101 protein-coding genes, 1 tRNA gene and 4 pseudogenes (1 of these 106 only partly in view) are annotated in these 115,343 nt (G+C 38.8%); 55 read left to right on the forward strand and 51 right to left on the reverse strand.

Annotation, left to right across the window (positions count from 1 at the left end; all coding sequences use genetic code 11):
• The 3 genes from QE422_RS04350 to tsf all read right to left on the reverse strand — a co-directional run.
• On the reverse strand, positions 1-591 hold the start of the coding sequence (locus tag QE422_RS04350; protein ID WP_307455354.1) for a gliding motility-associated C-terminal domain-containing protein. It extends 2,508 nt beyond the left edge of the window; the window shows 591 of its 3,099 coding nt (coding positions 1-591); the start codon lies at positions 589-591; its stop codon lies beyond the left edge, outside the window.
• A 77-nt stretch (positions 592-668) separates the two neighbouring features.
• Complete coding sequence (locus QE422_RS04355) at positions 669-4,775, reverse strand: T9SS type B sorting domain-containing protein (protein ID WP_307455357.1); 4,107 nt, start codon at positions 4,773-4,775, stop codon at positions 669-671.
• A 195-nt stretch (positions 4,776-4,970) separates the two neighbouring features.
• On the reverse strand, positions 4,971-5,795 hold the full coding sequence (gene tsf, locus QE422_RS04360; RefSeq protein WP_294302556.1) for a translation elongation factor Ts: 825 nt from the start codon (positions 5,793-5,795) through the stop codon (positions 4,971-4,973).
• A gap of 145 nt (positions 5,796-5,940) precedes the next feature.
• On the opposite strand from tsf, the gene QE422_RS04365 reads away from it, so the two are divergent.
• Positions 5,941-6,630 (forward strand): DUF6759 domain-containing protein, encoded by a 690-nt coding sequence (locus QE422_RS04365; RefSeq protein ID WP_307455365.1) that lies wholly within the window; start codon positions 5,941-5,943, stop codon positions 6,628-6,630.
• A 58-nt stretch (positions 6,631-6,688) separates the two neighbouring features.
• On the opposite strand, the gene QE422_RS04370 is transcribed toward QE422_RS04365, so the two are convergent.
• From QE422_RS04370 to QE422_RS04380, 3 genes are read right to left on the reverse strand one after another with little or no spacing between them, the layout of a single operon-like run.
• Positions 6,689-7,645 carry an acetyl-CoA carboxylase carboxyltransferase subunit alpha gene (locus tag QE422_RS04370; protein ID WP_307455367.1) on the reverse strand — a complete coding sequence of 319 codons (957 nt, stop codon included), beginning with the start codon at positions 7,643-7,645 and terminating at the stop codon, positions 6,689-6,691.
• 47 nt (positions 7,646-7,692) lie between these two features.
• Complete coding sequence (gltX, locus tag QE422_RS04375) at positions 7,693-9,198, reverse strand: glutamate--tRNA ligase (protein WP_307455370.1); 1,506 nt, start codon at positions 9,196-9,198, stop codon at positions 7,693-7,695.
• A 53-nt stretch (positions 9,199-9,251) separates the two neighbouring features.
• The gene (locus tag QE422_RS04380; protein WP_307455372.1) at positions 9,252-10,166 is read right to left on the reverse strand and encodes a hypothetical protein; all 915 of its coding nucleotides are present in this window, start codon (positions 10,164-10,166) and stop codon (positions 9,252-9,254) included.
• 282 nt (positions 10,167-10,448) lie between these two features.
• On the opposite strand from QE422_RS04380, the gene QE422_RS04385 reads away from it, so the two are divergent.
• From QE422_RS04385 to QE422_RS04425, 9 genes are all read left to right on the forward strand, one after another.
• Positions 10,449-11,873, forward strand: a complete 1,425-nt coding sequence (locus QE422_RS04385) for an MAC/perforin domain-containing protein (RefSeq protein ID WP_307455374.1) — start codon at positions 10,449-10,451, stop codon at positions 11,871-11,873.
• A 154-nt stretch (positions 11,874-12,027) separates the two neighbouring features.
• Positions 12,028-12,372, forward strand: coding sequence for a phosphomannose isomerase type II C-terminal cupin domain (locus QE422_RS04390; RefSeq protein WP_307455377.1), 345 nt, complete (start codon positions 12,028-12,030; stop codon positions 12,370-12,372).
• A 17-nt stretch (positions 12,373-12,389) separates the two neighbouring features.
• Positions 12,390-13,634 carry a hypothetical protein gene (locus QE422_RS04395; protein WP_307455380.1) on the forward strand — a complete coding sequence of 415 codons (1,245 nt, stop codon included), beginning with the start codon at positions 12,390-12,392 and terminating at the stop codon, positions 13,632-13,634.
• A 4-nt stretch (positions 13,635-13,638) separates the two neighbouring features.
• Positions 13,639-14,673, forward strand: a complete 1,035-nt coding sequence (locus tag QE422_RS04400) for a glycosyltransferase family A protein (RefSeq protein ID WP_307455383.1) — start codon at positions 13,639-13,641, stop codon at positions 14,671-14,673.
• Complete coding sequence (locus tag QE422_RS04405; protein ID WP_307455386.1) at positions 14,673-15,914, forward strand: glycosyltransferase; 1,242 nt, start codon at positions 14,673-14,675, stop codon at positions 15,912-15,914. The genes QE422_RS04400 and QE422_RS04405 overlap by 1 nt, the downstream gene beginning before the upstream one ends.
• A gap of 396 nt (positions 15,915-16,310) precedes the next feature.
• A complete protein-coding gene (locus tag QE422_RS04410; RefSeq protein WP_307455389.1) occupies positions 16,311-16,655 on the forward strand; it encodes a phosphomannose isomerase type II C-terminal cupin domain in 345 nt (114 codons plus the stop codon).
• An 11-nt stretch (positions 16,656-16,666) separates the two neighbouring features.
• Positions 16,667-17,845 carry a glycosyltransferase family 2 protein gene (locus QE422_RS04415; RefSeq protein ID WP_307455392.1) on the forward strand — a complete coding sequence of 393 codons (1,179 nt, stop codon included), beginning with the start codon at positions 16,667-16,669 and terminating at the stop codon, positions 17,843-17,845.
• Positions 17,845-18,498 (forward strand): glycosyltransferase, encoded by a 654-nt coding sequence (locus tag QE422_RS04420; protein ID WP_307455395.1) that lies wholly within the window; start codon positions 17,845-17,847, stop codon positions 18,496-18,498. The genes QE422_RS04415 and QE422_RS04420 overlap by 1 nt, the downstream gene beginning before the upstream one ends.
• 7 nt (positions 18,499-18,505) lie before the next feature.
• Complete coding sequence (locus QE422_RS04425) at positions 18,506-19,732, forward strand: glycosyltransferase family 1 protein (RefSeq protein ID WP_307455397.1); 1,227 nt, start codon at positions 18,506-18,508, stop codon at positions 19,730-19,732.
• A gap of 15 nt (positions 19,733-19,747) precedes the next feature.
• On the opposite strand, the gene QE422_RS04430 is transcribed toward QE422_RS04425, so the two are convergent.
• From QE422_RS04430 to pdxA, 12 genes are all read right to left on the reverse strand, one after another.
• Entirely contained in the window at positions 19,748-20,908 is a 1,161-nt protein-coding gene (locus QE422_RS04430) for a glycosyltransferase family 4 protein (protein WP_307455400.1), read from the reverse strand.
• Complete coding sequence (locus QE422_RS04435) at positions 20,909-22,156, reverse strand: glycosyltransferase family 4 protein (RefSeq protein ID WP_307455402.1); 1,248 nt, start codon at positions 22,154-22,156, stop codon at positions 20,909-20,911. It abuts the gene before it with no gap.
• A gap of 24 nt (positions 22,157-22,180) precedes the next feature.
• Positions 22,181-23,458 carry a glycosyltransferase family 4 protein gene (locus QE422_RS04440; protein ID WP_307455405.1) on the reverse strand — a complete coding sequence of 426 codons (1,278 nt, stop codon included), beginning with the start codon at positions 23,456-23,458 and terminating at the stop codon, positions 22,181-22,183.
• A gap of 1 nt (position 23,459) precedes the next feature.
• Positions 23,460-24,452: a hypothetical protein gene (locus tag QE422_RS04445; protein ID WP_307455407.1), complete on the reverse strand. Its 993-nt coding sequence runs from the start codon at positions 24,450-24,452 to the stop codon at positions 23,460-23,462.
• Positions 24,453-24,535: 83 nt separating this feature from the next.
• Positions 24,536-25,492, reverse strand: coding sequence for a hypothetical protein (locus QE422_RS04450; RefSeq protein WP_307455410.1), 957 nt, complete (start codon positions 25,490-25,492; stop codon positions 24,536-24,538).
• A gap of 25 nt (positions 25,493-25,517) precedes the next feature.
• The gene (locus QE422_RS04455) at positions 25,518-26,522 is read right to left on the reverse strand and encodes a glycosyltransferase family 9 protein (protein ID WP_307455412.1); all 1,005 of its coding nucleotides are present in this window, start codon (positions 26,520-26,522) and stop codon (positions 25,518-25,520) included.
• Positions 26,522-27,772, reverse strand: a complete 1,251-nt coding sequence (gene rocD, locus QE422_RS04460; protein ID WP_307455416.1) for an ornithine--oxo-acid transaminase — start codon at positions 27,770-27,772, stop codon at positions 26,522-26,524. Before rocD ends, QE422_RS04455 begins: the two co-directional genes overlap by 1 nt.
• A 217-nt stretch (positions 27,773-27,989) precedes the next feature.
• Positions 27,990-29,345: an acetyl-CoA carboxylase biotin carboxylase subunit gene (accC, locus tag QE422_RS04465; RefSeq protein ID WP_307455417.1), complete on the reverse strand. Its 1,356-nt coding sequence runs from the start codon at positions 29,343-29,345 to the stop codon at positions 27,990-27,992.
• An 83-nt stretch (positions 29,346-29,428) separates the two neighbouring features.
• Positions 29,429-29,914 carry an acetyl-CoA carboxylase biotin carboxyl carrier protein gene (gene accB, locus QE422_RS04470; protein WP_307455420.1) on the reverse strand — a complete coding sequence of 162 codons (486 nt, stop codon included), beginning with the start codon at positions 29,912-29,914 and terminating at the stop codon, positions 29,429-29,431.
• Between the two features lie 127 nt (positions 29,915-30,041).
• The gene (gene rpmF / locus QE422_RS04475; protein ID WP_007843326.1) at positions 30,042-30,245 is read right to left on the reverse strand and encodes a 50S ribosomal protein L32; all 204 of its coding nucleotides are present in this window, start codon (positions 30,243-30,245) and stop codon (positions 30,042-30,044) included.
• Between the two features lie 39 nt (positions 30,246-30,284).
• A complete protein-coding gene (locus QE422_RS04480) occupies positions 30,285-30,830 on the reverse strand; it encodes a DUF177 domain-containing protein (protein WP_307455423.1) in 546 nt (181 codons plus the stop codon).
• A gap of 85 nt (positions 30,831-30,915) precedes the next feature.
• Entirely contained in the window at positions 30,916-32,007 is a 1,092-nt protein-coding gene (gene pdxA / locus QE422_RS04485) for a 4-hydroxythreonine-4-phosphate dehydrogenase PdxA (protein ID WP_307455426.1), read from the reverse strand.
• 49 nt (positions 32,008-32,056) lie between these two features.
• Here pdxA and QE422_RS04490 point away from each other — a divergent pair, with 49 nt between their 5' ends.
• Genes QE422_RS04490 through QE422_RS04500 form a run of 3 tightly spaced genes read left to right on the forward strand, consistent with a single transcriptional unit; the run spans position 32,057 to position 34,794 of the window.
• Positions 32,057-32,641, forward strand: coding sequence for a riboflavin synthase (locus QE422_RS04490; RefSeq protein WP_307455428.1), 585 nt, complete (start codon positions 32,057-32,059; stop codon positions 32,639-32,641).
• Positions 32,642-32,644: 3 nt separating this feature from the next.
• Positions 32,645-34,099: a HAMP domain-containing sensor histidine kinase gene (locus QE422_RS04495; RefSeq protein ID WP_307455430.1), complete on the forward strand. Its 1,455-nt coding sequence runs from the start codon at positions 32,645-32,647 to the stop codon at positions 34,097-34,099.
• On the forward strand, positions 34,099-34,794 hold the full coding sequence (locus tag QE422_RS04500; protein ID WP_307455433.1) for a tRNA1(Val) (adenine(37)-N6)-methyltransferase: 696 nt from the start codon (positions 34,099-34,101) through the stop codon (positions 34,792-34,794). Before QE422_RS04495 ends, QE422_RS04500 begins: the two co-directional genes overlap by 1 nt.
• A gap of 94 nt (positions 34,795-34,888) precedes the next feature.
• On the opposite strand, the gene QE422_RS04505 is transcribed toward QE422_RS04500, so the two are convergent.
• Together QE422_RS04505 and rpmH are read right to left on the reverse strand one after the other, a co-directional pair.
• On the reverse strand, positions 34,889-35,599 hold the full coding sequence (locus QE422_RS04505) for a cell division ATP-binding protein FtsE (RefSeq protein WP_307455435.1): 711 nt from the start codon (positions 35,597-35,599) through the stop codon (positions 34,889-34,891).
• A gap of 154 nt (positions 35,600-35,753) precedes the next feature.
• Positions 35,754-35,912 carry a 50S ribosomal protein L34 gene (rpmH, locus tag QE422_RS04510; RefSeq protein WP_007843334.1) on the reverse strand — a complete coding sequence of 53 codons (159 nt, stop codon included), beginning with the start codon at positions 35,910-35,912 and terminating at the stop codon, positions 35,754-35,756.
• Between the two features lie 235 nt (positions 35,913-36,147).
• Between rpmH and QE422_RS04515 the strand changes: the two are divergent.
• Positions 36,148-37,156 (forward strand): annotated as a pseudogene (locus QE422_RS04515) (bifunctional oligoribonuclease/PAP phosphatase NrnA).
• A gap of 108 nt (positions 37,157-37,264) precedes the next feature.
• Here the strand turns inward: QE422_RS04515 and QE422_RS04520 are convergent.
• The 6 genes from QE422_RS04520 to tilS all read right to left on the reverse strand — a co-directional run bounded on the left by QE422_RS04520 (position 37,265) and on the right by tilS (position 43,574).
• The gene (locus tag QE422_RS04520) at positions 37,265-38,059 is read right to left on the reverse strand and encodes a patatin-like phospholipase family protein (RefSeq protein ID WP_307455437.1); all 795 of its coding nucleotides are present in this window, start codon (positions 38,057-38,059) and stop codon (positions 37,265-37,267) included.
• Position 38,060: 1 nt separating this feature from the next.
• Positions 38,061-38,843: an alpha/beta fold hydrolase gene (locus QE422_RS04525; RefSeq protein ID WP_307455440.1), complete on the reverse strand. Its 783-nt coding sequence runs from the start codon at positions 38,841-38,843 to the stop codon at positions 38,061-38,063.
• Between the two features lie 10 nt (positions 38,844-38,853).
• Positions 38,854-39,351: a hypothetical protein gene (locus QE422_RS04530; protein ID WP_307455443.1), complete on the reverse strand. Its 498-nt coding sequence runs from the start codon at positions 39,349-39,351 to the stop codon at positions 38,854-38,856.
• Positions 39,352-39,411: 60 nt separating this feature from the next.
• Positions 39,412-39,936, reverse strand: a complete 525-nt coding sequence (locus QE422_RS04535; RefSeq protein ID WP_307455445.1) for a biopolymer transporter ExbD — start codon at positions 39,934-39,936, stop codon at positions 39,412-39,414.
• 241 nt (positions 39,937-40,177) lie between these two features.
• The gene (locus QE422_RS04540; protein ID WP_307455447.1) at positions 40,178-42,253 is read right to left on the reverse strand and encodes a cytochrome c biogenesis protein CcdA; all 2,076 of its coding nucleotides are present in this window, start codon (positions 42,251-42,253) and stop codon (positions 40,178-40,180) included.
• Between the two features lies 1 nt (position 42,254).
• Positions 42,255-43,574: a tRNA lysidine(34) synthetase TilS gene (tilS, locus tag QE422_RS04545; RefSeq protein WP_307455448.1), complete on the reverse strand. Its 1,320-nt coding sequence runs from the start codon at positions 43,572-43,574 to the stop codon at positions 42,255-42,257.
• Between the two features lie 85 nt (positions 43,575-43,659).
• On the opposite strand from tilS, the gene QE422_RS04550 reads away from it, so the two are divergent.
• The 5 genes from QE422_RS04550 (at position 43,660) to QE422_RS04570 (ending at position 48,152) form a co-directional block, all read left to right on the forward strand.
• Positions 43,660-44,493, forward strand: coding sequence for an OmpA family protein (locus QE422_RS04550; protein ID WP_307455450.1), 834 nt, complete (start codon positions 43,660-43,662; stop codon positions 44,491-44,493).
• 392 nt (positions 44,494-44,885) lie between these two features.
• Positions 44,886-45,533, forward strand: a complete 648-nt coding sequence (locus QE422_RS04555; RefSeq protein WP_307455452.1) for an O-methyltransferase — start codon at positions 44,886-44,888, stop codon at positions 45,531-45,533.
• Between the two features lie 77 nt (positions 45,534-45,610).
• Positions 45,611-46,327 carry a C40 family peptidase gene (locus tag QE422_RS04560; RefSeq protein ID WP_307455455.1) on the forward strand — a complete coding sequence of 239 codons (717 nt, stop codon included), beginning with the start codon at positions 45,611-45,613 and terminating at the stop codon, positions 46,325-46,327.
• Positions 46,328-46,345: 18 nt separating this feature from the next.
• A complete protein-coding gene (locus tag QE422_RS04565) occupies positions 46,346-46,813 on the forward strand; it encodes a DUF1648 domain-containing protein (RefSeq protein ID WP_307455457.1) in 468 nt (155 codons plus the stop codon).
• A 109-nt stretch (positions 46,814-46,922) separates the two neighbouring features.
• Positions 46,923-48,152, forward strand: coding sequence for a 3-deoxy-D-manno-octulosonic acid transferase (locus tag QE422_RS04570; RefSeq protein WP_307462283.1), 1,230 nt, complete (start codon positions 46,923-46,925; stop codon positions 48,150-48,152).
• Here QE422_RS04570 and QE422_RS04575 read toward each other — a convergent pair.
• Genes QE422_RS04575 through QE422_RS04585 form a run of 3 tightly spaced genes read right to left on the reverse strand, consistent with a single transcriptional unit; the run spans position 48,144 to position 50,521 of the window.
• Entirely contained in the window at positions 48,144-48,770 is a 627-nt protein-coding gene (locus tag QE422_RS04575; protein ID WP_307455459.1) for a deoxyuridine 5'-triphosphate nucleotidohydrolase, read from the reverse strand. The genes QE422_RS04570 and QE422_RS04575 overlap by 9 nt on opposite strands.
• An 8-nt stretch (positions 48,771-48,778) precedes the next feature.
• Entirely contained in the window at positions 48,779-49,537 is a 759-nt protein-coding gene (locus tag QE422_RS04580; RefSeq protein ID WP_307455462.1) for a glycosyltransferase family 2 protein, read from the reverse strand.
• A 6-nt stretch (positions 49,538-49,543) separates the two neighbouring features.
• Positions 49,544-50,521: an acyltransferase gene (locus QE422_RS04585; RefSeq protein WP_307455464.1), complete on the reverse strand. Its 978-nt coding sequence runs from the start codon at positions 50,519-50,521 to the stop codon at positions 49,544-49,546.
• Between the two features lie 200 nt (positions 50,522-50,721).
• Here QE422_RS04585 and QE422_RS04590 point away from each other — a divergent pair, with 200 nt between their 5' ends.
• The 11 genes and pseudogenes from QE422_RS04590 (at position 50,722) to QE422_RS04640 (ending at position 61,218) form a co-directional block, all read left to right on the forward strand.
• Entirely contained in the window at positions 50,722-51,195 is a 474-nt protein-coding gene (locus tag QE422_RS04590) for a lipocalin family protein (protein ID WP_307455466.1), read from the forward strand.
• Between the two features lie 182 nt (positions 51,196-51,377).
• The gene (gene leuS / locus QE422_RS04595) at positions 51,378-54,191 is read left to right on the forward strand and encodes a leucine--tRNA ligase (RefSeq protein WP_307455468.1); all 2,814 of its coding nucleotides are present in this window, start codon (positions 51,378-51,380) and stop codon (positions 54,189-54,191) included.
• A 240-nt stretch (positions 54,192-54,431) separates the two neighbouring features.
• Positions 54,432-55,295 carry a MotA/TolQ/ExbB proton channel family protein gene (locus tag QE422_RS04600; RefSeq protein WP_294284941.1) on the forward strand — a complete coding sequence of 288 codons (864 nt, stop codon included), beginning with the start codon at positions 54,432-54,434 and terminating at the stop codon, positions 55,293-55,295.
• A gap of 58 nt (positions 55,296-55,353) precedes the next feature.
• On the forward strand, positions 55,354-55,962 hold the full coding sequence (locus QE422_RS04605; RefSeq protein ID WP_294284943.1) for a biopolymer transporter ExbD: 609 nt from the start codon (positions 55,354-55,356) through the stop codon (positions 55,960-55,962).
• A gap of 12 nt (positions 55,963-55,974) precedes the next feature.
• Positions 55,975-56,550, forward strand: coding sequence for a biopolymer transporter ExbD (locus QE422_RS04610; RefSeq protein ID WP_294303248.1), 576 nt, complete (start codon positions 55,975-55,977; stop codon positions 56,548-56,550).
• 25 nt (positions 56,551-56,575) lie between these two features.
• Positions 56,576-57,418: an energy transducer TonB gene (locus QE422_RS04615; RefSeq protein WP_307455470.1), complete on the forward strand. Its 843-nt coding sequence runs from the start codon at positions 56,576-56,578 to the stop codon at positions 57,416-57,418.
• An 81-nt stretch (positions 57,419-57,499) separates the two neighbouring features.
• Positions 57,500-57,697 (forward strand): C4-dicarboxylate ABC transporter, encoded by a 198-nt coding sequence (locus QE422_RS04620; protein ID WP_307455472.1) that lies wholly within the window; start codon positions 57,500-57,502, stop codon positions 57,695-57,697.
• Entirely contained in the window at positions 57,687-58,559 is an 873-nt protein-coding gene (locus QE422_RS04625; RefSeq protein WP_307455474.1) for a PstS family phosphate ABC transporter substrate-binding protein, read from the forward strand. The genes QE422_RS04620 and QE422_RS04625 overlap by 11 nt, the downstream gene beginning before the upstream one ends.
• Positions 58,560-58,653: 94 nt before the next feature.
• Positions 58,654-60,303, forward strand: a complete 1,650-nt coding sequence (locus QE422_RS04630; RefSeq protein ID WP_307455476.1) for a tetratricopeptide repeat protein — start codon at positions 58,654-58,656, stop codon at positions 60,301-60,303.
• Between the two features lie 82 nt (positions 60,304-60,385).
• Positions 60,386-61,107: pseudogene (gene bshB1 / locus QE422_RS04635) on the forward strand (bacillithiol biosynthesis deacetylase BshB1).
• Between the two features lie 35 nt (positions 61,108-61,142).
• Positions 61,143-61,218, forward strand: a tRNA-His gene (locus tag QE422_RS04640).
• Between the two features lie 217 nt (positions 61,219-61,435).
• Here the strand turns inward: QE422_RS04640 and QE422_RS04645 are convergent.
• Positions 61,436-61,771, reverse strand: a complete 336-nt coding sequence (locus QE422_RS04645) for a DUF3276 family protein (protein ID WP_002976288.1) — start codon at positions 61,769-61,771, stop codon at positions 61,436-61,438.
• Positions 61,772-61,870: 99 nt separating this feature from the next.
• Entirely contained in the window at positions 61,871-63,532 is a 1,662-nt protein-coding gene (locus QE422_RS04650; RefSeq protein WP_307455479.1) for an ABC transporter ATP-binding protein, read from the reverse strand.
• 91 nt (positions 63,533-63,623) lie between these two features.
• On the opposite strand from QE422_RS04650, the gene QE422_RS04655 reads away from it, so the two are divergent.
• The 4 genes from QE422_RS04655 (at position 63,624) to QE422_RS04670 (ending at position 66,347) form a co-directional block, all read left to right on the forward strand.
• The gene (locus QE422_RS04655; RefSeq protein ID WP_307455482.1) at positions 63,624-64,529 is read left to right on the forward strand and encodes a transcription antitermination protein NusB; all 906 of its coding nucleotides are present in this window, start codon (positions 63,624-63,626) and stop codon (positions 64,527-64,529) included.
• A 12-nt stretch (positions 64,530-64,541) separates the two neighbouring features.
• Positions 64,542-65,063, forward strand: coding sequence for a DUF1573 domain-containing protein (locus tag QE422_RS04660; protein WP_307455484.1), 522 nt, complete (start codon positions 64,542-64,544; stop codon positions 65,061-65,063).
• A 4-nt stretch (positions 65,064-65,067) separates the two neighbouring features.
• Entirely contained in the window at positions 65,068-65,448 is a 381-nt protein-coding gene (gene yajC, locus QE422_RS04665; protein ID WP_294301981.1) for a preprotein translocase subunit YajC, read from the forward strand.
• 167 nt (positions 65,449-65,615) lie between these two features.
• Positions 65,616-66,347, forward strand: coding sequence for an SDR family NAD(P)-dependent oxidoreductase (locus tag QE422_RS04670; RefSeq protein WP_307455487.1), 732 nt, complete (start codon positions 65,616-65,618; stop codon positions 66,345-66,347).
• Here the strand turns inward: QE422_RS04670 and QE422_RS04675 are convergent, their stop codons facing one another.
• From QE422_RS04675 to QE422_RS04710, 8 genes are all read right to left on the reverse strand, one after another.
• Entirely contained in the window at positions 66,348-66,881 is a 534-nt protein-coding gene (locus QE422_RS04675; RefSeq protein ID WP_307455488.1) for a hypothetical protein, read from the reverse strand. It abuts the gene before it with no gap.
• Between the two features lie 28 nt (positions 66,882-66,909).
• Complete coding sequence (gene ligD, locus QE422_RS04680) at positions 66,910-69,471, reverse strand: DNA ligase D (RefSeq protein ID WP_307455490.1); 2,562 nt, start codon at positions 69,469-69,471, stop codon at positions 66,910-66,912.
• Entirely contained in the window at positions 69,471-70,256 is a 786-nt protein-coding gene (locus QE422_RS04685) for a Ku protein (RefSeq protein ID WP_307455493.1), read from the reverse strand. The genes ligD and QE422_RS04685 overlap by 1 nt, the downstream gene beginning before the upstream one ends.
• Before the next feature lie 70 nt (positions 70,257-70,326).
• On the reverse strand, positions 70,327-70,872 hold the full coding sequence (locus QE422_RS04690; protein WP_307455495.1) for a hypothetical protein: 546 nt from the start codon (positions 70,870-70,872) through the stop codon (positions 70,327-70,329).
• A gap of 44 nt (positions 70,873-70,916) precedes the next feature.
• Positions 70,917-72,671 carry an aspartate--tRNA ligase gene (gene aspS / locus QE422_RS04695; RefSeq protein ID WP_307455498.1) on the reverse strand — a complete coding sequence of 585 codons (1,755 nt, stop codon included), beginning with the start codon at positions 72,669-72,671 and terminating at the stop codon, positions 70,917-70,919.
• Positions 72,672-72,809: 138 nt separating this feature from the next.
• The gene (locus tag QE422_RS04700) at positions 72,810-73,241 is read right to left on the reverse strand and encodes an ankyrin repeat domain-containing protein (protein ID WP_307455500.1); all 432 of its coding nucleotides are present in this window, start codon (positions 73,239-73,241) and stop codon (positions 72,810-72,812) included.
• A 384-nt stretch (positions 73,242-73,625) separates the two neighbouring features.
• Positions 73,626-73,832: a helix-turn-helix transcriptional regulator gene (locus tag QE422_RS04705; protein WP_294202265.1), complete on the reverse strand. Its 207-nt coding sequence runs from the start codon at positions 73,830-73,832 to the stop codon at positions 73,626-73,628.
• Between the two features lie 3 nt (positions 73,833-73,835).
• Positions 73,836-74,378: a hypothetical protein gene (locus QE422_RS04710; RefSeq protein WP_307455503.1), complete on the reverse strand. Its 543-nt coding sequence runs from the start codon at positions 74,376-74,378 to the stop codon at positions 73,836-73,838.
• Positions 74,379-74,553: 175 nt separating this feature from the next.
• On the opposite strand from QE422_RS04710, the pseudogene QE422_RS04715 reads away from it, so the two are divergent.
• Both QE422_RS04715 and QE422_RS04720 read left to right on the forward strand, forming a co-directional pair.
• Positions 74,554-75,947 (forward strand): annotated as a pseudogene (locus tag QE422_RS04715) (MATE family efflux transporter).
• 180 nt (positions 75,948-76,127) lie between these two features.
• Entirely contained in the window at positions 76,128-76,247 is a 120-nt protein-coding gene (locus QE422_RS04720) for a 30S ribosomal protein THX (RefSeq protein WP_307455505.1), read from the forward strand.
• Positions 76,248-76,305: 58 nt separating this feature from the next.
• Here the strand turns inward: QE422_RS04720 and QE422_RS04725 are convergent, their stop codons facing one another.
• Both QE422_RS04725 and QE422_RS04730 read right to left on the reverse strand, forming a co-directional pair.
• Positions 76,306-76,962: a DUF937 domain-containing protein gene (locus tag QE422_RS04725; RefSeq protein ID WP_307455506.1), complete on the reverse strand. Its 657-nt coding sequence runs from the start codon at positions 76,960-76,962 to the stop codon at positions 76,306-76,308.
• 121 nt (positions 76,963-77,083) lie between these two features.
• Positions 77,084-77,593 (reverse strand): DUF2480 family protein, encoded by a 510-nt coding sequence (locus QE422_RS04730; protein ID WP_307455508.1) that lies wholly within the window; start codon positions 77,591-77,593, stop codon positions 77,084-77,086.
• Positions 77,594-77,735: 142 nt separating this feature from the next.
• On the opposite strand from QE422_RS04730, the gene lpxB reads away from it, so the two are divergent.
• From lpxB to QE422_RS04785, 11 genes are all read left to right on the forward strand, one after another.
• The gene (gene lpxB, locus QE422_RS04735; RefSeq protein ID WP_307455510.1) at positions 77,736-78,839 is read left to right on the forward strand and encodes a lipid-A-disaccharide synthase; all 1,104 of its coding nucleotides are present in this window, start codon (positions 77,736-77,738) and stop codon (positions 78,837-78,839) included.
• 163 nt (positions 78,840-79,002) lie between these two features.
• Positions 79,003-79,803 carry a hypothetical protein gene (locus QE422_RS04740; protein ID WP_307455512.1) on the forward strand — a complete coding sequence of 267 codons (801 nt, stop codon included), beginning with the start codon at positions 79,003-79,005 and terminating at the stop codon, positions 79,801-79,803.
• 14 nt (positions 79,804-79,817) lie between these two features.
• Positions 79,818-80,000 (forward strand): hypothetical protein, encoded by a 183-nt coding sequence (locus QE422_RS04745; RefSeq protein ID WP_307455515.1) that lies wholly within the window; start codon positions 79,818-79,820, stop codon positions 79,998-80,000.
• A gap of 282 nt (positions 80,001-80,282) precedes the next feature.
• Positions 80,283-82,058 carry a ComEC/Rec2 family competence protein gene (locus QE422_RS04750; RefSeq protein WP_307455518.1) on the forward strand — a complete coding sequence of 592 codons (1,776 nt, stop codon included), beginning with the start codon at positions 80,283-80,285 and terminating at the stop codon, positions 82,056-82,058.
• A gap of 144 nt (positions 82,059-82,202) precedes the next feature.
• Positions 82,203-82,865 carry a succinate dehydrogenase cytochrome b subunit gene (locus QE422_RS04755; protein WP_307455519.1) on the forward strand — a complete coding sequence of 221 codons (663 nt, stop codon included), beginning with the start codon at positions 82,203-82,205 and terminating at the stop codon, positions 82,863-82,865.
• A gap of 17 nt (positions 82,866-82,882) precedes the next feature.
• Positions 82,883-84,895, forward strand: coding sequence for a fumarate reductase/succinate dehydrogenase flavoprotein subunit (locus QE422_RS04760; RefSeq protein WP_307455524.1), 2,013 nt, complete (start codon positions 82,883-82,885; stop codon positions 84,893-84,895).
• Between the two features lie 24 nt (positions 84,896-84,919).
• Positions 84,920-85,687 (forward strand): succinate dehydrogenase/fumarate reductase iron-sulfur subunit, encoded by a 768-nt coding sequence (locus QE422_RS04765; protein ID WP_307455526.1) that lies wholly within the window; start codon positions 84,920-84,922, stop codon positions 85,685-85,687.
• A gap of 133 nt (positions 85,688-85,820) precedes the next feature.
• Positions 85,821-87,368, forward strand: coding sequence for a TlpA disulfide reductase family protein (locus tag QE422_RS04770; protein WP_307455527.1), 1,548 nt, complete (start codon positions 85,821-85,823; stop codon positions 87,366-87,368).
• A gap of 106 nt (positions 87,369-87,474) precedes the next feature.
• On the forward strand, positions 87,475-88,887 hold the full coding sequence (gene rlmD, locus QE422_RS04775) for a 23S rRNA (uracil(1939)-C(5))-methyltransferase RlmD (protein WP_307455529.1): 1,413 nt from the start codon (positions 87,475-87,477) through the stop codon (positions 88,885-88,887).
• Between the two features lie 34 nt (positions 88,888-88,921).
• Entirely contained in the window at positions 88,922-89,407 is a 486-nt protein-coding gene (locus QE422_RS04780) for a DUF6452 family protein (RefSeq protein ID WP_307455531.1), read from the forward strand.
• Positions 89,373-90,038: a DUF6048 family protein gene (locus tag QE422_RS04785; RefSeq protein WP_307455533.1), complete on the forward strand. Its 666-nt coding sequence runs from the start codon at positions 89,373-89,375 to the stop codon at positions 90,036-90,038. Before QE422_RS04780 ends, QE422_RS04785 begins: the two co-directional genes overlap by 35 nt.
• An 11-nt stretch (positions 90,039-90,049) precedes the next feature.
• Here the strand turns inward: QE422_RS04785 and QE422_RS04790 are convergent, their stop codons facing one another.
• Positions 90,050-90,520 carry a hypothetical protein gene (locus tag QE422_RS04790; RefSeq protein ID WP_307455534.1) on the reverse strand — a complete coding sequence of 157 codons (471 nt, stop codon included), beginning with the start codon at positions 90,518-90,520 and terminating at the stop codon, positions 90,050-90,052.
• A gap of 98 nt (positions 90,521-90,618) precedes the next feature.
• Between QE422_RS04790 and QE422_RS04795 the strand changes: the two genes are divergently transcribed.
• The 3 genes from QE422_RS04795 (at position 90,619) to QE422_RS04805 (ending at position 102,627) form a co-directional block, all read left to right on the forward strand.
• Entirely contained in the window at positions 90,619-92,679 is a 2,061-nt protein-coding gene (locus tag QE422_RS04795; protein ID WP_307455536.1) for a M43 family zinc metalloprotease, read from the forward strand.
• 172 nt (positions 92,680-92,851) lie between these two features.
• The gene (locus tag QE422_RS04800; protein ID WP_307455538.1) at positions 92,852-95,899 is read left to right on the forward strand and encodes a reprolysin-like metallopeptidase; all 3,048 of its coding nucleotides are present in this window, start codon (positions 92,852-92,854) and stop codon (positions 95,897-95,899) included.
• Positions 95,900-96,186: 287 nt separating this feature from the next.
• On the forward strand, positions 96,187-102,627 hold the full coding sequence (locus tag QE422_RS04805; protein ID WP_307455539.1) for a GEVED domain-containing protein: 6,441 nt from the start codon (positions 96,187-96,189) through the stop codon (positions 102,625-102,627).
• A 293-nt stretch (positions 102,628-102,920) separates the two neighbouring features.
• Here QE422_RS04805 and coaE read toward each other — a convergent pair whose 3' ends face one another.
• Genes coaE through ruvB form a run of 4 tightly spaced genes read right to left on the reverse strand, consistent with a single transcriptional unit; the run spans position 102,921 to position 106,096 of the window.
• On the reverse strand, positions 102,921-103,556 hold the full coding sequence (gene coaE / locus QE422_RS04810) for a dephospho-CoA kinase (protein ID WP_307455541.1): 636 nt from the start codon (positions 103,554-103,556) through the stop codon (positions 102,921-102,923).
• Positions 103,557-103,565: 9 nt separating this feature from the next.
• Positions 103,566-104,432, reverse strand: coding sequence for an MBL fold metallo-hydrolase (locus QE422_RS04815; protein ID WP_307455543.1), 867 nt, complete (start codon positions 104,430-104,432; stop codon positions 103,566-103,568).
• 24 nt (positions 104,433-104,456) lie between these two features.
• A complete protein-coding gene (locus QE422_RS04820; RefSeq protein ID WP_307455544.1) occupies positions 104,457-105,068 on the reverse strand; it encodes an FMN-binding negative transcriptional regulator in 612 nt (203 codons plus the stop codon).
• Between the two features lie 5 nt (positions 105,069-105,073).
• A complete protein-coding gene (gene ruvB / locus QE422_RS04825) occupies positions 105,074-106,096 on the reverse strand; it encodes a Holliday junction branch migration DNA helicase RuvB (protein ID WP_294288887.1) in 1,023 nt (340 codons plus the stop codon).
• Positions 106,097-106,384: 288 nt separating this feature from the next.
• Between ruvB and hutI the strand changes: the two genes are divergently transcribed.
• The 4 genes and pseudogenes from hutI to QE422_RS04845 all read left to right on the forward strand — a co-directional run bounded on the left by hutI (position 106,385) and on the right by QE422_RS04845 (position 110,210).
• Positions 106,385-107,608 (forward strand): imidazolonepropionase, encoded by a 1,224-nt coding sequence (gene hutI / locus QE422_RS04830; RefSeq protein WP_307455548.1) that lies wholly within the window; start codon positions 106,385-106,387, stop codon positions 107,606-107,608.
• Positions 107,608-107,829 (forward strand): hypothetical protein, encoded by a 222-nt coding sequence (locus QE422_RS04835; RefSeq protein WP_307455549.1) that lies wholly within the window; start codon positions 107,608-107,610, stop codon positions 107,827-107,829. Before hutI ends, QE422_RS04835 begins: the two co-directional genes overlap by 1 nt.
• Positions 107,830-107,855: 26 nt before the next feature.
• Positions 107,856-108,776, forward strand: a complete 921-nt coding sequence (gene hutG / locus QE422_RS04840) for a formimidoylglutamase (protein ID WP_307455550.1) — start codon at positions 107,856-107,858, stop codon at positions 108,774-108,776.
• Positions 108,777-108,916: 140 nt separating this feature from the next.
• Positions 108,917-110,210, forward strand: a pseudogene (locus QE422_RS04845) (NAD-dependent succinate-semialdehyde dehydrogenase).
• A 71-nt stretch (positions 110,211-110,281) separates the two neighbouring features.
• Here the strand turns inward: QE422_RS04845 and pyk are convergent.
• The 5 genes from pyk to QE422_RS04870 are packed head-to-tail and all read right to left on the reverse strand — an operon-like array spanning position 110,282 to position 114,457.
• Positions 110,282-111,727 (reverse strand): pyruvate kinase, encoded by a 1,446-nt coding sequence (pyk, locus tag QE422_RS04850; protein WP_307455552.1) that lies wholly within the window; start codon positions 111,725-111,727, stop codon positions 110,282-110,284.
• On the reverse strand, positions 111,720-112,193 hold the full coding sequence (locus tag QE422_RS04855; protein ID WP_307455553.1) for an IPExxxVDY family protein: 474 nt from the start codon (positions 112,191-112,193) through the stop codon (positions 111,720-111,722). The genes pyk and QE422_RS04855 overlap by 8 nt, the downstream gene beginning before the upstream one ends.
• Positions 112,171-112,929, reverse strand: a complete 759-nt coding sequence (gene rnc / locus QE422_RS04860) for a ribonuclease III (RefSeq protein WP_307455555.1) — start codon at positions 112,927-112,929, stop codon at positions 112,171-112,173. The genes QE422_RS04855 and rnc overlap by 23 nt, the downstream gene beginning before the upstream one ends.
• 9 nt (positions 112,930-112,938) lie before the next feature.
• Positions 112,939-114,183 (reverse strand): beta-ketoacyl-ACP synthase II, encoded by a 1,245-nt coding sequence (gene fabF / locus QE422_RS04865; protein WP_307455557.1) that lies wholly within the window; start codon positions 114,181-114,183, stop codon positions 112,939-112,941.
• Positions 114,184-114,217: 34 nt separating this feature from the next.
• Positions 114,218-114,457, reverse strand: a complete 240-nt coding sequence (locus QE422_RS04870) for an acyl carrier protein (protein ID WP_002976354.1) — start codon at positions 114,455-114,457, stop codon at positions 114,218-114,220.
• Positions 114,458-114,782: 325 nt separating this feature from the next.
• On the opposite strand from QE422_RS04870, the gene QE422_RS04875 reads away from it, so the two are divergent.
• Complete coding sequence (locus tag QE422_RS04875; RefSeq protein ID WP_307455558.1) at positions 114,783-115,259, forward strand: thermonuclease family protein; 477 nt, start codon at positions 114,783-114,785, stop codon at positions 115,257-115,259.
• Positions 115,260-115,343 lie beyond the last annotated feature (84 nt).

Consider the following 115,343-nt stretch of genomic DNA (forward strand, 5'->3'; position numbering starts at 1 on the left):
GATATACGACTGCCCTTTGTTCAAGGTGAAAGACTGGGAGTTCCCAGCCGTAGTTCCTCCGATAAAGGACAGTCCAGTAGTTGTCCAGGTTACAGTCACCAAAGTATTATCTTCGGTGGCTAAAACACCTGCGGTAAAATTATTTGACGAACCTGTACCGGCATTGGTATTGGGCGCATTAGCCACATAAAATAATTTTCCGATTCCGGCTTTCCCTTTAGAGGTGATGATTTCACCATGAGAGACTTGTGCAGATCTCAAGGTACAGTAGAACGGTTTATCTCCTTTAAGATAAAGCCCTTTTGTGATCACCTGAAGCGCATCGGATGTAGCGGTTGCGGAAACCAGATTGGCCGCCACCGTATACGATTGTGGATTTCCTTTGCTGATGGTAACCGTCTGGATCAGGATGTTATTGTTATAAATTTTTACATCAAAAGGGGTCATAGAATCTGTTGAAAGATACACAGCATTGGTATATCCACTCGTGGACGCATAATAAGGTGCGATCCAGTGATCCGTATCCCTTTGGGCAAAAAGCGTATTGATGCTAAGCAGCATTAATACAAAAGACAGTAGAAATCTGTTCATATGGAATGATTTAGGATTTCTACAAATTTAGATAATATATTATATATTGTTAATAATTTGTAAATAAAAATTAAATTTTATTCACGATTTTTAATTAAAATCCATCCGGAGTAGGATACTGGCAATTTTGTATCCGGCTCGATCCATCGTAATACATACCAGTAAGTTCCTGTCGGTAGGGGTGCCCCGTTTATTTTTCCGTCCCAAGTATAGCTTTTATCGGAGGATTTATGAACGATCGCTCCGTAACGGTCTGCAATTTCAATAGAAACATTCTGCTTGATTCTGAGGTCGGAATAATTCAGGACATCATTATGGCCGTCACCGTTCGGCGTAATGGCATTAATCAGGTTCAACACCAAAAATTCTGCAGTTACCGGAGAACATCCGTCCACACTGGTTACATAGACCGTATGAATCCCTCTGGAAAGCCCGGTAAAAATGTTGGAAGACTGATAATCAATGCCGTTCAAAGAATATTTATAAGGTGGTGTTCCACCCGAAACGGAAATCGTAGCGTTATAGCCTGAAACTTCAATTTTAGTAATTTTTGGCGCAGGTGCTGTTGTTACATTAACGAACTGACGGTATACACAGCCATTGAAACCAAGATCTACATAGTAGCTTCCTTCTCCAACAATTATAGATTGTGTAGTGGCTCCCGTACTCCATAAATAGGAAATAAATCCGGAACCTGCATCCAATGTAGTGGTGTCATTTGGACAGACCACTTTATCAGTCAATATCGTTGATTTTTTCGGTGCTTTTAAAATGATCGTTAAGACTCCAGTATTCGGACAGGCCGTAGCACTGGTGAATCTTATATAGAAAGTTTGGGTACCCGTGATGGTCTGAACGGAAGGAATTGCATTTGTTCCTGTCTGTGCGTTGGCCAGCGTCGAATAAAAAGCCATACTCACTCCCGGATCAGCCGTGAAAAGGTTTTTATAATTATTCAGGTTAGCACTTTCCGAACCGTTGACATCGCTGTCGCAGATTTCAGCATTGCCATTGCCTGAAGCAAGTGTAATTCTGTTGCCGATCTTGAAGTTAATCTGCCCGAAAGCGGGAGGACAAGTTCCCGTAAGCGCATCTACCCGTACATATACGGTGGTATTTGCGGTATAACTCCAGTTTGCCGGTAAGGTATTGTTGTTCCCTGCATTGGCATCCGTTTGAAGCAGGTAATATCTCACATTAAAGTTAGCAGAACCAGTTACGATCTGAGGCGTAACGCCGGGAAAATTCACATTCACAACACCATCGAAATTATCATCACAAAGGGTGGCGTTATAATTGGCGGTATTGATATTAGGAAGTGGGGTAATCGTTAAGGTGATCTGGGCAACCTTTGAACATCCTGCCGATGAGGTTACATTGGCATAAATAGTCCCGGCCGGTCCGTTATAAACTGCTGGATTGGCAATAGGTGTTCCCGTCATGGCCGAATTGGTAAAATACTGAACCGTTGTTCCGGAATCAGGAGTTACATTGACGGAAGTAAGATTGAAGGTTCCGTTTCCGGTTGCATCTGCACAGGAATTTAAAGAACCGTTGTTCACATTAGGTAGCGGATTTACCGTTAAATTAATCTGGGCAACCTTTGAACATCCTGCCGATGAAGTTACATTAGCATAAACAATTCCCGAAGGTCCGGAGTAGGTTGTCGGATTGGTAATCTGCCCGGTTAAGTTTGAATTGGTAAAATAAGTTACCGTTACTCCCGGATCAGCGGAAAGATTTACTGAAGTAAGGTTAAATGTTCCGTTTCCGTTCGTTCCGGCACAAACCGTTAGGGAACCATTGGTTACATTCGGCAGCGGATTTACTGTTAAAGTGATCTGAGCAATTCTTGAGCAGCCTGTCGATGAGGTTACATTGGCATAGATAATTCCTGAAGGCCCGGAATAAGTTGTTGGATTCGTGATCTGTCCCGTTAAATTTGGATTGGTAAAATAAGTAACTGTAATCCCGGGATCGGAAGAAATATTCGCTGAGGCAAGATTAAAGGTTCCGTTCCCGTTTGTTCCTGCGCAGGCCGTTAATGAACTGTTATTAACTGTTGGTGAAGGGATAACCGATAATACGATCTGAGCCGTTTTCGAACATCCATACTGCGAAATTACATTGGCATAAATAGTTCCTGCCGGCCCGTTGTAAGAGGCCGGATTGGCAATCGGTGTGCCTGTAAGAGCCGCAGTGGTAAAATACTGAACCGTAGTTCCCGAATCGGGGGTAACACTTACGGAAGTAAGGTTATAAGTACCGTTTCCATTGGTGTCTGCACATGAGCTTAATGAACCGTTTGTTGTTTGAAGGACATCGGTATTAATCACAATCTTAAAATACTCAAAATCAGCAGGGCTTCCATTCCCTTGAACATAATAGATAAAGGTATCCGTAGTATCTGCTGTAAGACCCGCGTTCGGCGTATAGGTAATCTGGCCTGTTACAGGATTCACCGTGGCCGTTCCTGAAGTTGGGGCCAGAATAATGCTGGTGTTGGAAGGAACAATGGTCTGGGTAGAATTGGTAAATACCGGTGAAACCACTTTCGTATTACAGGATCCTATATTATAGGTTGTCGTTGTAATAGGAGGACAAAGGGTATATGAATAAGCATTTGTTGCAGCGTATCCGCAATTGTTTTTTGTCACTACGCAGGTGTAATTGCCTGCTCCGTATGTTTCAGGATTGATCGAATAGGAAGTGGCTCCCGGAATCAAGGTTCCGTTAAGGTACCACTGGTAAGTGTCGTACGAGTTATCTACCTGTAATAAAATTCCGGTATAGCAGTCGCCGGTTTTGGAAATTACGGGAACTGATGAAAAGCCTGCAAAATAACCTCCGTAACCCACAGCACCGCTACCTGCAGCTATACCCGCCGTTACGGATTTTGTAGAATTTACTGTGACCGTACCGCTTACATTAGGAACAGTATAGGTAACCCAGTTCGGATTTCCGTTTACCGGAAAGGGACCGTTTGCTGTTGCGATAGGCGTTCCGTTCAAAGTAACGGTTGCTCCGGTTTGGGTAATGATATTTAACCGGGTATTAAATGTCTGGCTTCCGATTTTATTAATAAATCCAATTTCGTCTACTTTATTGGGCATATAACAGCTTAATGGCGGGATGAAGTTCATTCCTCCGGTCGCATATTCGTTTCCGCTTGTGCTGGAAACCCCTGCCAGTAACTGATAAACGTAGATGTTATTATTTGACGAGATCCCCATGTTGTAATTATCTCCGGTTCCGTGCTGAATGTAATTAATGCTGGGAACCATGTAATACTGCCCTGCATTCAGGGTAATTCCGGAAGGGATGCCGTTAAGGGTAATATTCGTACCATTCTGGGTAGCGACAATAAGTGCTGTTTCCATCTGGGAATTTACAGTTCCGTTTCCTTTTACCACCACAAATTCTTTTCCCAACCGATCAGTAGGGACGGCCTGATCCATCAGGATATCATTGTTGGTAAAATTTAAACTGGTGTAAATTCCATTGAAATTTCCGTTTGTAACGGAAATCGGTTTTGTCGACTGGATCTTTGCGCCGATCAGTCCATCCAGGTTGTTTACGGAATCGGTGCTTAAAGCGTCCAGGATATAAGACTGTCCTTTATTTAAGGTAAAAGTTTTGGTCGGACTCGAAGTTCCGTCTGAGAATACGACATTGGGGTTATAGCCGGAGATCACAACGGAAGTATTGTCTTCTGTTGCCGTAACGCCTATCGTAGAGTTTACATAATTTGCCGTACCGGTGATCGGGGCCATTCCGACATAAAAAGTTGTCCCCAGACCTGCCAGTCCTTTGGAAGTAATGATTTCCGCATGATTGGGAACTGAAAACCTGTAATTGGCAAAAAACTTCTTGCTCCCTTTCAGATATACTCCCATGGAATTTGGGGTGAAAAGATCGGAAGGATTATCCGTTATTAAGAAATTGTTGGGAATGCTTACCTGCACCGGATTCCCTTTACTTACCTGTACTGTCGTAAAAAGGGAATTGCTGTTATAAATCTGTACAGAAAAAGGAGTTACCACATCTGTAGACAGATATAGATAACCCTGTAAGTTCGCTGTTCCTGCTTTGGAAGCCATTGGCGCAAACCAATGATCCGTGTCAAGCTGGGCATTGCATAATAAACAAAGAAATGTACAAATGGTTAGTAGAAGTTTTTTCATATTTCTCAATAAGGGATGCAAATGTAAATATTAAAAATCAATTTTTTACATAAAATTTAATTACTAATTTCTATAATATGAAATATTGTTGAATTTTTAATATTTTTTTAATATCACAGTGTATTCCATAAACAGAGAAATAAAATGAGACTGTCCTTTTGGGACAGTCTCATCATTATTTTTAATCTGAAAAGATTATAAGCTTACTCTTACAAATCCGGTTACTTTAAGGTCTCCGTTTACAGATTTTACATAGTCAGCTACAGACATGCTGCTGTCTTTGATGAAATCCTGGTGTACCAAAGTGTTGTCTTTGTAGAATCTCTGCATTTTACCTTTAAGGATGTTATCGATAATGTTTGCAGGCTTACCTTCTTCTGTAAGTTTATGTCTTTCGATTTCCAATTCTTTGTCGATCGTTGCCTGAGAAACTGCGTTCTCATCAAGAGCGATCGGGTTCATAGCAGCTACCTGCATAGAAACCGCTTTAGCCGCTTCGCTAGCTCCTTCTACGTTAGCAGAAAGTGCAGTGATAGAAGCGATTTTGTTTCCTGCGTGGATGTAAGCTCCCAAGAAAGGCCCTTCGATTCTTTCGAATGCACCGATCTCGATTTTCTCACCGATAACTCCGGTTTGCTCGATTAATTTTTCAGCAACCGTAAGCCCGTGGAAATCAGTAGCCAATAATTCTTCTTTTGTAGCTGCGAAAATTGCCATTTCAGCCAATTCGTAAGCCAACTCGATGAACGCTTCGTTCTTAGCAACGAAATCGGTTTCACAGTTCAAAGAGATTACAACACCTAACGTGTTGTCTTCGTTTACTCTTGCGATTACTGCACCTTCAGTAGACTCTCTGTCCGCTCTGTTAGCCGCAACTTTCTGTCCTTTTTTTCTAAGGATATCTACTGCTTTTTCGAAATCTCCTTCAGCTTCTACTAAAGCTTTCTTGCAGTCCATCATACCTGCACCTGTTTGGTTTCTCAATTTTGCTACGTCTGCAGCAGCTGGTGTATAAGACATAATATCTATTATTTTTTTATTTAAGGTTTAGTATTAATTTTTAGCTTAATTTTAAAGCGATGCAAAGATAATGATTTTAATGATAAACTAAAAAATGACTTTTTGCGTTATTTGTATATTTAATAAATTTTTAAATGTTTACTTAATGAAAAAAATATTCTTCCTCATATTTTTATGTATTTTCACCCTCGGTTTTTCTCAAAAAAAGAAAAAAACGAAATCCAAAGCCATCGTAGAAAAGGAAACAGCGATCATTTATACGGAAAGTGATGCAGAGGCAACGGCCGAGGCTAGGGTAGTGGCCGGCTTTCTGAAACAGAATCCGGGACACGCCAAAACCGATTATTTCAAGAAGAAGCTTATCCAGATGATTATGGCCAATAATTCTCCTGAGGCCAAACCGACAATTAAAGCAGTCAGCGAAGATAAAATCCGGCAGATGGTTCTGGATAACAATAAACTGAACAATGCCAAGACCATAGCCGCTGCCAGTACGGGTTCCGCAAAAACAGAAAACGCATTAGGCGGAAGCAAAAAATCTTCCGGGGCCAGCGAGCAGAATAAAAGGACAGCCGCGATGCTTACTCACTTGTTCAACAACGATCCAACGGATAAAGAAGCTTATATCAATATTAAGAACCGGTCTAAATGCAGGCTCATCGTAAAGATCAACGGGAAAAAATATTACAACCTGGATGTTCCCGCCAACGGGCAAAATTTCCTGCTGGTGGAAAAAGGAGAGTACGTCCTGACTACCATGGTCTGCGATGCTAAGTATTCTTCCCTGAAAAAGATCAATAAGGATATTGAGATTGAACTGAATTTAAGTGAATAAGATTGTATTATAAAAATAAAAATCCCGGTTAAGAAAATTCTTAACCGGGATTTTTATTTTATCCTTTAAATTGCCCCATCGCAATAAATTTGTCTTGTCTCTGGGTTTCCAATTCTTTTCCTGTGAATTTTGAAAAGGCTTTGATGTTTTGCAATATCGAGTTTTTCAGATTCAGATAAGTGGTTTCCGGATCGTAATGTGCTCCGCCCAGCGGTTCTTCTACGATGCCGTCGATGAATTTCTCTCTCAGGGCATCTTTCGGGGTAAGATTCAGGGCATTGGCGGCATCTTCCTTGTGGTCCCAGTTTCTCCAAAGGATGGAAGAGCAGCTTTCCGGTGCAATTACCGTATACCATGTGTTTTCAAGCATGTATACTTTATTTCCTACACCGATTCCTAAAGCACCGCCACTAGCTCCTTCACCGATAATATAAGTGAAGATAGGCGTTTTAAGCATGGTCATTTCGAAAATATTTCTCGCAATGGCTTCTCCCTGTCCTCTTTCTTCCGCTTCAAGTCCCGGATAGGCTCCCGGAGTGTCAACCAAGGTTACTACCGGAATTCGAAACTTTTCAGCCAGCTTCATCAGTCGTAACGCTTTTCTATATCCTTCAGGATTCGGCATCCCGAATCTTCTGTGCTGTCTTTCTTTGGTAGTTCTTCCTTTCTGGGTACCGATGATCATTACTTTCTGGCCATCAAGCGTGGCCAAGCCGCCAATCATGGCAGGATCATCTGCAAAATTCCGGTCTCCGTGAAGTTCCAGAAAGCTTCCTTTATCCACCATTCCGTTGATATAGTCCAGGGTATAAGGACGGTCCGGATGACGGGAAAGCTGTACCCGCTGCCAGGGTGTAAGATTTCCATAGATTTCTTTTTTCTTTTCTATGATTTTATCCTCGATCTGGCTGCATGCTAATTTTACATCAACACCACTTTCTTCTCCTACTAAAGAACACGTTTGGTATTGATCCATTAATTCTTTTATAGGAAGTTCGAAACTTAAATATTCCATTCTTGAAGTAAATTAAATCTTTCAAATTTATGAAAAATTATCAAAAACTATTTAAAATTATTAATTGCATTGTTTATTCGGGTGATAGTCTCTTCTTTTCCAAGAAGTTCCATGATGTCCGGAACATCCGGGCCTTTCAGTTCGCCTACTAAGGACAATCGTAGCGGCATCATCACTTTACCCATTCCCAACCCTTTGTTTTCCGCAAAATCATGCACGGCCTGCTTCACATTTTCAGCACTGAATTCCACGGCTTCCAATTGGTAAGCAAGTTCCTGCAAAATTCCGGAAGTTTCATCATTCCATGCTTTTTTCGATGCCTTTTCATCATAAGCAACTGGCGCTTCGAAGAAGAATTTTCCATTTTCGTAGATATCTTTAGGGAAAGTTGCTCTCTCTTTCATGAGATGAATGACCTTTATTAATTTATCATCAGAAAGCGTCAGATTTAAGTCTGAATCTTTTAAAATCTGAAGCAAGTCTTCGTTGGATTTCTGCTGAATATACTGATGGTTGAACCATTCTGCTTTCTCTTTACTAAACCTTGCTCCGGCTTTATGAACTTTATTTAAATCAAATTCTTTGGTCATTTCATCCAGCGACAAGATTTCCTTGTCATCTGCAGGAGACCAGCCCAATAGAGCAACCATATTGATAAATGCCTCAGGGAGATAGCCACTTTCCCGGTATCCTTTGGAAACATTTCCGGTTGCAGGATCCGTAAAGTTTAGCGGAAATACAGGGAATCCGAATTTATCACCGTCTCTTTTGCTTAACTTTCCTTTTCCTTCCGGCTTTAAAATTAGAGAAAGATGCGCAAACTGAGGAGCTTTCCAACCCATTGCCTCATATAATAATGTATGTAAACCTAAAGATGGCAGCCACTCTTCACCGCGAATCACGTGTGAAATTTCCATTTCATGATCGTCGATGATGTTGGCGAAATGGTAAGTCGGCATCCCGTCGTTTTTTACCAGCACTTTATCATCTAAAGTATTGGTATTTACCGAGAATTTTCCACGGATGATATCTTCCAGGTTCAACGTTCTGTCAACCGGCATTCTGAATCTCACCACATAGGGTGTTTTGTCATCCAATAACTGCTGTAACTCTTCTTCAGAAAGGGTTAAACTGTTTTTTAGCTGATTTCTTGTTTTATTGTCATAAGAAAAGACATCGCCTCTTGCTTCATATTCAGCACGGATGGCATCGAGCTCTTCAGCAGTATCAAAAGCGATGTAGGCATACTCTGTTTTTAAGATCTGCGCGGTATACCGGTCGTAGATATCTCTTCTTTCGGATTGTCTGTACGGAGCAAACTTCCCTCCTTTTTTAGGACTTTCGTCGGCAATGATTCCACACCATTCAAGGGCTTCCTCAATGTATTCTTCTGCTCCTTCCACATATCTTGCCGTGTCAGTATCTTCAATTCTCAATACAAATTCACCGCCCTGGTTTTTAGCAAAAAGATAATCATATAATGCCGTTCTTACGCCTCCCAAATGTAATGGTCCCGTAGGACTTGGAGCAAAACGTACTCTTACTTTGTCCATTTCAATTTTATTTTGGTGCAAAGGTAAGAGACTTTACTTTAAAAAAAGGAATTCTATTTTGGATTTTTAAGAAGGATATAATTTTTATATTCCCCGAAACGGATTTTTAGTAAGTCTTCGATAGGCTGCAGGTATTTATCCTTTTTTTTCCAGACCGCCTGGGATTTGTCATGGTTGAAAACAAAGGTATAAGCGGCAATCGCTTCTGCCATAACCTGAGGGTGCGTCCCTTTAAATTGGGTTACCCGGTCTACGGTATTATAATTGAACTCGTTCTTCGGTGCTTCTTCCAGCTTTTTATCCGTATGGCCGTAATAGTATACGAAGTTATTGGCTTTTAAAGACATGGTTCGTTTGGATTTTACGGAACTGTAATGATAAACGGGAGCATTTAAGGTTAGCACTTTCAGCTTTTCTCCTCTTTCGGATCCGTTCTCATAATTTTCGATGGAATTGAATTTCCTGAAACCCTGAGAATCAATATAGGCCCTGATTTTAGGATTGTATTTAAAAATTCTGATTTCATTTCTATGAACCCTGCGGCTGTTCCGGATATGGTTGTAATCGCCCCAGAAATGAATGAAAGGCTGAAGCAGCCCTTCCACTTCTTTATACCGATCAGCTTCCTGCATCTTTGCCAAAATTAAAGGATAATCCTTTTCATGTAAAACCTCATCGGCCTGAATGTGGATTACCCAATCTGCGGACGGAGATACATGGGTAAATGCAATATTGCATTGCTGAGCAAATATTTTGCCTCCCCGTGTCATGGAATCGTCCCAAACCGTATCAATGATTTTTATCTTTGGATCGTCGAGACCCAAAATAGCTTCTCGGGTTCCGTCGGTAGAGTCTCCGACTGCAATTACCAATTCGCTACACAAAGGAAGCACGGATTTTATCGATTCTATAAAGGGAACCCCGTAGGTAAAGCCATTTCTGACATAGCTGAATGCACTGATTTTCATTTAGAAATATTAGCAAAAAGCAAAAGTCTGATTTTTTTCTTAAAGCCGCAATTATTTTGGAAAATTAATTTGATTATGGTGAGCTTACTCAATTACAATAGATTGTTAAAAGTAATTTAAGTACATGTAAAGTGCATTTAAGGTAAGATTGAAAATTTGAATTATAGTAAATTTTTGTCGATTATTAGATTTAAATTATATTCATTGTATAGTGATATATATCATTTCTACAAATTTATTTCACATATTGTAGAGTATTATCTTTGCTGAAAATTGTTAACTATGAAAAAACAAATTCTTTTTTGCTTTAGTAGTCTACTAATGCTCTTAATGGCTTCATGTTCTTCTGAAGAACTAAATAATGAGGTTGCAGAAAATTTGAAGAACTCTGGAAGATCTCTTACTGGAAAATCAGCCGGAGATGGAATCTATGATGTTTTAGGACATGGATATAATGCAGCAGGTGAATATGCCAATTCCAATTCTGCAGGATTTCAGGTAATAGATATTAATAGGTTTCAATTAGAACAGCCAGGAAGATTGATTACTGAAAATACTTTTTCTCAAGAGTATATAGAGGAATATGCAGAAAATGCAGAGGCTTATTCTAAAATGGTTTCCACAAAAGTAGACGTAACGGCAGGATTCAAATTATTTGGTCAGTCGATAAAAGCAGGATTTAATTCTGCGGTAACGAATACTAATAAATTTGATGCTAAATATATTTATGGAAGTTATAATCTTGTAATTAAGCAGCGAAGACTTCGATTTAATGCGTTACCTGGTATGTTGGGTGATTATCTTACTCCTGAGTTTACCCAGGATTTACAAACAAAAACACCACAACAAATTGTACAGGACTATGGAACACATGTAACTTTGGATATTTATACAGGAGCAAAAATGGACATAATGTTTCAGTCTGAGACAACTAACCAAGATCGTGAGCGGGCTGCTAGAATCGGTGTAAAAGTGGGAGTCGGGAGTATTTTTGATATTAATGTTACTAATGATGTGAATACTACGGAATCTAATAAAAACTATTCTCGAAAGTTGTCTTATAGAACAAGAGGCGGAGATCCGTCCAAAGGACTTGTTGGTGAGATAAATTTAGAACAGACGAATCCTAAAATTAATATTTCAAACTGGCAAAATAGTTCCACTCCTAGTAATTCTGTTTTAGTTGATTTTGGAAATAAGGGTTTAATTCTTATTTATGATTTAGTAAAAGATCCAACAAAGAAGGCTCAATTAAAAGCTTATGTAGATCAATATTTGATTGATAATAAAGTTAATTTAGATTATATAACTAATATTTACTCATATTGGAATGGTATAGCAAAAGATCATTATTATACTCCTAAATATGCTAATAATATTGGAGATTGGAATTATGAACATGTTGCCTTTAAAGCGCCTTCAAAACAAATTGATGACGCAGTAGCCATTTATTCATATTGGAATGATACCGATTATGATCATTACTATTCAACAGTTAATGCTTCTACAGTAGGAGGTGGAAAATGGAAAAGTGATGGAATTTTATTCTATGCTTATTCATATCAGAAAGGAGGTACTGTCCCAATTTACCAATACTGGAATGCAACCGATAAAGATCATTATTATAGTGTAGATAATTTACCAACCGCCGGAGGAGGTAAATGGATTAATGAAGGAATTGCTTTTTATGCTTATCCAGCCAATTGATTTGTAAAATATATCTAATTAAAATGAAGTTTTCTAAGAAAACTTCATTTTTGTTTGTAAAGTTGTTATTTTAATTTTCAATATCTAAAATAGTTTTTTTGTTCACCTGTTATTTTGGAAATTAATTTACTTTTGTAATCCTAAACCTTAGAATATGTTAGAAATTGGAGAAAGACCATGGGGGAAATATTATGTTCTAGCTGATGAGCCTCATTATAAATTAAAGAGAATTGAGGTAAATCCCGGACAGAAACTTTCTTACCAATATCATCACAAAAGACAGGAGCAATGGACCATCATCGAGGGTGATGCTACTGTAGTTCTTGATGGTAAAGAAATTAATCTTGCTTACGGAGAGAGCATCTTTATCCCTCTCGGAGCAAATCACAGAATGATGAATCTTTCTAATAAGCCTGTTGTTTTCATTGAAGTGCAGACTGGGACTTATTTTGGGGAAGATGATATTGTGAGATTGGAAGATGAATATGACCGGCAATAAATAATAACACACTAAGGATGTCCGCTCATGTAAGAAAACAGAATATATTGATTATTCTGCTTCTGATTTTTTCGTTTTCCTGCTCAAGAGAGGAAGAGAGTTTGTATGCTGAAAATGTAGAGCCTGTTTCAAATAACAACAGTTATACAGGTCCTGTAGATTACCTTACCGATATAGGTACCATTAATATTAATGTTATAGCAAACGGAAATCACCCAGGAAAGAATGATCCTTCTTTTCTTAAAAATATTAATTCGCCTAATGTTGGCTATTGTCATCCGGATGTTCAGTATTTTCCCAATGGATTCAACGGATATAAATACTGGATGGTTTTTACTCCCTACTTCGGTACAGTAGGAACGGCACAGGATGCAAAGAGGTATGAGAATCCTACTATTGTTGTTTCTAATGACGGTTTAAACTGGAGCCCTGCAACTTCTGCCCAGGGACCGCTTCAAAGAGCCCCGGCTGTTAATGAGAGTTTCTCAGAGAAAAAAGAGGAACCCAAACAAGGTTTCTGGTCCGATGTAGACTGGACCTTTGAAAATAATAAATTTTCTTTGTATTACAGAGGTAGCTTTATCAAGGCAACTGCCTTTAAAAGCAGAGGAGCAAAAAATCAGAACAATGTCCGTAAAGCAGATAAAAATGCTCAGCGAACGATTGTAAGACAAACTTCCGCCGATGGTATTCATTGGGGCCGTCTCGAAATAGCATACACCAGCAATTTGCCTTATTCTCCTAAAAATAATCATATTATATCACCAAGTTTCGTATATAATGGGACGGGGTATGTAAGTTATGAAGTAGAGAATAATATTAGCCCTAATTTTCCAGGAAATGATCCTTCATATGTTATCAGAAGAACGTCCGCTAATGGACTGGATTTTTCAAATTTCAAACAAAGCAAAGTCGTTAATTTTATTAACAAGCCATGGGCACAGGTAAATCCGATGTTTGCTCCTTGGCATATCCAGGCAACTTATGTAGATGGCTATTACTTTTTATGCATTGCCGCCGGTGATGTTAAAAAATGTACTGCAGATACTCTCTATCTGGCATTCTCCAAAGACGGAATGAATTTTAAAGTACTGCCTATACCTTTAGTAGAACACAATACTTATAGATCATGTGTTTTCCCGATGACAACTACAAGCGATGTTATCAATTTTGGTGCTGTGATTGCTTATAAAACCGGAGTTTTTAAATATAGAGAGTTTCAATTAAATAAACAGAAAATAGACGAATGTCTTTCTAAATAACGTCATGGCTCCTGAGAAGAATCAAGTGGTTGTATCTGTTGTTATACCTGTATATAATGTTGAGAAATTTCTTTCTGAAACCATTGAAAGTGTTCTTAATCAAACTTTAACGGATTTTGAGCTTATTTTAATAAATGACGGAAGTATTGATCGTTCTCCTGAAATATGTGAGGAATATAAAAAAAGAGATAGCAGAATTAAATATTTCTCTCAGAAAAATGCAGGGGTTTCTGTGGCCAGAAACTTGGGGCTTTCCCATGCAAAAGGAGAGTATGTGTTTTTTATGGACTCTGATGATACGATCGATCAGCTATTTATTGAAACATCGTATGAATGTGCAAAAGAGCAGAATAGTGATTTTATTATAGTGGGAAACCATTATTGTCGGATGTTGCCAAATGTCTCAGCGTTGCCTACCTGTGCCCAGTTTGTACGCATAGAATTTTTAAGAAAATATCAAGATATCCGTTTTCCTGAAAATATTCAACCCTGTGAAGATGGATTGTTTTCACACCGTTTGATAGCTCTTACAGATAGAATTGGGATGAACCGTCATGGACTTTACTACTACAGGTCGCACGAAAATCAGAATAATCTGAAAATTAATGAAAACACAGAAAAAATTATTCAGCAAATTCCGATTTGGCTTGAAATTTTAAAAAGCTTTTATGCCAAGTACGATTTATACAAAACTCATGCTTCTCATTTGGCATTATTTGTAGAGCATGAACCTTTTGGACTCAGATATCTTAATACACCTTTTACTGAAGAGCAGAAACAAAGATTATTTAACATTATCAGAAATTTTGTTGATGAATATGTTATTCCTCATCTGAGAAAAGAGGATTATGCTAAATTAAGTTTGCCATTCATGCACTTCATCCATACCAGTAGTTCTTTTGAATTTAACGAGAAATATAAGAAATACTTGAAAAATAAAGTATTGAACAGGAAAATAAGATTACTGTTTGCAAGACTTATCCCTCTTAGTAAAATCCGCCGTGAGCTACGGAAAGAAATAAATATAAAGTATTCCTAATGAAAATTCTTTTAATTCAGCATCTTAATTTTCTGAATGGATCTGGCGGAACAGAGAAAATCTGTACTTTTTTAGCCAATGGTTTTTATAATGTTGGACATGAGGTAGAAATAGCAACGTGTCAAAATATTGACGGCAAACCTGTTTTCCCTCTAAATACCGGAGTAAAAATAACCAATATTTTTTCTGATAAAATTCATCAAACAGAACTGAAGCCTCTTTTCAATTATAAAGGTTATAGCCCTATAAAATGGATTAAATATAAAATCAAAAAAAAAATAGCTAAAAAGGCCAATAAAGAGATTCTGAAAAGAATGGGTGGGGCTGAAGGACTGTTTAAAGATAATCTCAGAAATCGGGCACAGGCATGGAAAAGTTATATAGAATTACAACAGCCGGATATTATTATTACCATGTCTGTTAGCTCAGTATTGGAAATTACTTTTGAAAATAAATACCGCATTCCTATTGTTAATTCAGTAAATGGAAGGCCGGATTACGATTATTCGGATATTCTTGGATACCGCAGTCCTTTTGAAATGGATTTGTTAAGAAATGCATATAAAAGTCTTGCCGGAATTCAGATTTTATTTGAAAGCTACCGGGATTTCCTTCCACAGACCTTCCAGGGAAAAATGAGTGTGATCCCAAATCCGGTTCCCCAATTCGGTAATGATGAGATTGTAGAACACAAGGGCTCAAAACATAAATATAAGATTATTAATGTTGCCTCTTTGGCCAACCACTGTAAGCAACAGCTGCTTGCCATTGAGGCTTTTGCGGCTGTTTCAAAAAAGTATCCTGAGTGGGAACTGCATTTTTGGGGAGAGGGTGACGATTTTAATTTTTTAAATGATAGAATAAAGACGCTCGACCTTGATGATAAGATATTTTTAAACGGCTTTACAGATGATCCTGTCTCAAAGCTGAAAGATTCCGATATCTTTATTTTCCCAAGTAAATATGAAGGTTTTCCTTTAGCTCTTACAGAAGCAATGTCGTCAGGTTTACCAGTATTAGGGCTTTCTAATTGTTCAGGTGTTAATGAGCTGATAGATCATAGCCTGAATGGCTTTCTCGCAATAGATAATGACGAATTGGCTGTTTATCTCGAAAGGCTAATCCAGAATTCTGAGCTTCGTTCAATAATGGGTAAAAATGGCCATACAAAAATGAAAAAATTTACTCCTGAGTCCGTAATTGCTTGTTGGGCATTTTTTTTAGGACAAATGACCAATTGATAGTTAAATTTTCAATTCTGATTATAAATCTTTTCAAACTTCGCTAATGTGGTAATAATGGTTGAAGACCGTTAAAAAAATCCTTAGGCTTCTCAAAGGTGCTAATTATATAATTAATATTTATTTATACTGGAATAGCTGTTAAAAGATCATTTCTATAATGCAGATCATTACCAACTTCTGAAGAAGATAAGTGGATCAATGAGAGGATTGTTTTTTAATACATATCCGGCCAATTAACTCCGCAAAATACATTTAATAAAAAATGATGCATCCTCGTGAAACTTCATTTCTGTTTTATAAGGTCATTGTTTTCACTTTCAATATTTAAAATACCTTTTTATTCACCTTTTATCGTGGAAATTAATTTACTTTTGTAATTCTAAACCTTAGAAAATGTTAGAAATTGGAGAAAGACCATGGGGCAAGTATTTTGTTTTGGCAGATGAGCCGAATTACAAATTAAAAAGAATTGAAGTAAATCCGGGACAGAAATTATCTTACCAATATCACCACAAAAGACAGGAGCAGTGGACTATTATTGAGGGGGATGCTACTGTAGTTCTAGATGGTAAAGAAATTAAATTAGCTTATGGCGAAAGTATTTTCATTCCACTTGGGGCAAAACATAGAATGATGAATCTTTCTGATAAACCTGTTGTTTTCATTGAAGTGCAGACCGGAACTTATTTTGGAGAGGAAGATATTGTAAGAATTGATGATGAGTATGATAGAGCGTAGAGTGATGTTATATGCAAAATGATATTTCTTTTTTAATAGGATTAAAAAATAACTTAGAATATACTCGATTCTTTTATCGCCATGTGAGAAGTATATATCCTGAGGTAGAAATTGTTTTTGTAAGCTATGGTAGTACAGACGGTACTCATCAATGGCTGGATCAGCTGGATGATTCTTTTCTGAAATATTTTTATTCTGAAGAATCCAAAACATTATCTGATACATATAATAAAGCAGCAGAGATTGCTACTAAAAAAAATATATGTTTCCTTCATAATGATATGGTCTTAGGAAATTTTTTTTTAGAAAATTTATCCAGAGATATGGTTGAAAATGAACTTAATTTTTACAAGGTTATTGAACCTCCAATCTTTACAGGCGACTTCCGCGACTGGAAAGAAACCCATGGTTTTGGAGATGATATTCATTCGTTTGATTTTCAGCAATTTTTCGATTTTGAAAAAACATATATTTCTGAAAGAGAAGAAGCTGTGAGTGAAACGGCTCATACTTCATTTTTTTTATGTGTCCGAAGAAAGGTGCTGCTTGAAATCGGAGGCTTGGATAATCTTTTTAATCCCATGTTTTGTGAAGATGATGATTTAATTATTCGTCTGAGATTATTGGGGTTGAAAACAATGCAGCTGCATCGTGCACTTGTATATCATTTTGTGAGTAAAACATCAAGATTTTCCGAAGAGTATGAAAATAAAACAAAAACCATTGAGCTAAAATCCCAAAGAAATTTTATAAGAAAATGGGGCGTAAGTAATGGTCCAGTACTGCCTGTAAAATATGATATCGGGATAATAGTAAAAAACGGAAATTTAGATACCTTATACAGACTAGAGCATTTCGCAAATACAATTTATGTCGATTTTCCGTTTGATGATTATATTGTAAAAGAGCAGGTAAATACCAAATATGATTTGCGGGAACGGATAAAACCAATTTCTCAACTTCAGAAGCACGATGTCATCATACATCTTAATGGTAAGGCAGCTAATCAGAAAACAATGAATATGATAGAGAACATATCTCATATTATTTTTGAAAACAAAAGTAAATATATTAATCCCTCTGTTTTTCAAAAGTTATTCTTAAAAGTATTCAAGCCTTATAGACCGCTAATCTTCTTTAAAGAAGCTCCGAGAAAGGAAAAGTTACTTATCTATAAAGAACTGTTTTAATGAAAATATTAAGAGATTTATTACCTTTGCCTACGATTTCATACGGTATTACTGTTAATAATGAAGCCGAAGAAATCACTAAACTACTGGAGGTTTTATTACCATTAGTTAGTAAAAAAGATGAAGTTATCGTACTGCAGGACACGACTAATAAAGACGAAAGGGTATCCAAGATTCTCGATACATATAGAGATAAAATTATACGGGTAGAAGCAAAGCTCAACGGTGATTTTGCCACTTTTAAAAATAATTTGATAAAAACCGCATCCAAAGACTATCTTTTTCAGATCGATGCGGACGAAATACCCAAAGCATCATTAATAAATAAAATAAAATTTTTTCTGTTCAAAAAGAATAAATATGATGTTTTTATGGTTCCAAGGATTAATATTGTGAACGGAATAACCAACGAACATATAAAAAAATGGAATTGGAGTCTTAATAAAGACGGATACATTAATTTCCCTGATGCGCAGGATCGTATATTTAAGTTAAATCAAGGGATAAAATGGGAAAATAAAGTGCATGAGAAACTTTGCAATTATCAACAAAAAATAGCGTTGCCTATTTCTGATTTTTCTATGTGTCTTCTGCATATAAAAGAAATACAAAGACAAGAGCAGCAAAATTCATTTTACGACACCATTCAATAATGAGCTTATGAATAACAAAGTCATTCTAGATGCAGATGTAATTGCTGATTTCTATAAAGATAACCGAACCGGTATTTTCAGAGTAACCTTCGAACTATTTAAAAAATTGAGCGAGAATAAAGATATTAAAACGTTTTATTCCCACTTAGCTTTTTTTAATGGAGAAACATCTGTTCAGGAATTAGATGATTTTTTTATTAATAATCATGTAGAGATTCAAGCGGTAAACAATAGAAAGAGAAGAACATTTCTTCCCTTCCGCAAAGAAAAGCTTTTCAAATATTTATATAAACAGATAGGAATTTATAATTATAGAAATATTCATTATAAGATGTTATTTGAAGAAGCTGGAATATTTCATTCTTTTTATTATCCCATCCACAATGATGTAAAGAAATATTCACATTTAAAAAAGGTAATTACTATTCATGATCTCATCCCCATCTTATTCCCTGATCTGCATTTTACGGCAGAACTCATAAAGGAAATTGTTAAAAGTATTGGTACAGATGGTTTTGCTGTCTGTGTATCTGAAAGTACCAAAAAAGATTTGTTGGCGTATGCCCCTTATCTTAATCCGGATCATGTTTTTGTAAATCATTTAGCCGCCTCAAAAGAACTTTTTTATGTTTGCCGGAATAAAAAAAAACTTACTAATATCACGAATAAATATAATCTTCCTGATAAGTATTTTTTAAGTCTGGGTACTTTGGAGCCAAGAAAAAATATTGATCATGTCATAAGAACCTTTTTAAAACTGATTAGAGAAAATGAAATTTCAGATATGAGCCTGGTATTGGTAGGAGCAAAGGGATGGAATTTTGATAAAATTTTTAATGAGTATGAAAGTGCGGAAGAACTGAAGGACAAGATTGTTTTTATTGGGAAAATTCCTGATGAGGATTTGGCTAGTCTATACAGTAATGCACATTCTTTCTATTATATGTCACTATATGAAGGATTTGGATTACCACCGCTGGAAGCTATGCAGTGTGGTGTCCCTACGGTTACATCCAATACTTCTTCATTGCCGGAAGTTGTGGAGAATGGAGGGATTATGCTGGATCCTCATGATGAAAAGGCTTTGTATGAGACAATGCTGCGTTTATATCAGGATGAGAGTTTTAGAATGTATTATTCTGAAAAGGGGTTAGAGCAGTCCGAAAAATTTTCATGGCAACTGAGTGCAGAAAGACAGGTTGAAATCTATAAAAAAATCCTGGAAATCAGATAATAACTGGGAATATTGTTAACTTACTGTCTGGGTTATTGATGAGATTATGATGTTTCTCCATTTTTCAATAGCCTTTTCTTCTGAAAAATGATCAATAAAATATTCTTTTACTTCATGGCTCATTTTCACATAATATTCTTCGTTTTGCAATAACGATAATATATTATCTCTGAATACTTCAGGCGAATTGCCTATCAGACATCCATTTTTCGTTTTCGAAGAAAAACCGTCAATAGCTCTTTCTGTTCCCACAACAGGAAGTCCATAAGAAAGGGCTTCAATGACTTTTATTTTGATGCCCGTCCCCTCAAGCATTGGGCAAATGGCAATTTTGGATTGATGATAGTATTGTTCTAAACTTTCTGCAAACTCTATTAATGTAACATTCTTCCTTTTTTCAAGATGTTTACATATTCTTCCAATAATGATTATATTAATATTTTCGGGTAAAAGATGATATACGTTTTTGAAAAACCATTGCATAGATTGGATATTGAAATAATTTTCAGAGCCAACAAAAATTAAATCATACTTTTTATCCAAATGATGGTTAAAATGAGAAATAAAAGAAGGTGGAATGTTGATGACTTTATTTTCTAAAAATCTTTTAAATACAGTGTTTTCGTCTTCAGAAATTGTAATAATTTTGTCAAACTTCGAAAGATTGTTGATTTCTTCATTGAAACGCTTTCCTATATCCAGTTTTTTATTTTTATAAAATTCGTTCAATGTAATCCAGTCGTGGGTATCTATAATCTTTAGCGTATTTTTCATAGCTGCATGCTCAATTAGACCCGTCCAGAATTCGTAATTAATAACAACAGCATCATACTTTTTGGCAAGAAATAAATTAACAAACTCTTTTTTTGCAAAAGCGGTCAGTGCAACATTATATTCATTAGGCTTTTGATACATTTTGGAAAACTTATGTTGCCAATAATCGAAAGATGTTTTATTCTTAGGTGGTCTCTGACGGATTAAAAATAAATTATCGACAATATTGGTATCAACGGCAGTAGAGTCTTTTTGTTCACGATAAATGTCTTCTACCCCCACCAGATCAATACGATGTCCCAGCTTTTTTAAAATGGTAAGTGTGGTTTTTGCCCGCGTTACATTTCCTGCTCTGTTGGAGAATGGATTTTCGGGAAAAAAAAATAAAATTTTTTTTGACATTTATAACGTTTTTATAGCTGAATTGAATGTATTGAGAACGGAATCCCAAGAGTAGTTTTCCAGAACATAGTTTTTTGCTCTGGTTCTTTCAGCTGCAGATTCATCCGGGGATTGAGTGAGATAAGAAATAAGGGATTGCGAAAATTCATTACTGTTCGCAAAGCTTTTTCCGGTTTTGCTTTTTTCTACATGCGAGTATAGGACATTACAGTTCTTATTTACAATCACAGGAACTTTCAGCAGCATTGCTTCTAATGTGATTAAAGAGAGGCTTTCATAGAAGGAGGGCATGATAAGTGCGGCTGCATTACTTAGCAGTGCATTTTTCAGATGATGATCCACAAATCCTGCAAGAATAATATCCTCTCCTTGGGTTATTTCTGGGTCTAAAGCGTTTTTACCGGCCAGCACCAGTTTGATATCCTGGTGTTCGGGATAATTTTTTTTAAAGTTTCTAAAATACTCAATCATCATCACACAACCTTTGTCCTCTACAATTCTTCCGATGTAAACAAAGTATTTTCCGGTAGAAAGATATTCCGGCAATTTGCCTGTAGAAGTATCGTAATCGTCAAAACCGATCCCTGCAATTTCCGAATTTATGTTTTTTGTCTGTGGATAGACTTTCTCAACAAGATCTTTTTCGGTTTGGGTATTATAGATGATGAATTTAGGTAGAGAGAACAACGTTTTATAACCATCAAGGTAAAATTGGGGTTCATCATGTGCTGTTGGAATCAGGATACTTTTCTTAGCTACTTCTTTAATACCTACATTAGTAGGATGATATAAATAGGTAAAAAAAATAAAAGCTTTATAATTCTCTTTTTCCTCTTTGATAAAATTAATTAAATTTCTAGAAAAAGGTCCTTGTACTTCCAGCCATTCGTTGAAATTAAAAAACTTCTTATTATACTTTCTTCTTTTGTATAACAAATAAGCAAAGTTTAGAAGGCTGAATTTCCGATTAGTGTACTTATGAATATTTCTGACTATTTTGCTAAGTTTATTAAACCTTCGCAGATCCTTTTTCAGGGTTTCAAAACGCCTTACTTTAATCCCGTTAATATTTTCTGTTCCTTCTGAATAATGATTATTCCAGAATTCATATTCTATTGCACACGTTGTAAGGACTTCCACTTCATGATATAAGGAAAGTTTCTCGGCCAGCAGTTTTGCATGCAGTTCCGCTCCTCCGTTGATCTCCAAACCATATCTTTGGACAACTATGGCAATCTTATCTTTCATATATTAAATGTTGATGAAGCCTGTTTATCTGCCTTTTATTTTCTTTAGAATTTCGTTTACCTTTTTTCTGGCTTTATTATAAAGTCCTTTTTCCAGATATTTTACCCGCTTTTCTAAAATCTTATTTTCACTTATAATTTTCAGCAGGTTATTTTGTGCTTCAAAATCATCTCTCTCCGTCAGGATTTTATTTTTAATGATATCAAGCCGGGTCTTCATCCGGTTGCCTATAGCTTCTAATGAAAAGTACGTCTGAATATCCGCCTTTGCCTTTTGCCCGATCTCTGCAGCATACTCCTGATTTTCGAATACGAATTTCATGAGTTCGGCAGCGTGATCCGTATCAGGATCAGACCAGTAATTATTTTTTGGCAAAACACTTAAATCCACTTCATGCTTAAGCATTTTATATTTAACTAAAAAGGAATTATTGATATGTGTAAAATCCAGATTCCCGGAATACCCTGTGGTAATCACAGGCTTTCCAAGAGCCATTGCCTCTGCTATTGTAAGGCCGAAACCTTCTGAACGGTGAAGAGAAATATAGCAATCTGCTTTGTTCATCAACGCCAATAATTCAGGTCTGCGAAGCATCTCTTCTTTATAGATAATGCTTTTGTTGCTTCCAATTCTTTCTATTACCTTTTTCTTCGCTTTTCCGTGCTGATTGGATAGGGAAGTTTTCAGGATGAGTTTTACCTTTTCATTGTGAAGTCCAAAAGCCTTTTCATAAGCGTCAATTAAACCTATTGGATTCTTTCTTTCAATTAAACTGTTATAATCGAAAACAAATAAAAAATTAAAACAGTCATCGGACAGTCCCGTTTCAAAATCAGCATCTATATCCTCCTGTTTAATATCAATCGGATGAGGAATATTCACCACAGGAATGGGCGCTTTTAACGACATCGAATCAAGACAGTACCTCGAGCAAGTCCATATTTCATCATAGAATTTAAAATATTCTGCATACACATCCGGAAACTCTTCCATTTCCCATGCCCAATAGCCAATATTGTATTTCCCCTGAAAATAATCTGTTGATTTTTCCTGAACGAAACTTAGGATAGCATCGATATTTAAATGAACAATATTTACAGGATAATTATTGATATTATCCTCAAAACTTACCGATGTATCATTGAGACGGTTTCTAACATTTTGGTTAAAATTAATTGGTTTTGCAGGAACCCCTACTTTTTTAAGCGCATTCAGATTATTGCGGATCGCTTCCCCAAATCCGATTTCTGCATTAAAAAAGCCAGACATATTTACTCCAAATATCTCTTTATTGTCACTCATATCAATTAATTTTAAAAATTTCTTTTAATTTTCTTTCAAATAGCGCTTCTTCCCCTAATACCATCTCTTTATAAACTTTAAAATGGGGAATATGTTGTGGGTAGTTTTCCAGAACGGTTTTTATTTTGCTGATAATTTCAGGAATCCGATCTTCGCTGAAATCAAATTTATATTCATCAGGAATCATCAGGTCTTCATAGTAAGCGGAAGAGCCATTTCTCCCGGAAATAATACAGCAGTCTTGGGATACGGATTCTCTCAGCATTTTGTCTCTCCCAGGATTCTCACCAAAATCTACATACAACAGAGATTTTGCCATCAGATCCTTTATCTGGACAGCATTCATATTTTGAATAGGGACCCATTGCAGTTCAGGAGAAGCCTGAATAAGTGCTGAAATTTCTTTTTTCCCTTTTTTCGGGTTATATAATATCGTTTTATTGCTCAGATCTTTTACAATAGGTTGTTTGCTTTCCACAAACAAAGGGTTGATGTAATCACACACAAAATCGATCTGGCTTTCAGGAATGCCATGATCCTTTAAATAAAGACTAGACCGGAAAGACTGTGCCCATTGGAAGACATTGGGAAGTGGCTCAAAATAGTATTCCCTATCTTTTTGTTGATAGAATAATTTTGTGAAAAAGCTTTGTTTCCTTATTCTGTAATCCATTAAAATATTATAAAAATCCACACTCAGCCACCAAATGACTTTTTGACTTTTAGGATATTTTTTAATAAGGAAGGTCATGGATTCCGGAATAATCAGGATATTTTCCGGGCTATCTTCAAATGAGTTTATTTCATGGGTTTTGTAAACACCGTAATTTTTTGCTTTGGCATTGCTTCTTTGGGGAACGTAATGCATAAATACATTTTCGTAATTCAGCTCATAAAGCTTATTAGAAAGCTGATGTAATGCTTCCGGACCACCTGTAACTTTTCTCGGAGGACAGAATATGATGATAGAGGAAGTATTTTTATAGGAGATCATAAGAGGCTTTAAATAATTGAATTTGAAAATTTTTGTCAGTTAGTAATGCTATAATACCATTTAATTTTCAAAATTACAATTTATTAATCAATCAATTCATCAACCCAGTTATCAATCAGGTATTTATCGAAAATATTTTTCGGAACCTCCACGTAGGGGGTATTAAAAAAGGATTCGGGGATGTGAATATTGTTGAGGTCTGTTATGACAAAAATGTTTTCAGGATTATAAAAATCATAGGTTACAATGTTTGTATTCGTTGTTATTAATTTCTTTTTTAATCCCATGCTTTCAAAAACCCGGAAACTTAACCCCTGCTGTCCGGTTCTGCTAACATCAAGCATAATTTCGGATTCTTCCATATAAGTATTGATTTCCGAAATGGACAGGGGTGAGTTTGTAAACTCCAAATAAGGTTCGCTGTTTCTTTTAGGTTTAAAAACAATGATTTTGCTGTTAATTTTCATTCGGTAAAGCGCCTTCGCAATCTTCTCTAAAACAGGGAATCGTTTGTCGTATGAGCTGATATTGAATACTTTATATTTGTATGTCGAAGGCACGCGATCGATAGCTTTATAAATGAAGTTCGTTTTGAAATTCAGATGGTATTTTTCGCAGTCTTTCTTCTCAAAAGAAAAAACCTTATCAAAAAGGGAAAGGATTTTTTTAGTTTTTGGATACCGGTTAATAGAATCGCTGATGATGAAAACCGATTTACGCGATTTTTTGTTAATGGCCTGTATGGTGGCTGGCGATAAAAAGTCGGCTTTTATATAGATAGCTGTGTCGATAGATTGGATATCTTTGAGTTCATTGAGGATAATCTCATTATAATGGATATGCTTAAGATTAGAAATTCCTAAATTCTTAGTAAAAAAATTAAGGGCCTTATGACGGAAACTCGGATATTTATATCTGAAACTGTGGAAATTAATATGTTTTACCTCGTATGATTTTTTCTCAAGTGCATCGGCGATATATTGATTATAACCCCAGTTATCGTAAGTAATAAGAAGAATAAGTTTTTTGTTTTCTGTCATTTCTGTTTTGAGTTTTTTACCGTGATTACACCAATGTTTTTTCTAAAAATTTTTCGAGCTTATCTTTTAAAAAAAAAGGTTTAAAATCAGGATAGCCCTTTGCACCTTCTACAAAATCTGCAACATGCAGGAAGCGGTCTACGTCCGGCCGGCTGCTCCAGGCCCAGTCAGACAACTGGATATGTGGGGAGAAAATGGTGAAAGTAGGGATGCCCAATGCTTTGCTTACATTGGTCGCCCCGCCTTCATTTCCTATAAGGCATTTACATAAACGGGTAACGGCTGCAAATTGGCGTAAATCTTTAGTGTCAAAATCCTGTACCACCAATTTCTTTGTTTCTGCGGATATAAGAGTCAGCAGTTCTTCAAAAAGGTGTTTCTGCGAAGGAAGATAATTGCACAGGATCTTTGAAGCAGGCTTATAAGAAGCAATATAATTCAGCAGTTCCGCCATATATGCTAGGGGATAGGTTTTCTCCTCCGAACTTCCGAAAGTGCTGATCATGATTAACGGATCATTTTCAGATAAGCCTGATTTTGCTAAAACTTCATGGGCATTCCGTATTTCCTCATCCGTCAGATAAACTTTTGGAAAAGCCTCCTGAAATGGGATGCCTAAAGGTTCTAATAGCAATAGCCGGTGTTCGATACCTAATGTCGTATTCTTAGATTTTACCTGGTTAGTTCTTTTTACAGGATAATTGTAAAAAAACTGAGTATACTTTTTAAAGAATCCGATCCGCTTATTCGCACCAGAAAAATAAGTGATCAGCGCCGTCTCAAGTTTTGAATAAAGGTCAATAACCAGATCAAATTTTTCAGACCTGATTTCAGATAAAGTACCCTTCAGGCTATCCTTAAAAAAGATAACCTGATGGATATAAGGGTTCCCAATTAAAATTTGGGCATATTTTTCTTCGAGCAGAAAACTTATTTCCGCATCCAGATATTTTTCTTTTAGCAGAGGCAGGATCGTACTTGTGACAAGTACGTCTCCCATGAATTTTTTCTGTATAATTAAAATCTTCATTAATTTTTGTATTCCAGCACTGTCTTCTCAATAATCCCCACACAATCCATTAGCTGTTCTTCGGTAATGACCAATGGCGGAGCCAGGCGGATGATATTTCCATGCGTAGGCTTGGCCAGCAATCCGTTTTCTTTCAGTTGCAGGCAAATGTTCCAGGCGGTAGAACTGTCAGGGGTATCGTTAATGAGAATGGCATTCAGTAATCCTTTTCCTCTTACTTTAGTGATGAGATCTGTTTTTTCAATCAGTTTTTCGATTTCGGATCGGAATAATTTCCCTAATTCTTCTGCTCTTTCAGAAAGCTTCTCGTCCTCCACAACATCCAGTGCGGCTACGGCTACGGCGCAGGCAATCGGATTTCCTCCGAATGTGGAACCATGCTGTCCAGGTTTAATAACGTTCATGATTTCATTATCGGCCAAGACTGCCGAAACAGGATACATTCCTCCGGAAAGTGCTTTTCCTAAAATTAAGATATTGGGCTGTACGTCTTCATGATGACAAGCAATCAGCCTTCCTGTTCTGGCAATTCCGGTTTGCACTTCATCAGCAATAAAAAGAACATTATACTTTTTACAGAGTTTGGAAGCGTTTTTCAGAAAACCGTCATTCGGAACATAAACGCCTGCTTCTCCCTGAATCGGTTCTACGAGAAATGCAGCAATATTTTCTGATTCTCTGCTTAAAACTTCTTCCAAGGCAGTCAGATCATTATAAGGAATTTTTATAAATCCCGGTGTGAAAGGTCCGTAGTTCTGATTGGCGTCCGGATCATTGGAGAAAGAAACAATGGTGGTGGTTCTTCCATGGAAATTATTCTCACATACGACAATTTTTGCAGCATTTTCTGCAATTCCTTTTACTTCATAGCTCCATTTTCTGGCCAATTTTACAGCAGTCTCCACAGCTTCAGCTCCTGAATTCATCGGTAAAACTTTATCAAAACCGAACAGGGTAGTGATCTTCTGCTCGTACTCGCCCAGCTTTGAATTATAAAACGCTCTTGAGGTCAGCGCTAGTTTCTGAGCCTGTGTTATCAGTGCTTCTACAATTTTCGGATGAGAATGGCCTTGGTTTACAGCAGAATAAGCCGAAAGGAAATCATAATATTTTTTGCCTTCCACATCCCACACAAAAACGCCTTCTCCGCGGTCCAGAACTACAGGAAGCGGGTGATAGTTATGGGCACCGTGCTTATCTTCAAGGTCAATAAAATAGGATGAATCTTTTACTGTTTCTGCTGTTGACATAAATTTAGGTTTTCCGCAAATTTAAACAATATAAATGACATGAATAAAAACGGAAATCCACTGGAAATTTATTTGAATAAAGTACTTTTTGAAAGTATTATAGGAAGGATCAGAAAATATTACTGAAACAGATTGCAAGTTGAAGGTGTAATATCTTTTTTAAATGAAAAAAACTGCTCTTACAAAAGAGCAGTTTAATTATATTGGAAAAATAATCTTAATGATTATCGTATTTTCTTTCCATTACAAAATCTTCCATGAATTTCGTCGTGTAGTTTCCTGCAAGATAATCTTCATGGTCCATCAGTTGTCTGTGGAAAGGAATCGTTGTTTTCACTCCTTCAATATAGAATTCCTCCAGAGCTCTTCTCATTTTGGCAATTGCTTCCTCACGCGTTTGAGCGGTAGTGATCAGCTTAGCGATCATAGAGTCGTAATTGGAAGGGATCGTATATCCTGAATAAACGTGCGTATCTACTCTTACCCCGTGTCCGCCAGGAATATTTAATCCTGTGATTTTTCCCGGAGACGGTCTGAAATCCATGTACGGATCTTCTGCGTTGATCCTGCACTCGATTGAGTGAAGCTTAGGGTAGTGGTTGATTCCGGAAATCGGCGTTCCCGCAGCCAATAAGATCTGTTCTCTGATCAGGTCATAATCGATTACCTGCTCGGTAATCGGGTGCTCTACCTGGATTCGGGTATTCATCTCCATGAAATAGAAATTTCTGTGCTTGTCTACCAGGAATTCAATGGTTCCCACCCCTTCATATCCGATGAATTCTGCTGCTTTCACTGCGGCATCACCCATTTTCTCACGAAGTTCGTCCGTCATGAACGGAGAAGGGGTTTCTTCCGTCAACTTCTGGTTTCTTCTCTGTACAGAGCAGTCTCTTTCAGAAAGGTGACAGGCTTTACCGAATTGGTCTCCGGCAACCTGGATCTCGATATGTCTTGGCTCTTCAATCAGTTTTTCCATGTACATTCCACCATTTCCGAAAGCGGCTACCGCTTCCTGAATGGCAGATTCCCAATGGTCTTTCAGGTCTTCTGCCTTCCATACCGCTCTCATTCCTTTTCCGCCTCCTCCGGCAGTGGCTTTGATCATTACCGGATAACCGATCTCCTCAGCTGTTTTAGCCGCGATCTCATAAGATTCGATCAAACCGTCAGATCCTGGAACACAAGGCACGCCTGCCGCTTTCATCGTTGCTTTAGCATTGGCTTTGTCTCCCATTTTTTCGATCTGCTCAGGAGTAGCACCGATAAATTTAATACCGTTCTTCTGGCATATTCTGGAGAAATTGGAATTTTCAGAAAGGAATCCGTAACCCGGGTGGATCGCATCTGCATTGGTAATTTCAGCAGCAGCAATAATGTTAGGGATTTTCAGATAAGAATCTTTACTCATTGCAGGACCGATACAAACGGCTTCGTCAGCAAACCTTACATGAAGGCTGTCCTTGTCCGCAGTTGAGTAAACCGCAACGGTTTTGATCCCCATTTCTTTACAAGTACGTAAAATACGCATTGCAATTTCGCCACGATTGGCAATTAATATTTTTTTGAACATCTTAATATACTTTGAAATTTGAAAATTTGAGAATTTGAAACTGACCGCTCGATCAATTGTCAATTATCATTCATCAATCATCATTAAGATGGATCTACTAAGAATAATGGTTGGTCGTATTCTACCGGAGTTGCATCATCCACCAAAATCTTAACGATTTTTCCGCTTACTTCAGATTCAATCTGGTTGAATAGCTTCATGGCTTCGATAACACAAACTACTTTTCCGTTGGAAACTTCATCACCTACATTTACAAAAACATCTTTATCCGGAGATGGTTTTCTGTAGAACGTACCGATCATTGGAGATTTAATCGTTACATATTTGCTGTCGTCAGATGCCGCTTCCGTATTTTGTGCAGGAGCCGCTGCCGGGGTTGCAGCAGGTGCAGGAGCCGCCGCCATCTGCTGAGGTGCCGTGTGGTAAACCGCAGGCTGTGCATAAGCAACTTCGCTTCCCGCTAATGGAGTTTTAATAGTGATTTCGAAATCTTTAGTCTTGTATTTTACCTCAGAAACTTCTGCCTTGGATACAAACTTGATAAGATTTTGTATGTCTTTAATGTCCATAAAATTGATATTTGATTTTGCACCAAAGATACCAAAAAAACATAAAAAACAACAAAAAACCGCCAAATTTTATCAAAATCGGGCGGTTTTTGTATTAAAATGAGTGTTTTCGGGCGAAAACGGACTCTTAGTTTTCTTCGGTAGTCGCTACTTCTTTTTCCAATACTACTTTTCCTCTGTAGTATAGTTTTCCTTCATGCCAGTGAGCTCTGTGGTAAAGGTGAAGCTCTCCTGTTGTTGCATCTTTAGCCAATTGAGGAACTACTGCTTTGTAGTGTGTTCTTCTCTTATCTCTTCTTGTAGACGACTGTCTTCTCTTTGGATGTGCCATTGTGTAATAACTTTTTTAATTGATGAGCGATGAGATTCATCATCTCATCATTAAACTATTTAATTTTTTATTCTTTAAATTTTTTAAGGCGTCCCATCTCGGGTCGCTTTCGTGTTCTTCCTCTTCGTCATCTTCCTTTGGACTGAACTTTTCGAGGATTGCCAGATCTTCGTCACTTACGTTGGGCGATATCTTTTTCATCGGAATGGAAAGAGCCACATTTTCGTAAATCAGCTGGGCGATGTTGAAGGCGTGGTCTGCCGTTGGAATTGTAATAACATCTTCTTCGCTGTCATCATATTCCTCACCGAATTTTACCAGTACCTTAATCTCGTTTTCAACCGGATGATCGAAATTTTCGTTTGAAATATCACAAACCAATTCTACCGTCCCGTTTACTTTGATCTCAAATTCTAAAAATGTAGTGTGTTTATCCAGTAAAACATCCACTGCAATGTTAGGATTTGTAAATTCCTGTTCAGTGTCAAATAATTGAAAGAACTCTTTATCTATCTCATACCTGAACTCGTGCTTGCCGGTTTTGAGTCCGGAAAAGCTTACGTCGTAGTTTCTTAACTTGTCCATAAAATGAGTGTGCAAAAATATGCAATTTTTTTATAATAACAAATAAAATTTCTAACAAATTAATTTTAAAATCTCCATTAAAGATTTAGCCCTCAGTTTCCTCTGGCAGATCTTCATCAATTCCATTGTCTACCGCCATTTTTCTAGGCTGCAGTCGGTTGGTCATCAAATCGTTGTATTCGCTTCTATTCTTATAAATTTTGATGGCTGCAAAAATAGCTTCGGTAAAACTTTGAGGATCCGCAATGTTTTTTCCTGCAATATCATACGCGGTCCCATGGTCCGGCGAAGTCCTGATGAACGGCAGTCCTGCCGTGTAATTAACTCCCTCTTCGTAAGCCAGTGTTTTGAAAGGAGCCAGCCCCTGATCGTGATACATGGCTAAAACAGCATCGAAGCTTTTATATTTTCCCGGCTGGAAAAAGCTGTCGGCAGGGAAAGGTCCGAAAGCCAGGATCCCGTTGTCTGAAAGTTCTTTAATGGCAGGGGAAATAATTTCAAGCTCCTCATTGCCGATGACGCCTCCGTCGCCGGCATGCGGATTCAGTCCCAGAACAGCAATCTTCGGCTTTGTAATACTGAAATCTTCAATCAGTGTCTGATTCAGCATCCGGATCTGTTTCTTTATTTTTTCTTTGGAAATATTCTCTGCAACCTGGGCAATAGGGATGTGGTGGGTGGAAACCGCTACCTTAAGATCATCGGTTACCAGAAACATCAGTCCTTTTTTATTGAACTTTTCTTCAAAGTATCCTGTATGCCCGGCATGCTTGAAGCCCATTTTCACCATTTCATCTTTATTGATCGGTGCCGTAACCAGAACATCGATTTCACCTTTGAGCAATGCTTCTGTTGCCGCTTCCAGGGAATCTATAGCCATCTTGGTGGATTCCTCTGTCGGAGTTCCTAATTCTACCGTAGAATTTTCTTTTACCAGATTCACCATATTCAGTTTTCCCGCGTGTGCCTGTGAAGCATCGTTGATGTAATTGAAATTCAGGTTGAGTTTAAAAATATTTTTCTGATAGGTAAATAATTTTCCCGAACCAAAAATTACCGGCGTAAAAAAATCCGTGATGGTTTTGTCCGCCAGGGATTTCATAATGATTTCGGGACCGATGCCGTTGAAATCTCCTATTGAAATTCCTACTCTTACTTTATGGTTTTTTGGGCTCATTTTGATTATCTTTGAAGATTAATAAACTACAAATTTAGCAAAAAATAATATGTTCACAGGAATTATTGAAGCAGTGGGGATAATTGAGAAGATAGAAAAAAGCGGAAGCAATATCGATTTTACTTTAACCTGTCCTTTTACCGATGAATTGAAAATAGATCAGAGCCTGGCTCATAACGGCTGTTGTTTAACGGTTGTAAAAACCGAAGGCGATCAATATGTGGTAACGGCGATCAATGAAACACTGGAAAAAACCAACCTGGGGAAATGGGAAACGGGAACCGTTGTAAACCTTGAACGGTGCATGAAAATGGATGGCAGACTGGACGGGCATATTGTACAGGGACACGTTGATAAAACAGGAGAAGTTCTCAGCATAGAAAATAAAGGCGGCAGCTATTTTATTACCATACAGTATGAAGATGATGGCAGCTTCGTAACAGTTCCGCAGGGCTCCATTACCGTAAACGGGATCAGCCTTACTGTTGCAAAAAGCGAAGATTCCCAATTTTCCGTAGCCATTATTCCTTACACCTGGGAATTCACCAACATGAAACATTTAAAAATCGGGGATAAAGTTAATTTAGAATTTGATATAGTTGGTAAGTATATTGCTAGGTTAATTAAAAAGTAGCGAATGTCAATTAATATGTATAAAGGATATAGCTTGAGGAACCGTGTATTTTTCGGATTTCTGTTGGTATGCCTTTTAAGTGTTGTAGCTTCTTCGCTGGTGCCTTACTTTGTGCTGAGGAATAATTCTGAGAAGCAGAGTGAGATCGATATGCAGAATAAAACCGGCGCCGTAATGAGGTTTTTGGATTATGCCGTAAGTATGAAACATACGGAAACACAAGACCTTCCCGAACTTTTAGATAACAAAATCTATGAAATTTCAGATATTAATCAGCATCCTGTCGTTCTGTACGATTTAAGGGGAAACTACCTGGTTTCAAGTGTGGAAGGAAATGCAGCCTATCGGAAACCCATCCCTATCAATATTGTTAACCGGATTCTTGCTACCAAGGCCAGGGTTGATATCAGGGGTTATGATGCTTCTAAAGATGCCATGCTTACTTCTTCTTATTTATTGCTGAGAAATAATGATTTTGAACCGATCGCTATCGTCTATATTCCGCTGTATCATGATGAGGGTTCTTATCTAGGTGTGCTTAATACTTATTTAAAATATATCGTACTGGTTGACGTATTGCTGATCCTTTTCAGCATTTGGTTCAGTTGGGTCATGTCTAATAACCTGTCGAAGAATATTACCAAATTTTCAGATATGATCACGCGGATCACTTTATTTGAAAATGAAATGCGTCCGATCCGCTACTATAAGAACGATGAGCTTAATGCATTGGCACGGGCTTATAACCGAATGATCCTCCAGATTCAGGATCAGAAAGAAAGGCTGCGTTTTAAAGCTTCGGAAGAGGCCTGGAGGGAAATGGCAAAACAGGTGGCTCATGAGGTCAAAAATCCGCTTACGCCGATGAAGCTGACCATCCAGAACTTTGAAAGAAAATTCGATCCTGAAGATCCGAATATCCGGGAGCGTGTAAAGCAGATGAGCAAAACCATGGTAGACCAGATCGACCTTATTGCGACGGTGGCTTCCGCATTCTCTGAATTTGCTAAACTCCCAGAAAAAAATAACGAGGTCATCAATTTGAATAATGAAGTAGAGGATATTCTCCGTGTTTTCAATAACGACCGTGTTTTCATGCATGCCAATAAAAGCAACATCATGATCAATATGGATAAAATTTATTTGTCCAGGATCATCACCAATCTTGTTACCAATGCAAGACAGGCAGAAAGTGAAGAGCGTAAGCTGATCGTTAATGTTGATATCGAGCAGCATCAGCGCAGGATTATGATTTCTGTTCAGGATAATGGAGTGGGAATCCCTGAAAATATCTATGAAAGGATTTTCGAACCGAATTTTACCTCTAAAAACAGTGGAATGGGGCTTGGCCTGTCAATGGTAAGGAAAATGGTTGAAGATTATAAAGGAGAGATTACCGTAAAATCCGAAGTAGGAAAAGGTACAACGTTTACCATTACTTTACCGACCAATTTATAGTGAAGCCTTTTATATTCAGACAATTTGAAATCCGGCAGTCGGAGAGTGTTTTCCGCGTAGGGACGGATGGCGTTCTGCTGGGCGCTTTAGCTTCGGTGGCTCATGCATCAAACGTGTTGGAAGTAGGAACCGGTACCGGATTGATTTCACTCATGTTGGCCCAAAGAAATCTTAATGCGGAATTTTTAGGAATCGATATTCATGAATCTGCAACCGAACTTACAAAATTGAATTTCGAAAATTCGCCTTTTGCACCGAGAGTAAAAAACGTTCATCAGGATTTTAAATATTTTAGCACACCGGAGAAATTTGATCTGATTGTATCGAATCCGCCTTATTTTGAAGTCTCAGACTCGGATAAAGACAAGATCGCTCGGCAAACGGTAGAACTGAACTTTAGGCAGCTGATTTCAAAATCGGCAGCCTTGCTCACAGAAAAAGGTGTTTTTTCTGTCATTATCCCTGTGGAAGCCGGAAAAGATTTTATTGATATTGCAGAAGAAAATAATTTAATGCTCACTCGGAAAATCAATATCAAAGGCATTCAAACGGCAAATACAAAAAGATTGATCCTCGAATTTTCTTTAACTGCCCAGCCTTTCACAGAGTCGGAATTCATTATAGAAAAAAGTCCGAGACAATACTCGGACCAATATCTTGAACTCACTAAAGAGTTTCATGTGTTTCGCAAATAAAGCAATTATTCTGAACCATTAAGATTATTAATAAAAATCGGTTTGTTCTTATTTAAAAAAACTTAATTTCTTAGGTGTTCTTAATGATTAAATCTTATTCAAATAATTCCGCCGTATCCAGTACGGAAACCTTACCGTCTTCGCAACGGATGGCTTCTCCCGGGAAATTCTGGATCATATGATAATCGTGGGTTGCCATTACTACAGCCGCGCCGTTTTCCAAAGCCACCTGCTTCAAAAGCGTCATGATCTCATTGGAGGTCTCAGGGTCAAGGTTTCCTGTTGGCTCATCCGCCAGAATAAGATCTGGGTGGTTCAGCAAAGCCCTTGCAATGGCGATACGCTGCTGCTCTCCTCCTGAAAGCTCATGGGGCATCTTATGCTTCTTGCTCTTCATGTTTACGCTGGCCAGAACCTCGTTGATGCGTTCTTCTATTTTCTCCTTATCGCTCCAGCCTGTTGCTTCCAGAACGAATTTCAGGTTCTTTTCAACAGTCCGGTCGGAAAGCAGTTGAAAATCCTGGAATACGATGCCCAGTTTTCTTCTCAGGTTTGGTACATCGGAGGCTCTCAGTTTGGCAAGATCGAAACCTACCACTGCGCCGTGTCCCGAAGCCAAAGGAATATGCCCGTACAGTGTCTTCAGCAGTGAACTTTTTCCGGAACCTGTTTTTCCGATCAGATAGCAGAATCTTCCTTTCTTGATGTTCAGATTCACATCAGAAAGAACCGTGAAGTTTTTTTGTGCAATCTTCGCGTGCTGCAGGCTTATGATGTTATCTCCGGCAATATTGGTATGTGGCATAATTCAGTTTTAAAAGTGCTTTTCTAAAATATTTTTTCAGATTTTAAAAATAGGAAAAAGAAGACTTAAGAACCTAAATTTTAGGAAATTTTAACAACAAAAAATGCCTGAAAAACTTCTTTTCAAGCATGATTTGTATATGATAATAAAAAGATTATCTCTTAGCGCGTGATGCACTTACAGTTAAACTCTTTCTGCCTTTAGCTCTTCTCGCAGCCAAAACTCTTCTTCCATTTGGCGTAGACATTCTTTCTCTGAAACCGTGTTTGTTTCTTCTTTTTCTTTCTGATGGCTGGAATGTTCTTTTACTCATTACTATATGTTTAAATCGTAATTATCTATTAATTTTCAGGTTGCAAAGATATGGAATTTTTTAAAAGTTGCAAACTTTCGTAATATTTTTTTGATTTTTTTCATCCCTTAGTCAGTCAACTATTTACAAACCCCCGGCTCATGAAGGATTTTCCCGATAATTAAAAATAATCGTTCTGATTTGTTTAAAAGCTCTATCTTTGGAAACTCAAATTTAAAGAAATATAAACATCATGATGTTTACACCGGCAGAACTTTTAGAAATCAACACGTTACTTACTCCAGAAAATAAAATTGTAATCCTCACACACTACAATCCGGATGGTGATGCGGTTGGTTCGAGTCTTGGCCTTAAACATTATCTGAAAGCCAAAGGGATTCATGCAGAAGTGATCGTTCCCCAACGACTTTCCGAAGTTTCTGAAATGGATGCCGGAAGCCAAAAGAGTACTGATCGCAGACTATAAAAGAAAATTCGCTTTCGACCTTATTAATGAAGCGGACGTTATTTTCTGCCTGGATTTTAATGCACCTTCAAGGATCGGTATTCTGGGCGAATGGCTAACGAATGCCGGAGGAAAGAAAATCCTTATCGATCATCACCAGCAGCCTGAAAAATTTGACTTCGTGTATTCCGATACGGTGATTCCGGCGACCTGCCAGATGGTTTATCATTTTATCGAAGCAATGGACGATGAAAAGCTTGTGAATAAAGATATCGCAGAATGCCTGTATACCGGCATCATGACCGATACCGGAGGGTTCCGCTTCCGTTCTACCAGTGCTGCGACCCACAGGATTATCGCCAATTTAATTGAGCATGGGGCTGATCCTGCTGCCATTACTTCTAATACCTGGGATACCAACACCGTTTCCCGACTTCATCTTTTAGCCCTGATTTTAGGAAGGATTGAAGTGGTGAAGGACGGAAAAGTAGCAGTGTTGTATCTTACCCGGGAAGAACTGAAAGAATATGGTTTCCAGAAAGGGGATACTGAAGGTTTTGTGAATTACGGATTAAGCATCCTCGGTGTAAAGATGGCGGCTTTCTTCATGGAAGACCTGTATGAGGACTTTATTAAAATTTCTTTTAGGAGTAAGGATGATATGGATGTCAACCAGTTTTCAAGAAAATACTTCAGTGGAGGAGGGCACATCAATGCAGCCGGTGGAAAATCCCACGAATCTTTACAGGATACCATTGAAACCTTCAAAAATAAAATTGAAGCTGAAGAAAGTTTGTAAAATGATTGAAATTGAGAAATCGCTCCATCACCCCATTCCTCACAACAAAATAATTTTCGACCTCAGCACCCTAACACTCCAACCCTAATACACCACTACTCTAAAACCCTAAACCCGCAAATACCCCTTTTCCTCAAGTTCTTTACACGTGTACTCATACACTTCCTGAAACATCGTGTCGAGATATTTTTTGTTGAATAAGCTGAACTTCGTCATCTTTGGAGGGTCCAGGAAAATATCACAGGCTTTTGCTTTGGAATAAACTGATTTGGCGATGGCCAGGTGTAAAATCCGGTCAAATTCTTTCATCAGGCTCATCTTTTCCAGACTGTCATAGCTGATGGAATTCACATGGGAACCGATCAGGAAATCACATTTATCCATAATCGGCTCGATCGGTAAATTATCCAGCACCCCGCCGTCCACATAAATTTTCTCACCCATCTTCACCGGAGGCAAAATAAACGGAACACTTGAAGAGGCAAGAAGCGGAGCAAAAAGCTCACCCTCCGAAAAAAAGTCCACTATACCATGCGTCATTTCCGTCGCGGCTACATAGACCGGAATTTTCAAAGTATTGAAATTATCTTCCGGGAAATAATCCGTTAGCAGTTTCAGGATAAATTTAGCGCTGAAAATCCCGTTTTTTGAAAGCTTAAGATAAGACCGGGAAAAAAAGGTGGTTTGCTTTACGATCTCCATCATTTCTTCGGGAGTTTTTCCTAAAGAATAAAAAGCTCCGACAATAGAACCTGCGCTGGTTCCGGAAATAATATCAGGTTTCAGGTTGTATTCTTCAAGAGCTTTCAGAACGGCAATGTGAGCGATCCCACGCATTCCTCCGCCCGAAAGAGTAAGGCCGATTACCGGTTTCTTTTTTTTGAAGGAGAAGAAATCAAACATATCAGAAGACCAGATGTTTCGGCATATTATGAAGAAGTTCGGTATTGATGATCGCCGCACAGACGGATGGCTTTTCCCAATGCCCGTTATGGCCGCAGTCCAGAATGTAAGATTTGATGTTTGTACGGTCGGGAAGGCCTTTAATTGTCACATCGGTCTTTACCGCATTGTCATGTTTTCCGGCGAGGACTAAAATTTTGGCGTCCAGATTTTCCAGGATATGTTTTTTGTCCGTTCTTTCCACCATTCCTTTTACTGAGGCAAGCGCACCCAAATGGTTTGTCGAAAGGGCAGTTTCCAATGCAATCTCTATTTTTCCTTCCAGGATATCCCGTTCGTTGGGATTAAACAGGTTTGGAATACCGGCTCTGACGTAGTGTGCAAAAGCATCTTTAATAATACGGTAACTTTTGATCCGCTGTTCCTTTTTCTCAGCATCATCGGGAAAGTAAGTTGAAAAAAACAGGGTTAAACTTTTAAGGTATTCCAGATGTTTTTCAGCAAAAGCCAGGGAAACATAGCCTCCCATAGAATGGCCAAGCAAATGGATTTTGGTTAGGTTTTCATGATCAAGAACTTTCTTCACCTCTTCTGCCATCAGTTCCATAGTCTGTACTTCAGCGATGATTTCCGACTGTCCATGGCCGGGAAGATCAATTTTCAGCAATGAAAAATTCTCGGAAAGATGAGGTTCCATATCGTTCCATATCGAAAGGTTTTCCATGAAGCCATGCAGCAGGACCAGGGTTTCCTTTCCGTTTCCTTTTCTCTCAAAGTTCAGCATAAGGCAGCAGTTAAAAATGAATATCAATATATTCAACAAATCCCGAACCATTTACCATATCCTGAAGCCGGTACGTTTTTCCGCCGTCTTTAGACATGAAGGTTTTAGTTCCTTTTCTTACATAAGGCTTTCCATTTTCGCTTTCAGAAATATCACCGGTGAAATTCATGTGCTTGTCAGAAACAGTGGCCATGAAGCCTTTTATAGTAAGGGAATTTTTTCCTGATGTAATGGTTCCTGAAACATCGTAATGATCTGCTTCGCCGTCAATCTTTTTAAATTTAACGGTTCCTGACGAATTCATAAGGCTGTGGGTCAGCTTATGGGTTCCGCTGAAATCTTTGAAATGATTTTTAGACCGGATGCTGTCGTTGATCTTAGTTCTTGCAGCATTAATGGAATCTACTATTTTGGTACTGTCCACTTTGTCCACAGTGGGAGTTGTTTCTTTTTTAGAACATGAAACGGCTAAGGCTGTAAGTGCAATGGCGGTTAAAAAGTTTTTCATTCAATAAAATTATATCCAAAAGTAAATAAAAAAGAGCATTTTAAAAATGCCCTTCCTGTTTTATCTGGTTAATTCTTCGTAAACTTTCTTCTCCCATGGTTTGATGTCGGTAACACCGTATCTTTCCTTTTTTGAAATTGCAATATTATCCAGCACATCAACGAAATTTTTATAATTGGCGTCGTCGGTGGGTTCAATAATAATGGTGAAATTTTCTTTTTTAGGCGCTTTATTATAAGCCTCGGAAATAATCTTCGTGATATTCAGCCCGTTGAAATCCGTTTCTTTCAGATTATTCTTGTTTAAATCTTCTTTGGACTGCTGATGATAAAATACCCTGTTGTCTTTACCGAGAATAAAAGTAACCTGATTCTTTGGAAGAATGTCATAATGTTTTGGACTTGGATTGGGATCTTTCGCCGGCAATCCCAGATCCATCACATTCGGTTTTGTAAAATTGGTGGTAAACATAAAGAAGGTGATCAATAAAAATCCCAGATCTACCATCGGGGTCATATCCACGCGGATTAATTTTTTTCTCTGCTTGCTTCCGCCCTGCTTTTCCTGTGCAATTACTTCTGCCATAATTATTAGTTTTTAAATGTTAAACAGTTTTTAATAAAAGATATTGAATACTTATTTTTATAACGGAATATATACAAAATTCGTACCTGAAATATAAAATCGGTATTAAGTATTAAATTGATTGAGTATTAAACATATTATTTATCAGCAGAATAAAATAAATTCTGTTTAATGAATATCATCCGTATGAAACAAAAAACTCACGCCTTTCAGCATGAGTTTTAAAAATATTTGAAAATTTTTATTTATTCTGTTTATAATAATTGACGCCGCATTCCAGGAATTTTTTGAATTTTTCCTTTTCCATGTATCCAGAAACCGGCGTGTTGATCACTTTTCCATCCGGAGTCAGCAAAACATAATGCGGCTGGGAGTTGTTGTTGAAATTTGCGGTCTGGAACAAGCTCCATCGGTCTCCGATGGTCTGTACTTTTTTCATCTGCCCGTCTCCAAGGTCAATTTTAGTTTTCTGCTCTTCAGGAAGCTCTTCCTTATCGTCAACGTATAAAGAAGCGAGCACTACATCATTTTGGAGAATCGGTAGAATATCCGCCTGGCTCCAAACGAATTCCTCCATTTTACGGCAGTTTTCACAGCCATAACCGGTAAAGTCGATCAGGATCGGTTTGTTTTCTTTCTTAGCAATTTCAATGGCTTTAAAGAAATCGTGCTCAGGATGCATTCCCAGGATTCCGTCTTTTTCGTCATGGAAGTAGCTGACGTTCAGCGGAGGCAAAATTCCGCTTAACAGCTGCAGTTTCGGACGGTCGGATGGAATTAATCCTTGGATCAGGTAAATCACAAAACCGATTCCCAATACACCCAATACTTTTCTTGTGATGGAAATCTTCGGTTTTTTGTCATCGTGCGGGAATCTGATTAATCCGAATAAATAGATCACCAAACCGATGGCTACAATAATCCAGATGGCAATGAAGAGTTCTCTTTTAATTAAAAATGTTTTAGAAACAAGATCAGCTTTTGAAAGGAACTTTAAAGCCAGAGCCAATTCTACAAATCCTAAAACCACTTTTACCGTATTCATCCAGCCCCCTGATTTCGGAAGACTTTGCAAGGCCTGAGGGAACAAAGCCAGCAATCCGAAGACAATCGCCCAGGCCAGCCCAAAACCGCCTAAAGCAAAGGTTAAGAGCATCGGAACGTTAGCCGAACCGGTAATGGCGCTTCCCAGCAAACTTCCTAAGATCGGACCTGTACAGGAGAAGGAAACAATCACCAGCGTTAAAGCCATAAAGAAAATTCCGATAATTCCTCCTGCCTCTTCCGCCTTTGAAGATTTATTGGCAATCGAACTCGGCAGAGTAATGTCGTAGTATCCGAAAAAGCTTCCTGCGAAGAAAATGAAGATAATAAAGAATACAATATTTAGCCAGACATTGGTCGAAATTTCGTTAAAAATATTTCCTGCGATCCCATCGATCAGGTGGAAAGGTACGCTCAGTAAAACGAAGATGAGCAAAATAAAGAAACCATAAATCAGAGCATCTCTTTTCCCTTTCGCCGGGTTTTTATTCCCTTTCGTAAAGAATGAAACCGTTAACGGAATCATGGGGAACACACACGGAGTAAGCAGGGCAATTAACCCTCCGATAAATCCTAATAAAAGATACGTCCAATAGTTTTCGCTGATCTTGGAAGACCCGGTTCCGCAGTCTGTCAAAGGGTTTTTAATATCGATGGATGATATTTTCAATTGCTTAGGATCCAATTTGGATGATTCCGTTACGGTGATTTCTCCTTCTGAAGGATTCTCCGTAACTGTTTCAACGACTGCCGGATTTTTTACGGAATTTTTGGCAGGCTCCTCTTTTTCGTCCGTCTTGGTTTCTACAGCGCCCTTTGGTGTTACCTGTTTGTTGAATTCCAGCGTATTCGGTGCCAGGCAAACCCTGTCGTCACACGTCTGATAAGTAATTTCTGCAACTACATCTCCAGGCTTTGTTCCGTCTTTTAATTTAAATTTCTGCTTAAAGCCTGCTGCATCAGAATAAAAAACAATCTTTCCGCCGAAAGCCTCAGAAAATTCTTCATGCTTTTTACCGGTTTCCGTAAATTTCCCGATCAGTTCGATGTTTTTTCCTGAAACCTTGTAGCTGGTCGGAATTCCGGTGTCTTCAGGAAGATCTTTGGAATAGATGTGCCAGCCGCTTTCCATCGTCGCATTCAGCACCGCTTCGTATTGGTTGTCGCCTAATTCGTTGATGGTGAATTTAAATTTTACAGGATTTTTGATTTGTGCATTGATTCCGGTTGCCAAAAACAACAGAATCAATAAAAACCAGTTTCTAAACTTCATTTTACTTTTTATTAAAAATTTTGAGAATATGTTCGGTATTCTCATCCTTAGAATTTCTTCGGTCCTGTCGGAACGGAATCACCCCGAGTACGGAATTTTCGCCGTCGGCCAGAAGCCATATTTTTTGCCTCGCTAAAATAGATAATTTTTCGTCCCTAAAAAACTTGGAAACTTTCTTTTTCCCTGAAAATCCGGAAGGATAAAATTCGTCCCCATCCTTCGGTCTTCGTAAAAGCAAAGGAAAGCGAAGTTTGCGGGCGTCAAAGTCCCATTCGAAACTTTTATTGATTTCCTCGATTCCCATTATATTTTCGAGATTTAGGGCGATCCGGTTTTCAGAAAAATCATATTTTTCAATTAAAAGAATCTTCTGAGCACGGTCCGGTATTTCCGTTTCTGGTTTTTTGATGAAAATCAGTTCGTCATAACTTACCGTCAGCTGATATTCTTCAGATAAAAATAAGCTCCCGTTTTCGGCAGTAAAAATTTTAGGAATTTCCTGCTCCTGATCAAAACCGTATTTCTTTAAGATTTCAAATTTTACGAAATTACTCTCCCGGCTGAGCTGTTCTTTTGATAAAATTTTGTGGGATGGGTTAAACAGAGTAATGCGGTTTTCTATTTCGCCGATCTGCTGCTGAATGAAATCTTTAGCCTGATTCAGATAAGAAGTACTCTTTCTGAAATTATCTAAAAAATGGTCATTGGTTTCCATCAGTTTCGGAACAATCTCATTCCTGATTTTATTTCTCAGATAATCACTTTTCTTATTAGAGAGATCTTCCCGGTATTCAATTTGGTTCTCTCTTGCAAAAGCATAAATTTCTTCTTTTGAAAAGGACAGAAGCGGACGCAGAATATGGTTGTCATTGGCCGGAATTCCACTTAATCCTTGAATTCCCGCTGCTTTTGACAGATTGATGATAAAAGTTTCCAGCTGATCATTCAGATGGTGGGCCGTAACGAGGAATTCCAGGTTCTCCATCGTCCGGATCTGTTTGAAAAAATCATACCGCAGCTCTCTTGCCCATAGCTGGATGGAATTTTCAGGCTTGCGGTCTTTCTCTGAAACCGAATATAAATGAAATTTAATATGGTGCTTTTCGCAGAAGTCCTCTACGGTTTTCTGATCCAGATCCGAATCTTCTCCGCGGAGCTTATAATTGATATGTGCTACCTGAAATTTGATCCCTAACTCCTTAAAACAGTACGCCAGAACCATAGAATCAGCACCACCGCTAACGGCAAGCAGATAGCTTTGATTTTCAGGAAAATGAATTAATTTACCCAGCTGGCTTTTAAACACTGATAGGTTCAACATAGAGGTTAGGAATTCTTTATGCAAAGATAACTCATATAATTAAAATGAATTTTGTTACCTTTGGTCCGTCTAAAAATGATTATTTATGAAAATTTTTAAAATTTTAGCAGTTTCTGCAATGGCGCTGGGAATGACATCTTGTATCAGCAAAAAGCAGTATGACGCGTTAAGCTCAAATTACAAACAGTGTATAGAAAATGTAGGGGAAAGACAGAGGGAAATTCAGGATCTGAAGTCTCAGAATTCAGCATTGGCGAGTGAGAACAACTTATTAAAAAGCCAGCATGATGCTTTAAAGTCTTCATTGGATGCATGTCTTTCCAACTCAGGGAAAAGCTCTGCAAATATCGATAAGCTGGTAGGGGAAATCAACTCTTCCAACTCTTATATCAAGCAATTGATTTCAAGCAATGCGAAAAACGACAGTTTGAATCTGGCATTGTCAAACAAACTGAAAAGATCTTTGGATAATGTAGCAGACAGCGATGTTCAGGTAAAAGTTCTAAAAGGAGTGGTAATGATTTCACTTTCGGACAAAATGTTATACAAAACCGGAGATTACAACGTATTGCCTGCCGCTCAGGAAGTGTTAGGAAAAGTAGCTAAAGTAATCAACGATTACGATAAATATTCAGTATTGATCGAAGGAAATACCGATAATGCGGCTTTAAATTCTCCGAATCTGCCAAGAGACAACTGGGATCTTTCTGCTTTAAGAGGAACTTCCGTAGCAAAAATCTTACAGACTCAGTTTGGGGTTGATCCTGCAAGAATCACAGCAGGCGGACGTTCCGAATATAATCCTAAAGCAACCAACATGAGCGTTTCCGGAAGAGCTGAAAACAGAAGAACGGAAATCATCATCATGCCTAAGCTGGATGAATTCATGAAACTGATGGATATTGCACCGAAGAAATAATTTAAATATCCTAATCAATAAAAAAGAAATCCCGAAGCAATTCGGGATTTTCTTTTTTAGCTCATCAAATCACATCTTCTTTTTTAAGGAGAGAAATAATTCTTTGAAAAAATGAATTGGATATTTCTTGCTTTGTTTTCTTTGAAAAAGAACCCGAGGTGCCTTTCGGCACCGGATTCTTTTGATTCTCGTGGTTAATTTGTTTTTTTTCTGAAAACATTATTTCGTGTGTTTTTACCCCTCGATGCAAAGGTAGATTGATCTGGAAAACGGCACCATCCGTATTTTTACGGTATTTATATCCGGGATTTTCCCATGTCTTCAGAATCTTTGGGTTTATTTATGCGTTTTTGTTATATTTAAGTAAATTTGAATTGCCTAAAATTTGTAGAATGAGCTTTTTTGAAGAAAAAAATCCGGAGATGGACAGGTACCTTGAAACCCATGCTTCGTCGGAACCTGAAATCCTGAGAAAACTAAGACGGGAGACTTATCAGAAGACTACGCAACCGCATATGATTTCGGGATACCAGCAGGGAAGATTGCTGACGATTATCTCCCGGATGATGCAGCCCAGAAATATTCTGGAGATAGGAACCTTTACCGGCTATGCCACGCTCTGCCTTACGGAAGGAATGGCAAAAGACGGAAAAATAACGACTTTGGATGTAAATGAAGATTTAGCCTATCTCCCGAGAAAATATTTTGCAGAAAGTGAGTTTTCGAGGCAGATCGATTTCAGGCTTCAGGATGCAAAAGAATTTCTAAAGGAAACGGATGAGGTTTTCGATCTGGTTTTTATTGATGCGGATAAAGAAAATTACGCAGAATATTTCAGGCTGATCAAGCCAAGGACAAAATCAGGATCGGTCGTAATGTTCGATAACGTGCTTTGGTACGGAAAAGTGCTGGAGGAAAACCCTAAGCAGAAATCTACCCAGGTAATTAAGGAATTGAATGATTTGATCGCGAAAGATGACGATTTTGAAAATCTTATTTTACCTTTGCGGGACGGGGTGAATTTCCTGAGAAGAAAATAGATGAAGGTGAGTTTAAAGTTAAGATATGTGAAATGATTTCTAAATCTTAACCTGAACCTTAAACGTAATATAAACTGATGAATAAAGGAATTTGTAGTGTCACAGTTGCACCGGTCCGGGCAGAAGCTTCTGACCGTGCTGAAATCGTTACCGAAATACTTTTTGGCGAAAGTGCGGATATTCTGGAAGTCAATAAGAACTGGACGAGAATAAAAATGCACTACGACGGTTATGAAGGATGGATGGATACCAAACAGATCCGTCCGGTGGCAGATGAAATCTTGGCAAAACGTAAAGTGACCGTCGTAACCGAAGATTTTGCATCGGTGTTGATGAATGACGGGAAAACCTTGCTTTCGATGGGTTCGGAAGTGGAGTTTCCGGCGGTTGCTTCCAGACGGAGCCATGATGTACGTGAAAGTATTGCTTTGACGGCTAAAGAATTTATCAACGTCCCATACTTATGGGGCGGGAAAAGCTTTTTTGCGGTGGACTGTTCCGGATTTACCCAGCTGGTCTATAAAATTCATGAGATTAAATTACCCAGAGATGCTTCCCAGCAGGTAAACGTTGGGGAATCTTTAAGCTTTGTTGAAGAAAGCCGGCCCGGCGATCTTGCCTTTTTTGAAAACCCGGAAGGGAAAATCGTTCATGTCGGCATCATGCTGGAAAATCAGAGGATTATCCACGCTTCGGGAAAAGTAAGAATCGATACGCTGGATTCTACCGGGATCTTCAATAAAGAACTGAACAAGCATACGCATAAGCTGAGAGTGATTAAAAGTGTAATCTAAAATTACAACAGATCTGAAATGGAAAATATTCTTTTGGGCATTTTCGATATTTTAAATTTTGGATTGCTGGTTTTCTTGTGGTGGTTTACCATAAAACACTATAAACTTTTACCACAGATTATTCCTACCCATTTCGATTTCGACGGAAAGGCAGATAACTTCGGCAGTAAAAAATATTCTTTTCTCATGCCGGTGGTTTTAACCGTTCTGTATTTTTTCTTTGCTTATTTGGTCAGTAATCCAGGAGCTTCCAATTATCCCGTAGAAATTACCGAAGAGAATAAAAATGCACAATTTTTGATAATGAAAATTTTTGTAAGATGGCTCTTGCTGTTGATCTCTCTAATCTTTCTGAACAGCCAGGATTATATGTTCAGATACTCCAGGGATGAAGAAGCAAAGCCTAAGATAGCAATGTCTTCGGCCTTGTTTTCGGTGATTGGTAGCCTGATTGTTTTGTTCATTTTCGTAGGTATTTTTAAATGATGCAACAAAATAGTTCAGAAGTAAATATTTTTGACGAATTAACGGGCTTAATGTCTTTAGATTTTGGACCTTTTAACATAATGATCGTAAAAAATTAAAATTGAATATGATGGCTTTTCTTTACAACCTATTCATCAATTTGCTTATCTTCGGGATGAAGATTTTTTCTTTATTTAATGATAAAACGAAGAAAGGCGTTGAGGGCAGAAAAGAATCTTTACAGAAAGTAAAATCCGGATTTTCAAAGTCCGATAAGGTAATCTGGATGCATGCTTCCAGCCTAGGAGAATATGAACAGGGACTTCCTGTTCTGGAAAGATTAAAAGCTCATTTTTCTGACCATAAAATTCTGATCACTTTCTTCTCGCCATCAGGCTACGAGCATATTGTCAATAAAAGACATATTGCTGATGTCATCTGTTACCTGCCTTTCGATAGAAAATCTGATGTAAAAGAATTTGTTGCTCAACTTGATGTTCAACTATTTTTTACGGTGAAATACGATTACTGGTACAACCTGCTGGAAGAGCTGAAGAATAAAGGTGCTAAAACGTATGTAATATCCGCTTTGTTTTATGACCGGCAATCTTTCTTTACTTCGTACGGTAAATGGTTTGTAGAACAGCTGCAGAAAAATATAGATTGGTTTTTCCACCAGACCGAAATGTCTTATGCTTTGGCTAAAAGTGTTGGCCTGACAAAATCCTCAGTAACCGGAGATACGAGATTCGACCGGGTAAAGCAATTAAGGAACCGGAACAACCATGTTGATTTTATACGCGAATTTATTGGCAAAGATAAAGCCGTTGTTTTCGGAAGCTCGTGGCAGGCAGAAGAAAAAATCGTTGAAGAAGTTTCACAGTTAAGCCCTTACGCTAAACTGATCGTTGCACCACATGATCTCAAAAGAGTTCAGAGTTTGAAACAGATGTTCCCGAATGCGCTTTTGTACAGTAAAATAGATAGCTCGATAAATGATTCAGATTCCCATATTTTAATCATAGACAGCATCGGGCTGCTATCCAAACTCTATTCTTATGCCGATATCGCGGTGGTAGGCGGCGGTTTTCATGAGGCTGGGCTGCATAATATTCTTGAAGCGGCTACTTTTGGGGTTCCCGTTATCTTTGGGAACCATTACCGGAAAAACCCGGAAGCCGATGAGCTGGTTGCTGTAGATGGAGGAAGGGCGTTTGAAAATACCGGTCTCGCAGCCGATTTTGTTTTATTCCTGATCAATAATGAAGAGCTGCTGAAATCAATGTCTGAGAACGCTGAGAATTTTGTTTCCGGAAAACCTGAATCTACGGAGCTGATCTTGGAGAAAATGTTATCTTAAAAATCCCCGGCTCTTAATTCCTTTGATGATTTCATCAAAATTTTCAGGAATCTGATCGCTGGTCAGCCATTTGAAATCGATTCCGTTGTTGATGAACAGCTTGGAAAGGTATTTGTTCTGAAGGATTTTTTCCTTTAATGAGTCTAGGTACTCGTCAATTTCCATCCAGTAATCCGCATCCAGTTTCCTGGTTAGCAGCAGCGCTTTTACAGTTTTATTGATCATATACATATACAGTTTGTAGATGTTGTCAAAACGTTGGCGGCTGAGATCATCATTATGTTTCAGGATCTCGTTTATCAATAAAAGATTTAGGGAAACCTCTCCAAACTTATCGGTGGTAATTTTTACATGCTCGGTAATTTCCGCACTGATTTTACGGATGCTCGACAAGAAATATTTTTGGTTGCTGATGTATTTGGAAGCCAGCAGCACTTTTTCCTGAACGATTTCTTCCATGGCATCCCGCTTATTGTCCGTTGTTTCAGGATCGATTAACTCGAAATATAATTTTTTGGATAATAGCTTGTCTTTTTTTAGCAGCCTGAAAATCAGCCGGTCTTTTTCTACAGACGAAAAATTGCTGAGGGCGGCCTTAAACTCTTTTGAATATTCCATTTTTAAATTTAATTAAAAATTTTCGAATATTTAAGAAATCCGTTCAATGCCCAGTTAGCGGTGTAATATAAAGAGGTAATGGTCGAAAAGCCCATGAATTCTTTATAAACGAGGTATTGGTCTTTAATGATGTTTTTCTTTTTTCTGGAAACACTGTTTTCGCGCATCCTGTATTTAGCCAGCGTTTTATTCAGCGGATAGCCTTTGGGAATTTCTTTTAAAAGATTCAGCCACATCACATGGTCTTCCCGTTTGCTTTTTACCGGGAAAAAAAATTTCCCGACTCTTTTGGTATCATACATCGTTGAGACTGGTGCCAGCCTGCAGGTTTTAAGCAAATTGGAAAAGGTAACTACAGTATCGGCTTCAAAATCTCTCAGGATCGGCTCCATGGTATGCTCATCGCATCTCGAATAATTGCAATACACCAATTCTGCTTTGTTTTCCTGCATAAAACCGGTCATCGTTTCCAGATATTCCGGATACCATAAGTCATCGGAATCCAGAAAGGCAATATATCTTCCTTCTGCCCGTTCCAGGCTTTTATTCCGGGCATTTCCGGCACCGCCGTTCTGCTTAAGAACCTGAAGCTTTATCCTGGGGTCATTGTATTTCCGGATAATTTCAGCAGTATTGTCTTTCGAACGGTCATCGGAAATCAGCCATTCCCAGTTTTCATAAGTCTGGTTAAGGACCGACTGTATTGTTTCCTCGATAAATTCTGCAGAATTATAAGAAGGCGTAATAATGGAAACCAGCTCTTTCATTTGTGTTTATAAAAATTTTTTCTCGTAAAAATGCCATGAACTTATCCCTACAGCGATGACGACCAGCATACAGGCCACAGCCATCAGGTAAGGATTGTAATCTTTAAAAAGCCCCAGCGTTGTAAAGGTCCTGATAATAGGGAAGTGGAAAATATAAATTCCGTACGTAAAATCACCGTATTTCCCGAAATTGTTCAGGAATTTAAGCGAGTATGCAATGTACAGGACAATAATCCCGATCATCATCGGTGAAAAAAGTTTGATGTTCAAAACCAGATCGATCCAGACCGTAAGAACGGCAATGATGAAAAGGGTGTTTTTATGTTTAATAAACTGATCAAAGTTAAAATAAATCAGCATTCCCGGAATAAAATAGGACAGGGTTCCCGGAAGCTGTTTGGCCATCGAGATTTTACCAAGCGACTCAAAATAATTCAGATAAACCAGTGATAGGAAATAAATAATAAGTAAACTGATGTTCCGGTATTTGTTGTTCTTTCCGAAAAGCAGGAAAAGCAGGGGAACACAGAAGTAATAGCTCATTTCTATTTTCATGGTCCATAACGCTCCGTTCACAGCCTGATTCCCGAAAACCCCGGGAAGCCACGGTGCTTTAAAATTTAAAAATATCGAGTTCCAGAACAGGTATTTGTATACCTGGGTATTGCTGAAATATTCTTTAAATGTATACGTACTTACAAGACTTAATAAAACAGCACAAAGAAAAACCACTAATAAATAAGCCGGAACAATTCTGCTGATTCTTTTTTTGAAATACCTTTTTAAGCTTGAAGACCGGTCATAGCTTCTTGCAATAAGAAAGCCGCTGACAACGAAAAACCCGAAAACGGCAATCTCTACCGGGCTGTTCTCAAAAACTTTGAGTTCAGGAGAAGCACTTAAAGCGCCCAAATGCCCGACGAAAACGATAAAAGCGAGGAGAACACGGATGAAGTCAAAATTATTTTTCGTGATGTCTTGCATTTGCCTTGTTTTGTGCAAAAATAGTTTTTTTCGCAGAATACAGACCGCTTTCTTATGGCTAATGTTTATTAAATAAAGGTCATTTAAAAGATTTTATAGTGCCCGTAAACAGAAAACAATAAATTTTAATAATATTTTTTCAAAAATATTGTATAATAATATAAATAAATCATAATTTTAGCGCTTGAAAAATTTGATACATGAAGAAATTAGCATTATTATTTGCAGGTTTGTCATTATTCGTAGCAACAGGTTGTAACGACGATAACACGGAAGTAATTGAAGCTCCGCTGGTAGGCGTTTGGCAGCCGACAAAGAAAGTAGTAACCACCGTACCAACTACAGGGACGCCGGTTTCCGATGGAATTTCTTTTGACACCACATGTCAACAAACATCAAGATGGACTTTTTCCTCAGGAAATGCAGGGAAAAGAAAAGATATGGGAGACAGCTCTACGCCGGGAACCTGTACACCGACTTTCGACAGAACCTTCAGCTATACTTACGATAAAGGCAGCAAAGCCATCCAGATCAAATATCAGGGAATCGTGCAGCCGGATCAGGGAAAAATTATCAGCATCAGCGATACTTCTCTGAATATTATGTTTGAAGATAAAACGGATCCTACTACATTTCGTTCTGAAACCTACACGTTTAAGAGAATTCCTCAGTAATATCTGAATAATTAATATCATATAAAATCTCATCTTACGGTGGGATTTTTTGTTTTACGAGATTTAATTCAAAATTAAATTTACATTTCTTTTAAAATCATTATTTTTGTGAATCTTGAATCAGACAGTAATTATAATTGATCTGATTTCAAAAGTCTAACATCTAACATCTATAATAAAAAGTGTTTTACGATCATCAGCAGATAGAAAAAAAGTGGCAGAAATACTGGGAAGACCATCAAACGTATAAAACTTCCAACAGCACAGAAAAACCTAAATTTTATGTTCTCGATATGTTTCCGTATCCATCCGGTGCAGGGCTTCACGTAGGCCATCCGCTTGGGTATATTGCTTCCGACATTTATGCGAGATACAAAAGGCACCAGGGATTCAATGTGCTTCACCCGGTAGGCTACGACAGTTTTGGACTTCCTGCTGAGCAGTATGCCATCCAGACTGGGCAGCACCCGGCGATCACTACTGAGAAAAACATTACAAGATATGAGGAGCAGCTGAGAAAAATCGGTTTCTCGTTCGACTGGAGCCGTGAAGTGAGAACTTCCGATCCTTCTTATTATAAATGGACGCAATGGATCTTTATTGAGCTGTTCCATTCGTGGTATAACAAAAATACCGACAAGGCAGAATCTATCAAAACACTTATAAAGCATTTTGAAGAAAGAGGAACAGAATGGCTGAACGCCAATCAGAACGATGAACTTGATTTCACCGCAGAAGAATGGAATGCTGCTTCTGAAATCGATAAAGAAGATATCCTTTTAAACTACCGTCTGGCTTACCGGGCAGAGACTACCGTAAACTGGTGCCCGGCTTTGGGAACGGTTTTGGCAAACGATGAGGTAAAAGACGGAAAATCTGAGAGAGGAGGATATCCTGTTTTCCAGAAGAAAATGATGCAGTGGAGCATGAGGATTTCGGCTTATTCCGAAAGATTATTGCAGGGATTAAAAACACTGGACTGGCCACAGCCCCTGAAAGATTCCCAGGAATACTGGATCGGAAAATCTCAGGGCGCCCAGGTTAAATTCAGCATCGAAGGGCAGAATGAAGTGATAGAGGTTTTCACTACGAGGCCTGATACAATTTTCGGAGCAACATTTATGGTACTGGCTCCTGAAAATCCTTTGGTCGAAACCCTTACAACCGAAGCGCAAAAAACGGAAATAGAAAACTATATTGAGGAAACTTCCAAAAAAACCGAAAGAGATAGGATGTCTGACGTGAAAAACGTTTCAGGTGCCTTTACTGGAAGTTATGCTGTAAATCCTTTCAGTGGGGAGAGAATGCCTGTTTTTATTTCGGATTATGTACTGATGGGCTATGGAACCGGTGCCGTTATGGCTGTTCCTGCACATGATGAACGCGATCACCGTTTTGCAAAGAAATTCAATCTTGAAATCAAGAAAGTAGTGGAAACGGACGAAGACGTTCAGGAAGCTTCTTTTGATTCTAAAGATTCGGTATGTGTGAATTCCGATTTCCTAAACGGACTGAATTATAATGATGCAAAAGCATTGATTATTTCTGCTATTGAGAAAAAGGGAATTGGCCACGGAACCACCAACTACAGACAGCGTGATGCGATTTTCTCCAGACAGCGGTACTGGGGTGAACCCGTTCCTGTATATTATAAGGATGGAATGCCATACACCTTGCCTGCTTCTGCATTGCCACTCGAACTTCCGGAGGTTGAAAAATATTTACCGACCGAAGACGGGGATCCGCCACTAGGAAATGCAAAAACGTTTGCATGGGATGAAATCAGCCAGAAAGTAGTGGACACTGATTTGATTAATGAAACAACCATTTTCCCATTAGAGTTATCAACAATGCCAGGTTGGGCGGGAAGCTCCTGGTATTTCCTGAGATATATGGATCCGAATGATGACGAAGTTTTTGTTAAAAAAGAACTTGCCGATTATTGGGGACAGGTGGATTTATACATTGGCGGAAGCGAGCATGCTACCGGTCACTTATTGTATTCCCGTTTCTGGAATATGTTTTTAAAGGACAGAGGATATATCGATCATAACGAACCTTTCCAAAAACTAATCAACCAAGGGATGATTTTGGGGATGAGTGCGTTTGTTTATAGAATCGACGGTACCAATCAGTATGTATCTAAAAATCTGGCAAAAGATTACCAGACTCAACAGATTCATGTAGATGTATCTTTATTAAAAGGAACTTCCGATGAGTTAGATACGGAAGCATTCAAAGCATGGAGACCGGATTATGCCGATGCCGAATTTATTTTGGAAGATGGAAAATATATTACCGGCCGAGAAGTTGAGAAAATGTCCAAGTCAAAATATAATGTCGTAAATCCGGATGACATCTGTGAGGAATATGGAGCAGACGGATTGAGGCTGTACGAAATGTTCTTGGGACCGTTGGAACAATCAAAGCCTTGGAATACACAGGGGCTAAGCGGCGTTTATGGTTTTCTTAAAAAATTCTGGAACCTGTATTTTGACGGAGATATATTCTCTGTTTCCAATGAAGAGCCGACGAAAGCGGAATATAAAGTATTGCATACCTTAATAAAGAAGGTGGTTTACGATATTGAAAATTTCTCTTTCAATACCTCCGTTTCATCATTCATGATCGCAGTAAACGAATTGCAAAAAATAAAATGCAACAAACGCAATATTTTAGAACCTCTTGCCGTTATCATTTCTCCATATGCCCCGCACATCTGTGAAGAGCTTTGGAATTTATTGGGACACAACGAATCCATTGAATTCGAAAAATTCCCTGCACTGAATGAAGACTACCTGGTAGAAGATGAGATCCAGTATCCGGTAAGTGTGAATGGTAAAATGAAGTTCAAAATTTCACTTTCTGCTCAGCTTACGCCGAAAGAAGTGGAAGATGTGGTATTAAAAGATGAAAAAATGCAGCAGATTCTGGAAGGTAAAGCACCGAAGAAAATCATTGTAGTGCCTCACAGAATTGTGAATATAGTAATTTAAATAAAAATTAACATTGGCAAATTAAAAAAAATGCAGGCCAAAATTTTTTATATTTTCAATGTAAATATGTAAATTGAAAAATATTACCAAAAAAAGATAAAATAATTATAATATCGAAAGTGTATTAAAATTTTCTTATCAAAAAAATGGTAAATGTTTATTTAAGACTCTTGCATTTTAATTATTTTTGCCTTTAATTTACACCTTGTAAAATTTTAAAACAATATAATTTAGTTAAATATGGAAATGAATGTTTCAAAAAATGATGAGCAAGTAATTGCTAGAAAATCGGGAGGTTTAAACCCGGCTATTATTATTCCTATCATCTTTGCAATAGGAATTTGTATTTATTTATTCGTCTTGGGTAGCCCAGGAAACTTTAAAGATGCAGACAAGCTTGGTGCAGGATCTGTTGCTTTTTCCGATGTTGAAGGAAAAGACATTCACCCAGAGTCGTTTTTAGGTATTATTTACAAAGGAGGTGTTATCGTACCGATCCTTATTACCTTCATGCTTACCGTAATCGTGTTCTCAATTGAAAGAGCATTGGTTTTAGGTAGAGCTGCAGGAAAAGGAAACCTAGACAACTTCGTTATTCAGGTTAGAAGCTTGCTAAACCAGAACAAAATTGATGAAGCTTTAGAAGAGTGCGACAGACAACAAGGTTCTGTAGGTAATGTAGTGAAAGAAGGTCTTACGACTTACAAAGCTTTATCTCACGATACGACTCTTAACAAAGAGCAAAAAATGGTAGCGCTTAACAAAGCGATCGAAGAGGCTACAACTCTTGAAATGCCAATGCTTGAGAAAAACATGATGATCCTTTCTACTTTAGGTACTGTTGCAACGTTAGTAGCACTATTAGGTACGGTAATCGGGATGATCAAGGCGTTCTTCGCATTAGGTTCAGGAGGTGGTACTCCGGATGCTGCTGCACTTTCTACAGGTATCTCCGAGGCTTTGATCAACACGGCTTTAGGTATCGGTACTTCAGCTATCGCTATCATCCTTTATAATTACTTTACTTCTAAAATCGACGGATTAACTTATAAGATCGATGAGATCGCTATGAGCATCCAGCAGTCTTTCGCTGAATTCAACTAAGAATTAGCAAAGAATTTGTATACGTAAAAAGAAGTTTAATTAAAAATTATTAATAATAATGGCGAGAGTTAAACCAAAAAGACATGGAGTAGTGACGGATATGACGGCAATGTGTGACGTTGCATTCCTACTGCTTACATTCTTTATCTTGACCACTCAGTTTAAAAAACCTGACGTGGAGCAGATTAAACCGCCATCTTCAATATCAGAGAAGTTACTTCCTGATGCCAGCTTGATGACCATCAACGCTACTCCAGACGGGAAATTTTATTTCCAGCCTGTAGAAAATGCATCAGAAAGATTACAGCTTTTGGACAATATGGGTAAAAAGTACGGTGTTACTTTTGACAATAACGAAAAAGCTGCATTCCAAAAAGTACAAGCTATCGGCGTTCCTATGAACCAGCTGAAAAGCTATCTTGATTTGCCAGATGACGAGCAGAAGAATTTCAAGAGTCCTACCGGGATTCCTATGGATAGTACAAATAAGCAATTAGTAGATTGGGTAAAAGAAAGTTTGGCCGTTAATCCTGAATATAAATTAGCGATTAAAGGAGACGTTACTACCGAATATCCGAAAGTTAAAAGCTTATTTGAGGGTTTAAGAGATATCGATTTTCTTAAATTTTGGTTGATTACATCACAAGAAGGTAAACCTAATGAATAATATCATTTAGAAATGGCAGAAGTACAAGTACAGGAAAAGGGCGCCAAAGGCGGCAAGGTACGTTCCAAGAAACAGAGTACCAGAGTCGATATGACTCCGATGGTGGACTTGGGTTTTCTATTGATTACCTTCTTTATGTTCACAACCACATTCTCTAAACCGAATGTGATGGATTTGGGTCTTCCGGCAAAACCGAAAGATGAAAAACAAAAACCACCTCCAACTGAAATTAAACTTTCGAATTCTATTTCTTTATTATTAGGAAAAGACAATAAGATTTTCTGGCACCAGCAGGATAATACCTCTCTTACCGATCAGAATCTTAATGAAACTACTTTCGATAGAGAAGGAATTAGAAAGGTGATTGAGCAGGCAAAAGCAAATGCGGCAGATAAATCCAAATTTACGGTGATTATCAAACCGACTGACGATGCTGTATACAAAAACTTTGTAGATATTCTTGACGAAATGGCCATCACAAAGAGTGAGCAGTACGGGGTTACCGATCTGAAGCCTTGGGAAAAAGCTATTTACGATAGAAAAGTTGGTAATTCTGGAGCAGCAGCTGCTGCGCCGGCTACAAAGTAATTTAAAACCATAATATTGTAAATCTATGGCAAATGAAAATGTATACGATTCTAATCTTACTTTAGATGAGATCGTATTTGAAAATAGAAACAAGGAATATGGTGCGTACGATTTAAGACATCAGTATCCAAAACTTCTGACGAAATCTTTCATCGTTGGAACAGCATTATTCCTAGTTGCTGCTTTGTCTCCATTTATTTATCTTACCATTAAGAGACTTACCGAGCCGCCTAAGCAAGAAGTTAAGGCGGACTTAGTAGAGATCCTGCAGGAAGACAAAATTATCGAGCAGCCGAAAGAAGAAGAACCACCTCCACCACCTCCACCGAAAGAAGAGGAAAAAATTGAGGTGATTCAAAACGTAGTTCCTGAGCCTGTAAAAGCTCCGAAAATTGAAACGCCACCGCCGCCAATTTCTAAGCAGTTGGAAACGACTACAGGTCTTACCAATCAGGAAGGGGTAAAGGCTCCGGCTTATACACCACCGCCACCACCGCCATCTACCGGTACAAGAGCATCAACTGCAGAGGTTAAGCCTCAGGTTAATGAGAACCAGGTATATACAGAAGTAGAGCAAACTGCTGAATTCCCTGGAGGTATTAACGCCTTCAGAAATAAGGTTTCCAGTAACTTTGACGGTTCTGCGATGAACGGTGATGAAGGTACGGTAAAAACGGAAATCACTTTCGTTGTAGAAAGAGATGGAAGTATTACCGATGTAAAAGCATCAGGAGGAAACTCCGATTTCAATGCTGAAGCGATCAGAACGATCAAATCGATTAAAAACAAATGGACTCCGGCTAAAATCAACGGACAGTCTGTACGTTACCGATTCAGATTACCACTGACGATGAACTTTGAAGGATAATTAATGTTATCTATCTTTTAAATAATATGAAAAAAGAGAAGCTTATGCTTCTCTTTTTATTTTTTTTGGTATTTTTGTTACATGATGTTCAATTGGTTATCCCTTGTTACGGGATTTTTTTATATCGTCCTTGGAGGGGTTGTAATTTTTTACAAATTCTTCTTTACCGTTCTGGAGCCGGGCGTCGCCTATGCATTAGGTGCATTGCTTATTCTTTACGGTATTTTCAGGATTTACAGAGCGATTACAAGAATTAAAAGTTCAGGAAATGAAGAATAGCATTACAGTTATTATGCTGTTTTTTATTAGTGCTATAGCAGTAAGCTGTAAAAACGAAGACAAATCACCATCTTATCATAAGGGCGAAATGACGATTCTTACCGATGAATCGTTTAAAAGTGTTACTGAAGCTTTAGCGGAAGGATATATGATTAATTATCCAGAAACAAAGATTAAAGTTTCCACAAAGAAAGAAGACCTGGGGTTCCTTGATCTATTAAATGATAAGGCAAGAATTGTTGTCATGTCTAGAGATTTATCTCCGGAAGAAATGAAAACGTATAAAGAGCGTGTAGACCGTAATTTTTTACCGGCTCGGTTTGCTGCGGACGCAGTGATTTTCATTGTTCCTAAAAGTTCAACCAAGGAAAGTATTTCGATGGATGAAATAAATAAAGGGATGCAGTCTGAAAATAAAGAATTCATTTTCGACGGAGCGAATTCCAGCAATTTGAACTTTGTAGCCCAAAAGCTTAAAAAACAGCCCAAAGATTTAAAATTTTCCGTAATTCCGGGCAATAAAAATATTATCGAAGAGTTAAATAAATATCCTGATAAAATAGGAGTTATCGGCTTAAATACCTTCAGTCGTCCGTATGATAAGGAATCTGAGCAGTTGAGAAGTATGGTAAAGATCCTTCCTGTTGAAAGCAAAGGAAAACTGTACAATACGGATTATGAAAACCTTCGGAAAATGAATTATCCCTTTACCCGAATTTTGTATTTTTTAACAAATGAAGGAAATTTCAATATAGCCAATGGGTTTATCAGGTATTCCTGCACGCAGCTTGGGCAGATGATTGTTCAGAAGGAAGGATTACAGCCTTATAATATCTATAGGAGAGAGGTGCAGATGCGTTAAAAAGTATTAAATTAATCCTTTAACCAAGATAAATACAGTATTTTGGTCTGGAAATTGTGTAAATATAAATCGAAATTTAGATTTGAATTATAAAATGAAAGATATAATGAATATGAATGTAAAGAAGATTGCATTTGGAGCAGCAGTGGTGTTTTTTACCAACTTTGCCTTTGCGCAAACTGTACAGGACGGTATTAACAGTGTTGACAGTGATAAATATGCTCAGGCAAAAACTAATTTTACGAACATGATTGCTTCAGCGCCTACCGCTGAAAACTATTTCTACTTAGGAAATACTTATTTGAAACAAGGTGAGCCTGATTTTGCGGCTGCCACTGAAAATTTTAATAAAGGTCTTGCTGCAGACAGCAAAAGCTATTTGAATAAACTAGGTCTTGCGACAGTAAAACTTGGAAAAGGAGATAAAAATGCAGTAGCTGAAATCCAGAAAATTGTATCAGACTCCAGAGAGAAAGATGCGGAAGTATTGTTCAGAGCTGCAGAAGCACTGACTTTATTTGAGAAAAATAACTCTCCTGATCTTGCGATCCAGTTTCTAAATAAGGCAATTGAGAGAGCAGAGAAAAAAGGAGTTCCTGCTTACTACTATTACACTTTAGGTGATGCTTACCGTTTGAAGAGAATGCCTGGAGATGCGATGACTGCTTATGACAAAGCACTTCCTCTGGCAAAAAACAAAGCTTCGGTTTATACAAGAATCGGTACCCTTTGGATGGCTGCACAGCAGTGGCAACAAGCTAAAACAAGCATTGATAAAGCAATTACTACAGATCCAACATATGCGCCTGCTTATAAGGCATTAGCAGCGTATGACATCAGATACCAGCAAAATGCTAAAGCAACTCAGGATTTGATCAACTATACAAAATATGCTGATGAAGATCCTTATACGCAATTGGAAATTGCCAAACTTTATTTTACGAATGAAGATTATGCAAATTCTAAGCAGGTACTGGATAAAATCTTTGATAAAATCAATGATCCTATTAAATTTAAGTTGAGAGCTTATCAGTTGTATGCTAACGGTAACTATGCAGAAGCTAAGCAGAACCTGGATAATTTCATTTCTCAGGCTGAAAAATCAAGAGTACAGCCTGCCGATCAGGGACTTCAGGGCCTTATTGCAGCAGGTTTGGCAAAAACTGAAACTGATGCAGCTAAGAAAACAGCTTTAATGACAGAGGCTCAGCAAAAAGTAGCGATTGCAAAAGCGGCTAAAGACGAAACTTTAAAGTGGGATCTGGAACTAGTAAAGATTGCAGGAGGAGGAGCTTCTCAGGCTGATGTTGATGCCGGTCCTACAAACCCTACTATTGAAGGATTAAAACAAAAAGTTGCTGCAAATGCTCAGGATTCGGATTCTCTTTTCAAATTGGCAACTGCTTATCAGGATGCTAAAAACTGGAACGGTGCCATCTTAACATGGCAAAAAATGAATGCGCTTTTACCTGATTGGGCACCTGGATATTACAGTTTAGGATATTCTTACCAACAGGCAGGTAATAATGATGCAGCAAAAATTGCTTATGAGAAATTCATCAATACCGTAAAACCTGCTGACCAGGAAGCCAACAAGCAAACGTTAGCTTATGCTTATTTTGCAGTAGCATATATGAATAAAGATTCAGATCTTGCGAAAGCAAAAGATTATGTTGCAAAATCAGTTCAATTGGATCCTAATTATCAGGATGCTGTAAAACTGAATGCAGAAATCAACAAATAATTTAATATTTTAAATTAAAGATAGTAAGCTTCCCATTCTTTGTGTTTGGGAAGTTTTTATTTTAAGTCTTATCTTTGACCCTATGAAAACAGACATACTTGCTTTTGGTGCCCATCCGGACGATGTGGAATTGGGATGTGGAGGAACAATTGCCAAAATGGTTTCAGAAGGAAAAACCTGTGTAATCGTTGACCTTACTAAAGGAGAGCTTGGAACCCGTGGGACCGAAGAAACCAGAAAAGCGGAGGCTGCCGATTCAGCGGGAATTTTAGGAGTAGCTGCAAGGGAAAATCTTGGGATGAAAGACGGGTTTCTTGAAAATTCTGAAGAATATCAGATGAGGATCGTAAAAATGGTTCGCAAATATAGGCCTGAAATCGTCTTAGCCAATGCAATTGATGATAGACATCCGGATCATGCAAAAGGAGCGAAATTAGTATCGGATGCGTGCTTTTTAGCCGGCTTGAGGAAAATTGAAACGTTGTTGGATGGGGAAAATCAGGAGGTATGGAGAGACCGAAGCATATTTTCCATTACATTCAGTGGAAAAATATTGAGCCGGAATTCTGCATTGACATTTCCGAGCATCTTGATAAAAAAATTGCAGCCTGCATGGCTTTCAAAACACAGTTCTATGATCCGACTTCAAATGAACCGGAAACACCGATTACTTCAAAAGACTTTTATGAAAGCCTGACTTACCGGGCCCAGGATTTAGGGCGTTTATCGGGAGTTGCTTATGCTGAGGGATTTACGTCGGAGAAGTTAATTTCTTTGAAAAATTTTGATGGAATTGTTTGGTAGTTGTAAAATCTTTCCTATATTTGCACTCACAAAACGGTGATTGTAGCTCAGTTGGTTAGAGCGTCGGATTGTGGTTCCGAAGGTCGTGGGTTCGAGACCCATCATTCACCCAAAGAAAGTACACTTTTTAAAAGTGTACTTTTTTATTTTACAAGATTCCGAAATTCAATTTGATAATTTTATTGAGCGTTAAAGTGAATGTAAGAAATAGATATTGCACTTGGGATAAGCAATCCGGACCTAAATTTTTTGTTACAATCTCAAAAACAGTAATGCACAAAAAAAGCATCCTTTTTTCAGATGCTTGTGTTTTTAGAATTATTCTTTTTTAAACTTCGTCGTCAGAGTCAATGGTGTATGATCTGCTTTTGAAGTCTTTGTCATGCTTTTCTGATATTACATCCTCACCCTTTTCATTAATGATGAAATCTGTGGATTCATTAAACATCTCCTGAAAACTTTTAAAATCTTCCTTGTAAAGATAGATTTTGTGCTTCTCGAATGTAGCTTCTCCATTCTCCCCGAAATTCTTTTTGCTTTCGGTAATCGTAAGATAATAATCTCCTGCTTTCGTCTCGCGCACATCAAAGAAATAAGTTCTTCTCCCTGCTTTTAACACCTTTGTGAAAATTTCATTTTCGTGGCGTTCCTTGTATTCACTCATTGTTAGATATTTTTTAATCTTGTTAAGAACAAATATAAAAGTTTTCTTTTAATCACAAAATTTTTTTTATGATTTATTTAACATTTGTGAATGAATGGGCTATGCGGTTATGGAATTGTTAATTTCAGTCAGGTTAAGAATTTTATCAGCTCTCTGTGCGCTAGACTCTCTATGCGTGATGATTATCGAAGTTGCGTTGCGTATTTTACGGTCGATATTTTCAAGAATATTCTGTTCCGTTTCAGTATCCAGTGCAGATAGGGAATCGTCAAAAATAATGATGTTGGGATCCTTAATCAATGCCCTAGCGATACAGATCCTCTGTTTCTGTCCTCCCGAAAGCATGACGCCGCGTTCTCCAACCATAGTATTGTACTGTTCTTTAAATCCAACTATATTCTTATCCACATCGGCGATTTTGGCATATTCCACTACTTTTTCGTGTGATGGTTGATCTATTGCAAAACCGATATTGTGTTCGATAGAATCGGAGAAAAGATAACTTTCCTGTGGAATGTATCCGATATAATTCCGATAGTTTTCCAGATTATGGTCTTTCAGGTTTTTGCCGTCGATCAGGATTTCTCCTTCGGTAGGATCGATCAGGCGGCATAAGAGCAGAGCTATGGTGGATTTCCCGCTTCCGGTTTTTCCCATAATGGCCATCGATTCTCCGGCTTTAAGTGTAAAGCTCAGGTTGTCTAAAGCCCTGATCCCGGTATTCGGATATACATAAGAAACATTCCGGAACTCAATATCTCCTTTGATGCCGTATTTTTCAAAATTGGTATTAATTATCTCCGACTTTTTATTCATGAATTCATTAATTCTCTGCATCGATGCTTCAGCCCGCTGATTAACGGAAGTTACCCAGCCCACCATCGAAAATGGGAAGATCAGGGTGTTGATGTACATGAAAAAGTCTGCAATTTTACCGATGCTCAGTTCCCCAGCAATATATTTCTGCCCGCCGACCCAGATGATGGCTACATTCAATAGACCGATTACAAATAAAATAATGGTAAAGAAATACGCTTCGGTTTTTGCTAAATCCAATGCTTTATCCTGGTAGTCGGTTACTTTCGCACTGTAATTCTTTTTGATATAATTTTCTTTGGCAAAAAACTTTACCACGCGGATGCCTGAAAAACTGTCCTGTACGAAAGTAGAAATCCCCGACTGGCTTTTCTGCATGATCTTCGATTTCTTATTGATGATCGAACTTACCTTATAAATTGCAAAAGATAAAATAGGAAGCGGCAATAACGTCCAGAGGGTCATGGAAACATCCGTTTTAAGCATATAAATTGCAGTAATGACTACCAGAACGATCAGGTTGGCAACATACATCACTCCGGGACCCAGGTACATTCTCACAGCCACGACATCTTCACTCAGACGGTTCATCAAATCTCCGATCGTTGTCTGCTTATAATCCGTTAAAGATAAATCCTGGTAATGCCTGTAAATTTTATTTTTCAGTTCGTATTCTATTCTTCTTGAGGCTACAATAATGGTCTGCCGCATCATAAACGTAAAAAAACCTGTCAGTAAAGAACAGCCAACAATAATGGCGACATAAATAAGAACCTGTCTGTTAAAGCCCAGATTCCCGTTTTTCGTAAGTTCATCTACGGATTTCCCGACAAACTGAACTTTATATATGTTGAAAAAATTACTGGCAATAATGAATAATACTCCCCAAAACAGCAGTATTTTGTGCTTCCAGAAGTAGGGGTTTAATGTTTTTAGCGCTTTCATAAAGTTTCACAAAATTACAAAAATGTCATCAGACTACGAATTTCATAAATTTTAAATTTTGTATCTTTGCACCCATAAAAAAGCTCTTTGAATGTTAGGAAGACGACAAATCCGTGAAAAAGTAGTACAGACCGTGTATTCTTATTATCAGAATCCTGTGAAGTTTGATGTGTTAGAGAAAAACATGTTCGCCGGAATAGAGAAAATCTATCATCTCTATATCTATGAACTGAATTTCCTTGTTTCTCTGAAAGAACTGGCAGAAAATCAGATCGAAATCGGAAAAAATAAATATCTGAAAACCGATGCTGATATTAATCCTAACCAAAAATTCATCAACAATCAAGTTTTAATTAAATTGGAAGAAAATCCTGAGAGGTTATTTTTCACAGGACAGCACAAACAATTGAAATGGGACCTGCATGATGATCTTTTGGTGAAAACGTTCCAGAGAATTACGGCAGGAAAACGTTATCAGGATTTTATGAAAGAAGAAGGCTATTCTTTCGAAGATGATCAGAAGTTTATCGGGAAATTATTTTTAAGATATATTGCTGAAAATGATGATTTCCACGATTATCTTGGAGATAAGGAACTTTCCTGGTATGATGATATTCATATTGCCAATTCCATGGTGCAGAAGACCATCGGTTTCCTGAAAGAAGATGAAGAAAGCCGTACTTTAATTAAAATGATTAAAGACGACGAGGATAAAACGTTTGCCATCAAATTATTAAGAAACACGCTGGACAGTTGGGAAAACAACGAAAAGAAACTGGAGGAAAGGCTTGAAAACTGGGACCTGGAGAGGGTTTCTTTAATGGATAAAGTGATTCTTTCGACAGCAATTGCGGAGCTGGATAACTTTCCTTTTACGCCTTCAAGAGTTATCATCAACGAATATATCGAGATTGCAAAAGTATTTGCAACAGACCGTTCCAATATATTTATTAACGGTATTTTAGATAAGTATTGTAAAGATTTAAACAGAATATAAAAATATTGTCATATGAAAAAAACGTTATCAATAATCGCTTTGTCTGTGATGGCCTTTGGAATGGTTTCATGCAAAAAAGAGAATAAGGAAACTACAGGAACGGAAACGGCTACAACGGCTACTGATTCTACAACTGCGGCTGCTTCTGCACCGATGGGTGATTCTGCTGCTGTAGCTCCGGCTACAGAACAGACTGCTGCTACTCCTGCTTCCAATCAGCCTTTAACAACGGTAGCTCTTTCGGAAAGCAATTTCGACTTCGGGAAAATTAAAAAGGGTGAGAAAGTGCAACACGTTTATGAAATTACAAATACGGGAAGCAACCCATTGGTTATTTCTGAAGTAAAGCCGGGCTGTGGATGTACTGCTCCTGATTTCACCAAAGAACCGATTATGCCTGGTAAAAAAGGAAAAATCACGTTACATTTCGATTCTACCAACTTTGACGGAAATGTGAGCAAGTTTGCTGATGTATTTGCCAATGTAGAAAAAATGCCGATTAAATTAACTTTCACTGCGAATATTCAACCATAAGATCATGAATTTACTATCAATCTTTTTACAGGCTCCGGCTCAGGGAGGAAACTCCATGATGCTGATCATGATGGGGGTAATGTTTGTCGGATTTTATTTCCTGATGATCAGACCGCAGATGAGAAAGCAGAAACAGGAGAAAAACTTCCAGGAAACGCTTAAAGTAGGAACAAGAGTTGTGCTTACTTCCGGTCTTCATGGAAGAATCGCTCAGGTTCAGGATGACGGGTTTGTTATTGAAACCTTATCCGGAAAACTGAAATTTGAGAAAGCGGCTGTTTCCAGAGAATTTACGGAAGCCCGTTTCGGCGATAAAGCCAAAGCTGCTGAAAAAACTGCCGATAAAACAACTGACAAAAAAGAAATCGACCTGGAGAAAAAATAATTTTTCCGGATTCAAAATAATATTTCGTTTCGGCGGGATAAGCACTGCTTATCCCGCCGAAATTTTAGAGGGTAATATTGGAAGCCTTTTCTTTCTGCAAGAATCTATTTGTGTTCATTAGTGAGAAACATTCGTGAAATTAGTGTTTAAACAAATATCTTTGCCCCATGAATCAAAGCACAGACAAAACCGTTCTCATCCTCGGTGCCAATTCCGATGTTGCCAAACAAAGTATTAAGCAATATATTGAAAAAGGGTTTTCCGTTATTGCGGCTTCCAGAAATACAGCATCATTGGATAAATTTATATCGGAAAATAATCTGAACTTAAAAGTGACGGTCCTGTCTTTTGATGCGGTGGATTTTGATTCTCACCAAAAATTTTATAGTGAATTGCCGGCAAAGCCTCATATCGTTGTCTACGCCGCCGGATTTTTAGTGGATAATGAAACGGCTTTAAAAGATTTTAAGGGTGCGCAACAGATGATGATGGTGAATTATATGGGCGCCGTTTCCATTCTGAATATCATTGCGACGGATAAAAGCAATAAAAATTTAGAAAGAATCATCGGACTATCTTCGCTTTCAGGAGTTCGCGGACGGAAAAGCAATTTTGTTTACGGAAGCACAAAGGCCGCTTTTACTACCTATTTAGCCGGATTAAGACAGGAATTGGCTTCAAGAAATATTAAAGTCAACGCTTTGGTCATTGGCTACATCCGCACCAAAATCAACGAAGGACTTCAACTGAATGAATCCCTGATCATGGAGCCGGATTATGTCGCCAGATTCATTGTCAATGCCGGAAATTCTTTCACCATTGTTCCGAATTTTAAATGGAAACTCATTTATCTGATTCTGAAAGTACTGCCGGAAAGCTTGGTGGCGAAATTGCCATAGCTATCTTTTTAATTTAGATTTTTGTTTAATAATATCTAAAACGTCTGAATATTGTTCAGTTTCTTCTTTGTTAAGCAGAAATGTAAATTCGGCTCCCAGATTGACAAAAATTAAAAGTGTTTCCTTATAAATATTGTAAGTAACTTTTCCCCAAACGCTTCTTAAGTCATATTGCTCACATTTAATATGCAAGGACTGCTTATCTAAGAGTAATTCTATTGTAGTATCAAACTTTTTAAGTTCATTAATATGCTCATTAATTTTAGAAATATAATTTACTTTATTGAAATAAAAAGTGATTCCATATAGTATAGAGTAGAGTATTAGAAAAAATCCTACAAATTTTAAAAAATCAAGTCTGTTTCTATAACCGTCAAAAATATTATCAATTATAAAAAAGAGTATACTTAAAAATAGGAAATTCTTTAATATTGAAGGTAACTTTTTCTTCCAGGAATAGTAAAAATGCTTTTTAAGTTGCTTTCTTGTGATTTCTTCATTAAAGTTTATTAAAACTTTCAGAGGCTTTTCCATAGGGTTTAGTTTGCCCAAAAATAACCAATTACTCCAAGTTCTGCAATAGTTCCAAAGCCTTCATCATATCAATTCCCTTCCCTAAAACCGGCTTAAATAAATCCCCTTTCGCTTCAATTCTTTCCAATGCGTTGTGAATGTTGAAATCGATAGGTTTTAAGCCTTTTTTCAGTTCATTCCACTCCAGAGGCATGGAAACGGAAGCTCCTTCTTTCGGACGGATGCTGTAGGCACTTGCCAGAGTTTGTCCACTCCGGTTTTGTAAATAATCGAGGTAGATCTTTTTATCGTCCCGCTTCTGCAGGCTTCTTTCCAGCGTAGTGATTTCCGGAAGTCTGTCATGCACCTGTTTCATCAGAATATGGGCAAAATCTTTTACCTGGTCGAAATCATATTTTCCGCCCATCGGAATATAAATATGGATTCCTGTGCTACCAGAAGTTTTGCAGTAGCCTTCGATCTTAACGGATTTCAAGACTTCGTTTACTTGTAAAGCGGTCTCAATGACATCATCAAACGTATTTTTCTTTGACGGGTCAAGATCCAGCACTAAAAAATCAGGGTGCTCCAGGTCGGGAAGAGAAGCGTTCCAGGGATTCATATCAATACAGCCTAAATTATTCAGGTAGGCCAGCGTTGCCTTGTCGTTACAGTAAATATAGTCGATGTCTTTATCATTCGATTCCGAATACACCTGCGTCGTCTTGATCCAGTCCGGAATATTGTCGCTTGCATCTTTCTGATAAAAGTTCTGCTCTTCGATGCCGTTGGGAAAACGGTTTAGGGAAAGCGGACGGTTTTTCAGATGGGGTAAAATATAATCGGCCACCGACTGGTAATATTCGATCACGTCGCCTTTAGTAATGCCGTCTTTTGGAAAATAAATCTTATCTTGGTTGGTCAGTTTTACTTTATGGCGGTTCAGGGTAATTTCTTTTTCGTTTTCAGAAGGTTTTGTTTTTTTAGGAGCAGTCGTTTTCATAGTAATGATGTTTGAAGTCTCTTTTAGTCCTTTAGCAGGGCCTTTAACCTCTTCAGGTTCTTTATCTTCACGGATCGCCACAAAAACCGGGTGCCTGAAAATCCCATCTTTTGTAATTTCGGAATATTTGATTTCGCAGACGATATCAGGTTGTGTCCAGGTAACCGGCATATTGGTTTTCGGAGCTTTATCGAAAGGGGATGTTTTTGTCGTGATTTTTTCCAGTCTTTCCAGAATTTCATGAATCCGTTCGCGGTTGAATCCCGTTCCGGTATGTCCGCAGTAGATCAGCTGATCACCGATATATTTCCCCAGGATAAGGGCACCAAAGCCTTCCCGTGAGCCGCGTGGCTCCGTAAATCCGCAAATAATAGCCTCTTCGGTATTGCTGAATTTAATCTTCAGCCAGTCGGTGGTGCGGTGGTCTTCGACGTATGGGCTGTTGGCTTTTTTGGCAATCATCCCCTCCAGCTTCATCTTACGCATCTGGTTGAAAAAATCGATTCCTTTTTCCGGAATATGGTCACAGTATTTAATTACATCCGTTTCGATCAGTGCTTCTTTCAACAGTTCTTTCCGCTGTATCAGCGGCAGTTGTTCCGTCGAGTGGCCGTTCAGCCATAAAATATCAAAAACCTGATAGGTTAAAGCCATATCTGGGTTGTCGCCGATCTGCTGTAAAAGCTGGAAGTTAGGCTTTCCATATTCATCATACGCCACAATTTCCCCGTCCAGAATCATGTGATGAATCTGATTCTCGAAATCACGTGATACCTTTTCGAATTTTGATAAAAAAGAAATTCCGTTTCGGGAGTAGAAGAGGGGCTCTTCCTGGCTGAGGTCGGCGACGGCACGGTATCCGTCCCATTTTATTTCGAAAACCCAGTCGGGATCATCAAAGGCTTCATTAGTCAGCTTGGCCAGCATCGGCTTGATGTAGTTTTCAATCTTTTTTTCGCCGGCCAAAGAATTGAAATGTTGAAAATCAGGTTTCGTTTCTTTAGTTAATGTGCTTTTTTGCTGCTTTTTGGGCTTTTTTTTTTCCTCTAAAAATTTCGTTACTTGAGAGCTTTTGGAAATATGGTCTTCCGAATCATAATCCTCTTCTGCAAAATCATCTTTATGTTTGATGAGTAACCAGGAGTTCTCGTCGGTATTTTTCATTTTAACCAATGCAAATTCGCCTTTCAATTTTTTTCCGTGAAGAATAAATTTCAGAGATCCTGCATTCAGTTCTTTCAGCAATTCTTTTTCGTCGGATAAATTGGAATGGTTATCCAAAGGTTCATAAGTGCCGCTGTCCCAGATTTCCACCTGTCCGGCTCCGTAGTTGCCTTCCGGAATATTCCCTTCAAAATCTTTATAATCATACGGGTGATCCTCCACCATCATGGCCAGGCGTTTATCTTTCGGATCCAGTGAAGGTCCTTTCGGTACGGCCCAGCTTTTCAATACACCATCCATTTCCAGGCGGAAATCATAATGGAGCCTCGAAGCCGCATGCCGTTGAATCACAAAAACAAGCTTGTCTTTACTTCTTTTTGTTTTGCCTTCAGGCTCGCTGGTTTCATCAAATTTTCTTTTTGAATTGTAGTCTTTAAGAGCCATTACGATGCGTTTTTAGATTTGGGATTCTGTAAGCTGGCTTTTAACTGAGCCATCAGGTCAATCACTTTACCTTCTTTGGCAGGTTCCGCTTTTTTGGCTTTTACGGTTTTACCTTTCGCTTTCTGGTTGATGATCTTCATTAAAGATTCGGAATACGTATCTTTATACATTTCAGGATCGAATTCCTGTGAAAGCTGTTCAATCAGGCTGACGGCCATTTTAAGCTCTGCGGGTTTCGGCGGTTTTTTAGCCGGAATCTTGAGATCACTGTAATCTCTGATCTCCTGGGCAAATCGTAAACGGTTTAAAACCAATACCTCATCGTTGTAGGGACGGATCATTCCGATAGCCTCACTTTCTCGCAGAACGAAGGTTCCTACGCCTACCATTTCAGTTTTAGCCAATGCTTTCAGAAGAAGTCGATAGGCATTTTCACCGTTTTTCTGTGGTTCGAGATAATAAGGATTTTCAAAATAAACCGAATCCACTTCATCTTCTTTTACAAACTGGTCAATCGAAAGGATCTTCGACTTTTCAGGGCTTGCCGCCTCATAGTCTTCTTCATCAAGAATGATGTATTTATCATCCATGAGATAGCCTTTGACGATATTTTCCCATTTCACTTCCTTACCTGTATTTTCATTCACCCTTTTAAACCGGATGTTTGAGAAATCAGATTTGTCGAGCATATCCAAATCCAGTTTGGTTGTCTCGATGGCAGAATAAATTTTTACGGGAATATTGACCAGTCCAAAGCCAATGGCGCCGTTCCAGATTGCTTTCATTGTACTTTATTTTGTTTAAAGCGTACAATGTTTGTGCCGATGGAGAAATATTTGTGGGGTGTGGCGTGGATTAAATTTTTTTAAATTGAGTCTTAGATTCAAGATACTCAATGGTTTTGGTAAGATTTTCTTTGTCGATATTGTTTTTATCCAATATAAAGTTTAAAGCAGAAAAAGCCGTAATATAAAGATATTGATTATCTAAAATACAATAAGTAATTTCACTCCAGAGAAATTTGAATTCAGATTTATAATTTTTAAATGAGAAATGAGTAGGTGAAAATTCCCAGATTACATCTTTAGAATTTTTTCCGAGATCCAAAACTTCTCGGTTTATGATTGCATTAAACCTCTTCCTGTCTTTACTGTATACTGAATAATAATAAATATAATTCATGCATGTTATAATTCCGGATCCTGCGAATAACCCTGCAATGCCATAATCTTGAGTCAAAAAGAAAATTATGGACATACAGATTAAAATAATTCCACCAAGGAGATTTTTATTATTTTTTTCGAGTTTAGATTCCCATATTCTTTTAAACTCATATGAATTGATCTTCCTTAAAATCTCTTCTGAGTTTGGCGTATTGTAGGTAAGTAATTCCTGGTTCATAGTAATAGTAACAAAAAAGCGGAGAAAAATTCTCCGCTTCTAATTTATGATTTTAAATTCAATTGCAATTCCAGTTCGTCCAGCTGTTCGTTGGCGATGGCAGCCGGTGCGTCGATCATTACATCCCGTCCCGAATTGTTTTTAGGGAAAGCGATATAATCCCGGATCACCTCATTTCCGTCGAGGATCGCTACCAGACGGTCGAAACCGAAGGCCAGTCCACCGTGAGGAGGAGCTCCGTATTTGAAGGCATTCATTAAGAATCCGAACTGGGCTTCCGCTTCTTCTTTGCTGAAACCTAGCAGGTCGAACATTTTAGACTGTAAATCTTTATCAAAAATCCTGATGGAACCTCCGCCAATTTCGTTTCCGTTTAGTACCATATCGTAAGCATTGGCTCTTGCTTTCCCCGGATCGGTTTCCAGCAGGTGGATGTCTTCCGGTTTCGGAGAGGTGAAAGGGTGGTGCATCGCATGGTAACGGCCGCTTTCCTCATCAAATTCCAATAACGGGAAGTCGACTACCCAAAGCGGGGCGAATTCGTTTCCTTTTCTCAGTCCTAATCGGTTTCCAAGCTCCATTCTTAAAGCAGAAAGCTGAGTTCTTACTTTGTGTTCGTTCCCGGAAAGGATCAGCATCAGATCGCCTTCTTTAGCTCCGAATTTCTCGATGATCTTGGCTAAATCTTCTTCGCTGTAGAATTTATTCACGGAAGAAGTTTTTACGCCGTCGTTCTGGAATTTTACCCAAACCATTCCGGAAGCACCGATCTGTGGCCTTTTTACCCAATCTACCAGTTCGTCGATCTGTTTTCTGGTATATTCAGCGCAACCTTCTACGTTGATTCCGACAACCAGTTCCGCTTCATCAAATATTTTAAAGTCTTTTCCTTTTACCAGGTCGTTCAGTTCCACGAACTCCATTCCGAAACGGATATCCGGCTTATCGTTCCCGTATTTCTGCATCGCATCAGCAAAAGTCATTCTTGGGAAATCCCCGAATTCCTGTCCGGTAATATCTTTCAATAGATTCTTGGTCATCCCTTCGAAAACATTCATCACATCTTCCTGCTCCACGAAAGCCATTTCACAATCGATCTGGGTGAATTCCGGCTGACGGTCGGCTCTTAAATCCTCATCACGGAAACATTTTACGATCTGGAAATATTTATCCATTCCGCCTACCATTAGCAATTGCTTAAAGGTTTGCGGAGACTGGGGAAGTGCATAAAACTGTCCCGGGTTCATCCGGCTCGGAACCACGAAATCCCTTGCGCCTTCCGGAGTTGACTTGATCAGAACCGGAGTTTCCACCTCAATAAATCCGTTATCCGAAAGATAATTTCTCACTTTCTGCGCCATTTGGTGTCGGAAGATCAGCTTCTCTTTAACCGGATTTCTTCTGATGTCCAGGTATCGGTATTTCATTCTCAGTTCTTCACCGCCATCCGTTTCATCCTCAATCGTAAATGGAGGAAGCTGCGATTCGTTGAGCACCGTTAATTTTTCAACTAAAATTTCAATTTCTCCGGTTGGAATATTCGGGTTTTTACTTACCCTTTCAATCACTTTTCCGGTTACCTGAATTACAAATTCACGCCCCAGCTTTTTAGCATTTTCCATCAGTTCCGCAGTAGAACGCTCCTGGTCGAAAACCAGCTGGGTAATTCCGTAACGATCCCGGAGATCTATCCAAATCATAAATCCTTTATCCCGGATGGTCTGTACCCATCCTGAAAGGGTTACTTCTTCATTAAGATTTTTAAGAGACAATTCTCCGTTGGTGTGCGATCGAAACATAAATTATTTGTTTAAAGTTCAAGGTTTAAAGTTCATATCCGAACTTTGAATTTTCCGTTGGCAAAGATAAGATTTTTGGAGGTTTTAAAAACAAAAAAACTCCCCGAAGGAAGTTTTAGAATATTATTTTTAAAATTTTTACAGGATCAGGGCTACTGTTGCCTGTTTGTTTTTCAGCGCATAGTCTTTTGCGGTTTTTCCTTTGCTGTCTTTGGTATCCTTTTTTGCCCCATATTTGATCAGCATTTTGGCGGCATCCATATTTCCTGCCGTCGCAGCATACATCAGTGGCGTTACGTCGTTGCAGGATTTATTAACGTCTGTGCTTTTCACCAATTCGTTGAATGCATTTGTTTTATTATTCTTGATACTCAAAGAAAGCAGGTTCATCGAGATTCCGTTTACCTTATAGCATTTTGAAAAATCTTCCTGGCTGAAAACTTTCTGAATATTTTCCACATGATCCGTCTGGAATGCTTTTAACTGTTCTGCGGATAATTCCTGGGCAAACAGTCCGTTTGCGAAAACAGAAAGGCCGAATAGCAGGGTAGCCGTAATTATTTTTTTCATAAAACTTGATTTATCTAAAGAATATACAAAGCTAAATAAAATTTTCTGATCCATGTTGCTAATTATTAATCCATTTGGTTGCTTTTTTCTGAAAACTCCGCATTCTGAAAACTGAAATACCAGAATTAAAGTATTTTATAAAAAATCCGGAACCTGATGAAAGGCTCCGGAGAAGTTTTGTGTTGTGGTTGTGTGAATAGAAATAATCATATTCAGACAGCTGAGAGAAGTGTGATTTAATTCTTCTTCACGGGTATTAGTTTCTGAGGACAAAAGTAGCTTATCTCACAGAGGTTTGATAAGGTCTGACTTTTGATTTATGGTATTTTATTATTCACATGCAGGATTTTAACAAATTGTTTTGAATTATTTTCACAAAAGTTCTTAATTTTTGACATATTCCAGAATATCCCCGGGTTGACAGTCCAAAGCTTTGCAGATGGCTTCCAGAGTAGAAAGTTTAACGGCTTTTGCTTTTCCCGTTTTTAAAATAGAAAGATTAGCCTGGGTAATCCCGATTTTTTCGGCAAGTTCCTGCGACTGCATTTTACGTCTGGCAAGCATGACGTCTACGTTGATGATAATCGGCATATTTTAAATTGTTAAATCATTTTCAGTTTTAAGATCAACGGCCTGTTTATAGACTTGTGCTATAATATATATTATTGCAGATCCTAAACACAACTGAAAATTTTGATTATCAATGCTTAGATTAAAAGATATATGATCAAATAATTTTTCTGTAATTATATCGCTTATAATCGAAAAGCATCCTAAAGCTAAAGTATAACCAGCAATTTTTAAAATGATATTATAAATTTCTATTGAAAAAGGGCTTTTTATCTGGATTTTATTCGCCAGCTTCAAAACATTTAAAAACAATAAGGTTTGTAAGGTTCCAAGAATGAGTGTTATAACAAGTATCACGATTGAAATTTCTTTTTTAAGCGATTGAATATCTTTTACGTGTAATCTTTTAATATTTATTTTTAAATTATTCAGAATTTCTGCATCAAAACCAAATATCTTTTTAATTAGTAAAATGCTTAAAACTAGGAGTGTTATACATAAAATGATTATATACAGCCATAAAAAAACGATAAGGATATTAAGAATTGAAGAGTGGTAATTTTTCATTTTTCATTTTTATTTATTGCAAATGTATAAATAATTATTGTTTTGCGATAAATAATTATTGATATTTTTAATTTTTTATCTGAATTAAATTTCAGGTTAACATATTTTAAAAATCTTCTCTTATGCAAAGGAGGAATCATCCGTGAAACAGTATTTTTGCGTAAAATAGGAACTCATGTCAAAGTATATCAGCTTTCTTAAGAAAGCCTTAAGTGGCGGCGAAGTCGATTACACTAAAGTGACCATACAAAGTGCGGTGCTTCTGCTGGCCATTCCGATGATGCTGGAAATGGCCATGGAATCGGTATTTGCACTGGTGGATCTGTATTTTGTCGGGCACCTGAAAGAAAGCGGCTACGCCATCCAGACGGTAGGGCTAACGGAATCCGTGCTTTCCGTGATGTATTCCATTGCAATCGGGATGAGCATGGCAGCGACGGCAGTTGTAGCCCGCAGGATCGGTGAAAAAAATCCCGAACAGGCTTCGAGAAGCGCTGCACAGGTTCTGTTGGTTTCTTGTGCCATAACTTCTATTCTCAGCTTCTTTGGAGTAATGTATGCCGAGGAAATTTTGATATTGATGGGTTCAAAACCAGAAGCTGTAGCGTATGGGAAAGAATTTACAGCAATTATGATGGGAAGCAGTGTGATCATTATGCTGTTGTTCTTAATTAACGGAATCTTCAGGGGAGCGGGCAATGCGGCTATCGCCATGAAATCGCTTTGGATTGCCAATATTGCCAACATCATTCTGTGTCCGGTACTCATCAGAGGTTTCGGCCGATTCCCGCTATGGGGCTTACGGGAGCCGCACTTGCCACAACCGTTGGAAGAAGCATCGGCGTACTGTATCAGTTGTATCATTTGTTGGTTGCAGATACCCCGATCCGCATCGCAATCGGGTATTTTAAACCTGAATTCAGGATAATAAAATCAGTCGTAAAAATTGCGACCCCGGGAACTTTTCAGTTTGTCATTGCTTCGTGCAGCTGGATATTCCTGGCACAGCTGGTGGCCACGACCGGCGGTGAGAATGCTTCTGCCGGTTACCAGACGGCTCTGCGGCTGATGATGTTCTTTATGCTTCCGGCCTGGGGGCTAAGCAATGCCGCTTCCACGTTGGTAGGACAGAATATGGGAGCCAACGAAATGCTGAGGGCAGAACAATCGGTGATGAAAACCGTGAAATACAATGTGATTTTTATGGTAACGGTAAGCCTGGTATTTTTCCTGCTGGGGGATTTTCTCGTGGGATTTTTTACAGAAGATGCTGAAATTAGAGAGATCGCTAAAAATGCCTTACACATTATGAGTGTCGGCTTTATTTTCTACGGAATCGGAATGGTGATGATCAATGCTTTTAACGGGGCAGGAGATACATGGACACCGACTTGGGTAAATCTTTGCGGATTCTGGCTGTTTCAGATTCCCCTGGCTTATTTTCTTTCAAAATATATCGGGATGGGTCCGAAAGGTGTTTTTATATCAATCCCTGTAACGGAAACGTTAATCACCATTGTTGCCTTTATTTTATTTAAAAGGGGAAAATGGAAAACGGTAAAAGTTTAGGAAGTAAACAGTTCCGTATGATTCTAATTTTTTAGTTATACAAATTTATTATACAGCAGTAAATTTCCAATATCCCGCTTCCATCTTTCCTGAAGAATTATAAAAATTTTAACAACCGGAATTTTTGATTTTAGGTACGTATTTTTTAAATTCGTAATTAACCAACAAAATCTATTACTTATGGGAAAAGGAGACAAGAAATCCAAAAGAGGTAAAATCAACAATGGAAGTTACGGGAAAAGAAGACCGAGAAAAGCTTCAAAATCTGTAGCAGCTTCTGAAGAGAAGGCCAAAAACTAAACAAAAAGACCGGTAAAATCAATCACCGGTCTTTTTTTATATAACAAAATTAAATTAATTATTTTCCGAAAAATCCTCCGAGGATATCTCCTAGTCCACCGCCGCCTTGCTGTTTTTTCTGGTCATTTCCTCCCAATACACTTCCAAGAATATCGTTCAGCGGGTTTCCTGAAGATTGAGAATTTCCGCCTCCTAAAACACTTCCCAGAATATCGTTGAGAGGACTGGACTGCTGTTGCTTAGATTCATTGGATGCATTACCCAAAATACCGCCTAAAAGATCGCCCAGACCGCCGGCACCTACATTGTTCTGCTGCTTTTCTTTTCCGATATAGCCCATAATGATTGGAGCCAGCATGGAAAGAATAGGTCCGATTTTATCTATTGAAATTCCGGTATTCTGCGAAAGCCGGTTTTCTACATTCTGTTTTTCTCCTCCAAAAATATGGTTCAGGATAGAGCCTCCTTCCGACTGCCTGGCATCGGCCTGGGAAACGTCATCCAGAATACTTCCGTCATGATCTTTATCCAGGGCATTATTCAGTGCTTCGGCTTCGTTGGCATCCTGTGACTTATTTTTCAGATAAGAAATGATAAGCGGAGCAGCAACGGTTAATAAAGCAATAACCTGTGTTTTATTGATGCCAAATTTATTTTCTGCCTGTTCAGCCACTTGGTTGCCGGTATTTCCCGTAAGTAAATCGATAAGACCCATAGTTTGTATTTATTGTATTTTTATTAAAATTAAAACTATCAAAAAATATTCCTCAACGATTTTTTTACTTAAAATAACCAACAAATTTTTATAAATTTTAAAAATAACCCGATGCGCAGGTTTAGTTTTTCAGGATCGGGACATTTGAACAGGCTTCTCCGAACATCAGTGATTTGACGATCGGCTGCAGCTGTTCTACCAGTTCGATATAGGCGTTTTCCGGAATTTCTTTATCCGAACAGCCTTTTACCAATACTCTTTTTCCCCTCATTTCTTCAAAATCATGGCGTTGGATGGCGTTGTGCATCAGGATTACTTCCAGGTCTTCACGGTTTCCGAAAACGATTTTCCGGGTAATGCCCGTAAGCCTGGCGGTAATTAAAAAATACGCCCAAAGCGGAACGATGGCATCCGCCGAATTATAAACGTAAACGTATGCATCACGATATTCTTCCACATCAATTGCGGCTACCTTTTCCCTAAAATCTTTTTCTTTCAGGATCATTTCCATAAAAAGAAAATCTTTCAGATCGATCCCCTTTCGTACGCCTTTCGGAACAAGATCGGCAAGATCGAAATTGATCAGTCCGCTTTCCGCTACTTTATTCCGGATTTCAAATTCTTCTGACATTTTTATCATTATCTTTGGACAAATTTACAAATTAAGATGGTTACCACCTCTTATTTGTTCTCTATTCCTGTCATAGAAGCCTCCCATAATTCAGATAAGATTGATGGGGAGTTTAGGGAATTAATTAAAAAGATTTCAGGAGATGAAATATTATATTATTGCCGGAGAAGCTTCCGGAGACCTGCACGGAAGCAATTTGATGAAGGCTTTGAAAAAGAAAGATCCTGCTGCGGAATTCCGGTTCTGGGGTGGCGATCTGATGGCAAAGCAGGGGGGCACATTGGTGAAACATTACCGTGACCTCGCCTTTATGGGGTTTCTGGAAGTTGCGATGAACCTGCGTACCATTCTGAACAATATTAAATTCTGCAAAGAAGACATCAGCAGCAACAGACCGGACGTCCTGGTGCTCGTTGATTATCCCGGCTTTAATCTGAGGATTGCAAAATTTGCCAAGGAATTGGGAATTAAGGTGGTGTATTATATTTCTCCGCAGCTTTGGGCATGGAAAGAGGGCAGGGTAGAGATCATCAAAAAATATGTGGATGAAATGATGGTGATCCTTCCTTTTGAAGGAGATTTTTATAAAAAACACGGGGTCGATTCCCATTTTGTCGGTCATCCTTTGCTGGATGCCATTTCCACTTTAAAAGATCTTAGTGTTGAAAACTTTAAAAAAGAAAACGGACTGAATAACAAGGAAATCATTGCTTTGCTGCCGGGCTCCCGAAAACAGGAAGTTGAAAAAATGCTGGCCATGATGCTTTCCGTAAGGCCTTATTTTAAGGAATACCAGTTTGTGATTGCTGGCGCTCCAAGCCTCCCGAAAGAGTTTTACCAAAATTACGTAGATGATAACGTGCATTTTGTCTCCAACAAAACTTATGATCTGCTGAGGTGTTCCAAAGCTGCCTTGGTTACTTCCGGAACGGCAACCCTGGAAACCGCTTTGCTGAATGTACCTGAAGTTGTCTGCTACCGGGGAAGTAAAATCTCTTATGCCATCGCCAAACGGCTGGTTAAAAACATCAAATACATTTCGCTGGTCAACCTGATCATGGACCGTGAAGTGGTAAAAGAACTGATCCAGAACGACCTGAATACAAACAACCTGGTTGATGAACTGAAAAAGATCCTGGCTACAGAAAAAAGGTTTGAAGTTTTCCGGGATTATGAGCTGTTGAGAGAGAAGTTGGGTGGAAAAGGAGCCAGTGAAAATGCGGCAGAGGTGATTGTGAAAGTTTAAAAAATACATATAAAATATAAAATCGTAGAAAATTTTTCTGCGATTTTATATTTTCAAAATTAATTAAGGATAGTTTTGAATTTTTTAAATCTTTTGTTTGTGATTAGTTGTTTTTCCATTTATATTTGAATAGTTAATAATCAGAACTTAAAAACTTTTAAATATGAAGAATAAAATTTTTATCCTTAGTACAGCTTTACTATTATTAGCTGGAACATTTCAATCATGTAATAATGATAATGAAAATCTAAATACAGTATCTGTAAGGGAAAAATTATTGAATTCAAGAACTGTTAATCTTGATAAGACAACAAGTAAGATTACAGCCCAAAATGATAATGACCAAATAATATTAGATAAGTTGTTCAATTCAGAAACTTATTTAAATTCTGATTTGAAAAAGTGGTTCACTGCTGATGATGGAATAAATCTTACAGATTATCGTATATCAATTAGACAAAATGAAGATGGAGTAGATGTTCCTATAATTACTATAATTATAAGAAATGATTCTGGGACTGTTATTGGTTCATTAGAAGCAATAAGTTATAAGGACAATAATGAAGTTTTAAACTTTAATATTCTTCTTAGAAATTTTGAAAAAATGGATTTAGTTAATGGTACGGGTAACATATATATGACTGATTTAAATGAGGGCTACACATATGCAAATGCTACAATCGAAAACAAAAGTTTAGTAAATGTTGAGACTTACAAAAGCTTAACAGGAAAAAACAGTATTTCATTAACTGCAAAAAGGAAACCTGCGGATCTAAATGGTAATGGAGATGTTACATTTGCAGAATGTTATATGTATATGAATCAGGCGATTCAGTCAAATCCAACGACATATACATTATGTTATTTTGTAGGTGATGCAATTGGTTGGGTTATTACAGAATGGGGACCTCTTTGTCAGTATTCAGTAGCAGCATCATGTGTTGTAATTTCTGCTTGGTATTAAATAATATTTTAATTATGGAAGATCCATTACTATATACAATATTAATTACAGGTTCAACAGTAGCAATTGTAAAATATTTCGCTAATCTTAAATTGAAAAAAGTTGGCTTATCTGAGAAGCGCTATAATATTTACAAGAAAATGATTAGGAAGCCTATAGGTGCAATATATTTTTTAATTTTAAATATTAAAGCATAATTGCCTGTTCTTGATTAACTTGGCTTGCCAACTTATTATCGCGTTTGTTCATTATAATTAGTTTAAAATGAAAATTAATTATAACCTGAGATAAATTATTTAACACATAGAACTTAAGTTTTCAAAAAAATAAAAGTTTAAATTTTACAGATAAAAATAAAAATCGTAGAAAATTTTTCTGCGATTTTTATTTTTCACAAAGCATAGAATCTGTTTTTTAAAATTTCAGCCCGTTGATTTGTATTTTTTTATCCGATTGAATATTTTTGGATACCACAAATTTTGAAATTGAATAAACAGCCGTTTCTTATTCTCGTTATCTGCTTTATCCTCGGGATCTTTTTTCAGGATCTTTTTTCTTTGGGGAAAGTCGTCATTTACTGGATTTCAGGCATTGGTTTCCTGCTTTTGTTTGCTGCATTTTTCAACCGGTACTTTTTATTCAAAGCGAGGTCTTATTTATTAGGATTGATGTTTTTCGTACTGGGAATCATCCTGCATTTTTTCAACACCGGATCTTTTCAGCATCTTAATATTCCGAAAAATGAAACAATCGTTTTCAAAATTTCAAAGAAGCTGAATTCCAATACAAAGAACCGGAAATATGAAGCTGAGGTGCAGGCGGGAAAAGAACATTTCAATGCAGTTGTATATATTCCGAGGAACCAGAAGGAGTTGGATTTTAACCATTACTATAAAACCACAGCGTATGTTTCAAAACCCAAGATTCCGCAGTACGATTTCCAGTTTGACTACTCAAAATATTTAAAGCGGAAGAATATTGACTACCAGTGTTATAGCAATGATGAGATTTTTGCTTCAGAACGGACTGATCTGAGCTGGAATGAAAAATTTTCCCAGAAAAGATTAGAAGTGCTGCAGCATATTGATGAAACCAAGTTAGCTCCGACCTCACGAGAATTTCTGAAAGGGATCATTCTTGCAGACCGTACGGAAATTGATGAACAGACCGTCCAGGATTTCAGCCGGTCGGGTCTCGTTCATTTCCTGGCTATTTCAGGAACGCATATCATTGTAATTTTCGGACTGTTCTATTTTGTACTGGTGAGAATTTTACCGTTAAGATACAGAAAGTCTGCGGTAATTGTCAGTTTATTATTCATCTGGCTGTTTACCGCTTTTATAGGTTTTGGAAGTTCGGTGGTTCGTTCGAGCCTGATGCTGAGTATTTATTTTATTTATGTGCTGTTACAGCGGAAAACCGATCTGCTGCATTCTTTGTCGTTATCTGCATTACTTATTTTGATTTTTGATACCCAGCAGCTATTTGATGTGGGTTTTCAACTCAGCTTTCTGGCAGTCCTGGGTATTTACTGGCTGAATCAACCGATTTTAAGCTATTTTCCGATACAGGATAACTGGCTGAAGAAGATCATATTCAATACCATTTCAATCTCCATCGCTGCCCAGTTGGCAACGCTGCCGCTGGTGCTGTATTATTTCCATCAGTTTTCTTTCATATCCATTTTTGCCAATTTTTTCATTGTCCCATTTTCGGAAGCCATTATCGTATTTTCATTTATGATGACCACTTTAATAGCATTCCGGATCGATACCGGATGGATTAATACAATCTACGATTTTATCATCCAGCTGTTGCTTAAAATTATTCACTGGTTTGCCGATTTTGATTCGCTGTTTTCAGAAAATATCCCGATGAACGGAGCAGAAGTGTGCTTTCTGTTTTTGATTATCTATTTCCTTAGATTTGCCGTACTAAAGTTCAATACTAAAAATTCTGTAAGATTGGTTATTGCTGTTTTTATGTTTTTTGTGATGAGGATGAGCTTCAACCTGTATGAACTGCAGAGAAATGAAATTTTAATTCATGATTTTTCTAATGATAAACTGTTATCAGTAAAGAAAGGAAATCATGTCTGTTTCTGGATTAAAGAAAATTCAGATAAACAAAAGATTATCAAGTTTATTATTAATCCGTACTGTTCATCAAGGCGTATCAAAAAAACAGAAATCCGGACCTTTCCTAAGAACGTAGAAAAAGTGGTGTATCAGGGGAAATTTTATGAGGTAAATTAAAGGTGTCTTTTTCTTGTTTTTCCTTTATTTAGAATATTTTATGATCTTATTTAGAAACGTTACAAACTGGCTTTTTGTGAGATTTCTCACTTTTTGATGTTCTTTACATTTCTTAATTTTGTGGAAAATCAAATTTAAACTTATATGGCAGGTTTAACGAGTTCTACGATAGGTAGAAAATATGCTATGGCATTGTCGGCTATTTTTTTGCTGATATTTCTGATAATGCACCTTACTGTAAACCTATTGTCGGTTTTTGGTGAGGATGCTTACAACAATGCTTCGCAGTTTATGGGGTATAATCCTCTGATCCAATTTATAATGCAGCCGGTTCTGATCTTCGCTGTGGTTTTCCATTTTGTAATGGGATTTGTTCTGGAAATTAAAAACCAGAAAGCACGTCCTATTAAATACGAGTCAAATAATCCTTCTCACAATTCTACCTGGATGTCCAGAAATATGCTTATTTCGGGAGCTGTGATTCTGGCATTTATTTTTCTTCACATGTACGATTTCTGGTTCCATGAAATGAACTATAAGTATATCGATGGACTGCCGGTTGAAGAATCGCGTTTCTGGGGAGACCTGCACGCTAAATTTGCGGATATCTGGAGAGTTGTCTTATATGTGATTTCATTCGTTTTATTGGGATTACACCTGGCCCACGGGTTCCAGTCTTCATTCCAGTCGATAGGGGCAAGACACCCGAAATACACACCGGTAATCAAAGCCATCGGAAAGTGGTACTCTATCCTTATCCCGGCAGGCTTCATTTTTATCGCAATTTTTCACTTTGTAACTCAATAATATTAATATACTAAATTATGAGTAAATTAGATTCAAAAATTCCTGGAGGTCCATTAAAGGACAAATGGAAAAATCATAAAGACCACATGAACCTTGTTGCACCGAACAACAGAGATAAGATTGATATTATCATTGTCGGAACAGGGTTGGCAGGTGGTTCTGCCGCAGCTACTTTAGCAGAGCAGGGATATAATGTAAAGGCATTCTGCTATCAGGATTCTCCTAGAAGAGCGCACTCTATCGCAGCTCAGGGGGGGATTAATGCCGCTAAAAATTATCAGGGAGACGGTGACTCTACTTACAGATTGTTCTATGATACGATTAAAGGTGGGGATTACCGTGCAAGAGAAGCCAACGTTTACCGATTAGCAGAAGTTTCTGCGAATATTATCGACCAGTGTGTGGCACAGGGGGTTCCTTTCGGACGGGAGTACGGCGGTCAGCTGGATAACCGTTCATTCGGTGGTGTTCAGGTAAAAAGAACCTTTTATGCAAAAGGACAGACCGGTCAGCAGTTGTTGTTAGGAGCGTATTCTGCCATGAGCCGTCAGATCGGTAAAGGAAGAATCAAAATGTACAACCGTCATGAAATGATGGATCTTGTGATCGTAGACGGAAAAGCAAGAGGGATTATCGCAAGAAATCTCGTTACGGGTGAAATCGAAAGACATTCGGCTCACGCAGTAGTTATTGCTTCCGGAGGATACGGAAACGTGTATTTCCTTTCTACCAACGCTATGGGATCCAATGTTTCCGCAGCCTGGAAAATCCACAAAAAAGGGGCGTATTTCGCAAACCCTTGTTATGTACAGATTCACCCGACGTGTATTCCGGTTCACGGAACACAGCAGTCTAAGCTTACGCTGATGTCTGAATCTTTAAGAAACTCCGGAAGAATCTGGGTTCCTAAAAAGATTGAAGATGCAGAAGCCATCAGAGCAGGTAAATTAAGACCTGAGAACATTAAAGAAGAGGACAGAGATTACTATCTGGAAAGAAGATATCCGGCATTCGGTAACCTGGTACCTAGAGATGTTGCTTCGAGAGCCGGTAAAGAAAGATGTGATGCCGGTTACGGAATCGAAAATAACGATACTAAAGAAGGGGTTTACTTAGATTTCTCTACAGAGATTATCAAAAAAGGTAAAGAAGCCGCTATCGAAAAACATATTCACAATCCTACAGATCAGCAGATCTATGACTTAGGAAAAGCCTGGATTGAGGAGAAATACGGTAACTTATTCGTAATGTATGAAAAGATTACTGCTGATGATCCTTACAAAACGCCAATGAAAATTTACCCGGCAGTACACTATACCATGGGAGGTGTTTGGGTGGATTATAACCTACAGTCTACAATTCCGGGATGTTTTGTAATCGGTGAAGCTAACTTCTCGGATCACGGAGCAAACCGATTGGGAGCTTCTGCTTTGATGCAGGGATTAGCAGACGGATATTTCGTACTTCCTTACACAATCGCAGATTATCTTTCTGCTGATATCAGAACCGGATCCATCCCTACGGCTTCGCCGGCATTTGATGAAGCGGAAAAGGGAATAAAAGAAAAAGTAGAATTCTTCTTAAATAATAAAGGAACCCATTCAGTAGATCATTTCCACAAGAAATTAGGACACATCATGTGGAATAAGGTGGGAATGGGAAGAACTCCTGAAGGTCTGAGAGAAGCAATTGCTGAAATTGCTCAGGTGAAAAAAGAATTCTGGAGCGATGTGAAAGTTCCTGGTGATGCCGAAGGAATGAATACAGAACTTGAAAAAGCATTCAGAGTTGCAGATTTCATCGAGCTAGGACAATTAATGGCAATCGATGCATTGCATAGAAACGAATCTTGTGGAGGGCACTTCAGAGAAGATCATGCTACTCCTGAAGGTGAAGCAGAAAGAGATGACGTTAACTTTAAATATGTAGGAGCCTGGGAATATCAGACGGATGATATTACAACAGAAGTTCTGCATAAAGAAGAACTGATCTACGAAAACATTGAAGTTAAAGCAAGAAGTTACAAATAATCTCCAACCTATAAATAAATCATTATGAGTGCAAAAAAAGGCCTTCATCTTACCCTAAAAATTTGGAGACAAAAAAATAGCAAAACGAAAGGTCAGTTTGAGACCTACAAAATATCAGATGTTTCCACAGATTCTTCTTTCTTGGAAATGCTGGATATTCTGAACGAAAATATCATCAACGAAGGAAAAGAGCCGATCGCTTTTGACCACGACTGCCGTGAGGGGATCTGCGGAATGTGTTCTCTTTACATCAACGGTAGAGCACACGGCCCGGATACAGGAATCACTACCTGCCAGCTTCACATGAGAATGTTCAAAGATGGTGAAACCATCGTTATCGAACCATGGAGAAGCGCCGCTTTCCCGGTGATTAAAGATTTAATCGTAGACAGGAGTGCTTTTGACAGAGTAATGGCTGCAGGTGGTTTCATTTCGGTGAACACTTCAGGAAATACTTTGGATGCGAATGCTATTCCGGTTCCTAAGGAGGATGCGGATAAAGCAATGGATGCTGCGGCATGTATCGCTTGCGGAGCCTGCGTAGCGTCTTGTAAAAACGGATCTGCCATGCTTTTTGTTGGTGCTAAAGTTTCTCAGTATGCTCTTTTACCTCAGGGTAGAGTAGAGGCAAAGAGAAGAGTGCTGAACATGGTAAAAGCAATGGACGAAGAAGGATTCGGAAACTGTTCAAATACCGGTGCCTGTGAAGTGGAATGTCCAAAAGGAATTTCTCTTGAAAACATTGCCCGAATGAACAGGGAGTACATTACGGCTTTTGCTGACAGAGGATAAAATTAATTGAGATATAGAAAAAATCGTCTCCGTAAAGGATGGCGATTTTTTTTAGTTAAATCTTTCATAAAAATAACATTAAATTGCTTTTAGTTTATTGAAAAAACTATTTTTGCCTAATTATAAATTCAAAATGAAAAAATATCTTTTATTGTTTATCATCGCGGTTTTTGCGATGTCTTGCTCTAAAAAAGTTGAAGTAAAAGGAAAAGTTACCGGCGGTTCCCCATTAGAAAGAATCGAGTTCATCGAAGCTTCGGGAGTAGCTACTTTACCTTTAATTAATATCGGTGTAAACAAAGACGGTACGTTCGCCGGGAATTTCGAAGCTCCGAAAAGCGGAATGTACATGATTTCTTACGGTGGAAAAAGAAATCTAATTTATCTGAAAGGCGGTCAGAAGCTTGAAATTTCAGGTAATGCCATGACTTTCCCTACTGAATATGTTATCACCGGAGATGCTAAGAAGAACAACGATTTCTTTATGGCAACTCAAAAATACCTTGCCACTTATGCTCAGACTGTAAATATGAATGAGCTGTTGACAAAAGATGAAAACACCTTCCTGAAAGGAATTGAAAAAGTACAGGCAGATGTAAACAAAAACATCGACGAAAATGCTAAAAAATTCAGTCCGGACAATGAAGTGGTTACCTGGAAGAAAAACGACCTATCCAGTACTTTGCTTACGATCCTTAATCAATACGAGCTTAGCCACAAGCAAATGGGAAATCCTTCATTTAAGGTAACCAAAGCTTTTACAGACTTTGCAAATAAATTGGAAGAAAATAAAGATGTTCTGGTAAAAGAGCATCCTTTATACAGAGAATATCTTTTAACAAAAATGAGTCCTGATTTCCAGAAATTTGCCCAGGCGAAAAGTGCAGGAAAGACAGATGTTATCACTTCAGAATTATTTGCTGAATATCTAAATAAAAATCAAAAAGACCTTTCTCAGACGGCTAAAGATTATCTTCTGGCTTTCGTAATGGCACAGTCGGATATTCACCCTGGAGCTCCTGAAAAAACGGTTGAGAAAATCAAAAAGATTATCGACACGGATATTAAAGATAACACGATTAAAGAAGACCTGAAAAAAATCCAGTTTGCCATCAACGGATTCAAAATCGGTGAAGCAGCTCCTGAAGCGGCTTTGGTAAAAGCAGACGGAAAATCTTACAACCTTTCTGAGAACAAAGGAAAACCATACATGCTAACTTTTTATGCATCGTGGAATCCTTACATCGGGGAAGCAACTGTTCCTGTACTAAAGGAAGTGGTAAACTTCTATAAATCGAAAATGAATTTCGTTTTTGTAAACGTAGACGACACCAAAGACCAGTTTGTAAAAACAAGCAGCTCTTTACTAAAAGGCATTACCGGAACAAATGTCTATGCAGAAAACGGATTGAATTCGGATATTGCTAAAAAATACGGGGTTTACGGATTTAAATTACCTTGCTTTATCATTGTAGACAAAGACGGGAAAATTGCGAGCAAGCCATTCTTCAACTTAGGAGATCCTGAGCTTGTAACGGTTCTGGATAAGCAGACCGGGCTTTCAGCTCCAAAGGTAAATCCTAACGTTCAGCTGCAACAAGGCATGGGAATGGATCCGGCAGCAGCGGCGCAGCAGGCTCCTCAGCAGCAGGCAGCTCCTCAGCCGGCTGAAACAAAATAATTTAAAATCAATACAGATAGAAACCTTATCCCCGGATAAGGTTTTTTTATTTGTACTTTTGCAGACTGAAACAGAAATGTTTCATGTAGGAAAATAGAAAATCAGCATGAGTAGAAAAAAGAATAAAAATATAGTTCTTGAAAACATAAGGCTCGTAACTGCCGGGGCCAAAGGAATCGCTATCGGGCGGACGGAAGAAGGAAAAACGGTAATGGTTTCAGGAGCTATCCCGGGAGATCTCGTTAATGTAAAAGTAAAAAAAGCAAAGTCCAAGTATTACGAAGGCGAAGCGGTGGACCTGCTCGAAAAGTCTCCGGACCGGGTAGATCCGAAATGTATTCACTTCGGAGTCTGCGGAGGATGCAAATGGCAGAACATGAGCTATGAAAAACAGCTGTTCTTTAAGCAGGAAGAAGTTTATAATAATATTAAAAGAATCGGAGGAATTGAGAATTTCGAAACCTTGCCTATTCTCGGATCTGAAGAACAGTATTTCTACAGAAACAAAATGGAGTTTTCGTTCTCCAATGCGCGCTGGCTTACGCAATACGAAATCAGCTCGGAAGAAAATTTCGGAAACAAGGATGCTTTAGGGTTCCATATTCCGGGAATGTGGAGCAAAATTCTCGATCTTAAAGAATGTTTCCTGCAGGAAGAGCCTTCCAATACCATACGGCTTGCTGTAAAGGAATATGCCGTAAGTAACGGGCTGGATTTCTTTGATGTTAAAAATCACGAAGGTTTCCTGAGAACGCTGATGATGAGACAGAACTCCCAAGGAGAGTGGATGGTTCTTTTCCAGCTGTACAGAGAAGAAAAGGAAAACCGCGAGAAGCTTTTTGAATTCTTATTGGAAACATTCCCGCAGATCAAAACATTGGTTTATGCCATCAATCCGAAGCCGAACGATTCGATTTATGATCTGGATATCAATGTCTACTTTGGAGAAGGATTTTTGATGGAAGAAATGGACGGACTGAAGTTCAAGATCGGGCCGAAATCGTTCTTTCAGACCAATTACAAACAAGCCCTGGAATTATATAGAAAAACACTTGAATTTGCTGATCTTAAAGGTGACGAAGTTGTTTATGATTTATATACCGGGACCGGAACCATTGCTCAGTATGTAGCGAGAAATGCCAAGCAGGTAATCGGTATCGAATCTGTTCAGGAGGCGATCGATGCAGCAATTGAGCATGCCGAACTGAATGGTCTTACCAATACGACTTTCTATTGTGGAGACATGAAGGATATCTTTAATGATGAATTCCTCGCCAACCATCCGAAAGCCGATGTTCTGATTACCGATCCGCCACGAGACGGAATGCATCAGAAAGTAGTCGAGCAGATCTTAAAACTGTCACCTGAAAAAGTAGTGTACGTAAGCTGTAATTCAGCCACTCAGGCCAGAGATTTAGCATTGATGAAAGATCAGTATGATGTGGTAAAAATTCTGCCGGTCGATATGTTTCCGCAGACACACCATGTAGAAAATATTGCTTTACTGATTAAGAAATAATTTATTTAAATTTGAATTCCAAATCTTACGATTCATGAAATATTTTAAATTCCTGACAATCCTTGGATTTCTGAGTCTGCTGTTCTCATGCGGCGGTGATGATGACATCTGCGAAAACGGGGAAGGAACACCGAGAATGAAAGTTTCTTTTCTCAATGCTGAAACAGGTAAGGAAAAAACAGTTGACTCTTTATATGTCGCCGTAGATTACGGCTCCGGTAAGGTGCAACTTGGCGGGCAGGCAAAAATTACTTCCCGAATCATTCCTTTACGGGTGGACAATTCTTCCTATACCGATATTTATTTCAGGATAACCAATAAAGGCGCAGAATCTAAAGTAAGGGTAAATTATACAACGAAGTCAAGGTATGTTTCGCCGGGTTGCGGGATCAAAATAAATTATGAAAATTTAAATGCCGTACTAGATCCGGTATCAACAACAACTCCGGTAAAGAGCATACAGGCCGGGCAAAACTTTATAGAGAATGAGGACAAAACGAATCTTTACCTTCTTTTTTAGTATTATCGGACTTTTGGTATTTGCCCAGGAGAACAATACAAAAGAAGCTAAAAAAGAAAAATGGAAATATGAGCCGAATTTTATGGTAGGTGGTGATCTCCTTAATACGGGAGTTTCCTTTTTTTCGGACAGGAAATTATACCAGGGTTTTGTATCATCAAGGATTAAAGAAAATATCCATGCCGTTGTAGAAGCCGGTTTTGAATCGAATATTTACCAAAAGAATGGCTATGATGCTAAAGTTAACGGGCCTTTTCTAAAATTAGGAGCCTTTTATATGCTGGCAAAAGACCCTGAGAATCAGTTTAACGGATTTTACGCAGGAGGAAAAGTGGCAGGGTCATTCTACACCCAGGAATATAGGGCCATTCCCGTACGGGGGTTTGGGGGGAGTAATTCTTCGATTTCCTTTCCTTCATCCACACAGTCTTCTTATTGGCTGGAAGGAACGTTGGGCGGCAGGGTTCAGCTGTTTGACACCAATTTTTATATCGATGTCAATATGCAGCCGCGATATCTGGTTTACACTACAAAACAGGACGAAATCCAGCCTATGATTGTCCCAGGTTTTGGCAGAAGCTCATCCAAATTTACCATGGGCTTCGCCTGGAATCTGGCGTATAAGTTTTAGGAAAGCAAAACTTACGGCTTTTTTATCATCTTCGATTTACCTTTTAATGCCTGATATAATCCCTCCAGTTCTTTTGGGGGGATTTCTGCATCAAAAGAGGAGGATTCATAGGTTTTTCCCGCCGAAGTAATGATGATGGAGGAAGATAAGGCACCATCGGAATATCTTCCGGTAGTTGGAGCTGTATAAGTTGAAATTTTCGACAGGTCGATTAAGGAAGCCTGTTTTATAATGTCTTCCCAGTTAGCCTTTGATAATTCTTTCAGGGTATTGGTTCCGTTTAAAGAAATATTTAAAGATGCAGATTCAAAAGTGAACACTCTGTCTGTGCCTCTCGTGCGTTCTGTTAATTCTATTTTTTCGATTTGACCAAATCTTTTATTAATTTTTGAATTGTTTATTGTATCTGTAGAGTTATTTTGTGAAATACATTTAATATTTGCTAAACAGCAGATTAATAAAAAGATAATATTTATTTTCATTTTGTTTTTTTATACTAAAGTAGGATTTTTCTTGAGATTGTACTAAAAAATATGCCGTAAATTGATATATTTGTGCAATTAATAAAATATTCCTAATAATGAATTGTAAAATTACTTTTAAAGTACCTTTTCTATTCTTTGTGTTCTTATGCTGTTCAATCTTTGCTCAGAAAAAAAATGTTCAGGGGCAAGATCAGATTGTATTTGGCAGAACATATACAATAGATGATTTAAAAAAAATGAATGGGGTTATCCGATGTGCTTCTACGGAATATGAAGCTATGCTCCAAAAACAGTATCCGGATAGAATGACGGATGCTCAATTTGAAGCGTGGATTGCTCCTCTAATCGAAAATTCAAAGACAAATAAGTCGCAGAATGGAGGGGTTATTACGATTCCTGTGGTAGTGCACGTTATCCATAGTGGCCAGGCTTACGGGGTTGCTCAGAATATTTCTGATGAACAGGTACAATCCCAGATTACTGTAATGAATAATGATTTCAGAAAATTGACTGGAACTCCGGGTTTTAATTCAAACCCTGTAGGTGCGGATATTATGATTCAGTTTGCTTTAGCAAAAGTAGATCCTAATGGAAATCCTACAAACGGTATTGACAGGGTAAATATGTGTCAAGAGTCCTGGACAACCGCTCAGGTTGATGCAAATGTAAAGCCTGCAACGATATGGGATCCTACTCAATATATGAATATGTGGAGCGTTAAGTTTGGCGGTGCAAGCGCAAACATCTTAGGTTATGCGCAATTTCCATCAAACTCAGGAGTTGTAGGTGTTCCTGCAGGAGGAGCAGCTAATACGGATGGTGTTGTTGCGAATTATGGAACATTTGGAAGTTCAGATTACGGGACGAATTTTACATTGGGTGCTCCTTACGATAAAGGGAGAACCATGACTCACGAAGTAGGTCACTTTTTAGGGCTTAGACATATCTGGGGAGATGATGATGCTACGGATCCTAACGGATTAGCATGTGCTACCGATTATTGTAATGATACGCCTCCTGCGCATAAAGCTAATGGTAGTTGTGCTACACCTATTGCAAGCTGTACTTCCGGACTTTTCGAAATGGTAGAAAACTATATGGATTATACTAATGATACATGTATGAATATTTTTACATTAGAGCAAAAAGCAAGAATGACTGCTGTAATGAATAATTCTCCTAGAAGAACTGAATTGAAAACTTCTGTAAAAGATATGCCAATTCCATTATTCCCTAATGACGCAGAATTAAAAGCAGAAAAAATTTGTAATGCATCTTCATCTTGCGGTGGTACGGCTTCTACTTCATTTCCATTCAGCATATATAATAGGGGAACCTCTGCGCTTACTTCTGCGGTGATTACCTATACTGTAAATGGCGGTGCTTCACAAACATATAACTGGACAGGAAATTTAGCTCAAAATAAATATGCGATATTTTCTATAACTGCTACAGAGAATTCAACAATTTCTGCACAAATTACTTCTGTAAACGGAACTTCTGATGCAAGGGCGAGTAATAATACGGCGATTTCAATTGCAGGAAACTATACAACCACACCTGTAGGAAGCACATCTGTTACTTTTACACTTCAACCGGATTTCTATGGTTCAGAAACTACCTGGACTCTCAAGAACAGTGCGGGAACTACTTTATACTCTGGGGGACCTTATTCAGATGGAGTAGCTAATGGAAGTCAGATTGTATCTTTACCGGCTTTGGTTACCCAAACATGGAATTTAGCGCCAGACTGTTATACATTTACAATCAATGACAGTTATGGGGATGGTATATATCTTTATGGATATTATAATGTTAAAAATTCATCAGGAAATACCATAATTTCTGAAGGGGCAACCAATTTTGGAGCTACACAATCCAAATCGTTTAAAGTATTGGTATTAGGTACGAATGAAACGAATGGAGGAGTAAAAAGCAACATTCAGGTATATCCAAATCCTGCAACAGATTTCCTTAATATTACTAAAGTTTCTAATAAATCAACATTTGAAATTCATAATGCAGTAGGGCAGTTGGTTAAAGTTGGTAAAATTGATAACAACCAGGTTAAAGTATCCGAATTGGTAAAAGGTACTTATATCATTACTGTTAAAGACGGTAAAATTTCTGAAAGTATCAAGTTTATTAAAAATTAACATTTATTTAATAAAAATTAAAAAAACAAATAATCCTCAGACAAGTCTGAGGATTATTTGTTTTTTTACCAATTATGATGTCGAAACTATTTTTTTTAGTTAAAAAATCTAAGAATATAATATTGATAGCATAAAATGGCTATATTTGGCGGGTAAATTTAATTAAAATGTTATGAACAAATTTTTTACTGCCTTAATGTTGACTGCTTTAGGGGGAGCGGTGTTCGGTCAATGGACACCAACTTCTTTTAAGACAGAAAACAATAAGAAGACAAGTGCGGAATTTAATGTAAGCAAATCTAATGTAAAAAGTAACGGATACTATAAATTAGATCTGGACTTGCTTAGATCTCAGCTGAAAAATGCACAGGAAATGGGTGCTAACGCAAAACCGGTTATTGTTTCTATACCTACACTTAGTGGGAGAATAGAGAAGTTCTCGGTGTATAGCTTTCCTGTAGTAGTAAAGGAACTTGCAGATCAATATCAGTTAGGTTCTTATGTTGGGGTGGGAGTAGATGATCCTACAAAATATTTAAGATTTTCGTTAGCCCCTAATGATTTCCAATCCATGATTATCGGAGACGGGGGCTATGAATTTATTGAACCTCAAATTGGGAATAAAACCATTTATGAGGTACACCCTAAAACAAATAAAACACAAGGTAGTACATTTTTGTGTGGGACCAATGAAACAGTATCTCAGAAAAAGCAAATTACTGAGTTATTGAAAAAAGGAAGCTCTTTTACGAATCAGCCTGGTGATTTTTCTAAATCTTCCGATAAGAAATACCGGACTATGAGATTGGCAATGTCGGTAACCGGGGAGTATACTCAATTTTTTGCGACCCAGGCCAACTTGCCTGCTACCGCTACCGATGATCAGAAAAGAGCGGTAGCTCTTGTTGCCATAAATGCTACCTTAACCAGAGCGAATGGAGTATTTGAGAAAGACTTTGCTTTACATTTGAACCTTCAAAGCTTCCCGGGAGTTATTTATACTAATGCCGCTACGGATCCTTATTCTGCTGCAGGTGCTGGTGTTGCCGGTGCCTGGAATGGAGAATTGATGAATGTTTTACACACAAACGTCGGAGATGGCAATTTCGATATAGGACATTTATTCGGAGCTTCCGGTGGCGGAGGTAATGCCGGATGTATTGGATGTGTTTGTAGTAATGATATGACTACCGATGCAAGTGGGTCGCCTCAGGCTTACAAAGGTTCAGGATTTACTTCTCCTGCTAATGGTATTCCACAGGGAGATAGTTTTGATATTGATTATGTGGCTCACGAAATAGGACATCAACTAGGAGGTAACCACACATTTTCTCACAGTCTTGAAGGTTCAGGAGTGAATATGGAGCCAGGGTCTGGATCTACAATCATGGGGTATGCCGGTATTACAGGAACCAATACTGATGTGCAGGCTCACTCAGATGCTTATTTTCATGTAGCAAGTATCGGACAAATATTAGAAAACCTGCAAACTACAACTTGTGATGTTGAAAATTCGATTACAAATGATCCGCCGGTAATTGCTGCTTTGCCTACCTATAATATTCCTAAAGGAACTGCTTTCGTTTTAACAGCTTCTGCTACGGATGCGCAAGGTGATCCAATGACGTATTCATGGGAAGAAATAGATGATGCAGGTACAACAATTAATAAAAATAATTTAGGAACAACTTCTACTGGAGCATCTTTCCGATCTGCAGTACCATCTACCAACCCTACAAGATATTTCCCTGCACTGTCTTCTGTATTAAACGGAATATTAAACAATAGCAGTAATACCTGGGAATCCGTATCGATGGTTCCAAGAACAACCCATTATGCTGTAACGGTAAGAGATAATAATGCGAATGCGCTTCAACAGCAAACGCAATATGCAACTCAGACTATTGTCGTAGGAGATAATGGTCCATTTAAAGTAACTACTACGGTAGCAGAAGCAAATGGATCTCCTACACCTATTTCTTGGGCTGTTGCAAACACTACAGCTGCGCCTTATAACGTAGCAAATGTTAAAGTGGAGTATACTACAAATAATGGTAGTACCTGGACTGTGCTTTCTGCTTCAACACCAAACGATGGTTCTGAAAGCTTTACTTTTCCATCTTCATTGAATGGTACTACAATTAAAGTGAGAATATCTTCTATCGGAAATGTGTTCTATGCAATCGGAAGTGTTGCGCTTACTACATTATCGCCTTGCAGCAGTGCTGCGCCTTCCGGTCTTACGGTAATTCCTTCACTTGGTGGAGCTTCTATTTACTGGACACCTTATTCAGGAAGTTCTACTACCTACATTGTACGCTATAAGAAAACTACAGATGTTACTTGGACGCAGGTTACTACATCAGGGTCTGCAATCGATATTAGTGGTTTAACTGCCGGAACGTATGAAGCACAGGTAGCTGCCGTATGCTCGGGTACTACAGGTTCATATTCTGCATCCGTAAACTTTACAGTAACTACTTATTCTACCGTTACATATTGTGATTCTTCCACCGTATATGCTACAAATCAATATATATCAAATGTTACCTTGTCGAATGTAAATAATACTTCGGCAGCTTCTGTCTACACTAATTATACAGCGAATCCTGCACTGCAGATCAATCTTGTGAAAGGAGCTGCACCTTACGCTTTAACAGTGGGGGTTGGAAATGCAACTTCATACAATGCTGCTTCTGTATGGATAGACTGGAACAGAAACGGTACATTTGAAGCTTCCGAAAAAGTATTGAATGGTCCGGTATCGGCTACTGTTACAGCTCAGTATACTTCATCGGTTACAGTACCTTCTACTGCTGTAGAAAATCAGCCGTTAAGAATGAGAATAGTATATATATATGCAGGTTCGACCAATAATGGCGCATCTATTCCTTCTTCTCTCGCATGTGGTACTAATTTCTATTATGGAGAGACTGAAGATTATAATGTGATGGTGTCACCGGTATTATCTACCAACGATGTAGCCGGTCCTAAAAACGATATTCACATTTATCCTAATCCGGTATCGGATATCCTTAACATTACGAAAGTATCTGATAAAGCAGCCTATAAAATTTACAGTGCTGCCGGTCAGTTGGTAAAACAAGGAAACATCAGTGGCGGACAGATCAATGTTTCTGAACTGATTAAAGGAGGTTATGTAATTACCATTGAAGAAAAAGGAAAAGAGGCATTCAATTCCAAATTCATCAAAAAGTAAATAAACATCATCCAATTATATTAAAATCCTCAGGGCAACCTGAGGATTTTTTTTGTTCAAAACCGATAAGCATTTGTTTTTGCAGCAACGGATGTATCATTAAATAATTGTGAATAATTCTAAAAACCGGGATATTGATATTAATAAAAAAAATACCATAATTTCTTTCATTTTAAATATATAATTTAATTTTTTGTGATATATGCATGAAAAAAATGAATATATTTTTAAATTAATAATAAAAAATGTTTAGCTTTGTGTAATTAATAGAATATATTGAGAAAGTTATGAAGAAAATTTTTACTTCCTTCTTTTTCCTCTTTCTGTTTGCGATTACCAGTGCACAATGGAGTCCTGCAACATTCCGGGGGGAAAAGACGAGGGTAAGTTCTGAAATCAAGAACTACTACTCTCTCGACATTTCTTTACTGAAGTCTCAATTGGCAAATGCACAGGAATCGGGCAAAAATGCGAAACCGGTTACCATCTCTTTGCCAACTTTAGAAGGAAAAATAGAAAAATTTGCCGTTTACAGCTTCCCTGTGGTTGTGAAAGAACTGGCAGATCAGTATCAGTTAGGATCTTACGTCGGTGTTGGGATTGATGATCCTGGCAAGTACCTGAGATTCAGTTTGTCTGCAGATGATTTTCAGTCGATGATCATCAAAGAAGGCAAATATGAATTTATAGAACCTGCTGATAAAAATAAGACAGTTTATGGTGTGCATCCGAAAACTGACAAAAGCAACGAAGGCTTTCTTTGTTCCATGAATGAAGACAAACTATCCAAAAAAGAGATAGAAAATCTTTACACAACAGGAAGGGCATTTTCCAACCAGCCAACGGTTTTCAACAAATCTTCTGACAAAAAGTACAGAACAATGAGGCTGGTGATGTCTGTAACGGGAGAATACACCCAGTATTTTGGAGGTACCGTTGCCAATGCATTAGTAGCAATCAATGCAACCCTTACCCGTGTAAACGGTGTATTCGAAAAAGATTTTGCATTGCACTTAAACCTGCAGAATTTTCCTGGGGTAATTTATACCAATCCGGCTACCGACCCTTATTCTCCGGCAGCGACCGGTGCGGGAGGCGCATGGAATCTGGAATTGCAGCAAACCCTTACCGCAAATGTTGGTAACGCCAATTATGATATCGGCCATTTGTTCGGAGCTTCCGGTGGTGGTGGTAACGCAGGCTGTATCGGATGTGTTTGTGTAGATCCTACTACTTCCGTTCCAAGAGGAAAAGGTTCAGGTTATACTTCTCCTGCAGATGGAATTCCGCAGGGAGATAATTTTGATATCGATTATGTTGCTCACGAGATAGGGCATCAGCTTGGAGGCAACCATACCTTTTCACACGCTCTTGAAGGCGCGGGAGTGAATGTTGAGCCGGGTTCCGGTTCAACCATTATGGGATATGCAGGGATTACCGGGGCCAATACCGATGTACAGGCGCATTCGGATCCTTATTTCCATGCGGTGAGCATTACTCAGGTTCAGAATAACCTGACAAGCAAGACCTGTGATGTGGAGACGACAATTACCAACAATCCTCCGGTAATTGCAGCTTTACCTACATACAACATTCCAAAGGGAACGGCATTCGTTTTAACAGCTTCTGCAACAGATCCTGAAAACGATCCGATGACCTTTTGCTGGGAGGAAGTGGATAACGCAAGTACAACCATCAATAAGAATAACTTAGGAACTACTTCTACCGGGGCAACATTCAGGTCATTCAACCCGACAACAAGCCCTACAAGATATTTCCCTAAATTATCGTCCGTACTTTCAGGAGTTTTAAATAATTCCAATAATGGCTGGGAATCTGTTTCTACATTAGCAAGAACAACCAACTTTAGAGTAACGGTTCGGGATAACAACCCGGATCCTGCACAGCAGCAGACCCAGTTTGCTAATCAGCAGATTATCGTAGGAAACGACGGTCCGTTTAAAGTAACTAATACAGCAGCATATAACAATGGGCCTACCAATGTAACCTGGGATGTGGTTAATACAACAGCATCTCCTTACAACGTGGCCAACGTAAAAATTGATTATACAACCGATAACGGGGCAACCTGGACTGTAGCTTCTGCTTCAACTCCTAATGATGGGAACGAAAGCTTGAACTTGACAGGTCTTACTGCAGGAGGTACTGTAAAGATCAGAGTAAGTGCCATTGGCAACGTATTCTATGCTATCGGAAGTGCAAACGTAACAGCTTTATTAAGCTGTACGGGAGCAGCTCCGACAGGTATTGCTGTATCTGCTATTACACAAACTACAGCTACCGTTAGCTGGACGGCTACTGCCAATTCAACTTATATCGTACAATACCGTCCGGTAGGAAGTACTGCGTGGATTACGGTAACTGCCGCAACAAATTCCGTAAACCTTGCGGGTTTAAATGACGGTATTCAATACGAAGTACAGGTATCCACCGTATGTAGCGGTGTTCAGGGACCTTTCTCTGCATCTGTTAACTTTACGACTCTAGGACTTACCTATTGTACGATGACTTCCAGCAACTTTGCTTCGGAATATATTTCCAACGTTACAGTGACGCCGGTAGGCGCTGCGGTAATGAGCAACAACTCTGCAGGTTCTACTTATACGGATTATTCCAATACACCAAGTGCTTTGGTAAATCTGGTAATCGGATCTACAGGAAATACAGTTTCCGTAACTAAATTCTTCCCGAGCACCGTATGGAGTGAGGCGGTAGGTGTTTGGATCGACTTCAATAGAAACGGAGTTTTCGAAACATCAGAACAGGTAATGAATTCTCCTTCCAGTACAACGACTCCGGTTTCAGCGACGTTCAACGTTCCTGCTACGGCATACAACGGACCGGCAACTACAAGAATGAGAGTAGCCATGAGATATTCTACCTCTCCTGTAATGTGTCAGAGTTTCGGTGATGGGGAAGTTGAAGATTATGCAGTAAAATTAATTCAGCCGATTGCGTGTACAAGCAACGCACCGCTGAACCTTACCGTTACTAATATTACGGCAACTTCTGCTTACGTAATGTGGGATCCTGCTACCGGAGCAACCTATGTATTGCAGTACAGACTGGTAGGATCACCGACATGGACTACAGTTCCGTTGACTTCTAATGCATACACGATAAATAATTTAACTGAACAAACTCAGTATGAGGTTAGGGTAGCTTATGTTTGTTCCGGTACAACGGGTACTTACACGAATCCTTATCAATTTACGACGCCGGCAGTTACTTACTGTACTATTACGACAACCAACAATACTAACGGATACATTTCCAATGTAATGGTTACCCCAACGAACTCTTACGTGATGAGTAACAATTCAGGAGCGAATACGTATACTAACTATTCTTCGGATCCTTCCAAATTGATTACTCTGGTTCGTAACTCAACCAATAACAGTATTTCAGTTTCTAAATCCTGGTTAACGACTACAACATCTTCGCTTGCAGTAGGAGCCTGGATCGACTTTAACAGAAATGGTATTTTTGAAACTGCTGAAAGAGTAATCAGTACTACGGCATCTACAACAACTCCTATTACTTCAACGTTTACGGTTCCTGCAACTTCTTACAACGGACCGTTGACGCTTAATATGAGAGTGATCTTCTCAACCTCTACGATCTCCGACCCTTGTGCTACGGTAGCGAATGGCGAGATTGAGGATTACGCAGTGAAGATTATCGACTTATCACCTTGTACAACGGCTCCGCCGTCTCCAATCGTTGTTTCCAATATTACCGCTTCTACAGGGATGGTTTCTTGGATCAATGCGACAGGAGCTACTTACATCTTAAGATACAGAACGGGCACTGGAGCCTGGACGACTATTTCGCCTGCGACCAATCCTTATACTATCCAGAACTTAAATGCTTCAACGACGTATGAAGTACAAGTAGCGACTGTTTGTGGAGGTACTACCAGTGCATGGTCAGCTTCAGTAAACTTTACGACGCTGGCATCTGCTTATTGTACACCAACTACAACAAGTGTAACCAATGGTTATATCAATAATATTACTGTTACGGGTACCAATACTCCAATGATGTCAAACGACTCAGGAGCTACCACGTATACAGATTATTCCAACGATGTTACGAAGACCATTACTTTGGCCCGTAACTCTACTGGCAATATACTTTCTGTAGGTAGAACAATTTTATCAGGTACATATTCTACCTATGCTTGGCTTGATTTAAATGGTGACGGTGTGTTTGATAACAACCCTATCGGTACAGGTGGAGGTGAGAGAATTATGAACTTAGGATATTCTTCTACCACTCCTGTTACAGCAACATTTGCAGTGCCAGCATGGGCGTACAGTGGAACCAATAAGGTAAAAATGCGTGTAATCGTATATTTCCTTACACCAACCAATGCCTGTTCACCACTTACCAGTAATGGAGAGGTTGAAGATTACCAGGTGAAATTTGTAGATATTCAGCCATGTACAACGGCAGCTCCTACAGGAATCACTTTAACCAATATTGCAGCAACTACTGCTACCGTATCTTGGATTTCTTCTACTGGTGCAACTTATCAGGTAAGATGGAGAACCACAAACCCTATTGGTGCATGGGTAACTTCAACAGTGATTACAGGTAATACTTTCAACATTACCGGTCTTACCGAACAAACTGCTTACGAACTTCAGGTATCTACCATTTGTGGTGGAATACAAGGACCTTGGTCTACAGCGGTACCGTTTACTACGACACCGATCACTTACTGTAACATGACGGGTACAGGAACAACGGATTACATTTCAAATGTTACCATGACTTCTGTGAACCCAGGTATTCCTCCGATGAGCAATACCTCAGTGCAGACAAACTATATCAGTTATACCACTCCGGCTACACTTATCAACCTGGAAATTGGTTCTAATGGTAATAAAATTTCAGTAGCTAAAGGAGGTGGACAAAGTGATGCCGTATCTGCCTGGATCGATTTCAACAGAAATGGGGTTTTCGAATCTACAGAACAGATTATGGCTTCTGCGGCAAGTCCAACAAGCCCTGTAACAGCATTATTCAACGTTCCTGCAACAGCATATAACGGTCCGCTTACAACGACAATGAGAGTTGTTCTGAAGCGTACAAGTGCACCGGTAATGTGCCAGAATGCAGTAAACGGGGAAGTTGAAGATTATGCGGTAAAATTGAGACCTTGTTCAGCAACAGCACCTACAAACATCTCATTCAATACCATTACGCATACTTCTGCAAACGTTAACTGGACAGTACCAACAGGAGGTCTTACCTTTATTGTAAGATACAGAGTTCAGGGTACAACGACTTGGACGGAAGTTGTGACTTCAACATTAACGGGAAATCCGCCATTGGCTTTAACAGGATTAACTCCTGCAACGACTTATGAAGTACAGATTGCTGCAACCTGCGGAACTTCTGCCGGAACATACACTCCGATCCAGACGTTCACAACGAGATGTGATCCTACACCTCCGGCAGTAACTGTCAGCAACGTTACAACCAACTCTGCAGTGGTAACATGGGCTCCGGTTGTACCAAGTGCAACTTATGTAGTTCGATACAGAATTACAGGAACTTCAACATGGATTACTATTAACGTTACAGCAGCTCCTTTAAATACATATACCCTTACAGGTTTAAGCCCGTATACAACGTATGAAGTACAGGTTGCGAATATCTGTAACGGAGAGACAACAGTAAATACATGGTCTAACCCTAAAGTATTTACAACGGAAAGAACCTGTGAATTACCTCCTCCGGGATTAACCATCACTAACCTTACACCGACAACGGCAGTAGTGGTTTGGGATCCATTCCCGGGAGCAACTTACATCTTGCGATACAGAAAAGTAGGCATTCCGAGCTGGACAACAGTAACTTCCAATACCAACACCATTACCTTAACCGGTCTGTTGGAATTGACACAATATGAAATGCAGGTAGCAAACGTTTGTAGCGGAACTCCTGGTAACTATACACTTCCGTATCTGTTTACAACACCAACGGTAGTATATTGCCAGATGCAGGCGACAACGGCAAGCACGAATTATATTTCAAAGGTTACTGTTACTCCTACTGGTAAGTCGGTAATGACGAACCCGTCGTTAGCATCAAACTATACCGATTATACCGGAGTGACGAATACGTTTATCGAGTTGATCCAGGGATCTTCGGACAATAAGATCAGCATCGATAAAACCGCTTCAGGAAATGCAGGGGTAGCTGTATGGATCGACTTCAACAGAAACGGATACTTCGATATCAACGAAAGAATCCTTGTTTCCGGACCGAATACGGACCAAACGGTAAGCGGAACATTTACGGTACCTGCGGATGCATTTGTCAGCCTGACAGACTACAAATATGTGGTGATGAGAGTGGCAATGTCAAAAGATGCCATCCCTGTAAACTGTACCAACTTCCCGAATGGTGAGGTTGAGGATTACACGGTAAGAATTTCGAAACTTCCGGTACCTAATTCTGTGAACCAGACGGATATCTTAATCTATCCTAACCCGGTAAGCACAGTATTATATGTGAAAAATATCAGCAAAAAAGCGAATTATAAGATCTACAGTGCAGCAGGACAGTTGATAGCAAGCGGAATCATTCTGAATAACAAGATTGATGTCCATGCTTTGATCAATGGAGTTTACATGATAGACATTCAGGACGGAACTTCAGTTTCTGCTCAGAAGAAGTTTATTAAAGAATAAAAATGTATTACATTTAATTATTAATCCACAACAAAGGCTCTCAGAAATGGGAGCCTTTTTTATTGATGGTTTAAATATTTTAAGCAAAGTGAATGTGATCATTGATTTAATATTCATTATTAGCAAAAATAACGAGGTTGAATGAGTAGAAGGTTCAAACAGATTCTTTTTATAATGCTTGGCAAACAATATTCAAAACTGATTGGCCATAAGCATCCAGCTCCCTTCTTCCGGCCTATGGACTAATCTTGCTTAACAATAAAAAACCCGCCGGAAATCCAGCGGGTCTTGTTTTATTCGATGTCGAAGATTACCTTTTCGGTATGTTCTTTTAAATCTTCAAGATTGGTATTGTTGTAGATGATACAGTCTGCCAGTTTTATCTTATCCTTTTCTGGCATCTGATTTTCCATAATAGCCTGTACTTCACGATAGGTTTTGCCGTCGCGGTCCATCACCCTTTTCATCCGGATATTATCTTCTGCCGTCACGAGAACCGATTTGTAACATTGCTGGTTAAGTTTCAGTTCAAACAATAAGGCGGTTTCCTTAAAGACCAGATATTTTTTCTGCGCCTTCACCCAGTCTTCAAAGTCGGTTCGGACCGCGGGATGAATAATCCCGTTGAGGCCTTCCAGCAGATCATTATTATTAAATACCTTTTCAGCGACGAACTTCCGGTTATAAAGCCCTTTTTCATCATAAGCCTCTTCTCCCAGGAGTTCTTTGATTTTTGCCTTTAAATCGTCATTCTCATTCACGATTTCTTTTGCCCTGTCATCCGAATAATAAACGGGAAAGCCGAACTCTTCAATAAATTGGGCAACGGTCGTTTTACCCGAGCCGATTCCGCCGGTGAGACCGATGATTTTGGGTGCCGATAACGGGTCCGGTTCTGCCTGCTGAGTTTCTGAATGCAATTCTTCCATATCTAAAAATTAATATCCGAAAACATCATTAAAGCTAAAAGTTTCATCGAGTCTTACGCCCTTTTCAGTCATTTTAAGACTGGCCAGTTCGTTGTGGGCATCGTGCTCAAAAAACAACAGGTATTCATTATCCACACACTGCTTCAGGAATTTTCCTTTTTCCTCCAGTGTTAAGAGTGGGCGTGTATCGTATCCCATCACATAAACGTGGGGAATATGTCCTGCCGTCGGAATAAGGTCCGCAGCAAAAACAATTGTTTTTTCCTGGTATTGGATAACCGGGAGCATCTGCTTCTCCGTATGGCCGTCCACAAAGATGACATCCATCTTAAGATCCGGGGCAAAACCGTAGTTTCCGTTCGCTGGCAGCGGTAAAAAATTAAGCTGTCCGCTTTCCTGGATCGGGATGATGTTTTCTTTTAAAAAGCTGGCTTTTTCTCGTGCGTTCGGTTCGGTAGCCCACTGCCAGTGGTTTTCGTTTGTCCAGAACTGAGCATTTTTAAAGGCGGGTCTGTATCCCGTCTTATCATCGTTCCATTCAATGGCGCCGCCGCAATGGTCGAAGTGGAGGTGTGTCAAGAAAACATCGGTAATATCTTCCCGTACAAAACCGTATTTTTTAAGATTCTTGTCTAATGTATCGTCGCCCCAGAGCGAATAGTGCCCGAAGAACTTATCATCCTGCTTATTACCGAGTCCACAATCGATGAGGATCAGTTTTTTTCCGTCTTCCACAAGCAGGGAACGTGTGCCCAGCTCAATCAGGTTTCTTTCGTCTGCCGGATTGGTCTTTTCCCACAGACTCTTTGGGACGACGCCGAACATCGCTCCGCCGTCTAATTTAAATTTTCCACATTGTATTGGATATAGTTTCATATAATATCAGGTTTCTATAATGTATTATTTTTGTAACAGTTTCATTTTTCCGGCAATCTGTTTTGCATTCTCGTCACCACCCTCTAGATTAGCAATAATATTACGGAAATCATTTTCTTTTCTGTTTTGGGAAAGCTTCTGTTGAATGAAAATCTCGGTAGGAATAATTTTCATCCCGAAAGCACCGTGCATTTCCCTCTCTACAAATGCATTTCCCATATCCTTCAGCATTAACGGGCATCGCTGGGATGTTTCGTATTGGGTTGTAAGCTTGTCCAGGTGCAGATACAGCTCTTCGTGATCCATCAGCTCAACTTTTCCGTAAATCTGCACGGCTTCATAATTCCATGTTGAGACATTAATGTGGTCATACCAGCTGCTCGAAATATAAGTGTGTGCTCCCAAAAAATCGCAAAGCACCTCACTTCCGTTTTTCAGGATCTTTGCTTGTGGATTTGCTTTGGAAACATGGGTTTCAATGTAGATGTTTTCCCGGTCTTCTTCATTCAGGATCATCATCGAGTGTGTTGCCCGGATCTTTTCTTCAGAGGAAATCAATAAAGCAAAGGCATTTTCCCTGATAATGTCTTTCATCAGATTAAGATCTTCGCTTTTATACAATTTAGGAATAAACATATTCTTTAAAAAAGTTCACCCGGATTTTTAGGTCTGGTGATATTCAGATGCTTGTAGGCTTTATCCGTAACTTCACGTCCTCTTGGCGTCCTGATGATAAATCCTTCCTGGATAAGGAAAGGCTCATACACTTCTTCCAGAGTCTCCGGGTTTTCTGCGATGGAAGTTGCCAATGCGGAAATACCTACCGGTTTTCCTTTAAAGTTTTCAATCATCACCCGCATGATTTTGTTATCCATTTCATCCAGGCCGTACTCATCCACATTCAGTGAATCCAGTGCATATTTGGTAATATTGATTTCAATTTCACCGTTTCCTTTAATCTCTGCGAAATCCCGGACTCTCCGCAGCAAAGCATTGGCAATTCTCGGGGTTCCACGGCTTCTTCTGGCGATTTCAATGGCGGCATCTTCATAGATTTTTACACCCAATACTCTTGCGCTCCGGATAATGATCATCGATAAAAGTTCAATTGTATAATATTCCAATCGGCTTTGGATTCCGAATCTGGCCAGCATCGGCTTTGTCAGCATTCCGCTTCTTGTTGTTGCTCCCACTAGGGTAAAAGGATTAAGGCCGATCTGTACACTTCTTGCATTCGGTCCGGTTTCCAGCATAATGTCGATCTTATAATCTTCCATCGCGGAATACAGGTATTCTTCCACGACCGGCGAAAGCCTGTGGATTTCATCAATAAAAAGAACATCGTTTTCCTCAAGGTTCGTCAGCAACCCTGCTAAGCTTCCGGGTTTATCCAGCACGGGACCGGAGGTGATCTTACAGTTTACCCCAAGCTCGTTTGCAATGATATTGGCCAAAGTGGTTTTTCCCAAACCGGGAGGGCCATGCAACAGGACATGATCAAGTGCTCCGCCACGCCTTTTGGCAGCCGATACAAACACTTCCAGGTTTTCCAGCGTTTTCCGCTGTCCCGCAAAATCCTTAAAACTCTGGGGACGGATCTGCTCTTCCTGTGCCAGTTCTTCACGGGAATAATTGTCTTTGTCTGGATGTAAAAAGTCAGGCATTAATTCAATTTCATTTATGGTAAAGATAGCAAAATTGAGTTTAAGATGAAGAATAATTTCGGGTTGAGATGGAGGATTTAATATAGGTTAAGGTAAAGGCTGAGGTTACGATTATAGGTGTTCTTTTTCAGTGTTGATAAGATTGAGATATTTTGAGTATTTTTGAGAGGCAGGAAACCTCTATGCTGAGATTCCTACAGAATGACAAGCGCATAATTTGTCATTTTGGAAAACATCTGAAATAATAAGAGTAAATTATTTATCTAAACATTAGCTTAAATTAAATAAATGAGGTTAATTGGCCCCTTTAAGCAGGTAGTAACACTTGCTAATCTCCTTTTAAGAGGAAAACTTGCAGACGAGCAGCTTGAAATTGTTGCTGACGGCGGAATTTTAATTGATCAGGATACGATCCGCGAAGTTGGAAATTATCAGACCTTAAAATCGGAAAATCCCGATGCTGAAATGGAGGAAGTAGCTGGCGAACAGATAGTGCTCCCAGCTTTTGTAGATTCCCACACCCACATTTGTTTCGGAGGGAACCGGGCGAATGATTTTGCCATGCGCAATGCCGGAAAATCCTATCTGGAAATTGCCGAAAGCGGAGGAGGGATCTGGAGTTCCGTACAGCATACCCGGAAAGCTTCAGAAGAAGAACTGCTGAAAACCCTTTTGGAAAGAATTGACTTTTTATTAGCCTTAGGCATTACGACGATCGAAGTAAAAAGCGGCTACGGACTGGATGTGGAAAACGAACTGAAAATGCTCCGGATCATTAAAAAAGCCCAGGAGTCGACGAAGGCGACCCTTGTTCCGACCTGTCTTTCCGCGCATCTGAAACCGAGGAATTTCGAAGGAAGCAATGAAGAATACCTGCAATATATTTTAACTGAAATTTTACCGAAAGTAAAAGAAGAAAATTTAGCCGAAAGAGTGGATATCTTCATAGAGAAGTTGGCGTTTCAGCCGGAAGAAAGTAGAGATTTCCTGCTTCAGGCGAAAGGCTTGGGTTTTGAAATAACGGTTCATGCCGATCAATTTACGCCGGGAAGTTCGAGGATTGCAGTGGAAGTTGGCGCAAAATCTGCAGATCATCTGGAAGCAACCATTGACGAAGATATTGAGTTTCTCGCACAATCGGAAACGGTTGCTACCGCTTTGCCGGGAGCAAGCTTAGGGCTTGGCGAAAAATTTACCCCGGCCAGGAAGTTGCTGGATGCAGGAGCCATCGTCGCCATTGCCAGCGACTGGAATCCCGGTTCGGCACCGATGGGAAATTTAATTACACAGGCTTCTATCCTGGCAACCTTTGAAAAGCTAACCACCGCTGAAGTCTTGGCAGGAATTACCTTCCGTTCGGCTTTTGCGCTTGGCTTAGAAGACAGGGGAAGATTGGAACAGGGATTAAAGGCAGATTTTGTAACGTTTAAAACGAATAATTTCCAGAACATCCTTTATCATCAGGGAAGCCTGAAATGCGAAAATGTGTATATTGACGGGATCCGGATCTGATGAAAAAAATCGTCATTAATTTTATCATGACGGCTCTTTTGATCATTGTCCAGTACTTTTTATCGATCATTCTGATTTTTCAGATTGCTGCAAAAAGAGTCGGTGAGGCGTCGTCAGGTTTTAAAGATATTTTAATCGTCCTGATCTGGTTGGGAGGCTTGATATCCATTATTTATTTTTTTATTAAATTTCTTACCGGTATTTACAGATATAAAGAATAACAACATCACAAAAAAATAAACGTAGTATGAACACCATTTGGCAGGGAAGATTAGACGGGGCAGACTTGCTTTACCACAGAATATTCCAACGGGTAAAAGAAGAAAATAATTACGATCTTGTTTCAACTAAAGATTTCGTTTTACACGGGTTTGCTGTGGATGAGGGCGTTCGGCGGAATAAAGGGAGGCAGGGCGCTAAAGATGCCCCGGTTGTTATCCGTAAAAATATGGCTAATTTCCCAGTGATCCGTCCGGATTTTTCGCTGCTTGATTTTGGAAACATAATGTGTGAAGACGGAAGGCTGGAAGACGTGCAGCAAAAGCTTGCGAAAAATGTTTCCAAGGTATTGCTGAAAGGCGGAAAGTCTGTGGTGCTGGGTGGCGGTCATGAAGTAACATATGCACATTATCTCGGACTGAAGACGGCGTTCCCGGAGCAGAAAATCGGGATTATTAATATCGATGCTCATTTTGATAATAGAATGCCCGAGGATGGAGTAGGAGCAAGTTCAGGAACCGGTTTCTGGCAGATTGCCCAGGAAGGTGAAATCAATTCCCTGCACATTGGCATCCAGAGAAATTCAAATACTTTGAAATTGTTTGATACCGCTCATCAGTACAAAATGAAATACATCCTGGCCGATGAACTTTTCTTTGAAAATCTTCCTTCGGTTTACCAGAGAATCAACGATCTGCTGGAAAGTGTGGATTATGTTTATCTCACGATTTGTATGGATGTTTTCAATGCGTCGGTAGCTCCCGGGGTTTCGGCTTCTGCTTATAATGGGATTTTTGCCGATGCGGCATTTATGCATTTTTACAGGCATATCCTGAAAAGCGAAAAGCTGTTGGCGCTAGATGTAGCCGAAGTAAATCCGGCATATGATATTCAGGACAGAACGGCAAGGCTGGCTGCGACACTCGTTAACGAATGGTTTATGGTGTAAGACAGGATTTAACAATATTCCAATAGAAAAAATCATTATTTTATTTAATTCCAAGGAACAAAGTTTGTTGCTTATAAGATGCTTTTAACAGAGTAATAATTAAATTCGGCAGGGCTGAATTTAGAAACAGAAATTACATTATGGAACAATCAATTGAAAATAAACTTATCAAAGCAGATAAGGCATTTTCAGAATGGAAAAAGGTACCATTCGAAGACAGACAGAAACTCATTGCCAAAGCGGCAGAACTCCTGAAGAACAACGCGGAAAAATTCGGCACCATCATTACGAAAGAAATGAATAAGCCTATTTCACAGTCGGTTGCTGAGGTAGAAAAATGCGCTTTGATGATGGATTATTATGCAGATGCGGAAAATATTTTAAAACCTGAACACGTAGATTCTCAATATGCTTATTCAGAAATCCATTATGTTCCAAAAGGGGTTATCCTGGGTGTTATGCCGTGGAATTTCCCATTCTGGCAAGTGTTGAGGTTTGCCGTTCCTGCTATCCTGGCCGGGAACACCGTGGTCTTGAAACATGCTTCCATCTGCTTCGGCAGCGGAAATGCAATTGAGGATATTTTGCTGGAAGCCGGTTTTCCGGAAGGCGTATTCCAGAATCTTGAAATCGGGCACAAAGATGTGAGAGAAGTTCTTGAACATAAGGCCATTGCCGGGGTAAGCCTTACCGGAAGCGAGAAAGCCGGTGCTGAAGTCGCTTCGATCGCGGGTCAGAACATCAAGAAATCCGTTTTGGAATTGGGCGGAAGCGATGCATTTATCGTATTGGATGATGCTGATCTGGATGAAGCCGCGAAAGTAGGAGCCCTAGCCAGGCTACAAAATTGCGGACAGACCTGTGTCGCAGCTAAAAGATTTATCATCGATGAGAAAATAGAAGATGCTTTCCTTCCGAAATTTATCGAAGAATACAAAAAATTCGTTCCGGCAGATCCGATGGATAAGGAAACGAAAATTGCCGGGATGGCAAGACCGGATTTAGCGGATGACCTGGAAAAACAATTTGAGAAAGCTTGTGGAACATGGTGCCGAAATCATTTTACCTTTGGAACGGATTTCCGATAACGAATTTAAACCTGGTTTAATCCGTGTAAAAGAAGGCAATCCGATCCTTCAGGAAGAACTTTTTGGACCTTTGGGAATGGTGATGGTAGCTAAGAATGATGAAGAAGCGATACAGATGGCCAACGATATTCCGTTCGGACTTTCCAATTCGGTATGGACAAATGACAAAACCCGTCAGCTGCTTTTTATTGAAAACCTGGAATCCGGAACCGTAAACATCAACAGGATGACCAGCTCAGACCCGCGTTTTCCATTCGGAGGAACGAAGACATCGGGATACGGAACAGAGCTTTCTCTGTTGGCTTTAAAGGAGTTTGTGACAGCTAAAACGATTGTAGGTAATTAATTAATATTTTAATTAAACATAAAAACTCCCGGATTTCCGGGAGTTTTGTATTTGCAAACGGTTTAGCTTAATTAAACCGTAGTCAGTCTTAATGTATTGGTTTTTCCGCCTTCGTAAGATGGAGTCGCATTGATGTTGATTACGAAATCTCCGGCCTCTATATACCCGTGATTGTGGGTAAGCATATTTACCTGGATAATCGTTTCATCAGTAGATTTCTTCATATCGTAATAATATGCGTGAACGCCCCAAAGAAGGTTCAGCATGGTGATTACCCTCTTGTTACCGCTGTAAACGATAATATGGGAATTCGGTCGGTGTGCTGCAAGCTGGAAAGCTGTATAGCCTGAGCTTGTTAAAGTAACGATCGCCGAAACATTGGTTGTTTTCGCAATTCTTACCGCTGCAAGACAAACCCGGTTTGTAATAAACCTCTCATCGATGCAATTGAAATCTTTTTCGATCGGTTCGTTCTTGTGTTGGTAGAAATGGGTGGTTTCGATGTTTTTCACGATTTTTGCCATGTTTTCCACTACCTGAACGGGATATCTTCCCACAGAAGTTTCTCCTGAAAGCATTACGGCATCCGCTCCATCCAATACCGAGTTCGCAACGTCATTTACTTCCGCTCTGGTTGGTGTTAAGCTGTTGATCATGGTTTCCATCATCTGGGTAGCAATAATTACCGGTTTGGAATAGAATCTTGCCTTTTCTACCAATGTTTTCTGGATGGCAGGAACTTCTTCCATCGGAACCTCAACTCCTAAATCTCCACGGGCTACCATTACGCCGTCGCACTCCAAAAGGATCTCATCGATATTTTTTACTCCCTCCGGCTTTTCAATTTTCGCGATGATCGGCGTCTTGAATTTTCCGTTCGGGTGTTTTGAAATTAATTCTTTAAGATCGATAATATCCTGGGAGTGACGCACGAAAGAAAGTGCGATCCAGTCTACTTCCTGATCGAGCATAAAGTTGGCATCCTGGATGTCTTTTTCCGTTAAGGCAGGAAGTGAAACATTCGTATTCGGAAGGTTTACCCCTTTTTTAGAGCTTAGAGGCCCCCCTTGGATGGTTTTTGCTTTTACCGTATCGGTAAGGTTGGTTTCCGTTACTTCCAATACCAGCTTCCCGTCGTCGATAAGGATTCTTTCCCCTACTTTTACGTCCTGTGGAAACTGTTGGTACGTCATGTATACTTTGGTAGAATCTCCTTCGATCTTTTCATTGGTGAAGGTCAGGATGTCTCCGGGATTAAGGTATGAACCTTCCTTTACAACACCTACCCGTAATTTAGGACCTTGTAAATCCCCTAAAATTCCAACAGAGTAACCGTATTCTTTGTTGAGTTCTCTGATGATTTCGATATTTGAACGAACTAAGTCGTAGTCAGCGTGTGAAAAATTGATTCTGAAAATGTCAACACCTGCTTTCATTAACCCTAACATTACTTCCTTCGACGATGAAGCCGGACCAAGTGTTGCGATAATTTTTGTCTTCTTTAAATACTTATTCATAATACTGGATAATTTGATAAAGTTCTTCCTCAGAACCTAATATATGATCTTGAATAGGAAATACAAGATTTTCAGGGAGCAAAATTACGGAAAAATCAGGAAACTGTTCCGAACTATGCAAAATATATTGCACTTCTACCTGATTATTTAATAAAAATTTAATGTTTTCTTCTTCTGAAAAGAGCTCAGTCTGCAGTTTTTTCTGTTTGCTGTCTGCAGATTTATTGGAAATAAAAGTAAAACAGGTACGGGTAAACTTATGATAAGCCTCAAATCTTGGAAAATAATAGTCAAAATAATCCCCGGTCAGGACAACATCTTCAATCCTTCTGAAGGTAAAGCTGTTGATTTGATTTACTTTAAAAAAAAACTCATGATCCGGGATATGCTTTGCCAATCTTACCAACCCAATGGTAATATTTTCAAGTTCCGTATCGTCAAGGTCATAAAGTTTTTGGATTTCCAAGGATGTTTTCTTTTTTGTTTAAAATATAAAATGCGCGCTGGGCAGCTTTTTCTTCTGCTTTTTTCTTTGAAGTTTCAGTGGCGTTTGCGATTTTCTCCTCACCGAGCCATACATGGCAGCGGAAGACAATCGACTTATTCACCTGGATCTCTTCGCAGGTCTCGTACTTTATATTCAACTTCTTCTTCTGGCTCCATTCCAGCAGAAGGCCTTTGTAGCTTACAATTTTGTTCTCTAATTTATTAATTTCCGTCGGCGTCAGCAGTCTTTCCAGGATAATCCTTTTACAGGTATCATACTGGAAGTCCAGATAAACGGCACCGATTAAGGCTTCGAGTAAATTGCCGGAGATGTTTTCTCCCAACGCTACGGAATTCTGTTTCTGCAGCAGATCGGTAAGTTTCAGATCGTCTCCTAATTTATTCAGGTTCTTCCTATTAACAATTTTAGATTTCATCTGCGTCAGGTATCCTTCATTGGCCTGAGGATAGGTATGAAACAGATGACAGGAAATAATTGTACCCAAAACAGAATCTCCTAAAAATTCGAGCCTTTCGTAATTGCTGTCTTTTTTAGAAGAATTTTTCAAAGAAAAGGCTTCGCGGTAGAGGGCAACATTCTGTACTTCAGTACCCAGCATTTTAGTAAGCTCGGTACTGAGAAAGTAGTCTCTCTCCGTAAGCTGTCTTTTTCTTTTTTTGAGAAGGAATTTAGAAAAGTATTTCTGTAACTCCATTCAGTAAGTTTAGATTTTCTTAAATAGAACGCAAGCGTTATGCCCACCAAACCCAAAAGTATTACTCATGGCTACTTTTACATCTTTCTTCGCAGCTTCGTTGAACGTGAAGTTCAGTCTGCTGTCGATATTTTCGTCATCAGTAAAATGGTTGATGGTAGGAGGAACAATACCATGAATAATCGTTCCCAACGCAGCAATAGCCTCAATAACGCCGGCAGCACCCAACAGGTGGCCCGTCATTGATTTTGTAGAATTAATCTGAATGTCGAAAGCATGCTCGCCCAATAATTTCGAAATGGCATTGGATTCTGCGATGTCCCCTAATGGAGTAGAAGTACCGTGCATATTGATATGATCTACTTCATCAGCAGTTAGTCCCGCGTCTTCCATGCAGTTTTTCATTACGAGGTAAGCGCCCAGTCCTTCAGGATGCGGTGCCGTCATGTGATGTGCATCTGCACTCAGGCCTCCGCCTTTTAATTCTGCATAAATGGTCGCCCCGCGTTTTATGGCGTGTTCATATTCTTCAAGAACGATACATCCTGCGCCTTCCCCCAGTACAAAACCGTCGCGGTCTTTGTCGAAAGGTCTTGAAGCCGTTTTAGGATCATCATTTCTTGTCGAAAGCGCCATCATTGCATTGAAACCACCTACGCCGCTTGCGGTAACGGCAGCTTCAGAGCCTCCGCACACAATAACGTCTGCTTTTCCGAGCTGGATCAGCATTTTGGAATCAATTAACGCGTTCGCTGACGATGCACATGCGGAAACCGTGGTATAGTTCGGTCCGTGGAAGCCATATTCGATAGAAATATGCCCCGGTGTGATGTCGGCGATCATTTTAGGAATAAAGAAAGGGTTGAATCTCGGGATCTCCGTGTTGGCCCATCCTAAAACTTCGGTTTCGAAAGTTTCCAAACCTCCGATTCCGGAACCCCAGATTACGCCGACCCTGTTTTTATCTACCTGGTCTTCGATAATTCTTGAGTGTCCTACCGCTTCCCTTGCTGCTACAAGCCCCAGCTGGGTATTCCGGTCCATTTTTTTTGCTTCTTTCTTGTCGAAATGCTGCAGCGGATCGAAATTTTTTACTTCGCAGGCGAATTTGGTCTTAAAGTTTGTGGCATCAAAAAGAGTAATAGGAGCGGCTCCGCTCTCACCTTTTACAAGATTTTCCCAGTATTCTTTTGCATTATTTCCAATCGGTGTTATTGCTCCAAAACCGGTTACAACTACTCTTTTTAATTCCATAAACTTTGTTTAATTTCTTTTTTGTTGAAGAATATTATTTATTTACTACTTCTTCGATATAAGCGATAGCGTGACCTACAGTAGTAATTTTTTCAGCTTGGTCATCAGGGATCTGAATGTTGAATTCTTTTTCAAATTCCATGATAAGTTCTACTGTATCCAATGAGTCTGCTCCTAAATCGTTTGTGAAGCTAGCCTCTGGAGTTACTTCTGTTTCTTCAACGTCAAGCTTATCAGCGATGATAGCTTTTACTCTTGATGCAATGTCTGACATAGTAAATTTTTTTTTAATTGTTAGATGGTGCAAATATATAAAATTCTTTACGATAAAACATTTTTTTAGTCTTTTTTGTGGCCTGTAGGTACTTATTTTATGATGCGGAGGTTTAGTCTTTTAGTTTTCAGTTGTTTATATTTTGCCACTTGAAAGGCTGCTTGAGATTTGATCTCCGAAAGAAAATCCGGAAATACCGATGGCCGTCCGGCCTATTACACCCGAGCTGTTTCATTATTATTTTTCTTCCTATTTTCTTTGCGAAGCAACATTATCACTAGCTTTGCAGACTAATTTTTTAGCCCGTTATTTAGTTTTTACATTCATGAAAAAGATTTTCCATCTCCTGTTTCTCGCCTTTTCCGTATCTCTGTTTTCACAGGCCAAAGGAAAAGTGATCAAAATAAAAGACGGCGATACCCTCGTGGTTTTACTCTCCGACAACACCGAGCAGACCCTCCGCCTTGCCGAAGTCGACTGTCCGGAGAGCGGCCAGGCTTTCGGAAAGAATGCAAAACAGTTTACTTCCGACCAGGTTTTCGGGAAAACCGTGACCTTTTACAAAATTGGGAAGGACCGCTACGGAAGAGGTGTTGCCGGTGTTTTCTATGACAACGACAAATACCTCTCGCGGGAAATCGTAAAAGCGGGCTTCGGATGGTGGTATTTCAAGGCTTCTAAAAACACGGAGCTTCAGAAACTGCAGGATGAAGCCAAGGCTGGAAAGCTGGGCTTATGGGCCGATAAAAAAGCAGTAGCGCCGTGGGATTTCAGGAAAAATAGAAAGAATAAGGCAAAATAAATACACTCCAAATCATTTGATCTGGAGTGCAGTACGATGTGCGAAAGCATTTATACTTTCCTAATGTTCATCAACTATTGCAAT

Source organism: Chryseobacterium sp. SORGH_AS_0447, from assembly GCF_030818695.1.
In the GTDB taxonomy this organism is placed as follows: Bacteria; Bacteroidota; Bacteroidia; order Flavobacteriales; family Weeksellaceae; genus Chryseobacterium.

What these genes read in the sequence shown, in the direction of transcription:
- QE422_RS04355 (WP_307455357.1), bottom strand. Translation starts at nt 4,775, where the DNA reads ATGAAAAAACTTCTACTAACCATTTGTACATTTCTTTGTTTATTATGC.
- tsf (WP_294302556.1), bottom strand. Translation starts at nt 5,795, where the DNA reads ATGTCTTATACACCAGCTGCTGCAGACGTAGCAAAATTGAGAAACCAA.
- QE422_RS04365 (WP_307455365.1), top strand. Translation starts at nt 5,941, where the DNA reads ATGAAAAAAATATTCTTCCTCATATTTTTATGTATTTTCACCCTCGGT.
- QE422_RS04370 (WP_307455367.1), bottom strand. Translation starts at nt 7,645, where the DNA reads ATGGAATATTTAAGTTTCGAACTTCCTATAAAAGAATTAATGGATCAA.
- gltX (WP_307455370.1), bottom strand. Translation starts at nt 9,198, where the DNA reads ATGGACAAAGTAAGAGTACGTTTTGCTCCAAGTCCTACGGGACCATTA.
- QE422_RS04380 (WP_307455372.1), bottom strand. Translation starts at nt 10,166, where the DNA reads ATGAAAATCAGTGCATTCAGCTATGTCAGAAATGGCTTTACCTACGGG.
- QE422_RS04385 (WP_307455374.1), top strand. Translation starts at nt 10,449, where the DNA reads ATGAAAAAACAAATTCTTTTTTGCTTTAGTAGTCTACTAATGCTCTTA.
- QE422_RS04390 (WP_307455377.1), top strand. Translation starts at nt 12,028, where the DNA reads ATGTTAGAAATTGGAGAAAGACCATGGGGGAAATATTATGTTCTAGCT.
- QE422_RS04395 (WP_307455380.1), top strand. Translation starts at nt 12,390, where the DNA reads ATGTCCGCTCATGTAAGAAAACAGAATATATTGATTATTCTGCTTCTG.
- QE422_RS04400 (WP_307455383.1), top strand. Translation starts at nt 13,639, where the DNA reads ATGGCTCCTGAGAAGAATCAAGTGGTTGTATCTGTTGTTATACCTGTA.
- QE422_RS04405 (WP_307455386.1), top strand. Translation starts at nt 14,673, where the DNA reads ATGAAAATTCTTTTAATTCAGCATCTTAATTTTCTGAATGGATCTGGC.
- QE422_RS04410 (WP_307455389.1), top strand. Translation starts at nt 16,311, where the DNA reads ATGTTAGAAATTGGAGAAAGACCATGGGGCAAGTATTTTGTTTTGGCA.
- QE422_RS04415 (WP_307455392.1), top strand. Translation starts at nt 16,667, where the DNA reads ATGCAAAATGATATTTCTTTTTTAATAGGATTAAAAAATAACTTAGAA.
- QE422_RS04420 (WP_307455395.1), top strand. Translation starts at nt 17,845, where the DNA reads ATGAAAATATTAAGAGATTTATTACCTTTGCCTACGATTTCATACGGT.
- QE422_RS04425 (WP_307455397.1), top strand. Translation starts at nt 18,506, where the DNA reads ATGAATAACAAAGTCATTCTAGATGCAGATGTAATTGCTGATTTCTAT.
- QE422_RS04430 (WP_307455400.1), bottom strand. Translation starts at nt 20,908, where the DNA reads ATGTCAAAAAAAATTTTATTTTTTTTTCCCGAAAATCCATTCTCCAAC.
- QE422_RS04435 (WP_307455402.1), bottom strand. Translation starts at nt 22,156, where the DNA reads ATGAAAGATAAGATTGCCATAGTTGTCCAAAGATATGGTTTGGAGATC.
- QE422_RS04440 (WP_307455405.1), bottom strand. Translation starts at nt 23,458, where the DNA reads ATGAGTGACAATAAAGAGATATTTGGAGTAAATATGTCTGGCTTTTTT.
- QE422_RS04445 (WP_307455407.1), bottom strand. Translation starts at nt 24,452, where the DNA reads ATGATCTCCTATAAAAATACTTCCTCTATCATCATATTCTGTCCTCCG.
- QE422_RS04450 (WP_307455410.1), bottom strand. Translation starts at nt 25,492, where the DNA reads ATGACAGAAAACAAAAAACTTATTCTTCTTATTACTTACGATAACTGG.
- QE422_RS04455 (WP_307455412.1), bottom strand. Translation starts at nt 26,522, where the DNA reads ATGAAGATTTTAATTATACAGAAAAAATTCATGGGAGACGTACTTGTC.
- rocD (WP_307455416.1), bottom strand. Translation starts at nt 27,772, where the DNA reads ATGTCAACAGCAGAAACAGTAAAAGATTCATCCTATTTTATTGACCTT.
- accC (WP_307455417.1), bottom strand. Translation starts at nt 29,345, where the DNA reads ATGTTCAAAAAAATATTAATTGCCAATCGTGGCGAAATTGCAATGCGT.
- accB (WP_307455420.1), bottom strand. Translation starts at nt 29,914, where the DNA reads ATGGACATTAAAGACATACAAAATCTTATCAAGTTTGTATCCAAGGCA.
- rpmF (WP_007843326.1), bottom strand. Translation starts at nt 30,245, where the DNA reads ATGGCACATCCAAAGAGAAGACAGTCGTCTACAAGAAGAGATAAGAGA.
- QE422_RS04480 (WP_307455423.1), bottom strand. Translation starts at nt 30,830, where the DNA reads ATGGACAAGTTAAGAAACTACGACGTAAGCTTTTCCGGACTCAAAACC.
- pdxA (WP_307455426.1), bottom strand. Translation starts at nt 32,007, where the DNA reads ATGAGCCCAAAAAACCATAAAGTAAGAGTAGGAATTTCAATAGGAGAT.
- QE422_RS04490 (WP_307455428.1), top strand. Translation starts at nt 32,057, where the DNA reads ATGTTCACAGGAATTATTGAAGCAGTGGGGATAATTGAGAAGATAGAA.
- QE422_RS04495 (WP_307455430.1), top strand. Translation starts at nt 32,645, where the DNA reads ATGTCAATTAATATGTATAAAGGATATAGCTTGAGGAACCGTGTATTT.
- QE422_RS04505 (WP_307455435.1), bottom strand. Translation starts at nt 35,599, where the DNA reads ATGCCACATACCAATATTGCCGGAGATAACATCATAAGCCTGCAGCAC.
- rpmH (WP_007843334.1), bottom strand. Translation starts at nt 35,912, where the DNA reads ATGAGTAAAAGAACATTCCAGCCATCAGAAAGAAAAAGAAGAAACAAA.
- QE422_RS04520 (WP_307455437.1), bottom strand. Translation starts at nt 38,059, where the DNA reads ATGTTTGATTTCTTCTCCTTCAAAAAAAAGAAACCGGTAATCGGCCTT.
- QE422_RS04525 (WP_307455440.1), bottom strand. Translation starts at nt 38,843, where the DNA reads ATGCTGAACTTTGAGAGAAAAGGAAACGGAAAGGAAACCCTGGTCCTG.
- QE422_RS04530 (WP_307455443.1), bottom strand. Translation starts at nt 39,351, where the DNA reads ATGAAAAACTTTTTAACCGCCATTGCACTTACAGCCTTAGCCGTTTCA.
- QE422_RS04535 (WP_307455445.1), bottom strand. Translation starts at nt 39,936, where the DNA reads ATGGCAGAAGTAATTGCACAGGAAAAGCAGGGCGGAAGCAAGCAGAGA.
- QE422_RS04540 (WP_307455447.1), bottom strand. Translation starts at nt 42,253, where the DNA reads ATGAAGTTTAGAAACTGGTTTTTATTGATTCTGTTGTTTTTGGCAACC.
- tilS (WP_307455448.1), bottom strand. Translation starts at nt 43,574, where the DNA reads ATGTTGAACCTATCAGTGTTTAAAAGCCAGCTGGGTAAATTAATTCAT.
- QE422_RS04550 (WP_307455450.1), top strand. Translation starts at nt 43,660, where the DNA reads ATGAAAATTTTTAAAATTTTAGCAGTTTCTGCAATGGCGCTGGGAATG.
- QE422_RS04555 (WP_307455452.1), top strand. Translation starts at nt 44,886, where the DNA reads ATGAGCTTTTTTGAAGAAAAAAATCCGGAGATGGACAGGTACCTTGAA.
- QE422_RS04560 (WP_307455455.1), top strand. Translation starts at nt 45,611, where the DNA reads ATGAATAAAGGAATTTGTAGTGTCACAGTTGCACCGGTCCGGGCAGAA.
- QE422_RS04565 (WP_307455457.1), top strand. Translation starts at nt 46,346, where the DNA reads ATGGAAAATATTCTTTTGGGCATTTTCGATATTTTAAATTTTGGATTG.
- QE422_RS04570 (WP_307462283.1), top strand. Translation starts at nt 46,923, where the DNA reads ATGGCTTTTCTTTACAACCTATTCATCAATTTGCTTATCTTCGGGATG.
- QE422_RS04575 (WP_307455459.1), bottom strand. Translation starts at nt 48,770, where the DNA reads ATGGAATATTCAAAAGAGTTTAAGGCCGCCCTCAGCAATTTTTCGTCT.
- QE422_RS04580 (WP_307455462.1), bottom strand. Translation starts at nt 49,537, where the DNA reads ATGAAAGAGCTGGTTTCCATTATTACGCCTTCTTATAATTCTGCAGAA.
- QE422_RS04585 (WP_307455464.1), bottom strand. Translation starts at nt 50,521, where the DNA reads ATGCAAGACATCACGAAAAATAATTTTGACTTCATCCGTGTTCTCCTC.
- QE422_RS04590 (WP_307455466.1), top strand. Translation starts at nt 50,722, where the DNA reads ATGAAGAAATTAGCATTATTATTTGCAGGTTTGTCATTATTCGTAGCA.
- QE422_RS04600 (WP_294284941.1), top strand. Translation starts at nt 54,432, where the DNA reads ATGGAAATGAATGTTTCAAAAAATGATGAGCAAGTAATTGCTAGAAAA.
- QE422_RS04605 (WP_294284943.1), top strand. Translation starts at nt 55,354, where the DNA reads ATGGCGAGAGTTAAACCAAAAAGACATGGAGTAGTGACGGATATGACG.
- QE422_RS04610 (WP_294303248.1), top strand. Translation starts at nt 55,975, where the DNA reads ATGGCAGAAGTACAAGTACAGGAAAAGGGCGCCAAAGGCGGCAAGGTA.
- QE422_RS04615 (WP_307455470.1), top strand. Translation starts at nt 56,576, where the DNA reads ATGGCAAATGAAAATGTATACGATTCTAATCTTACTTTAGATGAGATC.
- QE422_RS04620 (WP_307455472.1), top strand. Translation starts at nt 57,500, where the DNA reads ATGATGTTCAATTGGTTATCCCTTGTTACGGGATTTTTTTATATCGTC.
- QE422_RS04625 (WP_307455474.1), top strand. Translation starts at nt 57,687, where the DNA reads ATGAAGAATAGCATTACAGTTATTATGCTGTTTTTTATTAGTGCTATA.
- QE422_RS04630 (WP_307455476.1), top strand. Translation starts at nt 58,654, where the DNA reads ATGAAAGATATAATGAATATGAATGTAAAGAAGATTGCATTTGGAGCA.
- QE422_RS04645 (WP_002976288.1), bottom strand. Translation starts at nt 61,771, where the DNA reads ATGAGTGAATACAAGGAACGCCACGAAAATGAAATTTTCACAAAGGTG.
- QE422_RS04650 (WP_307455479.1), bottom strand. Translation starts at nt 63,532, where the DNA reads ATGAAAGCGCTAAAAACATTAAACCCCTACTTCTGGAAGCACAAAATA.
- QE422_RS04655 (WP_307455482.1), top strand. Translation starts at nt 63,624, where the DNA reads ATGTTAGGAAGACGACAAATCCGTGAAAAAGTAGTACAGACCGTGTAT.
- QE422_RS04660 (WP_307455484.1), top strand. Translation starts at nt 64,542, where the DNA reads ATGAAAAAAACGTTATCAATAATCGCTTTGTCTGTGATGGCCTTTGGA.
- yajC (WP_294301981.1), top strand. Translation starts at nt 65,068, where the DNA reads ATGAATTTACTATCAATCTTTTTACAGGCTCCGGCTCAGGGAGGAAAC.
- QE422_RS04670 (WP_307455487.1), top strand. Translation starts at nt 65,616, where the DNA reads ATGAATCAAAGCACAGACAAAACCGTTCTCATCCTCGGTGCCAATTCC.
- QE422_RS04675 (WP_307455488.1), bottom strand. Translation starts at nt 66,881, where the DNA reads ATGGAAAAGCCTCTGAAAGTTTTAATAAACTTTAATGAAGAAATCACA.
- ligD (WP_307455490.1), bottom strand. Translation starts at nt 69,471, where the DNA reads ATGGCTCTTAAAGACTACAATTCAAAAAGAAAATTTGATGAAACCAGC.
- QE422_RS04685 (WP_307455493.1), bottom strand. Translation starts at nt 70,256, where the DNA reads ATGAAAGCAATCTGGAACGGCGCCATTGGCTTTGGACTGGTCAATATT.
- QE422_RS04690 (WP_307455495.1), bottom strand. Translation starts at nt 70,872, where the DNA reads ATGAACCAGGAATTACTTACCTACAATACGCCAAACTCAGAAGAGATT.
- aspS (WP_307455498.1), bottom strand. Translation starts at nt 72,671, where the DNA reads ATGTTTCGATCGCACACCAACGGAGAATTGTCTCTTAAAAATCTTAAT.
- QE422_RS04700 (WP_307455500.1), bottom strand. Translation starts at nt 73,241, where the DNA reads ATGAAAAAAATAATTACGGCTACCCTGCTATTCGGCCTTTCTGTTTTC.
- QE422_RS04705 (WP_294202265.1), bottom strand. Translation starts at nt 73,832, where the DNA reads ATGCCGATTATCATCAACGTAGACGTCATGCTTGCCAGACGTAAAATG.
- QE422_RS04710 (WP_307455503.1), bottom strand. Translation starts at nt 74,378, where the DNA reads ATGAAAAATTACCACTCTTCAATTCTTAATATCCTTATCGTTTTTTTA.
- QE422_RS04720 (WP_307455505.1), top strand. Translation starts at nt 76,128, where the DNA reads ATGGGAAAAGGAGACAAGAAATCCAAAAGAGGTAAAATCAACAATGGA.
- QE422_RS04725 (WP_307455506.1), bottom strand. Translation starts at nt 76,962, where the DNA reads ATGGGTCTTATCGATTTACTTACGGGAAATACCGGCAACCAAGTGGCT.
- QE422_RS04730 (WP_307455508.1), bottom strand. Translation starts at nt 77,593, where the DNA reads ATGTCAGAAGAATTTGAAATCCGGAATAAAGTAGCGGAAAGCGGACTG.
- lpxB (WP_307455510.1), top strand. Translation starts at nt 77,736, where the DNA reads ATGAAATATTATATTATTGCCGGAGAAGCTTCCGGAGACCTGCACGGA.
- QE422_RS04740 (WP_307455512.1), top strand. Translation starts at nt 79,003, where the DNA reads ATGAAGAATAAAATTTTTATCCTTAGTACAGCTTTACTATTATTAGCT.
- QE422_RS04745 (WP_307455515.1), top strand. Translation starts at nt 79,818, where the DNA reads ATGGAAGATCCATTACTATATACAATATTAATTACAGGTTCAACAGTA.
- QE422_RS04755 (WP_307455519.1), top strand. Translation starts at nt 82,203, where the DNA reads ATGGCAGGTTTAACGAGTTCTACGATAGGTAGAAAATATGCTATGGCA.
- QE422_RS04760 (WP_307455524.1), top strand. Translation starts at nt 82,883, where the DNA reads ATGAGTAAATTAGATTCAAAAATTCCTGGAGGTCCATTAAAGGACAAA.
- QE422_RS04765 (WP_307455526.1), top strand. Translation starts at nt 84,920, where the DNA reads ATGAGTGCAAAAAAAGGCCTTCATCTTACCCTAAAAATTTGGAGACAA.
- QE422_RS04770 (WP_307455527.1), top strand. Translation starts at nt 85,821, where the DNA reads ATGAAAAAATATCTTTTATTGTTTATCATCGCGGTTTTTGCGATGTCT.
- rlmD (WP_307455529.1), top strand. Translation starts at nt 87,475, where the DNA reads ATGAGTAGAAAAAAGAATAAAAATATAGTTCTTGAAAACATAAGGCTC.
- QE422_RS04780 (WP_307455531.1), top strand. Translation starts at nt 88,922, where the DNA reads ATGAAATATTTTAAATTCCTGACAATCCTTGGATTTCTGAGTCTGCTG.
- QE422_RS04785 (WP_307455533.1), top strand. Translation starts at nt 89,373, where the DNA reads ATGAGGACAAAACGAATCTTTACCTTCTTTTTTAGTATTATCGGACTT.
- QE422_RS04790 (WP_307455534.1), bottom strand. Translation starts at nt 90,520, where the DNA reads ATGAAAATAAATATTATCTTTTTATTAATCTGCTGTTTAGCAAATATT.
- QE422_RS04795 (WP_307455536.1), top strand. Translation starts at nt 90,619, where the DNA reads ATGAATTGTAAAATTACTTTTAAAGTACCTTTTCTATTCTTTGTGTTC.
- QE422_RS04800 (WP_307455538.1), top strand. Translation starts at nt 92,852, where the DNA reads ATGAACAAATTTTTTACTGCCTTAATGTTGACTGCTTTAGGGGGAGCG.
- QE422_RS04805 (WP_307455539.1), top strand. Translation starts at nt 96,187, where the DNA reads ATGAAGAAAATTTTTACTTCCTTCTTTTTCCTCTTTCTGTTTGCGATT.
- coaE (WP_307455541.1), bottom strand. Translation starts at nt 103,556, where the DNA reads ATGGAAGAATTGCATTCAGAAACTCAGCAGGCAGAACCGGACCCGTTA.
- QE422_RS04815 (WP_307455543.1), bottom strand. Translation starts at nt 104,432, where the DNA reads ATGAAACTATATCCAATACAATGTGGAAAATTTAAATTAGACGGCGGA.
- QE422_RS04820 (WP_307455544.1), bottom strand. Translation starts at nt 105,068, where the DNA reads ATGTTTATTCCTAAATTGTATAAAAGCGAAGATCTTAATCTGATGAAA.
- ruvB (WP_294288887.1), bottom strand. Translation starts at nt 106,096, where the DNA reads ATGCCTGACTTTTTACATCCAGACAAAGACAATTATTCCCGTGAAGAA.
- hutI (WP_307455548.1), top strand. Translation starts at nt 106,385, where the DNA reads ATGAGGTTAATTGGCCCCTTTAAGCAGGTAGTAACACTTGCTAATCTC.
- QE422_RS04835 (WP_307455549.1), top strand. Translation starts at nt 107,608, where the DNA reads ATGAAAAAAATCGTCATTAATTTTATCATGACGGCTCTTTTGATCATT.
- hutG (WP_307455550.1), top strand. Translation starts at nt 107,856, where the DNA reads ATGAACACCATTTGGCAGGGAAGATTAGACGGGGCAGACTTGCTTTAC.
- pyk (WP_307455552.1), bottom strand. Translation starts at nt 111,727, where the DNA reads ATGAATAAGTATTTAAAGAAGACAAAAATTATCGCAACACTTGGTCCG.
- rnc (WP_307455555.1), bottom strand. Translation starts at nt 112,929, where the DNA reads ATGGAGTTACAGAAATACTTTTCTAAATTCCTTCTCAAAAAAAGAAAA.
- fabF (WP_307455557.1), bottom strand. Translation starts at nt 114,183, where the DNA reads ATGGAATTAAAAAGAGTAGTTGTAACCGGTTTTGGAGCAATAACACCG.
- QE422_RS04870 (WP_002976354.1), bottom strand. Translation starts at nt 114,457, where the DNA reads ATGTCAGACATTGCATCAAGAGTAAAAGCTATCATCGCTGATAAGCTT.
- QE422_RS04875 (WP_307455558.1), top strand. Translation starts at nt 114,783, where the DNA reads ATGAAAAAGATTTTCCATCTCCTGTTTCTCGCCTTTTCCGTATCTCTG.